This window comes from Bacteroides galacturonicus (assembly GCF_003096855.1).
GTDB classification, from domain to species: domain Bacteria; phylum Bacillota; class Clostridia; order Lachnospirales; family Lachnospiraceae; genus Lachnospira; species Lachnospira rogosae.
In genome coordinates this window covers 346029-461371 of the sequence record NZ_QEOA01000002.1, presented here as the reverse complement: position 1 = coordinate 461371, position 115343 = coordinate 346029, and the positions used below count along the sequence as shown (strand labels likewise).

At 36.8% G+C, this 115343-nt stretch carries 102 protein-coding genes, 1 tRNA gene, 1 pseudogene and 1 riboswitch (2 of these 105 cut by a window edge); of the genes and pseudogenes, 94 read left to right on the top strand and 10 right to left on the bottom strand.

Annotated features, from left to right (window positions below; translation table 11 throughout):
- From flhA to C7390_RS02045, 28 genes are all read left to right on the top strand, one after another.
- On the top strand, positions 1 to 1330 hold the 3' portion of the coding sequence (gene flhA, locus C7390_RS02180) for a flagellar biosynthesis protein FlhA (protein WP_022502691.1). 710 nt of this gene lie to the left of the window's left edge; the window shows 1330 of its 2040 coding nt (coding positions 711–2040); its start codon lies off the left edge, out of view; it ends in the stop codon at positions 1328 to 1330.
- Positions 1330 to 2661, top strand: coding sequence for a flagellar biosynthesis protein FlhF (gene flhF, locus C7390_RS02175; RefSeq protein ID WP_116443520.1), 1332 nt, complete (start codon positions 1330 to 1332; stop codon positions 2659 to 2661). The genes flhA and flhF overlap by 1 nt, the downstream gene beginning before the upstream one ends.
- Positions 2658 to 3542, top strand: coding sequence for a MinD/ParA family protein (locus tag C7390_RS02170; RefSeq protein ID WP_318255763.1), 885 nt, complete (start codon positions 2658 to 2660; stop codon positions 3540 to 3542). The genes flhF and C7390_RS02170 overlap by 4 nt, the downstream gene beginning before the upstream one ends.
- Positions 3543 to 3585: 43 nt before the next feature.
- Positions 3586 to 4326: a flagellar brake protein gene (locus C7390_RS02165; RefSeq protein WP_022502688.1), complete on the top strand. Its 741-nt coding sequence runs from the start codon at positions 3586 to 3588 to the stop codon at positions 4324 to 4326.
- The gene (gene cheB / locus C7390_RS02160) at positions 4319 to 5509 is read left to right on the top strand and encodes a chemotaxis-specific protein-glutamate methyltransferase CheB (RefSeq protein ID WP_022502687.1); all 1191 of its coding nucleotides are present in this window, start codon (positions 4319 to 4321) and stop codon (positions 5507 to 5509) included. The genes C7390_RS02165 and cheB overlap by 8 nt, the downstream gene beginning before the upstream one ends.
- Before the next feature lies 1 nt (position 5510).
- Positions 5511 to 7598 (top strand): chemotaxis protein CheA, encoded by a 2088-nt coding sequence (locus tag C7390_RS02155; protein ID WP_055174414.1) that lies wholly within the window; start codon positions 5511 to 5513, stop codon positions 7596 to 7598.
- A gap of 15 nt (positions 7599 to 7613) precedes the next feature.
- Positions 7614 to 8087: a chemotaxis protein CheW gene (locus C7390_RS02150; RefSeq protein ID WP_022502685.1), complete on the top strand. Its 474-nt coding sequence runs from the start codon at positions 7614 to 7616 to the stop codon at positions 8085 to 8087.
- A 29-nt stretch (positions 8088 to 8116) separates the two neighbouring features.
- Entirely contained in the window at positions 8117 to 8746 is a 630-nt protein-coding gene (locus C7390_RS02145; RefSeq protein WP_022502684.1) for a chemotaxis protein CheC, read from the top strand.
- A 27-nt stretch (positions 8747 to 8773) separates the two neighbouring features.
- Entirely contained in the window at positions 8774 to 9265 is a 492-nt protein-coding gene (locus tag C7390_RS02140) for a chemotaxis protein CheD (RefSeq protein WP_022502683.1), read from the top strand.
- A 4-nt stretch (positions 9266 to 9269) separates the two neighbouring features.
- The gene (locus tag C7390_RS02135; RefSeq protein ID WP_022502682.1) at positions 9270 to 9584 is read left to right on the top strand and encodes a hypothetical protein; all 315 of its coding nucleotides are present in this window, start codon (positions 9270 to 9272) and stop codon (positions 9582 to 9584) included.
- A 35-nt stretch (positions 9585 to 9619) separates the two neighbouring features.
- Positions 9620 to 10378, top strand: a complete 759-nt coding sequence (locus tag C7390_RS02130; protein WP_022502681.1) for a FliA/WhiG family RNA polymerase sigma factor — start codon at positions 9620 to 9622, stop codon at positions 10376 to 10378.
- Positions 10379 to 10431: 53 nt separating this feature from the next.
- Entirely contained in the window at positions 10432 to 12039 is a 1608-nt protein-coding gene (locus C7390_RS02125) for a DUF342 domain-containing protein (protein WP_116443519.1), read from the top strand.
- A 36-nt stretch (positions 12040 to 12075) separates the two neighbouring features.
- Positions 12076 to 12390: a hypothetical protein gene (locus C7390_RS02120; RefSeq protein ID WP_022502679.1), complete on the top strand. Its 315-nt coding sequence runs from the start codon at positions 12076 to 12078 to the stop codon at positions 12388 to 12390.
- 14 nt (positions 12391 to 12404) lie between these two features.
- Positions 12405 to 13025, top strand: coding sequence for a DUF6115 domain-containing protein (locus C7390_RS02115; RefSeq protein WP_055174421.1), 621 nt, complete (start codon positions 12405 to 12407; stop codon positions 13023 to 13025).
- A gap of 98 nt (positions 13026 to 13123) precedes the next feature.
- The gene (locus C7390_RS02110; RefSeq protein WP_055307028.1) at positions 13124 to 13684 is read left to right on the top strand and encodes a hypothetical protein; all 561 of its coding nucleotides are present in this window, start codon (positions 13124 to 13126) and stop codon (positions 13682 to 13684) included.
- Between the two features lie 215 nt (positions 13685 to 13899).
- The gene (rpsB, locus tag C7390_RS02105; protein WP_055174425.1) at positions 13900 to 14628 is read left to right on the top strand and encodes a 30S ribosomal protein S2; all 729 of its coding nucleotides are present in this window, start codon (positions 13900 to 13902) and stop codon (positions 14626 to 14628) included.
- A 103-nt stretch (positions 14629 to 14731) separates the two neighbouring features.
- Complete coding sequence (gene tsf, locus C7390_RS02100) at positions 14732 to 15817, top strand: translation elongation factor Ts (protein WP_022502675.1); 1086 nt, start codon at positions 14732 to 14734, stop codon at positions 15815 to 15817.
- 431 nt (positions 15818 to 16248) lie between these two features.
- Complete coding sequence (locus C7390_RS02095) at positions 16249 to 18078, top strand: methyl-accepting chemotaxis protein (RefSeq protein WP_116443518.1); 1830 nt, start codon at positions 16249 to 16251, stop codon at positions 18076 to 18078.
- A 41-nt stretch (positions 18079 to 18119) separates the two neighbouring features.
- Entirely contained in the window at positions 18120 to 19058 is a 939-nt protein-coding gene (locus tag C7390_RS02090; RefSeq protein WP_022502673.1) for a polymer-forming cytoskeletal protein, read from the top strand.
- Between the two features lie 100 nt (positions 19059 to 19158).
- Positions 19159 to 19866: a UMP kinase gene (gene pyrH / locus C7390_RS02085; protein ID WP_022502672.1), complete on the top strand. Its 708-nt coding sequence runs from the start codon at positions 19159 to 19161 to the stop codon at positions 19864 to 19866.
- A gap of 62 nt (positions 19867 to 19928) precedes the next feature.
- Complete coding sequence (frr, locus tag C7390_RS02080) at positions 19929 to 20480, top strand: ribosome recycling factor (RefSeq protein WP_022502671.1); 552 nt, start codon at positions 19929 to 19931, stop codon at positions 20478 to 20480.
- Between the two features lie 201 nt (positions 20481 to 20681).
- On the top strand, positions 20682 to 21416 hold the full coding sequence (locus C7390_RS02075) for an isoprenyl transferase (protein ID WP_022502670.1): 735 nt from the start codon (positions 20682 to 20684) through the stop codon (positions 21414 to 21416).
- A gap of 3 nt (positions 21417 to 21419) precedes the next feature.
- Positions 21420 to 22232, top strand: a complete 813-nt coding sequence (locus tag C7390_RS02070; RefSeq protein WP_022502669.1) for a phosphatidate cytidylyltransferase — start codon at positions 21420 to 21422, stop codon at positions 22230 to 22232.
- Between the two features lie 36 nt (positions 22233 to 22268).
- Entirely contained in the window at positions 22269 to 23435 is a 1167-nt protein-coding gene (locus C7390_RS02065; RefSeq protein WP_055174431.1) for a 1-deoxy-D-xylulose-5-phosphate reductoisomerase, read from the top strand.
- On the top strand, positions 23426 to 24910 hold the full coding sequence (rseP, locus tag C7390_RS02060; protein WP_116443517.1) for an RIP metalloprotease RseP: 1485 nt from the start codon (positions 23426 to 23428) through the stop codon (positions 24908 to 24910). The genes C7390_RS02065 and rseP overlap by 10 nt, the downstream gene beginning before the upstream one ends.
- Before the next feature lie 19 nt (positions 24911 to 24929).
- Entirely contained in the window at positions 24930 to 25985 is a 1056-nt protein-coding gene (ispG, locus tag C7390_RS02055; protein ID WP_022502666.1) for a flavodoxin-dependent (E)-4-hydroxy-3-methylbut-2-enyl-diphosphate synthase, read from the top strand.
- Between the two features lie 36 nt (positions 25986 to 26021).
- Entirely contained in the window at positions 26022 to 30476 is a 4455-nt protein-coding gene (locus C7390_RS02050; RefSeq protein WP_116443516.1) for a PolC-type DNA polymerase III, read from the top strand.
- A 106-nt stretch (positions 30477 to 30582) separates the two neighbouring features.
- Positions 30583 to 31059, top strand: a complete 477-nt coding sequence (locus C7390_RS02045) for a COG2426 family protein (RefSeq protein WP_055174436.1) — start codon at positions 30583 to 30585, stop codon at positions 31057 to 31059.
- Between the two features lie 135 nt (positions 31060 to 31194).
- On the opposite strand, the gene C7390_RS02040 is transcribed toward C7390_RS02045, so the two are convergent.
- Entirely contained in the window at positions 31195 to 32106 is a 912-nt protein-coding gene (locus C7390_RS02040) for a LysR family transcriptional regulator (RefSeq protein ID WP_022502664.1), read from the bottom strand.
- Positions 32107 to 32379: 273 nt separating this feature from the next.
- Between C7390_RS02040 and C7390_RS02035 the strand changes: the two genes are divergently transcribed.
- The 28 genes from C7390_RS02035 (at position 32380) to C7390_RS01895 (ending at position 62337) form a co-directional block, all read left to right on the top strand.
- Positions 32380 to 34122: an ABC transporter ATP-binding protein gene (locus tag C7390_RS02035; protein WP_022502663.1), complete on the top strand. Its 1743-nt coding sequence runs from the start codon at positions 32380 to 32382 to the stop codon at positions 34120 to 34122.
- The gene (locus tag C7390_RS02030) at positions 34122 to 36092 is read left to right on the top strand and encodes an ABC transporter ATP-binding protein (protein WP_116443515.1); all 1971 of its coding nucleotides are present in this window, start codon (positions 34122 to 34124) and stop codon (positions 36090 to 36092) included. Before C7390_RS02035 ends, C7390_RS02030 begins: the two co-directional genes overlap by 1 nt.
- Positions 36093 to 36376: 284 nt before the next feature.
- A complete protein-coding gene (locus C7390_RS02025) occupies positions 36377 to 36586 on the top strand; it encodes a DUF6219 family protein (RefSeq protein WP_116443514.1) in 210 nt (69 codons plus the stop codon).
- Positions 36587 to 36589: 3 nt separating this feature from the next.
- Positions 36590 to 37045, top strand: a complete 456-nt coding sequence (gene bcp, locus C7390_RS02020) for a thioredoxin-dependent thiol peroxidase (RefSeq protein ID WP_005604299.1) — start codon at positions 36590 to 36592, stop codon at positions 37043 to 37045.
- The gene (gene yaaA / locus C7390_RS02015) at positions 37045 to 37794 is read left to right on the top strand and encodes a peroxide stress protein YaaA (RefSeq protein ID WP_116443513.1); all 750 of its coding nucleotides are present in this window, start codon (positions 37045 to 37047) and stop codon (positions 37792 to 37794) included. Before bcp ends, yaaA begins: the two co-directional genes overlap by 1 nt.
- A 126-nt stretch (positions 37795 to 37920) precedes the next feature.
- Complete coding sequence (locus tag C7390_RS02010) at positions 37921 to 38328, top strand: Fur family transcriptional regulator (RefSeq protein ID WP_055174441.1); 408 nt, start codon at positions 37921 to 37923, stop codon at positions 38326 to 38328.
- 82 nt (positions 38329 to 38410) lie between these two features.
- Positions 38411 to 39643: an HD-GYP domain-containing protein gene (locus C7390_RS02000; protein ID WP_090141215.1), complete on the top strand. Its 1233-nt coding sequence runs from the start codon at positions 38411 to 38413 to the stop codon at positions 39641 to 39643.
- 532 nt (positions 39644 to 40175) lie between these two features.
- Entirely contained in the window at positions 40176 to 40712 is a 537-nt protein-coding gene (locus C7390_RS01995) for an LOG family protein (protein WP_090141213.1), read from the top strand.
- A 149-nt stretch (positions 40713 to 40861) separates the two neighbouring features.
- Entirely contained in the window at positions 40862 to 41116 is a 255-nt protein-coding gene (locus tag C7390_RS01990) for a cysteine-rich small domain-containing protein (RefSeq protein WP_022502067.1), read from the top strand.
- A gap of 15 nt (positions 41117 to 41131) precedes the next feature.
- Positions 41132 to 42661 (top strand): precorrin-2 C(20)-methyltransferase, encoded by a 1530-nt coding sequence (cobI, locus tag C7390_RS01985; protein ID WP_116443512.1) that lies wholly within the window; start codon positions 41132 to 41134, stop codon positions 42659 to 42661.
- A 64-nt stretch (positions 42662 to 42725) separates the two neighbouring features.
- Positions 42726 to 42923, top strand: a riboswitch (cobalamin riboswitch).
- 285 nt (positions 42924 to 43208) lie between these two features.
- Positions 43209 to 44384, top strand: a complete 1176-nt coding sequence (locus C7390_RS01980; RefSeq protein ID WP_090141209.1) for an ABC transporter substrate-binding protein — start codon at positions 43209 to 43211, stop codon at positions 44382 to 44384.
- 414 nt (positions 44385 to 44798) lie between these two features.
- A complete protein-coding gene (locus C7390_RS01975) occupies positions 44799 to 45812 on the top strand; it encodes a FecCD family ABC transporter permease (RefSeq protein WP_022502064.1) in 1014 nt (337 codons plus the stop codon).
- Positions 45813 to 45844: 32 nt separating this feature from the next.
- Entirely contained in the window at positions 45845 to 46978 is a 1134-nt protein-coding gene (locus tag C7390_RS01970) for an ABC transporter ATP-binding protein (RefSeq protein WP_116443569.1), read from the top strand.
- A gap of 14 nt (positions 46979 to 46992) precedes the next feature.
- Positions 46993 to 47625, top strand: coding sequence for a precorrin-8X methylmutase (locus tag C7390_RS01965; protein ID WP_022502062.1), 633 nt, complete (start codon positions 46993 to 46995; stop codon positions 47623 to 47625).
- Positions 47619 to 48776, top strand: coding sequence for a cobalt-precorrin-5B (C(1))-methyltransferase CbiD (gene cbiD / locus C7390_RS01960; RefSeq protein ID WP_055306532.1), 1158 nt, complete (start codon positions 47619 to 47621; stop codon positions 48774 to 48776). The genes C7390_RS01965 and cbiD overlap by 7 nt, the downstream gene beginning before the upstream one ends.
- Before the next feature lie 85 nt (positions 48777 to 48861).
- Positions 48862 to 49608, top strand: a complete 747-nt coding sequence (gene cobM, locus C7390_RS01955; protein ID WP_090141206.1) for a precorrin-4 C(11)-methyltransferase — start codon at positions 48862 to 48864, stop codon at positions 49606 to 49608.
- Positions 49605 to 50672, top strand: a complete 1068-nt coding sequence (locus C7390_RS01950; RefSeq protein WP_055174454.1) for a cobalt-precorrin 5A hydrolase — start codon at positions 49605 to 49607, stop codon at positions 50670 to 50672. The genes cobM and C7390_RS01950 overlap by 4 nt, the downstream gene beginning before the upstream one ends.
- A 3-nt stretch (positions 50673 to 50675) precedes the next feature.
- Positions 50676 to 51395, top strand: a complete 720-nt coding sequence (gene cobJ, locus C7390_RS01945) for a precorrin-3B C(17)-methyltransferase (protein ID WP_116443511.1) — start codon at positions 50676 to 50678, stop codon at positions 51393 to 51395.
- Complete coding sequence (gene cobK, locus C7390_RS01940; protein WP_022502057.1) at positions 51392 to 52174, top strand: precorrin-6A reductase; 783 nt, start codon at positions 51392 to 51394, stop codon at positions 52172 to 52174. The genes cobJ and cobK overlap by 4 nt, the downstream gene beginning before the upstream one ends.
- 85 nt (positions 52175 to 52259) lie before the next feature.
- Positions 52260 to 53450, top strand: a complete 1191-nt coding sequence (locus tag C7390_RS01935) for a bifunctional cobalt-precorrin-7 (C(5))-methyltransferase/cobalt-precorrin-6B (C(15))-methyltransferase (RefSeq protein WP_022502056.1) — start codon at positions 52260 to 52262, stop codon at positions 53448 to 53450.
- A complete protein-coding gene (locus C7390_RS01930) occupies positions 53447 to 55948 on the top strand; it encodes a cobyrinate a,c-diamide synthase (protein WP_116443510.1) in 2502 nt (833 codons plus the stop codon). The genes C7390_RS01935 and C7390_RS01930 overlap by 4 nt, the downstream gene beginning before the upstream one ends.
- Positions 55942 to 56481, top strand: a complete 540-nt coding sequence (locus tag C7390_RS01925; RefSeq protein WP_022502054.1) for a bifunctional adenosylcobinamide kinase/adenosylcobinamide-phosphate guanylyltransferase — start codon at positions 55942 to 55944, stop codon at positions 56479 to 56481. Before C7390_RS01930 ends, C7390_RS01925 begins: the two co-directional genes overlap by 7 nt.
- Positions 56468 to 57238 (top strand): adenosylcobinamide-GDP ribazoletransferase, encoded by a 771-nt coding sequence (locus C7390_RS01920; RefSeq protein ID WP_055174461.1) that lies wholly within the window; start codon positions 56468 to 56470, stop codon positions 57236 to 57238. The genes C7390_RS01925 and C7390_RS01920 overlap by 14 nt, the downstream gene beginning before the upstream one ends.
- A 33-nt stretch (positions 57239 to 57271) precedes the next feature.
- Positions 57272 to 57739, top strand: coding sequence for a bifunctional adenosylcobinamide kinase/adenosylcobinamide-phosphate guanylyltransferase (locus C7390_RS01915; RefSeq protein ID WP_055174463.1), 468 nt, complete (start codon positions 57272 to 57274; stop codon positions 57737 to 57739).
- A 1-nt stretch (position 57740) separates the two neighbouring features.
- Positions 57741 to 58328, top strand: a complete 588-nt coding sequence (locus C7390_RS01910) for a histidine phosphatase family protein (protein ID WP_090141200.1) — start codon at positions 57741 to 57743, stop codon at positions 58326 to 58328.
- A 139-nt stretch (positions 58329 to 58467) separates the two neighbouring features.
- A complete protein-coding gene (cbiB, locus tag C7390_RS01905; RefSeq protein ID WP_116443509.1) occupies positions 58468 to 59487 on the top strand; it encodes an adenosylcobinamide-phosphate synthase CbiB in 1020 nt (339 codons plus the stop codon).
- Positions 59488 to 59569: 82 nt separating this feature from the next.
- A complete protein-coding gene (locus C7390_RS01900; RefSeq protein WP_116443508.1) occupies positions 59570 to 60682 on the top strand; it encodes a pyridoxal phosphate-dependent aminotransferase in 1113 nt (370 codons plus the stop codon).
- Positions 60683 to 60819: 137 nt separating this feature from the next.
- Positions 60820 to 62337 carry a cobyric acid synthase gene (locus C7390_RS01895; RefSeq protein WP_116443507.1) on the top strand — a complete coding sequence of 506 codons (1518 nt, stop codon included), beginning with the start codon at positions 60820 to 60822 and terminating at the stop codon, positions 62335 to 62337.
- Positions 62338 to 62378: 41 nt separating this feature from the next.
- On the opposite strand, the gene C7390_RS01890 is transcribed toward C7390_RS01895, so the two are convergent.
- Together C7390_RS01890 and C7390_RS13540 are read right to left on the bottom strand one after the other, a co-directional pair.
- On the bottom strand, positions 62379 to 62777 hold the full coding sequence (locus tag C7390_RS01890) for a FadR/GntR family transcriptional regulator (protein WP_318295536.1): 399 nt from the start codon (positions 62775 to 62777) through the stop codon (positions 62379 to 62381).
- 78 nt (positions 62778 to 62855) lie between these two features.
- Positions 62856 to 62939 (bottom strand): annotated as a pseudogene (locus tag C7390_RS13540) (hypothetical protein); the annotation flags it as partial.
- A gap of 167 nt (positions 62940 to 63106) precedes the next feature.
- On the opposite strand from C7390_RS13540, the gene C7390_RS01885 reads away from it, so the two are divergent.
- From C7390_RS01885 to C7390_RS01785, 21 genes are all read left to right on the top strand, one after another.
- Positions 63107 to 63325, top strand: a complete 219-nt coding sequence (locus tag C7390_RS01885) for a helix-turn-helix transcriptional regulator (RefSeq protein WP_055174479.1) — start codon at positions 63107 to 63109, stop codon at positions 63323 to 63325.
- Complete coding sequence (locus tag C7390_RS01880; protein ID WP_055175041.1) at positions 63315 to 64106, top strand: DUF3169 family protein; 792 nt, start codon at positions 63315 to 63317, stop codon at positions 64104 to 64106. The genes C7390_RS01885 and C7390_RS01880 overlap by 11 nt, the downstream gene beginning before the upstream one ends.
- A 107-nt stretch (positions 64107 to 64213) precedes the next feature.
- Positions 64214 to 65077 carry an aldo/keto reductase gene (locus tag C7390_RS01875; RefSeq protein WP_116443505.1) on the top strand — a complete coding sequence of 288 codons (864 nt, stop codon included), beginning with the start codon at positions 64214 to 64216 and terminating at the stop codon, positions 65075 to 65077.
- Between the two features lie 28 nt (positions 65078 to 65105).
- Positions 65106 to 65528 carry a carboxymuconolactone decarboxylase family protein gene (locus C7390_RS01870; protein ID WP_318295498.1) on the top strand — a complete coding sequence of 141 codons (423 nt, stop codon included), beginning with the start codon at positions 65106 to 65108 and terminating at the stop codon, positions 65526 to 65528.
- Between the two features lie 187 nt (positions 65529 to 65715).
- Positions 65716 to 65787 (top strand) — tRNA-Glu (locus tag C7390_RS01865).
- A 121-nt stretch (positions 65788 to 65908) separates the two neighbouring features.
- Positions 65909 to 66373, top strand: a complete 465-nt coding sequence (locus tag C7390_RS01860) for a ribosome maturation factor RimP (protein ID WP_116443504.1) — start codon at positions 65909 to 65911, stop codon at positions 66371 to 66373.
- A gap of 38 nt (positions 66374 to 66411) precedes the next feature.
- The gene (nusA, locus tag C7390_RS01855; protein ID WP_116443503.1) at positions 66412 to 67635 is read left to right on the top strand and encodes a transcription termination factor NusA; all 1224 of its coding nucleotides are present in this window, start codon (positions 66412 to 66414) and stop codon (positions 67633 to 67635) included.
- 20 nt (positions 67636 to 67655) lie between these two features.
- Entirely contained in the window at positions 67656 to 67931 is a 276-nt protein-coding gene (gene rnpM, locus C7390_RS01850; RefSeq protein WP_022502042.1) for an RNase P modulator RnpM, read from the top strand.
- Positions 67921 to 68229 (top strand): L7Ae/L30e/S12e/Gadd45 family ribosomal protein, encoded by a 309-nt coding sequence (locus C7390_RS01845; RefSeq protein ID WP_022502041.1) that lies wholly within the window; start codon positions 67921 to 67923, stop codon positions 68227 to 68229. Before rnpM ends, C7390_RS01845 begins: the two co-directional genes overlap by 11 nt.
- A gap of 56 nt (positions 68230 to 68285) precedes the next feature.
- The gene (infB, locus tag C7390_RS01840) at positions 68286 to 71210 is read left to right on the top strand and encodes a translation initiation factor IF-2 (RefSeq protein WP_116443502.1); all 2925 of its coding nucleotides are present in this window, start codon (positions 68286 to 68288) and stop codon (positions 71208 to 71210) included.
- 85 nt (positions 71211 to 71295) lie between these two features.
- A complete protein-coding gene (gene rbfA / locus C7390_RS01835; protein WP_022502039.1) occupies positions 71296 to 71670 on the top strand; it encodes a 30S ribosome-binding factor RbfA in 375 nt (124 codons plus the stop codon).
- Between the two features lie 13 nt (positions 71671 to 71683).
- Entirely contained in the window at positions 71684 to 72637 is a 954-nt protein-coding gene (locus C7390_RS01830) for a DHH family phosphoesterase (RefSeq protein WP_022502038.1), read from the top strand.
- A gap of 23 nt (positions 72638 to 72660) precedes the next feature.
- A complete protein-coding gene (gene truB / locus C7390_RS01825; RefSeq protein ID WP_116443501.1) occupies positions 72661 to 73569 on the top strand; it encodes a tRNA pseudouridine(55) synthase TruB in 909 nt (302 codons plus the stop codon).
- 31 nt (positions 73570 to 73600) lie between these two features.
- Positions 73601 to 74527, top strand: coding sequence for a bifunctional riboflavin kinase/FAD synthetase (locus C7390_RS01820; protein WP_022502036.1), 927 nt, complete (start codon positions 73601 to 73603; stop codon positions 74525 to 74527).
- 238 nt (positions 74528 to 74765) lie between these two features.
- The gene (rpsO, locus tag C7390_RS01815) at positions 74766 to 75032 is read left to right on the top strand and encodes a 30S ribosomal protein S15 (RefSeq protein WP_022502035.1); all 267 of its coding nucleotides are present in this window, start codon (positions 74766 to 74768) and stop codon (positions 75030 to 75032) included.
- 212 nt (positions 75033 to 75244) lie between these two features.
- The gene (locus tag C7390_RS01810; RefSeq protein ID WP_022502034.1) at positions 75245 to 77329 is read left to right on the top strand and encodes a polyribonucleotide nucleotidyltransferase; all 2085 of its coding nucleotides are present in this window, start codon (positions 75245 to 75247) and stop codon (positions 77327 to 77329) included.
- 121 nt (positions 77330 to 77450) lie between these two features.
- Positions 77451 to 77870: an HIT family protein gene (locus C7390_RS01805; RefSeq protein ID WP_022502033.1), complete on the top strand. Its 420-nt coding sequence runs from the start codon at positions 77451 to 77453 to the stop codon at positions 77868 to 77870.
- Positions 77871 to 78064: 194 nt separating this feature from the next.
- Complete coding sequence (locus tag C7390_RS01800) at positions 78065 to 79429, top strand: putative bifunctional diguanylate cyclase/phosphodiesterase (protein ID WP_116443500.1); 1365 nt, start codon at positions 78065 to 78067, stop codon at positions 79427 to 79429.
- Between the two features lie 69 nt (positions 79430 to 79498).
- On the top strand, positions 79499 to 80242 hold the full coding sequence (locus C7390_RS01795) for a YebC/PmpR family DNA-binding transcriptional regulator (RefSeq protein ID WP_022502031.1): 744 nt from the start codon (positions 79499 to 79501) through the stop codon (positions 80240 to 80242).
- A gap of 273 nt (positions 80243 to 80515) precedes the next feature.
- Positions 80516 to 81271 carry a PilZ domain-containing protein gene (locus C7390_RS01790; protein WP_116443499.1) on the top strand — a complete coding sequence of 252 codons (756 nt, stop codon included), beginning with the start codon at positions 80516 to 80518 and terminating at the stop codon, positions 81269 to 81271.
- A 2-nt stretch (positions 81272 to 81273) separates the two neighbouring features.
- Complete coding sequence (locus C7390_RS01785; RefSeq protein ID WP_090140673.1) at positions 81274 to 81828, top strand: hypothetical protein; 555 nt, start codon at positions 81274 to 81276, stop codon at positions 81826 to 81828.
- 174 nt (positions 81829 to 82002) lie between these two features.
- Here the strand turns inward: C7390_RS01785 and uxaC are convergent, their stop codons facing one another.
- Both uxaC and C7390_RS01775 read right to left on the bottom strand, forming a co-directional pair.
- Positions 82003 to 83409, bottom strand: coding sequence for a glucuronate isomerase (gene uxaC / locus C7390_RS01780; RefSeq protein WP_116443498.1), 1407 nt, complete (start codon positions 83407 to 83409; stop codon positions 82003 to 82005).
- Positions 83410 to 83430: 21 nt separating this feature from the next.
- Positions 83431 to 84435 (bottom strand): LacI family DNA-binding transcriptional regulator, encoded by a 1005-nt coding sequence (locus tag C7390_RS01775; protein ID WP_022502027.1) that lies wholly within the window; start codon positions 84433 to 84435, stop codon positions 83431 to 83433.
- Between the two features lie 582 nt (positions 84436 to 85017).
- On the opposite strand from C7390_RS01775, the gene C7390_RS01770 reads away from it, so the two are divergent.
- The 5 genes from C7390_RS01770 to C7390_RS01750 all read left to right on the top strand — a co-directional run bounded on the left by C7390_RS01770 (position 85018) and on the right by C7390_RS01750 (position 91962).
- Positions 85018 to 86532, top strand: coding sequence for a tagaturonate reductase (locus C7390_RS01770; RefSeq protein ID WP_022502026.1), 1515 nt, complete (start codon positions 85018 to 85020; stop codon positions 86530 to 86532).
- A 265-nt stretch (positions 86533 to 86797) separates the two neighbouring features.
- Positions 86798 to 88285, top strand: coding sequence for a UxaA family hydrolase (locus C7390_RS01765; RefSeq protein ID WP_022502025.1), 1488 nt, complete (start codon positions 86798 to 86800; stop codon positions 88283 to 88285).
- A 265-nt stretch (positions 88286 to 88550) separates the two neighbouring features.
- On the top strand, positions 88551 to 89129 hold the full coding sequence (locus tag C7390_RS01760; protein ID WP_116443497.1) for a QueT transporter family protein: 579 nt from the start codon (positions 88551 to 88553) through the stop codon (positions 89127 to 89129).
- 309 nt (positions 89130 to 89438) lie between these two features.
- The gene (locus C7390_RS01755) at positions 89439 to 90842 is read left to right on the top strand and encodes a hypothetical protein (RefSeq protein ID WP_116443496.1); all 1404 of its coding nucleotides are present in this window, start codon (positions 89439 to 89441) and stop codon (positions 90840 to 90842) included.
- A 10-nt stretch (positions 90843 to 90852) separates the two neighbouring features.
- Positions 90853 to 91962 carry a hypothetical protein gene (locus C7390_RS01750; RefSeq protein WP_090140664.1) on the top strand — a complete coding sequence of 370 codons (1110 nt, stop codon included), beginning with the start codon at positions 90853 to 90855 and terminating at the stop codon, positions 91960 to 91962.
- Between the two features lie 115 nt (positions 91963 to 92077).
- Here C7390_RS01750 and C7390_RS01745 read toward each other — a convergent pair whose 3' ends face one another.
- The 4 genes from C7390_RS01745 to C7390_RS01730 form a co-directional block, all read right to left on the bottom strand.
- Positions 92078 to 93001 carry a Fic family protein gene (locus C7390_RS01745; protein WP_022502023.1) on the bottom strand — a complete coding sequence of 308 codons (924 nt, stop codon included), beginning with the start codon at positions 92999 to 93001 and terminating at the stop codon, positions 92078 to 92080.
- 276 nt (positions 93002 to 93277) lie between these two features.
- Complete coding sequence (locus tag C7390_RS01740; protein WP_116443495.1) at positions 93278 to 94642, bottom strand: sensor histidine kinase; 1365 nt, start codon at positions 94640 to 94642, stop codon at positions 93278 to 93280.
- 11 nt (positions 94643 to 94653) lie between these two features.
- Positions 94654 to 95367 carry a LytR/AlgR family response regulator transcription factor gene (locus C7390_RS01735; protein ID WP_022502021.1) on the bottom strand — a complete coding sequence of 238 codons (714 nt, stop codon included), beginning with the start codon at positions 95365 to 95367 and terminating at the stop codon, positions 94654 to 94656.
- A gap of 243 nt (positions 95368 to 95610) precedes the next feature.
- Positions 95611 to 96723 (bottom strand): sugar kinase, encoded by a 1113-nt coding sequence (locus C7390_RS01730; RefSeq protein ID WP_012739150.1) that lies wholly within the window; start codon positions 96721 to 96723, stop codon positions 95611 to 95613.
- Positions 96724 to 97045: 322 nt separating this feature from the next.
- On the opposite strand from C7390_RS01730, the gene C7390_RS01725 reads away from it, so the two are divergent.
- From C7390_RS01725 to gltA, 4 genes are all read left to right on the top strand, one after another.
- Positions 97046 to 100930, top strand: a complete 3885-nt coding sequence (locus tag C7390_RS01725; protein WP_116443494.1) for an Ig-like domain-containing protein — start codon at positions 97046 to 97048, stop codon at positions 100928 to 100930.
- Positions 100931 to 101405: 475 nt separating this feature from the next.
- Positions 101406 to 103073: a chitobiase/beta-hexosaminidase C-terminal domain-containing protein gene (locus tag C7390_RS01720; RefSeq protein WP_116443493.1), complete on the top strand. Its 1668-nt coding sequence runs from the start codon at positions 101406 to 101408 to the stop codon at positions 103071 to 103073.
- 54 nt (positions 103074 to 103127) lie between these two features.
- A complete protein-coding gene (locus tag C7390_RS01715; RefSeq protein ID WP_022502018.1) occupies positions 103128 to 104006 on the top strand; it encodes a sulfide/dihydroorotate dehydrogenase-like FAD/NAD-binding protein in 879 nt (292 codons plus the stop codon).
- A 20-nt stretch (positions 104007 to 104026) separates the two neighbouring features.
- Positions 104027 to 105412, top strand: a complete 1386-nt coding sequence (gene gltA, locus C7390_RS01710; protein WP_055174508.1) for an NADPH-dependent glutamate synthase — start codon at positions 104027 to 104029, stop codon at positions 105410 to 105412.
- Positions 105413 to 105653: 241 nt separating this feature from the next.
- On the opposite strand, the gene C7390_RS01705 is transcribed toward gltA, so the two are convergent.
- A complete protein-coding gene (locus tag C7390_RS01705; protein WP_116443492.1) occupies positions 105654 to 106262 on the bottom strand; it encodes a hypothetical protein in 609 nt (202 codons plus the stop codon).
- A 251-nt stretch (positions 106263 to 106513) separates the two neighbouring features.
- Here C7390_RS01705 and C7390_RS01700 point away from each other — a divergent pair, with 251 nt between their 5' ends.
- From C7390_RS01700 to C7390_RS01665, 8 genes are all read left to right on the top strand, one after another.
- Positions 106514 to 107164, top strand: a complete 651-nt coding sequence (locus tag C7390_RS01700) for a thiamine diphosphokinase (RefSeq protein ID WP_090140652.1) — start codon at positions 106514 to 106516, stop codon at positions 107162 to 107164.
- A 163-nt stretch (positions 107165 to 107327) separates the two neighbouring features.
- The gene (locus C7390_RS01695) at positions 107328 to 108773 is read left to right on the top strand and encodes an acyl-CoA carboxylase subunit beta (RefSeq protein WP_055174514.1); all 1446 of its coding nucleotides are present in this window, start codon (positions 107328 to 107330) and stop codon (positions 108771 to 108773) included.
- A 16-nt stretch (positions 108774 to 108789) separates the two neighbouring features.
- On the top strand, positions 108790 to 109638 hold the full coding sequence (locus C7390_RS01690) for an OadG family protein (protein ID WP_318295488.1): 849 nt from the start codon (positions 108790 to 108792) through the stop codon (positions 109636 to 109638).
- A 3-nt stretch (positions 109639 to 109641) separates the two neighbouring features.
- Positions 109642 to 110010, top strand: a complete 369-nt coding sequence (locus C7390_RS01685) for a biotin/lipoyl-containing protein (RefSeq protein ID WP_055174518.1) — start codon at positions 109642 to 109644, stop codon at positions 110008 to 110010.
- 46 nt (positions 110011 to 110056) lie between these two features.
- The gene (locus C7390_RS01680; RefSeq protein ID WP_090140650.1) at positions 110057 to 111208 is read left to right on the top strand and encodes a sodium ion-translocating decarboxylase subunit beta; all 1152 of its coding nucleotides are present in this window, start codon (positions 110057 to 110059) and stop codon (positions 111206 to 111208) included.
- 204 nt (positions 111209 to 111412) lie between these two features.
- Positions 111413 to 112846 carry an oxaloacetate decarboxylase subunit alpha gene (locus C7390_RS01675; RefSeq protein WP_022502010.1) on the top strand — a complete coding sequence of 478 codons (1434 nt, stop codon included), beginning with the start codon at positions 111413 to 111415 and terminating at the stop codon, positions 112844 to 112846.
- Between the two features lie 201 nt (positions 112847 to 113047).
- Positions 113048 to 115003, top strand: coding sequence for a hypothetical protein (locus C7390_RS01670; RefSeq protein WP_116443491.1), 1956 nt, complete (start codon positions 113048 to 113050; stop codon positions 115001 to 115003).
- 132 nt (positions 115004 to 115135) lie between these two features.
- A protein-coding gene (locus C7390_RS01665) for a diaminopimelate dehydrogenase (RefSeq protein ID WP_022502008.1) crosses the window boundary here: on the top strand, positions 115136 to 115343 show its 5' portion. Its footprint extends 773 nt past the window's final position; only the first 208 of its 981 coding nucleotides appear in the window; it begins with the start codon at positions 115136 to 115138; its stop codon lies off the right edge, out of view.

The window sequence follows — 115343 nt, the reverse complement described above, 5'->3', positions numbered from 1 at the left end:
TTCACTTCTTATATCTTTGTCAACAGGTATATTAGTTACTAAGGCATCAAGCGAGGGTGAACTTGGCGACGAGATGGTTGGACAGTTGTTCTCAATGGACAGGGTCCTTATTATGGTAGGTGCAGCACTTATATTATTAGGTGTAGGAACACCACTTCCATTTTACATATTTGTGCCACTTGGTGTAGCACTTATTATCTATGGAAGAAAGTTAAAGGATAAGACAGGCGAGGCAACTATCGAGGAGATGGCAGAGGCAGAAGAAAATGAGGCTCAGGAAATCAGAAAGCCGGAAAATGTTGTTTCTTTGCTTAATGTAGACCCAATCGAATTAGAGTTTGGTTATGGTATTATACCTTTAGCCGATGTTAATCAGGGGGGTGATCTTCTTGACCGAGTTGTAATGATCAGACGACAGATAGCTCTTGAACTTGGTGCGGTAGTACCAATTATCAGATTAAGAGATAATATACAGCTTAATCCTAACCAGTATGTAATTAAGATTAAAGGCATACAGGTAAGTGAGGGCGAGATACTTTTTGACCATTATATGGCGATGAACCCAGGTTATGTAGAAGAAGAGATAACAGGTATTCCAACATTTGAACCATCTTTCCATCTTCCAGCTATATGGATTACTGAAAGCCAGAGAGAAAGAGCAGAATCTATGGGATATACTGTTGTTGACCCACCATCAATAATGGCTACACATCTTACTGAAGTAATAAGACAGCATATTGCAGAACTTCTTACAAGACAGGATGTTCAGAATCTTATTAACAATATTAAAGATAATAACCAGGCACTTATTGATGAGCTTGTACCTAAGCTTATCGGTATTGGTGAGATACAGAAAGTGTTACAGAACCTTTTATCAGAAGGCATATCAATCAGGGATCTTGTAACTATATTTGAAACACTTGCTGATCACGCGGCAGTCACAAGAGATACAGATATATTAACTGAATATGTAAGACAGAGCCTTAAGCGTGCCATTTCTGGCAAGTATTTTCCACCTAACGAGGTTACTAATGTTATTACTCTTGACCCTAAGGTTGAACAGGAGATTATGGCGGCTGTTAAGAATACAGAACAGGGAGCTTATCTGTCGCTTGACCCTGCCCGTACTAAAGCTATTATGGATTCTTTAGGTGAAGAATTAAAGAAGCTTGAAGATATGGGAAAGAATCCGATTGTTATAACTTCGCCTATAGTCAGATTGTATTTTAAGAAGTTAGCATCTGATTACTATAAAGATATAATTGTGATTTCATATAATGAAGTGGAATCAAATGTTGAATTACAGTCAGTTGGGATGGTGACAGCATAATGATAGTTAAGAAATTTCAAGCGCCTACAGAAAGAGAGGCAATAATAAAAGCTCAGGAAGAATTAGGAAGCACAGCAGTTGTGCTTAATGTTAAGACAATTAAGCAGAGAGGCTTTGCAAAGCTTTTTAAGAAAGATGCTGTAGAAGTTACGGCAGCTCTTGAGGAAAAAGATTTTGTTGATGGAATTAACAAGTCAAGACCATCATTTGATAATACAATGAATAAAGAACAGATGATTAACAGAAGTATGGTTTCAACAGGAAGCCTTCCATCGATTAATCTTGTGGCTGATGATTCAGTTAATCTGTCGTCATCTTCGACGGCTTCTGCGATAGAGCAGAAGCTTGACTCGCTGCACGATCTTTTACAGAACCAGAGTTTTAATAAGCCGGCTGATGTGCAGGGAACAGTGTCTAATCCTTATTCAGGGGTGGCAGGCAGCGTAAGAAGCTTGTATAATGATGATACAGATATTAAGACTGCATCATCTGATAATACTGAAAGACAGCAGGTTAAGCAGAGAGAAAATGCTAACTACAAATCATTACAGTTAATCTATAAGAAGCTTATTGATAATGAAGTTGACAGCAGATATGCAGATGAAATTATTGGTGAGATTGAGAACTCATTAAAGAAAGAGTCTAACATAGACAGTATTCTTTCTGCTGTATACCAGAAGATTATATTAAAGCTTGGAAAGCCTAGGGCTATTACATTATCAGATAAGGCGAAGGTCGTATTCTTCATAGGACCTACAGGAGTAGGAAAGACTACTACAATTGCCAAGATAGCTTCAAGCTTTAAGTTAGAGCATGAGGCAAAAGTTGCATTTATTACAGCAGATACATATAGAATAGCGGCTGTAGAGCAGCTTAATACATATGCTTCTATTATAGATTGCCCTGTAAGTGTTGTGTATTCTGTTGAGGATATGGATAAGAGCCTTACAGATTATAAGGATTATGACTTAATACTTATTGATACAGCAGGACGTTCGCATAAAGCAGACGACCAGATGGATGAATTAAAGTCATTTATAGAGCAGGTTGTCCAAAGAAAAGATGAGTTTGATTTTGAAAGCTATCTTACATTAAGTGTAACAACTAAATATAAAGATCTTAAGAGTATAGCGGACAAATATGATGATGTAGACTGGTCAATTATTTTTACTAAATTAGATGAAACTTGTTCACTTGGCAACATCCTTAATCTGAGAATGTTGACAGACAGACCACTTGCTTATACGACATCAGGACAGAATGTTCCTAATGACATTGAAGTAATCAATGAGCAGTGGATTGCCAAACAGCTTTTAGGAGGCGGCGAATGATGATGGATCAGGCAGAAAATCTGCGTAATATAATTAGACAACAAAATCAGAACAGCATTACCAATGCCAGAGTTATCGCTGTAACAAGCGGAAAGGGAGGTGTTGGCAAGTCTAATCTTTCGGTCAATCTTGCACTTGAATTTACAAGAATGGGCAAGAAAGTAATAATACTTGATGCAGATTTTGGTCTGGCTAATGTTGAAGTTATGTTCGGTGTTATACCAGAATATAACTTAAGCGACCTTATGTTTAAGGGCAAGGAGATTAAAGATATTATAACAGAAGGACCAGAGGGAGTTGGATTTATTTCTGGAGGTTCTGGGATAGCTAATCTTGTTAATCTTGACCAGGAACAGATTAAAAGACTGGTTAATAAGCTGTCGGACCTTGAGGCACTGGCAGATATAATAATAATAGATACAGGAGCTGGAATATCACCTAGTGTTATGGAATTCCTGTTATCAAGTCCTGAGACAATCATAGTTACTACACCTGAACCGACATCTGTAACCGATTCATATGCACTTCTTAAAGCACTCAGTATGAATGAGAATTACAAGAGCGAAGAGTGTACAATAAGAATGGTAGCTAACAGAGTTGATTCAGAGAGTGAAGGAAAGAATCTTTATGACAAGCTTAATGCAGTTGTAACACAGTTCCTAGGGATTAATATGGAATATCTTGGAAGTGTTCCGCAGGATTCAACTGTAAGGAAGGCAGTTATGAAGCAGAAGCCTGTTACAATAGTATACCCTAATTCTTTTGCAGCCAGGCATTTTAGGTATATAGCTGAGGAATTGTTAGGAAATGAAGGGGATGCTCCAATGCATAAAAAGGGAATTAGAAGTTATTTTAAAAATGTATTTTCACGCAAGATGTAATTACCTTGTAAAGTGATAATCTATGTGTATGGAGGTGTCAGTAATGTTCAAACCACTTGTAATAGGAAGCAGAATGGAATTAGTGTCAAAGAAGTCACTAAGAAATAACGAAGAAAGAATAGTATATGCAAGCCAGATATTAGATTTTAATGATGACAGCATTGTGTGTGCTATGCCAATATATGAAGGACGTATTGTGCCACTTGAGGCAGGGAAAAGATTTGATGCATATTTCTATGTAGGAACTAAGATATTCAGAGCTGACTGCACTGCAATTGACAGAGGCAGGGATAACAATATCCATACAGTTACGATACAGCTAGATTCAGAACTTCTTAAGTTCCAGAGAAGAGAATATTTCAGACTCAGTTGTGTTCTTCCGGTGAGTGTGAAAAAGGTTATAACGCTCAATGTAAAAGCAGATGAAGAAGCTGTCACAAATACAAAGTCAGAAGAAAAGACTGCATGCAAAGAACAGGAAGATATAGATAACTGCAAGATTGTTGATATAAGCGGTGGTGGAATAAGACTTCAGTCAAAGAAGAAATATCAGAAGGATGATTATATGATGTTAGATTTTGACTTAGATATTGATGGTTCAATATCACATAAAAGCATTATTGGCAAGGTTGTAGAATCAAGAGCTAATGATAATGATGGAACATTATTTGCTAATAGACTTCAATTTGTCGATATTGACAGACTCGACAGAGAGGAGATTATTAAATATATATTTGGACAGCAAAGAAATATCTTAAAAAAGGAGTTGAGTAGTAATGGCTAAAAAAATATTGGTTATAGATGACTCTGCACTTATGAGAAGGGTAATATCTGATATAATCAACGAAAGCAATGAATACGAAGTTGCGGCTATTGCCAAGGATGGACTTGAGGGATTAGATATGATTGTTTCTAATCCTTACGAATACAGTGCAGTCATTCTTGATATCAATATGCCAAAGCTAAATGGATTGGAACTCCTGCAAAGATTACAGAAGGATCATATTGAACAGACTGTAATTGTAGTAAGTACTGTTGCCAGGGAAGGTGCTAAAGAGACTATTCAGGCTCTTGAATATGGAGCATTTGATTTTGTCACTAAGCCTGAGAATTATCTTGAAACTAAGAGCGTTGAATTCAAGAATAGAATATTCGAGATGCTCAATGTTGCAACTAATTCCAAGGCATCTATAAGACGTACATCAATGTCAAAGACAATAGCTCCGGTAAAGAAAGACTTAAAGAGCGGCAGAACTTTAACATCGGTCATAGCCCGTACAGAAAGAACAAGAAGTACAGGTATTACTCCAGCACCAGTAAGAACAGTTGTACATACACCAGCCAAGAAGGTTGATGGAAGTATGTTTACAAGTGTTAAGACTGGAAAGAAGAAGATTGTCGCACTTGCTTGTTCAACAGGAGGCCCTAAATCATTGCAGCAGGTTATACCTATGCTTCCGGCAAAGCTTGATGCAGGGGTAGTTCTTGTTCAGCATATGCCGGCAGGTTTTACAGCGTCACTTGCAGCAAGACTTAACGAGATGAGTGATATTAATGTTAAGGAAGCTGCAGATGGTGATGTAATAAAGAAAGGCTGGGTATATATAGCACCAGGTGGTAAGCACATACGAATTGAGAAGAAAGGAACTGACTCAGTTATAAAGTTAAGCACAGAACCACCAATAGAAGGCTTAAGACCGTGTGCTAATGTGATGTATGAATCACTTACATCAAGTAATTATGATGAGATTACATGTGTAGTCCTTACGGGTATGGGAGCAGATGGTACCAATGGTATTAAGGCTCTTAACAAGAATCATAAGAACATATATGTTATAGCTCAGGATGAAGAGACCAGTGTAGTATATGGAATGCCAAAGGCAATAGCTGGCACGGGACTGGTCAATGAAGTAGTTCCATTAAACCGTGTAGCTGAAGCAATTACAAAAAACGTGGGGGTGTCTTAAAATGGATGTTAGCCAGTATTTAGAGATTTTTATTGATGAATCAAATGAACATTTACAGTCTCTTAGTGATCAGTTATTAATTCTTGAGAAAGAACCAGAGAATAGTGATACTATTAATGAAATATTCAGAGCAGCACATTCTTTAAAGGGTATGGCTGGTACTATGGGATATAAGAGAATGCAGAATCTTACACACGATATGGAAAATGTATTCTCAGAAGTACGTAATGGTAATATTAAAGTTACATCAGATATGTGTGATGTATTGTTCAAGTGCCTTGATGCACTTGAGAGTTATGTTTCCAATATCCAGAATACACAGGATGAAGGAACCGATGATAATGAACCTATAATAAAAGCACTTAATTCATTCATTGGCGGTAATGAAGTAGAGGAGAAGAAAGAAGCTTCAGCCAGCCAGCCAGCAGAAGAAGCAGCACAGGGAACAACATCTGAGCTTGTTTTTGCAGACTTTGAGATGAATGCAGTTAATGAAGCATTAAAGAAGGGTCTTGGAGTATATGAGATAGTAGTAACAGTTGATGAGAATTGTATACTTAAGGCAGCAAGGGCATTTCTTGTATTTAAGAATCTTGAAGGACATTGCGATGTTATCAAATCAGAGCCATCAACACAGGATATAGAAGATGAGAAGTTTGAGAAAGATTTCACAATAGTTGTTGTATCTCACGAAAGCCTTGATGAAGTAATATCTATTATTAAGAGTGTATCAGAGATTAAGACAGCAGAAGGAAAGGCAATAACAGTTCCATTTCAAGAAGTTAATGATGCACCAGCAGAAGAAGAGAAGAAGGAAGAAGTTAAGAAACAGCCAGCTGTTACAGAGCCAGCCAAGAAGGAAGAAGCTAAGAAGACAGCGGCTGCATCGCCAGCTAAGAAGGCGGCAACAGCTAATAACAAGGCTGTAAGTCATACAGTACGAGTTGATATAGATAAGCTTGATGTCCTTATGAACCTTGTCAGCGAGCTTATTATTGCTAAGAATGGTCTTGTATCAGCAAGTATTTCTTCAGACGAAGCAGCAACAACTAATAATCAGAAGTTTACAGAACAGATTGAATACCTTGAAAGAGTAACAACTAACCTTCACGAATCAGTTATGAAGGTACGAATGATGCCTATTGAAGGTGTAATCAGTAAGTTCCCTCGTATGATCAGAGATCTTAATAAGAAGCTCAATAAGAAAATGGAGCTTTATATCACTGGTGAAGAGACAGAGCTTGATAGAACTGTCCTTGATGAAATTGGTGATCCTATTATGCACCTTTTAAGAAATTCTGCTGACCATGGACTTGAAAGTGCTGAGGTAAGAGCAGAAAGAGGTAAGCCGGAAGTTGGTTCTATTTACCTTAATGCATTCCAGGAAGGTAATAATGTTGTTATCGAAGTATCTGATGATGGTAATGGTATAGATATAGAGAGAGTTAAGGCAAAGGCTGTCGAGAAGGGTACAGTTACTCAGGAACAGGCTGATGCTATGACAGAGAAAGAAGCAATTGACCTCTTATTCAGACCAAGCTTTTCAACATCAGAGAAGATTACAGATGTATCAGGTCGAGGTGTTGGTCTTGATGTTGTTAAGTCTAAGATTGAAGCACTTGGTGGAGATGTAGAAGTTAAGACAAAGTATGGCGAAGGAAGTACATTCAGTATCAGACTTCCACTTACACTTGCTATTATTCAAGCTCTTATGGTTAAGCTTGGAGATGAGAAATATGCTATATCACTTGGTGCTATTGAAACAATTGAAGATGTTCCAGTAACTGATATCAAGTATATACATGCTAAAGAGGTAATCAACTTAAGAGGAAGCGTAATACCTCTTATAAGATTAAGAGATATTCTTGATGTTCCGGGTGAACAGGAAGAGTCAGATACAATTACAGTTGTAATTGTAAGAAAGGGTGACAAGCTCGCAGGTCTTGTTGTTGATAGTCTTATTGGTCAGATGGAAATCGTAATTAAGTCACTTGGCAAGTATATTAATATTAATAGAATGATAAGTGGAGCAACTATTCTTGGTGATGGTTCAGTAGCTTTAATTATCGATGCGAACACATTAGTATAGGAGGTGGCATTAGTTATGGAGAATGTTAATGCAATAGAAGAAAAGAAAGAAGAAGTTTCAACAACTGTACAGTATATAGTAGTTAAGATTGGTAATGAGCAGTATGGTATCAATATCAAATATATTGATAACATTGTAAGAAAGCAGGATATTACAAGAGTACCTAAGACTCAGCATTATTATAAGGGAGTAATCAATTTAAGAGGTGAGATTATCCCGGTAATGAGTGTAAGATTAAAGCTTGGCTTAGAGGATGATGTATACACAGATAAGACAAGATATATAATTGTCAAGGTTGAAGGTGCTACAATTGGTATTATTGTTGACGAGGTTAGAGAAGTTGTTACACTTAATAGTGATGACACAGAAAGTGTTAACCGTTCAGCAGGTGATGAAGTTACTAATAATTATATAAGTGCAATCGGAAAGCATGGCGGAGAGCTTATTTCATTGTTAGACATAGTCAGCCTTATTGTAGAGAATAAATAAAATATAAATGTTAGGAATTGAGGTTTAATATGTCAGACGTAGATTTAGAACAGCTCAATGATATGCAGTTAGATGTATTAAAGGAAATCGGTAACATAGGTGCAGGCAATGCTACAACAGCATTGTCTACAATGCTTAACGTAAAGATGGATATGTCTGTACCTAATGTTGCTTTAATACAGTTCAAGGATATATCAACAATTATAGGAAGTGAAGATCAGACTGTTGTTGGAATTCTTTTGGGATTAGAGGGCGATATCGATGGTATGATGTTATTCATATTTGATACTAAGTCGGCACATCACCTTGTTAACAGCCTTATGTTACAGAATGATGATGTTGTTGATGAGAGTGCAGATTTTACTGATATGGAAATGTCGGCATTGAATGAAATTGGTAATATAGCATCAGGTTCATATCTTACTGCTATATCATCACTTACAAAGCTTAATATTATAGCGACTGTTCCGCAGATGACTATAGATATGATTGGAGCACTTTTAAGTGTTCCGGCATCAGAATTTGGTAAGTATGGTGATAAGTTATTATTAATTCAGACACAGTTTGGCGAATTAGATTTTGTTAAAGGATATTTTCTTCTTATTCCAGAGCTTGAATCATACGATAAGATTCTTCGTTCATTAGGAGTTATTAGCTGATAATATTCTTGGGATGAGAGTAACATTATGAATTTAGATGAGATGATAAAAGTGGGTATGGCAGATTTAAAAGTAGGTAAGTCACCAGATGTTTTAACAACTCTGGGACTTGGCTCTTGTGTAGGAGTTGCTATATATGATCCAGTTACTAAGATTAGTGGACTTCTGCACTGTATGCTGCCAGACAGTACACAGTTTAGAAATAATTCTAATAAAGCAAAATATGCAGACAGTGGAATAGATGAGCTTGTAGCCCAGATGCTAAAGTTAGGAGCAAGCAAAGTAAGGCTTGTTGCCAAGATAGCTGGAGGTGCTCAGATGTTTGCGATGAATACTAACAACGACACATTAAGAGTGGGTGAACGTAATGTGGCGGCTGTTAAGATGAAGTTATCTGAATTAAATATACGTTTATTATCAGAAGATTGCGGATTGAATTATGGACGTACAGTTGAATTTTATTCAGAGACGGGAGAATATGTAATAAAATCAGTTGGTAAGCCAAGAAAGGTTATATAAGCTTATGAAAAGATTTAGAAATGTTTCTGCTATAGTAACATTGCTTGCTGGATTTATTACTGCTGTTGTTATGATAATCAACAGGTATAGTCTTGTTTCATTCCTGTGGATTCTTATAGGGGTAATGGTGTGTTTTTATGCTGTGAGCAGAATTATATGTTTTATAGTAGACAGAAAGATTACCAAAGCAGAAGAACAGGAAGAAGCTGAAAGACTAGAGAAGGAAAAAGAGAGGCTTGAGGCCGAAGAAAAAGAGGCCACGGAAGGCAAAAATGATGAATCTGACGCTATGAATGGTAATCAGAGAGCTAACAGATAATATACATTATTATTAAGTACGGGGGCATTCTTTGTATGGATGAAGCGGGAAGAAACAGGCTATGGGAAAAGTATATTGCAAGTCACGACAGCGAAATCCGTGAACAGCTCATAGTTGAATATGCACAGCTGGTTAAGCTTGTTGCAGGAAGAATGAATATGTATCTTGGCTATAATGTTGAATATGACGACCTTGTAGGATATGGTGTATTTGGTCTGATTGATGCGATAGACAAGTTCGATAGTGGTAAGAATGTCAAGTTTGAGACATATGCCAGTTTAAGGATAAGAGGTGCGATTCTCGATCAGATTCGTAAAATGGATTGGATTCCAAGGTCCTTAAGGCAGAAACAGAAGAAAATAGATGCTGCTATGGCTAAAATTGAGGCAGATAGCGGCAAAGTAGCAACAGATGATGAACTTGCGTTGGAATTAGGGATTTCAATGGATGAATTAAGCGATTGGCAAGGTCAGATGAAGTCTTCTAATCTTATATCATTGGATGAATATACAGAAGCTGGAAGTGAAGTCAAGATGGAGAGCGTGGGTAACTCACATTTTGAAGAACCAGAAGATGTAGTGGAGAAAGAAGAACTTAAGAAGAAGCTTGTACAGGCAATAGACCTTCTTACAGAGAAGGAGAGAAGTGTTATTGTGTTATACTATTATGAGGATATGACTCTTAAAGAGATAAGTATGACGCTTGATGTTTCAGAATCAAGGGTATCGCAGCTTCATACCAAGGCTCTCAGTAAAATGAAGAAAATAATGGGTGATTATATGTTTCCAGCGTAGACAAAAGCTGTAGTGCAGAAATATAGTGGCAAAAAGCAGAAAGTGAGTCATATATGATTAAAGAATGTATGTCAGGGTATTTTCAATTTTCATCAAAGGAAGATGGATTATATATTACAGTATATCCACCTAAGTCTGGTTATGGAGCAGCCAGCATTGATGATGTAATGTTTTATGTTGATAATAAGAATATAAGCTGTGATAGTGTAAAGCTTATGGAAGCTGTTAAGGCAGGTTCGGCGGCAGAGACAACTGTTAAGGTGTCAGAAGAAAGTCAGCTGGAATGTAGTGAATTTGCTGATTACAGAATAAGCAGTGATTGTATGAGGGTGGAAGCTTGTTTCTATCCTCCTTTTGAGAATGGTGGAATGTTAGATAAAGATGAGATTATAAGGGATTTACAGCATATCGGTGTTACTTATGGTGTGGATGAAGAAGTTATAGACTCGTTTTTAAAAGACAGGCATTACGGCAAAGCCTATACAGTGGCTAAAGGAACTGAGCCGGTAAGCGGCAGGGAAGGTTATGTTGAATATAAGTTCAATACAGAATTAAAGCCAAGACCAAAGATGAACGAGGATGGCACAGTAGATTTCCATACATTAGAGAATGTTAATCATGTAACCAAGGGAGATACAGTTGCAGTTCTTCATCCAGAGTATGTTGGTGAAGCTGGAACAGATGTACTTAACAGAAGTGTTAATCCAGATAAGGTAAAGCACGTTGTGTTCAGATTTGGGCGTAATCTTGTAATATCGGAAGATGGCAAAGAATTAATTACACTGGTAAGCGGACATGTAGTACTTGAGTCTGATAAAGTGTTTGTATCTAATGTGCTTGAGCTTGTTGATGTAGATAACTCAACTGGTGATATAGATTACAATGGTGATGTCAGTATTAAAGGAAATGTACTTGCAGGCTTTACTGTTAAGGCATCGGGCAATGTAGTAGTTACAGGTGTGGTTGAAGGTGCAACAGTAATAGCTGGTGGAGATATCACTTTAAACAGAGGAGTTCAGGGAATGAACAAGGCTGTTATAAAGGCAGGCGGTAAAATTGTATCCAAGTTCATAGAAAGCGTACAGCTTGTTGAGGCAGGCGGTAATATTGAAGCAGACTCTATTCTTCATAGCAAGGTAGTAGCTAAAGGTGTTATCAATGCCAATGGAAAGAATGGTCTTATAATAGGTGGCGATGTTAAATCAACAGTTATGATACAGGCAAAGACCATAGGTAATGAAATGGGTACAGCTACAGTTGTAGGAGTTGGTGTTGACCCTACAATGAAGAAGCGGATGGATGAGCTTAAGAAGGGCCTGAGTAGGATGGGGGATGAGAAAATCCAGCTTGCACAGCTTATGACAGCACTTAGAAAGAAACAGGATGCAGAAGGAACACTTAGTCCTGAGAAGCAGGAGATGCTCTCAAAGACTATGCGTAACCTTTTGGTTATGGATCAGCAGCTGGCTAAAGAAAAGAAAGAATACGAAGACATAAGATCCTGCATAGGTGAAGAAAAGAATGCTTGTATAAAGGTAAGCAACAGGGCTTATGTTGGTACTAAGCTTATGTTTGGTGATATATGTATGTTCCTGAAAGAAAAATATGATTATTGCCAGTTCAGAAAAGAAGGAGCTGAAATAAAGAGTCTGCCACTTTAATTATTAAGTGGTTAATTGTGATAAAGAGGTGTTGATATGATAGTAAGACCGATGGAATTTGGTATGATTCAACAGCAGAATACGGTATCACAAGTCAGACATAATGAAGATGTCAGACCTATGGTAGAACAGCAGACGACGGCGGTTCAGTTACAGAAAGATATCCACACAAGAGCTGAACAGGTGAATCATAAAGAAGACCCTAATAACAGACAGAAAAAGTTTGATGCTAAGGATAAAAGTGATAACGAGTATCAGTCTGGACATAAAGAAAGGAAAAATCAGACATCAGAAGACGGTAAAGTGTTTATTAAAGACTTGGAAGATATAGACTTTGACGTCAAAGTATGATTAATGGAGAGATAATGGGAACTGTAGCGATAGTTTTAATAGTTATAGGTATAATATGCGTTATAATAAGCATTATACTTGGAATAACTGATAATAAAGAACAGGCTGATACTGCTTCATATGTATCAGATTATGATTCGGCAAAGCAAGTGTCACAGGTATCAAAGGCTATAGATGACATAATTGAGAAGAAAATGCAGGATATAGAAGAAAAGACTGAGGCAAGTCTTGATAAAATATCCAATACTAAGATTCTTGAAATGAATGAGTATGCAGACAATGTTCTAAAAGAAATCAATCGTAATCATAATGAAGTAATGTTTATGTATGATATGCTTAACGAGAAGGATAAAGAGATTAAGACTACAGTTAAGAGTGTCAATGCAACTAACACACAGGCAAGAGGAATGGGAACAGTAAGGGAAAGACTTATAAAGCTTGATGAAACACAGAAAGCACCACAGAGAATAAGTGTTGATGAATTTCCACTTGATGATAAGTTAGATAAGAATCAGAAGATTATGACCTTATATAATAATGGCTATAACGATATTGATATAGCTAAACGTTTAAAGTTTGGAGTTGGAGAGGTTCGTCTTGTTATCAAGTTATATGTTAATGCAGCAGGCGAATAAAAGTAATTACTGGTTAATGAGGTTAGTGTATAAAGTGATTAATACTGATTGTTATCAGGTGAAATTATGTTAGAATTAAGGAACAGGTGCATTATACAATGAAGTTAAGATATTATTTAAGCGGTCTTGGAAGCGGAATTATTATCGCAGTTCTTATTATGCTTATTGCTGACAAAGTTACAGCGGTTAATAATAATGTTAATGGTTCAAATGTCCCACAGGAGACGACTGGTTCTGTTATAGCCTATACAACACAATCGGATAAAGATAATGAAACAATACAGGCTGAAAGCACAGAACATTCAGAGAATAAGGGTAACGAAGATACAACATCAGCTGACACAGCAAAGAATTCGGTAGTAAAAGCGACGGATAGTTCTACTACAGCTACAACAAGGTATGTATCGGAGGAAGATAAGGTTATAGTTAATATCAATCCTAAGAATATAAAGGTTGCGGCTGATATATCAAAGATACTTAAGAATAAGGGTGTTATAGAAGATGCAGATGCTTTTACACAGTATATGGCAACTTATGGATATTCAAGAATAGTCCAGCAGGGCAACTTTGAATTGATTAAGGGTGATTCATATGAGAATATCGCAAGAATAATAACAAGAAGCGATGTAGATAATAATAATAACACACAGGCTGACTAAGATTATTTGGTCAGCCTGTATTTATCTTTGCTGTTTGTTTTTGTATAAAAAATGCTTGCAATTATTTAATGGTATTGATATAATACATTTCGTGTGAAAAAGCATGCAGGTGGATGGCATAGCGGGTGCCGTTGTACGCAGACGGTGGCTATACGGGATGTGTTGCATAATCCAGGAAGCCTGCAAAAGATAATTTAACCAATGGAGGTATTAAAATGAGCGTAATTTCAATGAAGCAGTTACTTGAAGCAGGTGTTCATTTCGGACATCAGACAAGAAGATGGAATCCTAAGATGGCTGAGTACATCTACACAGAAAGAAATGGTATCCATATCATCGATTTACAGAAGTCAGTAGGAAAGGTTGATGAAGCTTATAAGGCAGTTTCTGATATCGTTGCTGATGGTGGTACAATCCTTTTCGTAGGTACAAAGAAGCAGGCACAGGATGCAATCGCTAATGAAGCTACAAGATGTGGTATGTATTTCGTTAACGAAAGATGGTTAGGTGGTATGCTCACTAACTTCAAGACAATCCAGTCAAGAATTGCAAGACTTAAAGAAATCGAAACAATGCAGGAAGATGGAACATTTGATGTTCTTCCTAAGAAGGAAGTTATTAACTTAAAGAAGGAATTAGAAAAGCTTCAGAAGAACCTTGGTGGTATCAAGGAAATGAAGAGAATTCCAGATGCTATCTTTATCGTAGATCCTAAGAAGGAAAGAATCTGCGTTCAGGAAGCACACGCACTTGGTATCACATTAATCGGTATCGCTGATACTAACTGTGATCCAGATGAATTAGATTATGTTATTCCTGGTAACGATGACGCTATCAGAGCTGTTAACTTAATCGTTTCAAAGATGGCTGACGCTGTTATCGAAGCTAATCAGGGTGAAGAAGCTGTAGCCGCTGATGCAGAAGAAGTAGCTGAGGAAGCTTAATATTTAAGGTTTGACTTAAGTTTATGTATGCTTCAGCCTGTAGTTTCAGGTTGAAGCATTTTTTAAGATTATTTTAAAATATTATAATTTGGAGGAAAGTAAAATGGCAGCAATTACAGCAGCAATGGTTAAAGAACTTAGAGAGTCTACTGGTGCAGGTATGATGGAATGTAAGAAGGCTCTTACAGAGACAGATGGAGATATGGAAGCAGCTGTTGATGTTCTTAGAAAGAGCGGAGCAGCTAAGGTAGAAAAGAAAGCCGGCAGAATCGCAGCAGAAGGTATCACAAGAGTTGCATCAGAAGGCAACACAGCAGTAGTAGTAGAAGTTAACTCAGAGACAGATTTCGTTGCAAAGAACGCTGTATTCCAGGAATTTGTTCAGAACGTAGCTGATAAGGCTCTTAAGGCTTCAGTTGATAAGGCTGGAGATGGCGAAGATGTATGTGCAATTCTTGATATGAAGTCTGAGCTTGAAGAAAAGACTATCGTAATCGGTGAAAAGCTTTCTTTAAGAAGATTTGAAAAGCTTACAGGTGACTGTGTTGCTTCATATGTTCACGGTGGTGGAAGAATTGGCGTTCTTGTTGCAGCAGAAGGTGCTACAGGAGATGCAGTTAAAGAAGCACTTACTAACATTGCTATGCAGATAGCAGCTATGAACCCACAGTATATCAGTAGAAATGATATGTCAGCGGAAGAACTTACTAAGTTAAGAGAAATCATCGAAGAGAGTGCGTTAAATGACCCAGCTACTCTTCCAAAGCCAATCTTAAATAAGTTAATTGATAAGGCTGTTAATGATAAAGTATGGAGCGATGAAGATATTGCAACATATGAAGAACATAAGAGCAATATGCAGTATTTATTCAACTTCCTTTCAAAGGAAGCTGCTTCTCAGTTAGCTGAGCTTGCATTAGCTGACAGAGCTAATATTGCTGCTGATAAGATTTTTAATGGATTAGTAGAAGGCCGTGTGTCTAAGCAGCTTAAGGAAATCTGCCTTATGGATCAGGTATATGTTAAGGCTGAGGATGGAAAGCAGTCAGTATCTAAGTATATTGCAGAAGTAGGCAAGGCAGCTGGTTCACCATTTACTATTAAGAAGTTTGTTCGTTTTGAAGTTGGTGAAGGTCTTGAGAAGAAGAATGAAGATTTCGCAGCGGAAGTTGCAGCTCAGCTTAAGTAATTAATAATTATACTTACTAAACCATATCTTGTTAATACAGGATATGGTTTTTTTAATGAATAGTATTTAATAAAAATTAATAATTTCTATTGAAATATAAAAGAGTGATTGATATAATAAATCTAAGTTATATATGAGACGTGTTAATTTTGGATAATAATTGTTGGAAAATTGGATTTATTATATCATATGCACTGCGTTGCTTTTCCACGCATCCGAAGTTTCGAAGAAACTTCTAAGTGACTACGAAGTAGTCATATTATGTCATATTAAAAAGTAAATATGTAATGCTGCGAAGTATATATTAGTGTGTTATATATTTAGAATATAATATAACAGCATATGACAATTAATATATGTGGGGTATAATATTATGTGTATTTTATGCACGCCTTGTATGAAACAAAAAGTTACATAAAAAGGAGAAAAATATGAATGTAAAAGATTCGATTAGAAAAAGGTTGAACAAGAGCTTTGCTATGATTTCTCTTGTATGCAGTATTGGTCTTGTTATATGTGGTATTTCATTATTTGTAATAAGCAGCCAGTATCATAATGCACTTACTAATTATGGATTTGCCCAGGGAGATATTGGTAAGGCTATGGTAACATTCTCTGAGGCAAGAAGTTCGTTAAGAGCTGTAATTGGTTATACAGATATGAATGAGATTGCTAATGAACAGAAGAATTATGAGACTAAGAAGTCAGCATTTGAAGGTTATATGGCAGATGTTGAGAAGACAATAGTAACTAAGGCCGGTAAAGATGCTTATGCACAGGTTGAATCAGCACTTAATGGTTACTGGACCAAGGCTGACAGCATTTTAAAGCAGGGTGCTACAACAGATAATGGAGCTTCTGGTGCAGCTCAGAAGAAAGAGATTGAAGAGCTTTCACCTATGTACGATAATGTATATGCTGCATTAAAGAATATAATGGATATCAATGTTACTAAGGGTGATGAAGTACAGAATACATTGAATGTTCTTATGTATATATTAATTGTTTTAGTTGTTGCAATTATTGCATTTAGTGTATATATGTCAACACACCTTGGAAGAAGAATTGCTGATAATATTGAGAAGCCAGTAGAAGCATTGGCTGAAAGACTTAAGAAGTTCGCAGCAGGTGATCTTGACAGCGAATTCCCAGAAAGTGAGATTGATGATGAGATAGCTTATATGAATAATGTAGCTAAGGAGATGGCTGCTGACCTTAATCTTATCATCAGCGACTTAAGCAGACTTATGGATGAGATGGCAGCCGGTAACTTTAAGATTAAGACAGATATCGAAGATAAATATGTTGGTAAATTTGTTAATCTTAAAGATGCAATTCGTAATATGAATAGAAAGATGGATGCTACACTTAAGAGTGTTGATGAATCATCACAGCAGGTAACAGTAGGTTCAGAGAACCTTGCACAGTCTGCACAGGAATTAGCAGAAGGCGCTACAGAACAGGCTGGAGCTGTTGAAGAGCTTCAGGCTACAATAGCAACTCTTACTGAGCAGATTGCAGATACAGCAGATAATTTACAAAAGACAAGTGACAAGGCTGTAGACCATGCGAAGAATGCTGATGCCAGCAAGGTAGAGATGCAATCACTTATGGAAGCTATGCAGCGTATTAGTGATACATCTAAGAAGATTGAGAATATCATTTCTGATATTGAAAGTATTGCAAGCCAGACTAATCTTCTTTCTCTTAATGCAGCTATTGAGGCAGCAAGAGCAGGTGAGGCTGGTAAGGGCTTTGCAGTTGTTGCTGAGCAGATTAGAATGCTTGCTGACCAGAGTGCCCAGTCAGCCGTTGATACAAGAACTCTTATTGAAGGCGCTTTAAATGAAATAGAAGAAGGTAATACAGTAGCTATGAAGGTTGCTGAATCAATGGATTCAGTTGTTCAGGGAATCAATGATATTGCTGATGTATCTAAGCAGCTTAGCGAGAACTCTAATGTTCAGATTGCAGCTATGAGAGAGGCTGAAAAGGGAATCGACCAGATTTCAGAAGTTGTACAGTCTAACTCAGCAGCATCAGAAGAGTGTTCTGCTACAAGTGAAGAGCTTTCTGCACAGGCAGAAGCTATGAATGAATTAATTTCACAGTTCACACTTAGAGATCAATTAATATTGAAGAATATAATGTATTGTGTTATAATTAATCGGATAATGATTGTTATAATGCAATACATTTTTTTGGCTGGTTTGCATTATAAGACAGGCTTGAATTATGGTTATAATCAGTGCTGGTTATAATGGACAATATTTTATATATATCAGACTAATGGAGGATTAAGATGGGCTTATTTGGCAGTAAATCTGATGATAATTCTAAAGATGTATTCAGCAGACTTGGAAAAGAAGTTAAAGAAGATATGATGGTCAATACATTAGAAGATAATGATCTGGCTAAGTTAGCAGCTGGAATGAAAAGTGAGCTTACAGGCTCAGAGAGCAGAGAGTCTATTACAGATAAGCTTGAGGCAGAGCTTAATAATGAGAGCGAAGCTATAGAGACGTTCAGTGACAGTGTTGCACAAGATGAACCAAGATCGGAGTTAGAGCAGATGGCAGAGGAGACAGCGGTTATAACAGCAGGTCTTGTTGTCAGCGGTGATTTGGACTCAGTAGGTTCTATAGATGTATTTGGAACTGTTGAAGGTAATGTTGCCTGCTGTGGAAAGCTTACAGTAAGCGGTACAATAGAAGGAGCGATTATGGCTAATGAAGTGTTTGCTAATAATGCAAAGATTTCAGGAGATATACAGTCTAAGGGTTCAGCTAAGATAGGGCAGGGTACAGTTGTTATAGGTAATATAACAGCAACATCTGCCGTTATAGCTGGTGCTGTTAAAGGTAATGTGGACATTAATGGCCCGGTTGTCATAGACTCATCCGCTGTAATAGTTGGTGATATTAAGTCTAAGTCAGTTCAGATTAATAATGGAGCTACAATAGATGGAAGATGTTCGCAGTGCTATGCCGATGTTGATACATCTTCAATATTTGATATAAAGGCAGTTGGAAAGCATAACAAAGACGAGATTAAGAGTAGTGTCAATAAAGAGACAGCAGGGTTAGACAGCAAGTCAGCAGATAGCAAGTCAGTTAACGACAGAGCAGTCGATGGCAAAGAAGCAGATAGTAAGTCAGCTAACGACAGAGCGGTCGATGGCAAAGCAGCAGATAATATGTCAGCTGATAACAGTACAGCCGGCAGCAGGCCAGCGAATTAACAGATATTATAGATAATAAAGAAATAACAGTTAATAATCGGTAAAGATAATAGTTAGTACTCTGATAAAATACAATATATATAAAGAATGGAGAAATAATATGAACGACATTAAAAGAGTAATTCTTAAGTTAAGTGGAGAAGCTTTATCAGGTGATAAGAAGTCAGGCTATGATGATGAATTAATTATGGATATAGCAGGACAGGTAAAGCAGATTATAGACAAAGGCATTAATGTAGGTGTTGTAATTGGTGGTGGTAACTACTGGAGAGGACGTTCTAATGATAATATCGACAGAACAAAGGCTGACCAGATTGGTATGCTTGCAACCATTATGAACTGCATATATGTATCAGAAATATTCAGATCACAGGGACTTAAGACTAATATACTTACACCATTTGAGTGTGGAAGTATGACAAAGCTTTTCTCTAAGGATAGAGCTAATAAGTATTTTGAAAAGGGGATGGTTGTATTCTTTGCAGGTGGAACAGGACATCCATATTTCTCAACAGATACAGGTATAGTGCTTAGAGCCATTGAATTAGATGCAGATGCTATACTTTTAGCTAAGGCAATTGATGGCGTATATGACAGCGACCCTAAGATCAATCCAAAAGCTAAGAAGTATGATAAAATATCCATTACAGATGTTGTTGATAAGCATCTTGGCGTAATTGATATGACGGCTTCTGTTATGTGTATGGAGAATAAGATGCCGCTTATGGTATTTGGACTTAATGAGAAAGACAGCATTGTTAATGCACTTTCAGGTAAATTTAATGGAACAATTGTAACTGTTGATTAATTTGCCGATTTATTGTAATATTCAGTTATATAATAAAAGATATTAAGAAAGAGAGAAATATAATGAGTGACATTAAAGAATACGAAGATAAAATGAAGAAATCAGTAGACTCATTAAAAGAGGACTACACAACAATAAGAGCAGGAAGAGCTAACCCACATATATTAGATAAAATTAAGGTTGATTATTATGGAACACCTACTTCACTTCAGCAGGTGGCTAATATCTCTGTTCCAGAAGCAAGAATGATTCAGATTCAGCCTTGGGAAGCAAGCCTTATTAAAGATATTGAAAAGGCTATTCTTGTATCAGACCTTGGACTTACACCTAATAATGATGGTAAGGTAATAAGACTTATATTCCCTGAACTTACAGAGGAAAGACGTAAAGAACTTGCTAAGGACGTAAAGAAGAAGGGTGACAATGCTAAGGTTGCCATAAGAAATGTAAGAAGAGATGCTAATGATACTGTTAAGAAAGAGAACAAGGCAGGAGAGCTTTCAGATGATGAAGCTAAGAATCTTGAAGATGATGTTCAGAAGCTTACAGATAAATATATAGCTTTAATAGATAAGGCAATAGAAGAAAAGACTTCTGAGATACTTACAGTATAATGAATAATATATGGGGAGGCTGTTGGTTTATAGCAACAGCCTCCTAATAAGTTATATGGATAATATTATATATACATTAATATAATGATGCTATCTGGCATATAAAAATATAATAATATATGAAATGATAAATGTATCTAAATATGAAGTTATAAGGATACCGATATATGAAACTATAAAATATTGACTGTGGGGTAATGTATGGATAAATATAATGAGGAATTAGGGCTTAAGATACCTGCTCATGTTGCTGTCATACTTGATGGTAATGGACGCTGGGCTAAAAAGAAGCATATGCCAAGAACATATGGACATATGCAGGGAAGTAAAGTTGTAGAAGATATGTTGTATGTTGCAGATGACCTTGGCATACAATATTTTACAGTATATGCTTTTTCAACAGAGAACTGGAAGCGTTCAGAAGAAGAAGTAGGCACTCTTATGAGCATTTTAAGAAAGTATCTTAAAGATTGTGTCAAGAAGTCTATGAAGAACAATGTAAGGTGCCGTGTTATAGGACGCAGGGAAGAATTAAGTGATGATATAGTTGAGAGTATTAATAATCTTGAAGAAAAGACTAAGAATAATACAGGACTCAATTTCACAATAGCAATCAATTATGGTGGCAGAGATGAGATTGTAAGAGCCGTCCAGAAGATTGCACAGGATGTTAAAGAGGGAAAGATTGCACCAGAGGCTATAGATGAGGCTATGATAAATGCTAATCTTGACACAAAGGATATTCCTGACCCGGATCTTTTGATAAGAACTAGTGGCGAGCAAAGACTTTCTAATTATCTTCCATGGCAGCTTGCATATACAGAATTCTACTTTACAGATGTATTCTGGCCGGATTTTAACAGGGAAGAACTTATTAAGGCTTGTGAGAAATATAATAAAAGAGACAGAAGATATGGCGGAGTTAAGGAGGAATAGAATTTGTTAAAGAGGATAATAAGCGGAATATGCCTTGTGGCAATTGCCGTTCCATCATTGTATTTTGGTGGCTGGCTGTTATATGCGGTATGTCTTATGGTAGCACTTATAGGTAATTTTGAATTGTTAAGGGTCACCAATCTTCAAAAGACACCATTGGGAATATGTGCATATGCGGCAACAATAGCATATTTTATAAGCCTTAACATAGCAGAGCATAGATATACTACGCTAATTCTTGTAGTAACATTTCTTGTTATGATGAGCGTGTATGTATTCACGTTTCCAAAGTATAAGGCGGAAAATGTTATGTGGGCATTCTTTGGAATCATATATGTAACCGTGATGATAGCTTATATATATGAAACAAGAATGTCAGATAATGGAATATTTATTGTGTGGCTTATATTTATTGCTTCGTGGGGAAATGATACATTTGCTTATTTCACAGGAGTGTGCATAGGAAAGCACAAAATGGCACCTGTGTTATCACCTAAGAAGTCGGTTGAAGGTGCAATAGGCGGAGTGATTGGTGCAACAATACTCGGTGCGGTATACGGAGCTTTAGTAAGTTCTAAAATGGCAGGTGTTATTGATAATTCGTCTGTGGCATTTGCAGTAGCAAGCCTTGCAGGGGCGTTATTGTCAATAGTTGGTGACTTGGCGGCATCTGCAATTAAGAGAAATTATAATGTTAAAGATTATGGTACATTAATTCCGGGACATGGTGGAATTATGGATAGATTTGACAGCGTAATATTCACAGCACCGGTTGTATACTGGGCGATAATACTGCTTAACAGTATAGGACTTTAAAGTTACTATAGTATAGATTAGGAAAGGGTGTAGATAATGAGAGGAATATCAGTTCTAGGTTCGACTGGTTCAATAGGAACTCAGACTTTAGATGTTATTAGAAGAAATAAAGATATAAAGGTTGTTGCACTTGCAGCAGGAACAAGAGTGAAAGAATTAGCAGAACAGGTAAGGGAATTCAGACCATCTTTGGTATGTATTGGAACTGAAAAGCTTGCGGGCGAGTTAAAGCTTCTGCTTTCAGATATTGATGTAAAGATAGTGTATGGTGATGAGGGACTTATAGAAGCGGCAACACATAAAGAAGCTGATATTGTTCTTACGGCCGTTGTTGGAATGATGGGCATTGTTCCAACGATTAAAGCAATTGAAGCACATAAGGATATTGCACTTGCCAATAAGGAGACACTTGTAACAGCAGGACATATTATAATGAAGCTTGCTAAGGACAATAATGTTAATATATATCCTGTAGACAGCGAACATTCAGCGATATTTCAGTCACTTAACGGCGAATATCCTAAGGAGGTTGAAAGAATACTTCTTACAGCATCAGGTGGTCCATTCAGAGGAAAGAAAAGAGCTGACCTTGTAAATGTGACAGTTGAGGATGCACTTAACCACCCTAACTGGGCTATGGGAAGAAAGATAACGATAGACTCATCAACTATGGTTAATAAAGGCCTTGAGGTAATGGAAGCACAGTGGTTATTCAATGTTCCATCATCTAAGGTCACAGTGGTTGTACAGCCACAGAGCATAATACATTCTATGGTTGAATTCATTGACGGAGGAATAATGGCACAGCTTGGAAGTCCTGATATGCGCCTTCCTATACAGTATGCCCTCTATTATCCTCATAGAAGAGAGCTTAACACTAAGAGAGTGGATTTCTTTGAACTTGGCAATATTACATTTGAAAAGCCTGATATGGATACATTTAAAGGACTTAAGCTTGCTTATACAGCTTCTGATAAGGGCGGTAACATTCCAACAGCATTTAATGCGGCAAATGAGCTTGCAGTTGCAAAGTTCCTTGACAGAAAGATAAAGTATCTTGATATACCTGATATTATAGAGTATGCAATGAATGAAGTACGTTATATTGATAATCCGTCTGTAGACGAAATATTAGAAACAGAACAGACAGTCTATGAAATGATAGAAAACCGTTTGAAGAATGGAGGAGCAGAGTGGTTATAAATATAATATTAGCGATACTTGTATTAAGCATAATCATAATTATACACGAGTTTGGACATTTTATTGTAGCTAAGGCAAATGGAATTACAGTTGTGGAATTCTCACTTGGATTTGGACCTAAGCTTATACATTTTAAGAAAGGTGAAACAGAATATAGTCTTAAGCTGCTTCCTTTTGGTGGAGCCTGTATAATGCTTGGTGAGGATTTCTTAGAGGCAGATGATGATGAGCAGGAAGATGCAACAGAAGGCAATAATACTGGCAAATCTGGAAGCGAGTTGGATAATGACTTTTGCAATGGTAAAACAGCAGAAGATAATGGCTTTGGAAATGCTTCAAGGTATTCATCTGATAATACATCGGCTGGAAGCTATATGTCTGAGAAGAAAAAGCAGGAAGCACTGGAAGCTGGCTATGATATGTCCAAATCATTTGCTAATAAATCAGTGTGGGCAAGGATTGCAGTTATAGCAGCTGGACCAATATTTAACTTTATACTGGCATTTGTCTGCTCGGTTGTAATTATTGGAAGTATAGGCTATGACCCTTGTATGGTTGATGTTGTATATGATAATTCACCAGCGGTAAGTGCAGGGCTTCAGGAAGGTGACAAGATTATAAAGGTTAATAACCAGAAGATAACATTTTACAGGGATTATTCTTTCTATAGGGTGTACCACGCTGATGATACTATGAATATAACATATGAAAGAGATGGACAGAAATATACAACAACTCTTACTCCTGAATATGTTAAACAGCAGAAGTACCAGATGGGTGTTACTTTAGAGCAGAATGGGACAATAGCAGGCGTATCTGACGGAACACCAGCACAGAAGGCTGGGATTAAGAAGGGTGATATAATAACAGCGGTTAATGGCGTTGCAGTTGACGGAAGTACCAAGATTATTGAGCTTGTAGGACAGTGTAATGGCGAGAGTGTTGATATTACAATAAACAGAGATGGTAGTACAATGCAGTTAAATGTGACACCGGATTCTGTAGAGAATGAATATTACTATACAGGCTTTGCAAGTTATGGGGCAAGACAGAAGGTTTCGCCTATATCAGTAATCGGCTATGCATTTAAGGAAGTTGGATATAGTGTTAATACTGTAGTTAAGAGCCTTGGAATGATGTTTACAGGACAGGTGGGGATTAATGATCTTTCTGGTCCTGTTGGAACAGTAAGTGCTATGAGTAATATTGTAGAAGAAAGCAAGGCTGATGGAACATTTTATGTAATCCTTAATCTTTTAAATCTTGCAGGACTTATAAGTGCCAACCTTGGCGTTATGAACCTTCTTCCAATACCGGCACTTGATGGCGGGAGACTTGTATTTCTTATACTTGAAGTATTAAGAGGCAAGCCGGTCAAGAAAGAACACGAGGGTATGATACATTTTGTTGGTATGATATTCTTATTTGTTCTTATGATATATGTTATGTTTAAAGATATAAGAGGACTTTTTTAATTAAGAAATGAGGCTTAATATGTATAGAGATAATACAAAGGTTGTAAAAATAGGCAATAAGTTAATCGGTGGCGGCAATCCTATAATGATTCAGTCTATGACTAACACAAGAACTGATGATGTTGAGGCAACTGTCAGCCAGATACTGGCTTTAGAGAAAGCAGGCTGTGATATTATAAGATGTACAGTTCCAGATATTAATGCCGCTAAAGCAATCAAGGAGATTAAGAAGCATATTCATATTCCATTGGTTGCAGATATACATTTTGATTACAGAATGGCAATAGAGGCAATTAATAATGGTGCTGACAAGATAAGAATTAATCCAGGCAATATCGGTGGAACAGATAAGATTAAGGCTGTTGTAGATGCTGCCAGGGCTAAGAATATCCCTATAAGAGTAGGGGTCAACAGTGGTTCACTTGAGAAAGACCTTATAGAGAAATATGGCGGTGTTACAGCCGAAGGACTTGTTGAGAGTGCACTTGATAAAGTAAAGATTATAGAAGATCTTGGTTATGATAATCTTGTTATAAGCATTAAATCGTCAGATGTAATGATGTGTGTTAAGGCACACGAACTTATAGCAAGGAAGACTAATTATCCGCTTCACGTTGGAATTACCGAGTCGGGTACGTTATTCAGCGGAAGCATTAAGTCATCAATAGGTCTTGGGCTTATATTAGGACAGGGCATAGGTGATACAATAAGAGTTTCACTTACAGATGACCCTGTAAAGGAGATAGAGGCAGCTAAGCTTATTCTTAGGACACTTGGTTTAAGAAAAGGTGGTATTGAGGTTGTATCTTGTCCTACCTGTGGAAGAACTAAAATTGACCTTATCGGTCTTGCCTCAAAGGTTGAGGAGCTTGTTAGAAACTATGACCTTGATATTAAGATAGCTGTTATGGGCTGTGTTGTAAATGGCCCTGGAGAAGCTAAGGAGGCTGATATAGGAATAGCAGGTGGTGACGGCTGTGGTGTTCTTATAAAGCATGGCGAAATAATTAAGAAGTTTGAAGAAGATAAACTGTTAGCAGTGCTGAAGGACGAATTAGATAATTGGAAAGACTGATTATTATTATCCTTTGGCAGAAGGTGTTGGTTAAAGATGCGTAGATTTTTTGAAGTATTTAAGACATTAAAACTGCCAGAGGATATTGGTATGTATATGGAAAATGTTGAGGTTACGAGAGTATCCAAGACATCAACGAACTCATTGGCGAGAGTATACATAAAGAATGACAGGGTTATAAGCAAGAAGATAATATACAGGGTAGAAGATGCCCTTAAAAAGCAGATATTCCGTATACAGAATATGGATGTAAGAATTATAGACAGATATAATCTGTCAAAGCAGTATACGCCACAGACAATAATGGATGTGTATTATGACAGCATATTATTTGAATTGGAGAAATACTGGACACTTGAGTATAATCTTTTAAAGAATTCAACGTGGGAGTTTGAAAAGGATGACCTGCTTGTGCTTACATTAGAGGACGGATTTCTTGCAAGAACCTATGCAGATGACCTTAAGGAATATTTTCAGCTTATATTTCTTAACCGTTTTGGCTTTGAGATAGATGTTGAATATAAGTATGTTGCCAAGCTTGAGAAGCGTTATGAGAAAGAAAATGAACATAAGCTTAATCTTAGAATTAAGCAGATTGAAGATAACTTTATGGCAGCAGGCGAAGAAGCCAAGAGCGATAATGGGGCAGAGAAGAACAAAAAGTATGCCGAACAGAAAGCTAAAGCCGCTGCATTTTTTAATGAAAGAGGAGCTTCTGGAAAAGATCTTACACGTTATAGAAAGCCAGCTAATACAGATATATTATATGGAAGGGACTTTGACGATGAAGTTACTGCCATAGAACAGATAGAATCGCCAATAGGTGAAGTTGTCATAAATGGTATGATAAGAAGCATAGAAACAAGAGAGATAAGAAACGAAAGAACTATATTATCTATCGTTGTTACAGATTTTACAGACAGCATTGTAGTGAAAATGTTTGCAAGAAATGAACAGCTTCCAGATCTTTATGAATTCATTAAAAAGGGTAATTTTCTTAAGATAAAAGGCATAGCTTCAATGGATAAGTATGATCAGGAGATTACTATAGCCAATGTGTCAGGAATACGAAAAGGAAGTGATAACAGGTCAGTAAGAAATGACTTATCACTTCATAAGAGGGTAGAGCTTCACTGCCATACCAAGATGAGTGATATGGATGGTGTATCTTATGCCAAGGATATAATAAAGCAGGCGATAAGCTGGGGACACAAGGCAATTGCGATTACTGACCACGGAGTTGTGCAGGCATTCACGGAAGCTTATCACACTATGCAGGATCTGGAGTTTAAGTATAATAAAAAGGGTGAGAAGTTAGATTTTAAGGTTATATATGGTGTTGAGGCATATCTTGTCGATGATACCAGGAAGATAGTAATTAATCCGGCTGGACAGGACTTTAAAGGGGAATTCGTTGTATTTGATCTGGAAACAACGGGATTTTCGGCTTTGGTAGACAGGGTAATAGAGATAGGTGCGGTAAAGATTAAGAATAATGAGATTGTAGACAGATTTTCAACATTTGTTAATCCACAGATACCTATATCTTTTAGAATTGAGAATTTAACAGGTATTAATGACCAGATGGTTATGAATTCAGGAACTATCGAGCAGATACTGCCTGATTTTATAGAATTCTGTAAGGGTTGTGTTATGGTAGCCCACAATGCGGAATTTGATATGAGTTTTATAATTAATAATGCTGAGAAAATGGGGATAGAATTTGCACCTACTTATATAGATACAGTGCTTTTGTCACAGTTCCTTATACCGGCATTACATAATTATAAGCTTGATACATTAACCAAGCATCTTAATGTTGTGCTTGATAACCACCACAGGGCGGTTGATGATGCAGAGGCAACAGCACATATATTCTTAAAGCTTGTGCAGATGCTTTATGAGAGGGATATATATACACTTGATAAGCTTAATGAAGAGGGAACGCTTGATGATGAGTCAATTAAGAAGCTTCACCAGTACCACTGTATAATACTTGCCTCTAATGAGATGGGAAGAATTAATCTGTACAGGCTTGTGTCGGCTTCACATCTGCAGTATTTTAACAGATTTCCCAAGATACCAAAGAGCCTTGTTAATAAGTACAGGGAAGGTCTTATAATAGGAAGTGCGTGTGAGGCAGGAGAGTTGTTCCGTGCTATGGTAAATGGACGATCAGATGCGGAGATTGCAAGAATAGTTAATTTCTATGATTATCTTGAGGTGCAGCCAATCGGTAATAACAGTTTTATGATTGAGAAGGAAGATTATTACGTTAAAGACGAGGAGGACTTAAGAGATCTTAACAGAAGAGTCATATCTTTAGGTGAAAAGTTCGACAAGCCTGTAGTTGCAACGTGTGATGTGCATTTTCTTAATCCAGAAGATGAAATATACCGTAGAATAATTATGGCAGGAAAAGGCTTTGACGATGCGGATAACCAGCCACCACTGTATCTGCATACTACAGAGGAAATGCTTCAGGAGTTCGATTATCTTGGAAATGATAAGGCATATGAGATAGTTGTAACTAACACGAATAAGATAATGGATATGTGCGAGAAGATTAGTCCGGTACGTCCTGATAAACGTCCTCCTGTAATTGAGAATTCAGATCAGATGTTAAGGAATATATGCCATAACAGGGCACACGAAATATATGGACCAGAACTTCCACAGATTGTTACAGAAAGACTTGAGCGTGAGCTTAATTCAATTATATCTAATGGTTACTCCGTTATGTATATTATTGCACAGAAGCTTGTATGGAAGTCAAATGATGATGGATACCTTGTAGGTTCAAGAGGTTCTGTTGGTTCATCTTTAGCGGCAACTATGGCTGGTATTACAGAGGTTAATCCGCTTAGTCCGCATTATCTTTGTCCAGAGTGCTTTTATGTTGACTTTGATTCAGAGGAAGTTAAGAAGTTCGCTGGTGGTGCAGGCTGTGATATGCCAGATAAGGTGTGTCCTAATTGTGGTCATAAGTTAAATAAATTAGGTTTTGATATACCATTTGAAACATTCTTAGGATTTAAGGGTAACAAAGAGCCTGATATCGATCTTAACTTTTCTAATGAATACCAGAGTAAGGCACATGCTTATACAGAGGTTATATTTGGAAAGGGACAGACATTCAAGGCTGGTACAATCGGTACTGTCGCAGAAAAGACAGCGTATGGATATGTTCTTAAATATCTAGAGGAGAGAGGCAGGGTTAAACGCCGCTGTGAAATAGAACGTATTGCTGAGGGCTGTATAGATATAAGAAGAACAACAGGACAGCATCCGGGAGGAATTGTAGTTCTTCCTATTGGTGATGAGATACATTCATTTACACCGGTACAGCACCCTGCCAACGATGTAAAGAGTGGAATTGTAACAACGCATTTCGATTACCATAGTATTGACCATAACTTGTTAAAGCTTGATATTCTTGGGCATCTTGACCCTACTATGATTAGAATGCTGCAGGATTTAACAGGTATTGACCCTTTGGAAATACCACTGGATTCAAGAGAAGTAATGTCTTTATTCAAGGATACTTCGGCACTTGGAATTACGCCTGAGGATATTGGCGGTTGTAAGCTTGGTGCACTTGGAATACCAGAGTTTGGTACAGATTTTGCTATGCAGATGCTTATTGATACTAAGCCACAGTATTTTTCTGACCTTGTAAGAATTGCAGGGCTTTCACACGGAACTGATGTATGGCTTGGTAACGCACAGACACTTCTTAAAGAGGGCAAGGCAACCATATCTACGGCGATATGTACACGAGATGACATTATGATATACCTTATCCAGAAAGGACTTGAAAGTGAGCTTGCATTTACAATAATGGAGAAGGTAAGAAAAGGTAAGGGACTTACACCTGAATGGGAGCAGATTATGAGGGAACACGGTGTTCCAGACTGGTATATATGGTCTTGTAATAAAATCCAGTATATGTTCCCAAAGGCACATGCCGCAGCTTACGTTATGATGGCATGGCGAGTAGCTTACTGCAAGGTGTTTTATCCGCTGGCTTACTACTGTGCATATTACAGTATAAGAGCCAATGCCTTTGATTATGAAAAAATGGCAATGGGAAGGGAACGATTAGAGTATTATATTAATGACTACAAAGCTAAGAAAGCAGACGGCACGATATCCAATGTTGAAGATGATGAGCTTAAGGATATGCGTATTGTTCAGGAAATGTATGCAAGAGGCTTTGAGTTCGTACCTATTGACATATACAAGGCAAAGGCAAGGTCATTTCAGATAATAGATGGAAAGATTATGCCATCATTTAAGGTAATATCCAAGGTTGGTGAGTCTGCTGGAGAATCAATAGAGATAGCCGCAAGGGATGGTGAGTTCTTATCAAAGGACGACCTGCGCCAGAGAGCCAGGATTGGACAGACGGTTATAGAGAAGCTTGGCGAGCTTGGACTTCTTGATGGAATGGCAGAGAGCAACCAGTTATCATTATTTGATGTTATATAGTATTGCATATACATATATAAGTGTGTTATCATCATATAATATATGCGGTTAGAATACGATTATAAAGATGCAGTATATATGTTTAATTAATTAGATGAGGTGAAAAATGTTAAAAAAATATCTTATATGTTTTCTTGTATCAATGGTACCTATTGTTGAACTTAGAGGAGCAATTCCTATATCACAGGGAATGCAGCTTCCATTATTACAGTCATATATAATATGTGTAATAGGTAATATGCTTCCGGTTCCGGTTATATATCTTTTTGCAAGACGTGTTCTTGAATGGGGTGCAGACAAGAAATATATCGGAAAGTTCTTTACATTTTGTATTGAAAAGGGTCACAAAGGTGGAGAAAAGTTAAAGCAGAAGGCTGGGAATGGTCTTTTTATAGCACTTTTATTATTCGTTGGTATTCCAATACCTGGTACAGGTGCGTGGACAGGAACACTTGCAGCAAGCTTCCTTGATATGGGCTTTAAGAAGAGTGTAATTGCTGTTCTTGGAGGAGTATTGCTTGCAGGTATAATAATGGGTATTGCTTCAGCAGGAGTATTTACAGCAATATTTAGTTTTGCATAAGCATAATGTATAATAATTAAAGAATATAATTAATAAATACCGCATATATTCTACAGATTAATGCGTATCCGGTTATGGGACATAAAAGTTGTAGAATATATGCGGTATTATATTTTGTGTAATAGTAAATTCTTTTTATTGCGGTTTGAGATTACTTGTTAATATGTTGCAGATTTTCTTGGTGTCTTTGGTAGAGCGGGTCTTGTTATAGGCTATTCCGTATTGTATTTCACGCTGGTCTGTAATGGGCAGGATGCGGCAGTTATCAAGCGGGGTATCAATGCAGAATTCAGGCAGTATTGCAATGCCATAGCCACATTGTGCAAGAAGCTCACTTGTCTGGCTGTTCTCACATATAAAGTGATAATTATCCTGTGAATGAAGCACGAGCTTTTCCTGTAAAAGATTTCCCTGTGTGAAAGGAATTAAACGCTGGTTAAGCAGTAAAAGGCAGTGTCCTTTTAAGTCATCAAAGGAAATAGCTGACATTGAATGTAAGTCTTTATTATCCTCAGTAGTCTTATTATAGTCGTCAGATATCAAGGCATAGCTTTTCATATTCTTTATAGGCTTGAAAGTGCAATCGGTATTTTCAATCATATCTTTAGTAACGAGCATTATATCTATATGTCCGCTTTCAAACATAGTCTTAAGGCGTGAGTAGTCACGCAGAAACAGCATAGGATATATATCGGGCATACATTTTCTTAGTTCTTTTAATGCTGGTTTAAGTGCCTTTAATTCTGCATTGCTTGTACAGCCAATTCTTATATAGGACAATGACTGGGATACCACATTGGCAATCTTCTTGCTTGAAAGATTAATTCTATTAAGGATATCCTTTGCATCTCCATAGAATTCAGCACCGGCATCGGTAAGCTGTACCATTTTCGGTGTTCTTATAAAAAGTGTTGCACCCAGTTCTTCCTCAAGGCTTTTAATATGGTGTGTGACAGTTGGGGTTGTAAGAAACATTTCCTGTGCAGCTTTTGTAAAATTAAGCTTGTCGGCAACTCTTATAAAACATTCTAACTGCTGGGTAGTCATAAAAACCTCCTTAATTATATTAAATAATCTGCATAATTGATTATAGTTTATAATATATTAATATTTCAAGAGTGCATTAGAAAAAATCTAATGGTGTTGTATTTTTACAAATTCCATTTTTTTAATAATAGTGTTAAAATCGTTCACGCTGATAGGATTAATTTGTCTGTGTACACCAGATGATAATAATTAAGAATAGCAATGTTAATTGGGGAAGATATTCAGCCAGTAACATATGTATAGTAGCAATTGTGTACAGAAAAGAGGAATGATATGGACATTATTAAAAAGCTTTCCCGTTCAATAAGGGAATATAAAATGGTATCAATTATGACACCAGTGTGTATCGTATTTGAGGTAATATTTGAAATACTTATCCCATTTATGATGGCAAAGATGATTGATTCAGGAATAAGTTCAGGTAATGAAAGTGCACTTGTTAAATATGGGACTTTGCTTATACTCTGCGTAATGGCAGGTCTTGTATTTGGTATCCTTTCAGGAGGTCTATGTGCCACAGCTTCGGCAGGCTTTGCAAAGAATTTAAGAAAGGATATGTATTACAAAATTCAGGAGTATTCATTTGCAAATATTGACAAGTTCTCATCATCAAGTATTGTGACACGTCTTACAACAGATGTAACTAATGTGCAGAATGCTTATATGATGATTATCAGAATTGCGGTAAGAGCACCATTTATGCTTATATTCGCACTTATTGCGGCATTTATGACAAGTACTAAGCTTTCATTAATATTTCTTATTGCAATTCCAGTGCTTGGTATTGGACTTTATATAATAGTAAGCAGATCGCATATATATTTTGAGAGAGTATTTAAGATATACGATAATCTTAATGAAGTAGTAGAAGAAAATCTTACAGGTATGAGAGTAGTTAAGTCCTTTGTCCGTGAAGATTTTGAAGAAAAGAAGTTCACTAGGGTATCAGAAGCAATATATAAAATGTTCTTAAAGGCTGAAGGTATTGTTGCATACAATATGCCGCTTATGCAGTTCTGCATATATTCGTGTATGCTTTTCTTATGCTGGTTCGGTGCAAGAATGATAATTACATCAGGAGCTACAGCACTTACAACTGGTGAGCTTACAAGTCTTATAGCTTATGCTATGACAATTCTTAACTGCCTTATGATGTTATCAATGGTTATGGTTATGATTAATATGGCGAGAGCTTCGGCTGAGCGTATTGTTGAAATTCTTGACGAGGAAAGTACACTTCACAACTGTGACAATCCAGAGGATAAGGTAAATGACGGCTCAATCCAGTTTGATAATGTAAGCTTTAGTTATATAGATGATAAAGAAAAAGAATGTCTTAAAAATATTAACCTCATTATTCCAAGCGGTTCAACACTAGGAATTATAGGTGGAACAGGAAGCGGTAAGAGCTCATTAGTGCAGCTTATACCAAGACTTTACGATGTAACAGAGGGAAGCGTTAAGATTGGCGGTGTTGATGTAAGGGATATAGATATCTATACATTAAGAAATGAAGTTGCAATGGTGCTTCAGAAAAATGTATTATTCTCCGGAACTATTAAAGAAAATTTACGCTGGGGTAATAAAGAGGCAACAGATGAAGAGATAATACACGCCTGTGAACTTGCACAGGCAGATCCATTTGTCCAGACATTCCCTAAGAAATATAATACATATATCGAACAGGGTGGTACTAACGTATCAGGCGGACAGAAGCAGAGATTATGTATAGCAAGAGCACTTCTTAAAAAGCCTAAAATCCTTATTCTTGACGATTCTACAAGTGCCGTTGATACTAAGACAGATGCTTTAATAAGAAAAGCATTTAAAGATGAAATACCAGATACAACTAAGATAATAATAGCACAGAGAATATCATCAGTTCAGGATGCAGACTGCATTATTGTAATGGAGGGCGGAAAGATTGATGGCTGTGGAACACACGAGCAGTTATTAAAAGAAAATGCTATATATAAAGAAATATATGAATCACAGACGAAAGGAGATGAGCAGTAATGGCAGGTAATGAGAAAAAGGCTGATATCAGTATGACTGGTAATAAATCAGGGAAGCCATCAATAGATGGAAAGACATTAAAAAGACTTATGTCATATATTGTAGGCAGACATAAACTGACATTTTTTATGGTTGTTGTATGTATACTTATTAGTTCCTGTACAGTAGTAGTAAGTTCATTATTCTTACAGATACTTATAGATAACTATATAACACCTATGTTATCAGAAGTTAATCCATCATTTGCACCATTATTAAAGACAATAATTATGCTTGGATGTCTGTATCTTGTTGGTGTATTATCAACATTTGCATACAACAAAATGATGATTAAAATATCACAGGGAACTTTAAAAGCAATCCGTGATGATATGTTTACACATATGCAGACACTTCCAATAAGATATTTCGATACTCATACACATGGTGATGTAATGAGTCATTATACTAATGATACTGATACATTAAGACAGTTCATATCGCAGGCTCTTCCACAGTTCATCTCAGCAGTTGTGACAATAGTAGTTGTTATTGTGTCTATGATTGTCAACAGTATACCGCTTACAATACTTGTATTAGCAGTAACCTGTATTATGCAGATTGTATCCAAAAAGATAGGTGGGGCAAGTGCAAGGTATTTTATAAGACAGCAGATAACAATAGGTAAGGTTACAGGTTTCATAGAAGAGATGATTAATGGACAGAAGGTTATTAAAGTATTCTGTCACGAGGATGAGGCAAAGTACGATTTTGATAAGAATAACGAAATGCTTTGCAGTGATGCAACTAATGCCAATAAATACGGTAACATACTTATGCCGGCAATCTCACAGTTAGGTAACTTACAGTATGTTCTCATTGCTCTTATCGGAGGATTTCTTGCATTAAGAGGAATTGGTGGGATTACTGTCGGAATGATAGTAGCATTTCTTAACCTTTCTAAGACATTCTGTATGCCAGTATCGCAGATAGCACAGCAGATTAGTATGATAGCTATGGCGTTGGCAGGAGCAGAAAGAATATTCGGACTTATTGATGAAAAGCCGGAAGAAGATGAAGGCGATGTTACTTTAGTACGCGTAAAGTGTGATGATAAAGAACTTAATAACAAAGAAGCCGACAATAAAGATGCCAGAATGGTATTTATAGCAGGTGAAGTTACAGAAACAACTGACAAAGACGGCAGATGGGCCTGGAAGTGTAGGAAAGCTGATAATACAACAGGTTATATACTTCTTAGGGGAAAGGTCGTATTTGATGATGTAATATTTGGATATAATGAGAATAAGATTATACTTAATAATATTAATCTATGGGCTAAATCAGGACAGAAGATAGCATTTGTTGGTGCAACAGGTGCAGGAAAGACGACTATAACTAACCTGATTAACAGATTTTATGATATTAATTCAGGAAATATATTCTATGACGGAATAAGCATTGATAGAATTAAGAAAGACGATTTAAGGCATTCACTTGGCATTGTATTACAGGACGTTAACCTGTTCACAGGAACTATTATGGATAATATAAGATATGGTAACCTTTTGGCGACCGATGAGGAATGTATTAAAGCCGCTAAGCTTGCCAATGCAGATGACTTTATAACAAGACTTCCAGACGGCTATCAGACAGTACTTACACAGAACGGTGCAAGTCTTTCACAGGGACAAAGACAGCTTATATCAATTGCAAGGGCAGCAGTTGCCAACCCACCAGTAATGATTCTTGATGAGGCGACATCTTCAATTGATACAAGAACAGAAGCACTTGTCCAGAGAGGTATGGATAACTTAATGAAGGGCAGAACAGTATTTGTAATAGCACACAGACTTTCAACTGTCCGCAATTCAGATGCCATAATGGTACTTGACCACGGCAATATAATTGAGCGAGGCTCACACGATGAACTTATTGCCGGAAAGGGAACATATTACAGCTTGTATACAGGAGCATTTGAGTTGTCATAGTATTAAACTTGCTGTGAAAAATGTATTACCAAGGCTGGCGGTTATAATTAAGTGAATATTTTATATTTAAGAGGCGTTAAGCCTCTTTTTTAGTGTATTGCGACTACAGGGATACTGTAGCTGTTAAGTTATACAACAAATAAAATGACAAAAGGGAGTTTTTATGTACGCTGAAAAAACAGATTATGTGATTTGTTAAATAAAAGAAAACTATGAAAAATGCTGGTGTTGAAAATAATAAATTGTTGTATTATGATGTTGATAATAAAATATGGAGGTGTATTATGAAAGCACATAAATATTGGTCAATTGGAGCAATAGTTACAATGGTTGGAACTTTTTATACAGGATATAAAGGGTTAAAAGCAGCACACAAATACTTTGCGTTTGGCTCTCTGATATGCTTGATTATGGCAGTCTATTCTGGTCATAAAATGATTTCTGGCAATAAGAGGACAAGAAAACAGATGGAATTGAAAGAAGTGGAGGAATAAAATATGTTAGAAGTAGGAAAAAAAGCACCGGACTTTGAATTGCCGGATCAGAATGGAGAAATGCATAAATTAAGCGATTATGCAGGAAAAAAAGTGATCTTATATTTTTATCCAAAGGATAATACACCAGGATGTACGAAGCAGGCATGTGGCTTTTCTGAGCGTTATCCACAGTTTACTGAGAAGGGAGCTGTTATTCTCGGAGTAAGCAAGGACTCTGTAGCGTCTCACAAGAGATTTGAAGAAAAATATGGACTGGCATTTACGTTATTAGCAGATCCGGAGCGCAAAGTTATTGAAGCATATGATGTCTGGAAAGAAAAGAAAAATTATGGAAAAGTATCTATGGGTGTAGTAAGAACTACATATCTTATTGATGAGCAGGGAATCATTATAAAGGCAAATGATAAAGTCAAGGCGGCAGATGATCCTGAAAATATGCTTAAGGAATTGGCGTAATGAAGATTATTTTATCACCTGCAAAAAAGATGATTGTAGATACCGATAACTTAGTACCGGTTGAACTGCCTGTCTATATTGATAAGACAGCAGAAGTATTAAACTGGATGAAAAGCAAATCAAAAGAAGAACTGAAAGCTATCTGGAAATGTAATGACAAGATTGCAGAGAAGAACTTTAACAGATTGGAAAATATGGATCTTTATAACAGGCTTACTCCGGCTGTTTTAGCATATGAAGGGATTGCATTTCAATATATGGCACCATCTGTGTTTGAAATCCAGCAGTTTGAGTATTTGCAAAATCATTTAAGAATCCTGTCTGCGTTTTATGGCATTTTAAAACCAATGGATGGTGTGACTCCTTATCGTCTTGAAATGCAGGCAAAGGTTGGAATTGGAGATGCAAAAAATCTGTATGAGTACTGGAGAGACTTGTTATACCGCTCGGTAATCGATGACAGTAGGATTATCATTAATCTTGCATCAAAAGAATACTCAAAATGTATAGAAAAGTATCTGACACCACAGGACAGATATATTACGATTATATTTTGTGAGTTATCCGGAGATAAATTGGTGACAAAAGGTACCTATGCCAAGATGGCTCGTGGTGAAATGGTCAGATTCATAGCGGAAAATAATATTGAAAATCCGGTGGAGATTCAGAAATTTGACAGACTCGGATATTCGTTTAGGTCTGATTTATCTTCAGATTCAGAATATGTATTTGAACACAAAATAAAATAGTTATTCAGGTAAAAGATGCTCAGTTTGGCAACTTTTATAATAATGAGAATTATTCCTATTTTATTGACAACAGGATAATAGTGGTATATAATCCTTATTAAGAATTAATCCTAACAAGGAGGACAGATGACAAGTAGGAGAAATACCATTCAAAAAGATTTAGTACGAAACGCTGTGTATGAGATGAAAAGACACGTTACGGCAAATGAAGTGTATGAATTTATAAAAGAAGAATATCCAACAATTGGAAAAGGAACTGTATATAGAAATCTTGATATATTGGTAGAGGAAGGTGCATTAAGAAAGGTTGAAGTTCCGGATGGACCAAACCGATTTGATTTTACATTGAAAAATCATTACCATGTAAGATGTATAAAGTGCGGTGAAATTTTTGATGTGGATATGGATCAAATACCGGATTTGCTGGAAAGAATTCATAACACTCATGGAATTGAATTTGTGGATTATGATATTTCATTTAAAGGTATTTGCCCGAAATGCAGGGAGAAGGTAAAGGAGGAACAGTATGGATAGGAAAGCAATGTATAAGTTGAGTTATGGACTGTTTATATTGACCGCTAAAGAAGCATAAATGTATTAAGATAGGATTATACCAATGAAAGAAGAACTAAGTATAGATATCATCGGACTTGTAGGAGCCTGTTCTTATGCTTTGGACTGTATAGAAGCAGAGTTTGTAAATATCAAAAACAAACATGGAAAAAGAGTGGCTTATATAAGTATACGTATGGCAGAATATTGGAAAATTCAAGGTGATGAGTTACAAGATTTAGCCATGTGTGCTTTACTGCATGATAATGCTTTGACACAATATATTTCGGAAGAACTGAAAAAGGATTCCGTCATTAATTGTAAAAAAGATTTATCCGAGAAAAAAACAAATCTTCATTGTATTTATGGAGAAAAAAATATTACTAAAATTCCATTTAAAACAGATGTGTCAAATGTGATTTTGTATCATCATGAACATGCCGATGGAACAGGTCCTTTTCAAAAAAAGTGGAATGAAATTCCGTTGTTTGCAAGGATTATTCATCTTGCAGATACCATTGATATTATAGGAAATAACACAGGATCTGGAAATAACAGTTGGAATTTTATATGTCAGTTTCTTTTGAAAAATAAGGATGGATTATTCGATTCAGAATGTGTGAATGCCTTTTTTCATGCATTCACACATTTCGAATCTTTTACGTGTTTAAGTGATAATTCTTTTGAAATGAAGCTATGGGAGATTATCCCAAGACAAAAACAGGTTTTCGATTGGAAAACGTGTAAAAATGTCGCAGATTTTTTTGCGAAGATTGTAGATTATAAATCTTCTTTTACAAGCAGACATTCTATAGGAGTGGCTGAAAAAGCAGCTCTTTTTGCTCAATATATAGGATTTGATTCTATTAATGTGCAAAAAATGTATCTGGCTGGTGCACTGCATGATATTGGGAAAATGGCAGTAGACAATGAAATTTTAGAAAAACCGGATAAGCTTACGGATGATGAATTTTCAAAAATGAAGAATCATGCTGGTTATACATATATTATATTATCAGAAGTTGAAGATTTTGAAGAAATACGAGATTGGGCGTCTTTCCATCATGAAAAATTAAATGGAAAAGGGTATCCTTTTGGAAAAACCGCAGCTGAATTAAATGAACCGGAACGTATTATGGCATGTATTGATATTTATCAGGCATTAACCGAGGACAGACCATATAAGAAAGGTTTATCGCACGAAAAAACGTGTGAGATGCTCGATGACATGGCACAGAAAGGTTTTGTTGATTTTGATATTTCCAAGAAAATTAGGGAATGTTTTGGTGGAATTTAACATTAAAAACGAGAAAATATAGGAAATTTATGAGAAATGCTTTTGCCTATTATGATCAGATAGTATAGAACATGTTCATAAAACAAATAAAACTGAAAGTAGAATTAATTTATGTATGAAATGAAACCAGAACAATATTTATGAATTAGGCTGAACGCATGGATGCTATCCTGTATTGCACAGGTGGCATCCATTTTGTCTTTGTATAGCTGTATTTGGAATTATTTATTATTTCGTGCCATTTGTTACAAAAAGCCGTGACAAGATAAATGTATCTTGATATAATTAAAGAAATAATTGTTGTAAAAAGCAGAGTATAGAGATTTGCGTTAAGTAATTTATTAAGTATCATTTTATAAAAGCGTGATTTTTACAGAATGGAGATAAAAGTATGATGTTAGAAAAAGGGCTGGAGAAAGATAAAATAGAAGCTGAAGCATTCTCTGAAAAAATGAAGCGATATTAATGAAGATAATTACATATCAGTGCCAAACAAATAACCTGAATTAATAAAGAATAGGTGGATAACAAAGTGAACATAACAGTGTATTTAGGAGCTAACAAAGGCATAGATGATACATTTTCAATAGCTGTAAGGGAACTTGGAAAATGGATAGGAGCAAATGGACACACTTTAATATATGGTGGTTCTAAGACAGGGCTTATGGGCGAACTTGCAGAAAGTGTGCTTATGGAAGGTGGCAGAGTAACCGGCGTTGAGCCACAGTTCTTTGTAGAGGCAGAAGTTCAGTATGACGAGATAACAGAACTGATTGTAACTAAAGATATGACAGAGAGAAAGACAAAGATGATAGAACTTGGTGATGCTTTTATAGCATTTCCGGGTGGAACAGGTACGCTTGAAGAGATAACTGAAGTTATGTCAAAGTTATCTCTTAACCAGCTTTCAGCACCGTGCATATTCTACAATCTTAATGGATATTATGACAGTATTAAAGAATTTCTGTCTCATATGATTGCAATGGGATTGTCAACTAATGAACGTCAGAAAGATATATATTTTGCATCTGACTTAACAGAAGTCGTGGCTGTTTTATCCCATTTTTAGAAAGGTTTGCTGATATATAAGAACTGGTATTATTAAAACATAAGAAATGCACAGTTTGAGTAACCAGCAATAAAATATTATTATGGTATTGCATTAAAATAGCGTGGCAGAGTATAGTATTAAGCATAATACATAAGGAGACAGATGTAATGGAGAACAGTTACAGGTATTTTAAGAATGACCAGTGTAAGTATTACCCTTGCCATAAGATAGAAGAAGGGCAGGATTTTAACTGCCTTTTTTGTTATTGTCCTATGAATTGTTATGACGACTGTCCTGGTACGCCTAATTATATAACAAGAGATAGTGGCAGACGGATAAAGGATTGTACGAATTGTACATTTCCACATATTCCTGAAAATTATGATTATATAATACAATTTTTATCAAAAAAGATGAGATAAAGGGTAAGAAAGACGATGAAGAAAGCTATTTTAATTGTAAGTTTTGGAACAACTTATACAGATACAAGAACTAAGAATATTACAGCTATTAAGCAACAGGTAAGTATGCTTTATCCGGATACAATTGTAGAAGAGGCAGTATCAAGCACAATTGTAAGAAAGCATATGCAGGAGAAGGAATATATTAATGCGAAAAGTCCGCTTGAGGCACTTATAAGCTTAAAAGAGCAGGACGTAACACAGGTTGTTGTATTTCCAACACACGTAATAGACGGAATTGAGAATAACCAGATGAAAAATGCAGTAGAGGAGTGCAGGCATTTATTTGATAAGATAGTTGTAGCTGATGCACTTTTGGCAAATGCTGATGATTATACAGATGTTGCCAAGGCTTTGTGGGAGTCGTTAAAAGAGCTTACTGGTAATTCAGTATTGATATTTATGGGACACGGAACAGAGCATATGGCTGACAGCAGTTACAGGGTAATGGAACAGGCATTAAGGGCATATGCCAGAAAGCCTGTCTATATTGCGACAGTCGAGGGAAAGAGAACAATTCAAGATGTAATTAACGATATGAGAGAAGAAGGAATTGTCAATACTGGCGTTTTTCTTGCACCGCTTATGTTAGTTGCAGGTGACCACGCTAATAATGATATGGCAGGAGATGATGAGTCCTTTGCCACTATATTAAAAGCTAATGGATACACACCACAATGTGTTATAAAGGGTATAGGTGAATATCCAGCAGTACGTCAGGTGTATTTATCACATTTGCAAAAGGCAGTGAAAGCATTAGAAAATGTATCAGATACAGATAATTTGCCTGATAAAAAGAGTGGAATATTATATGGCATTGGAGTGGGTACAGGCAATCCTAAGCAGATGACATTACAGGAACTGGAAGTGATTAAGTCGTGCGATTTAATAGTTATTCCAGCAGTATCCAAGGAAGAATGTTATGCGTACCGCATAGCAGAGCAGGCTTGTAGTGAAATTTCCACGAAGCCAGTTTTGTGTATGCCGTTTCCTATGATTAAGGATGAAGGAAAGCTTGAAATTTCACATAATAAGATATATGAAGCAATTGAAGAATATCTTTATCAGGGTAAGAAGATTGGAATGATTACAATCGGAGACCCAAGCATATATTCTACATATATGTATATGCATAAGCGTGCGAGGGCTAATGGATGGAGGGCTGAGATAGTAAGCGGAGTTCCGTCATTTTGTGCTGTTGCGGCAAGGCTTGGCATATCTTTAGGCGAGAAGGGCGAAGAGATACATATTATTCCATCATCAGATAATATAGAGAATACATTTTCATATAACGGAACACTTATATATATGAAGTCAGGAAGAGGTCTTAAGCAGTTAGTTAAGGCACTGCGCGCACGACAGGAAGCAGGAGAAATGTATGAGATAAATGCAGTATCTAACTGTGGAATGGATAGTGAAAAAGTATATCACAGCCTTGAAGAACTTGAAAATGCTGATGTATATCTCACAACCGTTATAGTAAAAAGAAAAAAGAAAAACAATTGAAATTAATAATTGCATTTCTAGTAATAATATGAAATAATGAACGCTGGATATAAATCCAGATGATAACGAAATAATCACTGTAAGCGAAGTACGATAAGTATTTCAGGGAATCAGGTGTGAATCCTGAACAGTTCCGCTGCTGTATACAGGGAGGCGATATCCATATATGCCACTGGAATAAGCTTTATATAAGCTGTTCTGGGAAGGCGGATATTGCTTATGATCTGTGAGTCAGAAGACCGGCTTACAGGCAGAGTTATAATAGTCGTTGCGAGAACAACAGACTATTGTTTTTTATGCAATAGGAAATCCTTTGGAATTTCCTATTGCATAAAAAGCCCTCCGGGCAGGTTCGCACTGCGGCGGTAATGTAGATGCCGCTAAAGCGTCCCGCCGCAGGCGAAGAATCCTGCGAAGCAGGATTCTTTCTTAGGCAATTAGGAAGTTTTATTCCGGATAGTGCAAGACACATATGTGTCTGTTCCTTTTCTGCTGATAATAACGTAATCATCAAAGTACTTCATAAGAAAAGAAAAGGAGAACGAAAATGAAGAAAAAAAGATTTCTGTCACTTCTGCTCACAATCGTAATGCTTGTGTCTACACTTGCAATGAGTGGATGTGGTACACAGAACCAGTCAGCTAATGGTAACTATGATGGAGAACTTGTGTATGACCATTCCATGGAATTACAGTATGCAAAGCTTTTCTCTGTAGATTATTACAAGGGCGGTTATAAGCTTATTACAATAACTAACAGAGATGAAGATACGGCAATTGTATCTAAGCAGTCAAAGCTTTTACTTGTTCCAGAGGGAATGTCTACACCATCAGGAATCGATTCTGACACTGTAGTATTAAATGCACCTGTAACTAATATGCTTGTATCATCTACACCAGTAACATCACTTATGAGCGCAAGTGATTGTCTTGACAGCATAAGCCAGGTTACTTACGAAAAGAAATCGTGGTATATAGATGCAGTTAAGCAGGCATTTGATGATGGAAAGCTTACTTATGTTGGCGATTACAAAGCACCTGATTATGAAACAATAATAGCAGGAGCACCAACACTTGCAATATTCTCAACAATGCTTACAAGTGTTCCAGATGTAGCAGAGAAGTTAAAGGAATTAGGAATTAACTATATATTGGACCAGTCTACATATGAAGATCATCCATTAGGAAGAGTAGAATGGGCTAAGCTTTATGCGGCACTTTGTGATAAAGAAGAGTCTGCAACACAGATGTATAATGCACAGGCAGCATATGTAGATACTCTTTCAAAGGCTGAAAATACAGGTAAGTCAGTTGCAGTATTCTACATTACATCTAAGGGCAAGCTTTATGTAAGAAATGCAGGAGATTATCTTGCACAGATGGTAAATATAGCAGGTGGTAATTATGTGTTCTCTGACCTTAATACAGATAAGACAGGAACACAGGAGATGGGTATCGAAAGCTTTTATGAGAAAGCCAAAGATGCAGATTATGTAATCTATGTATGGAATCTTGGCGGTAAGCCATCAACACTTAGTGATTTCACAGGTTATAACAGTGTTCTTTCTGATTTAAAGGCTGTTAAGGATGGAAATGTATGGTGTACAACACCAGATTTCTTCCAGATTGCAGATACAATCGGAAGTATGATTAACGATATCAACCTTATGTTAAATGCTGATTCCAATACAACAGAGCTTACATATTTAAAGAAGTTAAAATAAAATGATGAGTGAGGTATACTCACTTAAAAATCTATTTATAAAAGAGACTGTCACATTAAGATATAATATGACTACTTCGTAGTCACTTAGAAGTTTCTTCGAAACTTCATATGCGTGGAAAATCAACGCATGGCATAAGCTATAATATGACTACTTCGTAGTCACTTAGAAGTTTCTTCGAAACTTCGGATGCGTGGAAAATCAACGCAGGGCATATGATATAATATGACTACTTTGTAGCCACAATGCACTGAAAACCGTGCAGAGCATATGGTATTATACTTAATGGGGCAGTCATTTTGCAATAATATTAAAAATGCAATGATATTAGAATTACAATAATATTAGAAATGCAATAATATTAAAAATTACAATAATAACGCAAATTGCAGTAATTATCAGAATGGAGAAAATATGCAGATAAAACAGATACTCCGCTACCAGCTTGTATATATACTGCTTGCAGTATTACTTGTTGTGGCGGTTATATTAAATATTAATACAGGTAATATCCATATATCTCCTGCGAGAATTTTCAGAATTATATTCTTAAAGGGTGATATGGGAACACCTGAATACAATATTATCTGGAAAATACGACTTCCACGATTATGTATGGCGGCTATTTTGGGCGGTGCTTTGTCATTGTCAGGATTTCTGTTACAGACATTTTTCAGAAATCCAATAGCAGGACCATTCGTGCTTGGGATTTCATCTGGTGCGAAAATGTTTGTTGCAATCACAATGATATTTCTTTTAAAGTATGTATCAGGTATGCCGCTCTGGGCACAGGTTGCGGCGGCATTTGTCGGTTCACTGCTTGCAATGCTTTATGTACTTATATTTGCTAATAAAGTTAAGAGCATGTCTATGCTCCTGGTTGTGGGAATTATGATTAGCTATATATGTTCTGCAATAACAGACCTTTGTATTACATTTGCGAATGATTCAGACATTGCCAATCTCACACACTGGGCTATGGGAAGCTTTTCAGGAAGTTCGTGGCCAACAGTAAAGCTTGCGGCTGTAGTTGTATTTCCAACAGCAGTTATTACATTTCTTTTTTCTAAGCCAATCAGCGCTTATCTTTTAGGTGAGGGATATGCGCAGAGTATGGGAATTAATATAAAGTTCTTCAGGGTATGTATTGTACTGCTTTCGAGCCTCCTTTCAGCTTGTGTTACAGCACTGGCGGGTCCTATATCGTTCGTTGGAATTGCAGTTCCACATATTACAAGATTATCACTTAAGACAACAAAGCCGATTGTTACAATTCCTGCAATATTCTTATGCGGTTCGGTGTTTTGTATGTTCTGTGACCTTATTGCAAGAACAATATTCTCACCATCAGAGCTTGCGATAGGAACAGTTACAGCAGTATTTGGTGCACCAGTTGTTATATGGCTTATGGTAAAGCAGAAGAGATAATTGTTGTAAGGAAATGGAAAGTGGAGAAATATATGGAACAGATATATGTACAGACAGAGGATTTATGTGTAGGTTATCATAAAAAAGTGCTTCTGTCAGATATAGCACTTAAGGTTAATAAAGGTGAAATCCTCGTATTAATCGGACCTAATGGTGCAGGAAAGTCTACAATAATAAAGAATCTTATAAAGGAAATGAGTCCTATAGGTGGCAATATATATATAAAAGGCAGGAAAATAAGCGATTACACAAGTAAAGAATACGCTAAGACTATGTCTGTTGTGCTTACAGAAAAGATTAAGACCGAGATGATGACGTGCCGTGATGTTGTCGCAATGGGAAGATATCCGTACACTAATTATTTTGGAAGACTTACCAAAGAAGATGAACAAATAGTAAATGAGTCATTAAAGAAGGTATCAGCAATTGATATAGCAGATAATGATTTTTCACAGATTAGTGATGGACAGCGCCAGAGAATTATGCTTGCAAGGGCAATATGCCAGAAGCCTGAGGTCATAGTGCTTGATGAGCCGACTTCATTTCTTGACATAAGACATAAAATTGAGCTTCTGGATATACTGCAGGAGATGGCTGTTAATGATAATGTCGCCGTTATTGTATCTTTACACGAAATAGAACTTGCGGCTAAGATAGCAGACTATGTTATGTGTGTTGGTGCAGATAGAAAGATAGAATTTGGAAGACCAGAAAAGATATTTACAGATGAACGCATAAGCAGGCTTTACGGATTAACACACGGAACGTATAATTGTATGTATGGAAGTACAGAATTAAAGAAGCCGGAGGGTACACCGAAGGTATTCGTAGCTGGCGGTGCTGGAACTGGAATATTAATATACAGGGAATTACAGCGTATTGGTATTGCATTTACAGCAGGGATTCTTTATGAAAATGACTGTGATTATCCGATAGCCAAAGCACTGGCGGCAGATATTGTCACAGAGAAAATGTTTGAGCCTATAGGAAAAGAGACATTAGATAAAGCCTGTAAAAGAATTGATGAGGCAGATTATGTTATAGATACAGGCTGTCCAATCGGCAGTATTAACAGTGCAATGAAAGAATTATTAGATTACGCAGAAAAGAAGAATAAGAGAATTCTTACAAAGCCAGACATAGATACAATGAAATCATTATTCTAAGGAGAATAGATATTATGAAACCAATGGATATTGAAAAAGAGTCATTTGCAATAATCGAGAAAGAACTGACAACTGATATTCCAGCTGAATATAAGCCGGTTGTCAAACGTGTTATTCATACAACGGCGGACTTCTCGTACGAAACAAGTATGACATTTTCCAAAGGAGTTATTGAGGAAGCACTTAAAGCTATTAAAGAAGGTGTGGATATTGTTACAGATACCAATATGGCGAAGTCAGGAATAAGCCACAAAATGGCAGAGAAGTTTTCTTGTTCGCTTAATTGTTATATGGCAGACAGTGATGTTGCCAGTGAAGCGGCAAAGCGTGAGGTTACAAGAGCAACAGTCAGCGTGGAGAAGGCGGCAAAGGATAATCCAGACTGTATTATGGTTGTAGGCAATGCGCCAACAGCTCTTATGAGAATAAGAGAGCTTTATGATGAGGGCATATTTGTGCCAAGACTTGTTATTGGAGTTCCAGTTGGTTTCGTAAATGTAGCCAGTGCAAAGGAAGAAATTATAGAAAGCGGAATGTCATATATAGTAGCAAGGGGCAGAAAGGGCGGAAGCAATGTTGCCGCCGCAATTATGAATGCACTGTTCTATATGGCGGCAGATGATGATAAAGAGTGGCGCAGATGTTAGAAAGATATGTATACAAAAATCAAAAGAAAATGCGCTGCGGATATACAACAGGAACCTGTGCCTGTGCCGCCGCCAAAGCTGCGGCATATATGCTTCTGTCAGGCAGGGAAGTAAAAGAGATTAAAGTGATAACTCCTATGGGAGTATCACTTACACTTCCAGTTATTGACATAGATATTAAAGAGGATAAGGTAATATGTGCAATTAAGAAAGACAGTGGGGATGACCCTGATGTGACCAATGGAATAAAGATATATGCACAGGTTACTTATGTTAAAGAAGATATAATGAGAACTATAAATACTGACGGGGTAATTGTAGATGGTGGAATAGGAGTAGGACGTGTTACTAAGAAGGGCTTGAAATGTGCTGTTGGAGAAGCGGCAATCAATCCAGTACCTCTTAAGATGATTAAAGAGGCGGTAGCAGAGGCAGCAGAAAGTTATTCTTATGAGGGAAGCCTTAAAGTTATAATATCAGCACCCAAAGGAGTTGATATTGCCAAGAAGACGTTTAATCCGAACCTTGGAATTACAGGGGGCATATCAATTCTTGGAACAACAGGAATTGTAGAGCCTATGAGTGAACAGGCACTTATTGATACAATTAAGACAGAGATTAATATGCACATAGCACAGGGAGAGAAAGTGCTTCTTGTTGCACCGGGTAATTATGGACAGGATTTTCTGCTTAATACACTTAATATTGAGCTGAAAAGAAGCATAAAATGCAGTAATTATATTGGCGATACAATAGATATGGTGTGTGATGCAGGTGCTAAGGCAATGCTTCTTGTGGGGCATATAGGAAAGCTTGTAAAATTAGGTGCAGGAATAATGAATACACATTCCAAAGTGGCAGACGGACGAATGGAAGTTCTGTCAGCCTGTGCAATAAGGGCAGGTGCAGATAATGATACAGCATTAAAGATACTTGATTGTATTACGACAGAGGCGGCACTTGAAATTTTGAAGAAATCAGACATACTAGAGAAGACTATGTATCAGCTTACGCTTCGTATAGAAGATGTATTGCAAAGAAGAAGCAGTGGCAAGATAGTAATTGGAGCAATTGTATTTTCAAATGAATATGGAATATTAGGGAAAACACCGGCGGCAGATAAGCTGTTGGAACTTATAAAAAGCAGTTAAAAATCATAAAAAGCAGTTAAATTGTGAATTATGTATGATAGACATAAATTATGAATTAATATAGAGCAGACACAGGAGAATAAATATGGTAAAAATAGTCGGAGCAGGACCGGGAGCGAAGGATTTAATTACAGTCAGAGGTATGCGTATGCTTAATGAAGCGGATGTAATTATATACGCAGGTTCACTTGTAAATGAGGAATTATTAGAGTATGCAAAGAAGGATTGTGAGATATATAACAGTGCATATATGAACCTCAGGGAAGTTATTGATGTGATTGTAAAAGCAGAGGGCGAGGGAAAGAATATAGTGCGCCTTCATACAGGAGATCCGTCATTATATGGTGCAATAAGAGAGCAGATTGAAGAACTTGCCAAATACGGAATTACCTGTGAGATATGTCCTGGAGTGAGCAGTTTCCTTGCAGCTGCATCGGCAGTTAAATGTGAGTATACAGTTCCAGATGTAGCACAGACAGTAATTATTACAAGAATGCCGGGCAGAACCCCGGTTCCAGATAATGAGAGCATAGCAAAGCTTGCACAGCACGGTACATCAATGGCTGTATTCTTAAGCTCATCACATTTAGAGGAACTTAAAGAAGAATTATATAAAGGAGCATTTACACCAGACACGCCTTGTGCGTTATGTTATAAGGTAAGCTGGGAAGATGAGAAATGCATACGCACAACATTGAAAGATCTTGACAGTGAAGCAAGGAAAGCAGGCATTACAAGAACTGCACTTGTATTGGTCGGGGAATTTCTTGGGGACAAATATAGTTTTTCTAAATTGTATGACCCAGAGTTCACTACGGAGTATAGAAAATGAGAACAATTATAATAACCTTCACACACGAGGGGATGAAGGTAGCAAAGAAAGCCAGTGAGGCAATGGACGGTGAAGTAATAATATACTGTCACCAAAGATGTGCAGATACTTATAAGAATGAGGCAGTACCATTTGTGGCGGTTGGAAGTGTTATAAAGAGCGAGTTTGCAGTAAGTGACAGAATATTATTTGTGTGTGCTGTTGCAATAGCTGTAAGAACTATAGCACCATACCTTAAAAGCAAGGTTACAGACCCGGCGGTGCTTGTTGCAGATGAGGGCGGAAAGTATCTTATATCACTTCTATCAGGTCATATTGGCAGAGCTAATGAGTGGTGCAGTAAGCTTGCTGTCAGGATAGGTGCAATGCCGGTAATTACTACAGCGACCGATGCAAGAGGAATGTTTGCAGTTGATATATTTGCCACGGAACATAATATGAGAATAGTTAATCCGGTTATGATAAAAGACATATCAGGCAGGATATTAAATAATGAGCCTGTTGGAATAACAGGCAATGATAAATATAAGAACCTGTTAAAAGTAACAGAAGAACGCTGGAACGGACAGATTAAATATACTGATAATAGTAATAATGAGTATGAAAGCGGTGTACAGATAATTACAGGCAAAGACGATAAAATAGTATTTAAGCGCACATTAAAGCTTGTACCACAGGAGCTTGCTGTAGGAATTGGCTGTAAAAAAGGCAAGTCAGCACATGAAATAGAGCGGGCTGTTAAGAAAACATTTGATAAAGCAGGGCTTTTGCTGGAAGCAATTGCTGTTGTGGCTTCGGTTGACAGAAAAGCAGATGAAGCAGGAATAATTGAATTTGCAAGAAAATGTAAAGTGCCATATAAGACATATACGCCTGAATATTTAAGAGATGTTGAAGGTGACTTTGTATCTTCAGCTTTTGTTGAAGAACAGATAGGTGTAGGAAATGTATGTGAACGCAGTGCGGGTGCCGCGTCTTCTGGTGGAGAAAAGCTTGTAGGAAAGACAGCAGATAACGGAGTTACAGTAGCTATTTACAGAGTGGCACAGAAAAATAAGGAGTAGATTATGCTTAGGATAGTAGGTTTTGGAAGCGGAGCAAAAGATAATATGACACTGGAGGCATCAGTCGCAATAGCTGGTGCTGACCTGATAGTTGGATATACTACATATGTTGATATATTAAAGCAGTATTTTCCAGATAAAGAGTACTATTCAACTAATATGATGCAGGAAAAGGAACGCTGTCAGTATGCAATAGATACAGCTAAAGAAGGAAAAGAGGTAGTGCTTGTATGCAGTGGAGATAGCGGTATATATGGTATGGCAAGCCTTGTATATGAGCTTGCAGAGGATAATCTGGATATTAAGGTTATATCAGGTGTAACAGCCGCAAGCAGTGGTTCAGCCTGCCTTGGTGCACCATTGTCACACGATTTTGCGGTTATCAGCTTAAGTGACTGTATGACACCTTGGGAGCTTATTAAGAAAAGAATAAAGGCGATGGCTGACAGCGATATGGTAATGTGCATATATAACCCATCAAGCCGCAGAAGAAGCGGATATTTAAAGGAAGCCTGCGATATTGTATTAAAGGTACAGTCACCGGATACAGTGTGCGGTTATGTAAGAAACATAGGAAGAGAGAACGAAACTACAGGAATTCTTACATTAAAGGAGCTTGCGGATTTTAAAGCGGATATGTTTACAACAATATACATAGGCAACAGCCATACTAAGGTAATTAATGGGAAAATGGTTACACCAAGAGGATATAAGGTTGTATGAGAAAGACGATAATGCTTTTTGCGGGGACAACAGAGGGCAGAAAGTTATGTGAATATCTTACAGGAAAGAACTGTGACACTTATGTATATGTAACGACTGAATATGGCAGGGAATTACTGCCGCAGGCTGATAATGTGCATATACATACTGGTAGAATGGATGAGGCTGATATGCTAAAGGAGTTAGAAGCTAAAAAGCCATATATAGTTATTGATGCCACGCACCCATATGCTACACAGGTTACACATAATATTAAAAATGTGTGTGACAGCAAGAACATTTCTTATGTGAGGGTATTAAGGGAAGATAATGACAAAAAGCCAGAGTTTAAGTCAGATAACATTACATATGTTAAGTCAATAAAAGATGTAGTAGAACTACTTAACAGTGAACAGCATAATAGTAAAAATATTCTTATGACGACAGGCAGTAAGAATATACCAGAGTATGTCTATATTACAGATTATAAAGAGAGAGTATATTTAAGGCTTCTTCCTAATCCTGAAATGTTACAGAGTGCAATAGAAGCAGGGATTATGCCGTCACATTTAATAGGTATGCAGGGACCATTTTCACAGGAATTAAATGAGGCAGTAATAAGACAGTTTAATATAGGTGTTCTTGTGACAAAGGAGTCTGGCAGTAATGGCGGATATGAAGAAAAGGTGTCTGCCACAGAGAATACAGGCATTGACTGTATAGTAATAAAACGTCCAGTAGAAGAAAATGGAGTAAGCCTGCCAGAGCTTATTAAATATCTTAAGACAAAAGGGTTATAAAGCCTAAAAGCTATGTGGTTTTAGAGTTATAAAGTTTTAGGAAAATGGCTGTCTATAATGTTAATGAATTAAGGTGGAGTGAATAATGAAAAGGGTAATTATAGCTGGTGTGGGGCCGGGCAGTAAAAGCTGTCTTACAGAGGAAGTAAAGGAAGCAATTGATAATTCAGAGGTGCTGATTGGTTCTAAAAGGCTGATAGAAGAATACACAGATAAGAAGACATTTTATGCAGTAACAGCAAAAGACATAATAGATATTATTGATAATGAAAATGCCAATAACTACGTTGTGCTTATGTCAGGTGATACAGGCTTTTACAGCGGTGCAAAGAAGCTTGCAGAGGCACTTGCTGGAAAGTATGAATACAGCATTATGGCAGGTGTATCTTCTGTAATATATCTTGCGGCAAAGATAGGAAAGTCTTGGGAGAACGCAGCTTTTGTAAGCCTGCACGGTAAGAAACAAAGCTATATACCTGTAGTTTTACAAAATGAATTGACATATTTTCTGACACAGGGAAATGTATCACAGATATGCCAGGAGCTTTATAGGGCAGGACTTGGACAGGCACATATATGGATTGGTGAAAATCTTTCATATGATAATGAGAAGATAACTAATGGAAATGTGTCTGAATTTACTGAATATATTTCAGAAGGACTTACGGTATTGGCAGTTTATAATGAACATTCGCGTGCATTTTCAATAACAGGAATTGCTGACAGCAGTTTTATCCGTTCTGATGTGCCGATGACGAAAAGGGAAATCCGTGCAAGCGTTGTAAGCCGAATGGCGGTATCTAAGAATTCCTGCGTATATGATATAGGTGCAGGAACAGGCTCTGTCACAGTGGAGCTTGCACTTCACGCACTTTACGGAACAGTGTATGCAGTTGAGAGGACAGAAGAGGGCTGTAGTCTTATAGCTAAAAATGCAGAAAAATTCGGACTTAATAATATAGAGATTATACACGGCAATGCGGCGGCTGTTATTGACAGTCTGCCAGTACCCGATAAAGTATTTATTGGTGGAAGCGGTGGAGAGTTAGAATACATTTTCAGCAGTATTCTTAAGAAAAATCCATATGTCCATATTGTGGTTACGGCAGTGACATTAGAAACACTTAACAATACTATTTCATTAATGGAAAAGAATGGTATGAATGTCCTTGATATAGTCCAGATTGCAGTGACAGAGGTAAAGAAAAGGGGCAGATATCATATGATGTCTGCGAATAATCCAGTATTTATTATAGAAGGAAGAGGTGCAAAGTGAGCCGTATAATGATAGCAGGGACAGGCAGTGGAAGTGGCAAGACAACAATTGTCTGCGGTCTATGCCAGTGTTTTAAAGATATGGGACTTAATATATCAGCGTTAAAATGCGGGCCTGATTATATAGATTCTATGTTTCATTCGCGTGTGTTAAATATGAGCACAGGTAATCTTGACAGCTGGTTTTGTGATAATGCAACAATAAAATATCTGCTTGCAGGTAAAGAGGATAAGAGTGATATAACTATTGTAGAGGGAGTTATGGGCTACTATGACGGACAGGGCTTTAGCACAAAGGGAAGTTCTTATGAGATAGCAGACATTACAGATACGCCGGTTATTCTTATAGTGAACTGCCGTGGAATGAGTAATTCAATCGGCGCAGTTGTAAAGGGTTATCTTGGATATGAAAAGAACAATAATATCAAAGGTGTAATCTTTAATAATCTTTCAGACAGGTTATATGGTAATGCCGCACGCATAGTTAAAGATATGGGGATAGAACCACTAGGCTATATGCCATATAAGAAAAATGCTGTGCTTGAAAGCCGTCATCTTGGTCTTGTGACCTCGGCAGAGGTGGAACATTTTCAGAAAAAAATCAGCTCTATTGCAGAGCAGATGAGGGAAAGCGTTGATATAGAAGGAATACTTAGAATTGCAGAAAATGCTTCAAAGCTGGAAGCCATACATAAGAGCATAGATAAAAAAGATGTAAGGATTGCAGTTGCAAAAGATGAAGCTTTCTGTTTTCTTTATGATGATAATATAGATTATCTAAGGCAGTGCGGTTGTGAGATAGTGTATTTTAGTCCACTTGCAGATAATAAGCTTCCGGATAATATAGACGGGTTGTTACTATATGGCGGTTATCCAGAGCTTCACGCCAAAGCGTTGTCAGAAAATGTATCAATGAGGAATGATATTGCAAAGAAGATAAAAGAAGGACTTCCCTGCATAGCAGAATGTGGAGGATTTCTTTATCTGCACGAATACTTAGAAACACCAGAAAAAGATAAATATCCTATGGCAGGAATTATAAAAGGAATGGGATATAATGCAGGAAGACTACAGCGTTTTGGCTATATGACGCTTACGGCAAAGAAAGATACACTGATTGCCTCTACGAATGAAAGCTTTCGTGCACACGAATTCCATTACTGGAATAGTGACTGCCCTGGTGAAGATTATGAGATAAAGAAAGCTTCAGATAACAGTATAGCATCAGCCGGTTATGGAAGTGATACGTTGTATGCTGGATTTCCACATATATATTTCTATGGCAATGAACAGGTGGCAGATAATTTCATAAATGCCTGTGTCAGCTATAGAAAGAATTATAAAAAATATAATGACAGGCTTGAAGGTCATGATATTAAAAGTTTTATTCCAGAATTAGGTTCTGATATTAAAAGTCTTATTCCAGAACTGTCAAAGATAAAGGCAAGCAGTAAAGATAGTGTACAAAAAGCACGTAGTCATTGGAATGGGATAGCAAAGCCACTGCACGGGCTCGGACTTATGGAGGAAATAATAAGCCAGATAGCAGGAATCGAGCATACAGCAGATGTCAATATTGACAGACGTGCTGTTATTGTAATGTGTGCAGACAATGGCATAGTTGAAGAAAGTGTTACCCAGACAGGACAGGAGGTAACCGCGATAGTGAGCTGTAATATGGCAGACGGAATATCAAGTGTATGCAGAATGGCGGCATATGCCAATGCAGATGTTATTCCTGTGAATGTTGGAATTGCCATGGATACGCTTGAGGACGGAACAGATGTAGGAACTTATAAGGGGCTTGTCAATAAGAGGGTTATGTCTGGAACTAATAATTTCCTTAAAGAGCCGGCAATGTCAGAGGAACAGCTTATACAGGCTATATATGCAGGAATTACACAGGTTAAGGAGTGTAAGGAACAGAGGTATAATATTCTTGCAACAGGAGAGATGGGAATAGGCAATACAACCACAAGCACGGCACTTGCCTGCATACTTTTAAATCTTGAGCCACATATGGCAACAGGCAGAGGTGCAGGGCTTGATGATAAAGGTCTTAAGAAAAAGATAGAAGTTATTACCAGAGCTAAAGAAATGTATGGAAGCTGCCAGGACAATCCATTAGGTCTTTTACAGAATATAGGCGGACTCGATATTGCAGGGCTTGTCGGAGTATATATTGGTTGTGCACTTTATGGAATACCTGTTGTTATAGATGGTGTTATCTCGGCAGTTGCGGCACTTATTGCAGTAAGGTTGAATAGTCAGATTGGTGATTACATAATAGCTTCACATCAGGGAAAAGAGCCTGCGATGAAAGCTCTGCTTAACGAACTTGGAAGGAAGGCTGTTATACACGGAGAGCTTGCACTTGGAGAGGGAACAGGTGCGGTTATGATGTTTTCTCTTCTTGATATGGCTTTGCAGGTGTACAGGGAAAATACTACATTTGATGATATACGCATAACTGCCTATGAGGATTACGAAAAATGTTGATTATGGTTACAGGAGTAAGCGGCAGTGGCAAGTCAGAATATGCCGAGCAGATAAGCTGTCAGCTTGCAAAGGACAATAAAAAATATTATGTGGCTACTATGTATCCATATGGAGAAGACGGCAGAAGCAGGGTTAAGAAGCACAAGCTGCAGCGTGATGGCAAAGGCTTTGAAACGATAGAGCAGTATCAGAATATAGGTGGTGCACTTAAAGGATGTAAAAGAGATACAAAACCGGTAGTATTGGTTGAGTGTATGTCTAATCTTCTTGCTAATGAATGCTTTGAAGAAAACGGACATCCAGATAATATATTTGCTGAATGTATGCAGTTGTATTCAGAGTGCAGTCACCTTGTAATTGTGACTAATGAAGTGTTTTCAGACGGGTGTGAATATGATGATAGCACAACTGATTATATAAGACGGCTTGGAGAGCTTAATGTAAAGCTTGCAAAGGCAGCAGACACAGTTGTTGAGGTTGTATACACTATTCCTGTAGTATTAAAGGGGGATATCAGTTATGTCGGTAATTAAATCATTGGTAATTGCATTTTCAATGTATTCTAAAATACCAATGCCGCATTTGGAATTAGAAGAAAAAGATATGAGATATGTAATGGGCTTCTTTCCGTTAGCAGGTCTTGTTATAGGTGCAGTCATATATGGCTGGGTGTATATCAGCGGTCTGCTAAATGTGCCGGATATCAGCAGGACACTTGTTCTTGTAGTAATTCCTGTACTGATAACAGGGGGAATACACATTGACGGCTATATGGATACAAGTGATGCACTTAATTCATATGGTGACAGGGAGAAGAAGCTGGATATATTAAAGGATTCGCATATTGGAGCATTTGCAGTTATAAGATTACTTATGTATTCTGCGGTATATTATGCGGCGGCATATATTATTGTGCAGAAGCCAGATAATATGAGACTTTTGCTTCTGGCACTTACGTTTTATCTGTCAAGAATTATAAGTGGTCTGGCAGCAGTTAATTTCCGAGGAGCAAGGAACAATGGAATGTTGCATACATTTACAAGTGCAACAGCAGTAAAATGTGTAAATGTAATGCTTGCGGTACAGTTAATTATATGTGTTATACTTATGTGCCTTTGCAGTGTTACAGGTGCTGTTGTAGTTATCGTTGTGGCATTCGTGGTTTTATTGTATTACAGATATATGGCATATAAGCAGTTCGGTGGAGTGACGGGCGACCTTGCAGGGTATCTGCTATGTGTAAGTGAACTGTGTATGACAATAGCTGTTGCTGTTATAGCATTGCTTTAGTGAATAAAAATGTGCACAGAAACGAGGAATAATATGGAATTATATTTTGGCGGAGCTTATCAGGGAAAGCTTGATTATGTATGTGGCAGGAAAAATATAGTTAAAGAATTGTGTGGTAATGCAGAAGATACAATGAGTAATATATATTCAGAAGATGATAAGTGCATTAAAAATAAAATATGCAATAATAATATAGCTGATGGAGCATATTGCAGTATTGAAGATATAAAAAATGCCTGTATATTAAATCATTTTCATCTGCTTATAAAAAGACTGCTTAAAGATGGGAAATGTACAGATACGCTTATAGATACCATTTATGCTGGCAATCCATCAATTATAATAATATGCGATGAGATTGGCAGTGGCATAGTTCCTTTGGAAAAAGAGGACAGAATATACCGTGAAACAGTTGGGCGTATGCTTTGCAGGGCTGTAAAAAAGGCTGACAGGGTAGAGCGTATAGCGTGTGGCATAGGACAATGCCTGAAAGGTGAATAATATGAAGATTGTATTAATCAGACATGGTGCAACAGCAGGTAATATCAAAAAAAGGTATATAGGCATAACTGATGAGGACTTATGTGCTTCTGGGATTGAGAGCATACATAATAATATTAAGGCAGGTTATTACCAAGAGGTACAGGCAGTATATGTAAGTCCTATGAAAAGGTGCAGGCAGACGGCAGAGCTTATATATCCTGAATATAAACAGCATATAGTGCCAGATTTCAGGGAATGTGATTTTGGCATATTTGAAGGAAAGAATTATAAAGAACTTTCTGGCAATGAGCAGTACCAGAGATGGATTGACAGTAATGCAACGATACCATTTCCACAAGGAGAAGATGTTGCGGATTTTAAGAAAAGAAGTGTTAAGGGCTGGTATGATATGATTAAACAATGCCGTTTATTGAATTATTCGGACATTGCATGTGTAATTCACGGCGGCACAATAATGTCAGTAATGTCAGAGATATATGGTGGTGGCTATTATGATTATCATTGTGGCAATGGTGATGGGTATATATGTGATGTGGCTTTAGATGGAAGCATTAATAATTATACAGAACTTTTACGTTGTGAGTAAAAATATGCGTATTCTATGAGTAAAGATATGTATTTATCTTGAGTAAAATATGTGTTTGTTATAAATAAATATGTGTGTCTATTATATGTTAAAGTATGAGTTTATTCTGAGTAATAGTGTGTGAAGGAATGAGGAGTTTATGAATTTATTTATATGCCAGACAATAGCAATTGGCTGTGGTTATATACTGGATCTGCTTATTGGCGACCCTCACTGGCTGTATCATCCGGTACGCCTTATAGGTAATCTTATTTCGTTGTTAGAAAGTATTTTATTAAAAGAAAAAGATACATCTGCTAAGAAGTACAGAAAGGGTATGGTGCTTGCAATATTAACGCCGTTAATAACGGGTATTGTTATTGTATCTATTCTGGTTGTTGGTTATCATATTAATATGATACTTGGCTTTGTAATTGAAACAATAATGTGTTATCAGATACTGGCAGTAAAATCGCTCAAAGTAGAAAGTATGAAGGTATATTATGCTTTGGATAAAGAAGGGTTACAGCAGGCACGTAATGCCGTTGCAATGATAGTCGGCAGGGATACGAAACAGCTTGATGAACACGGCGTTGTAAGGGCAGCTGTTGAAACTGTCGCAGAGAATACATCAGACGGAGTTATTGCACCATTATTTTATATGATGTTATTCGGGGCGGCTGGCGGTTTTGTATATAAGGCTGTTAATACAATGGATTCAATGATAGGTTATAAGAATGATAAATATTTGTACTTTGGAAGATTTGCGGCGAAGTTAGATGATGTTGTGAACTTTATTCCGGCAAGAATAGGCGGCTGTCTTATGGTTGTGTCAGCAGGAATTGCACAGCTTGCAGAAAAATGTAATACAAAAGATAAAACAAATTCACACTATAGTATAGGGAATGCGTGGAAGATATTTAAAAGTGACAGAAAAAAGCACAGCAGTCCTAATGCCGCCCAGACAGAGTCAGCCTGTGCAGGAGCTTTAAAAGTAGCATTATCAGGCGATAATTATTATTTTGGAAAGCTTGTGCATAAGCCACAGATAGGAGAGGCAATACGTCCGCTGGAAGCTGGTGATATAGGAAGAAGTAATATTTTATTATATATTACTGCATTTCTTATGGTAATTATTGTGTTATTAATAAGATTGATAATAATGTTGGTAGTCAGATAATTATATTTTAATCAGATTGGCATATTGATACGGGGATTGCATACTGATAAAGAGATTGTCAGGCAGATGAGAGGTTACAGCTATGGAACAGCAGATACACGGTGGAAATATATATGATAAAAATATATACAACAAAGAAATAACACTTGATTATTCGGTTAATATTAACCCTTTAGGAATGCCGCAGGAAGTGTGCAATGCGATTACGCAGGATATTGGTGGTTATCAGACATATCCAGACATTAAGTATACGGCATTAAGAAATGCAATTGCCTGTAAAGAGAGTATTAATACAGATAACATTTATAAGGTTAATATTAATGCTAAGAATATACTCTGTGGTAATGGTGCTTCAGAACTTATAATGGCAGTTGTAAGGGCTGTCCATCCAGAAAAATGTGCCATTGCTGCACCTTCATTTTCAGGCTATGAGCGTGCAGTTAAGGCGTATGGAGCAGGGATTGTATATTATGAGCTTGACAGTAATAATGGCTTTAGCTATGAATATGTAAGTGGACGATTAGAACAGCTTGATGTCCAGCTATGTTTTATATGCAATCCGAACAATCCGACAGGGAATATTATATCTGAAAATATTCTTATCAATATATTAGACATATGCAGAAGAAGAAATATTATAGTTGTTGTGGATGAGTGCTTTTTAAGATTTAACCGTAATTATGAGAAGATAAGCTGTAAGCGTTTTCTAAAGGATTATAATAATCTTGTAATAATAAATGCGTATACCAAGTTCTATGCAATGGCAGGAATAAGGCTTGGATATCTGATGAGTTATAATGATGAATTAATCGACAACATATCTTTACAGCTTCCAGAGTGGAATATATCAACAGTGGCACAGCGTGCAGGAATTGCGGCATTTAAGGATAAAGATTACGAGGAGCACACATATAGGCTTATCGAGAAGGAACGGGAATTTCTTACAGATAAATTATCGGCTATGGAATGTATCGTATATCCGTCTGAGGCAGACTATATAACTTTCAGGCTTCCGTCAGATAAGGCTGGCTGTCAGCTGCAGGACGAATTATTAAAAAATGGAGTTCTTATCCGTTCGTGTCAAAGCTACCGCAATATGCCGCCAGACTGCTATCGCATAGCAGTAAAGAAGCATACAGATAATGAAATTCTTATTGATTTTATAAGCAATATATTAACAAAATGTATAATATAGATTAAGAATAGGTAATTGTAAAATGGCAATATATCCATAGATATCAATAACGGACAAATTATTATTATATATAAATATTATAACAAAGTTAATTAGGATAGGAATTTAACATAGATAACAGGGAAGGTGCAGTGATTATGGCAAGAAATCTGATGATTCAGGGAACGATGTCCAATGCAGGAAAGAGCATTATAACAGCAGGAATATTAAGAGTGTTAAAACAGGATGGCTACAGTGTAGCACCATTTAAGTCACAGAATATGGCACTTAATTCATATATAACAGCCGATGGCCTGGAGATGGGAAGGGCACAGGTTATGCAGGCAGAGGCGGCTGGGATATCCCCTTGTGTAGAGATGAATCCGATACTTTTAAAACCGACAAGTGATGTTGGTTCTCAGGTAATTGTAAATGGAATACCATTAAAGAATATGCCGGCTAAAGAATATTTCCAGTACAAAAAGCAGCTCATTCCAGATATATTAGAAGCGTATAATAAGCTTGCCAGTGCGTATGACATTATTGTTCTTGAGGGTGCTGGCAGTCCGGCAGAGATTAACCTTAAAAAAGATGATATTGTTAATATGGGAATGGCAAAGCTTGTAGATGCACCTGTTCTGCTTGTAGGTGATATTGACAGAGGTGGTGTATTTGCACAGCTTGTTGGAACAATTATGCTGTTAGAGGAAGAAGAACGCAGGCGTGTAAAAGGTCTTGTTATGAATAAGTTCCGTGGAGATAAGAGAATATTAGAGCCGGGCATAAAACAGTTATATGATATATGTCCAATTCCGGTTGCAGGTGTAATTCCTTATGTTAAGTTTGACATTGATGATGAAGACAGCCTTGCTTCACGGATTGAGCCATCAGCCTACAATGCACATATGTCAGATGAGCAGTTCGACATAGTAGTAATACGTGTGCCTCACATTTCTAATTTTACGGATTTTAATGCACTTGAGCGTATTGAAGAGGTCAATCTGCGTTATGCAGACAAGGCAGAACAGATTGGAAATCCCGACCTCATAATTCTTCCGGGAAGCAAGAATACAATTAATGATTTAAAATGGCTTCGTAAAAATGGGATGGAAGCACAGATTATAAAATGTTCGAGACAGGATATTCCGGTATTTGGAATATGCGGTGGCTTTCAAATGTTAGGAAATGTCATTGATGATTCGTGTGGTGCAGAAACTGGAGAAGTTGTAGCAGGAATGGGACTGCTTCCGGTAACAACCAAATTTTCAAAGAATAAACATCGTACAAGAGTGCAGGGGATAACTTGTATACAATCTGGAATGTGGGAAATGCTTGGACAGAAGAAATGTAAAGGCTATGAAATACATATGGGTGAAAGTACAATAAGTGAAGATGGTGCGAATCCATTTGCAAGAATATTCAATACTGTTGATAAGACCGAATATATGGATGGCTGTGTACGGGGCAATACAGCAGGAACTTATATGCATGGGATATTCGATGGACAGGAATTCTGCGACAGCTTAATCAATATGCTCTGTGCAAGGTATGGTATTACATCAAAGAGTGGTGTCAGAATAAGCTTTGATGAATACAAGCAGAGAGAATATGATAAGCTGGCAGATGTGATCCGTGAGAATATGGATATGAAGTATATATATGAGATTATAGGTTAAAGCTAAATTGAATAAAATGTATAATGTTTAATAAAGGTGTATTATTTTGAAGAATTAATACACCTTTTATTGTACATAAGATGCATATACATAGCATCCTGGGCACGGACAGCATTATGTTCTGCGATAGCCTCCGCTATTTCACGATGAGTTTCGATGGTTTCAGTTTTAAGGATGTTGCCGGTTGTTTCAACAAAAAGAGGGATAGAGCTGTTTATTATTGGGATTAATCTTGGAATGACAAGATTCTTGCTTCCCATAGCAATAGCGGTGTGGAATTCTATATCTTTTTGTGTATGGTCTTTTTTTTGTTCCATAAGCTCCTCAACCTCATCACATAATCTGATGATTTTGCTGATGTCATTCTTATCAGCATAGGTTGCTGACATAGCAGCAATAGAAGGCTCAAGTAAAAAACGTATTTCCAGCAGATCCTGCACAAGCTTCTTCTTATCTGATATGAATGTAAAGCCAAAAGGATCGTCTACTATACCAGGTGATGAGGCTACATATGTTCCAGAACCCTGTTTGATAGTTACAATATTGCGGGAGGCAAGAAGCTTCATAGCCTCTCTAAGAGAGCTTCTTCCAATATCAAGCTGGTGTGATAAGTGGCTTCAGGAATTATTTAAAATTGAGTATCGTTTTGGCTATTTGGTATTGACAGTGTATAATGACAAGAGTATAATGCAAAATGACAAAAAAAGTTGTCATTATAGCAATGAAAGTTGTCAGATAAATAATAAAAGTTGTCATATGGAGGTGTAGTATGATACTGCGAAATCGGCTGAAAGAACGCAGAGCTGCGCTGGATGTCAATCAGCAGGAGATGGGAAGACTGTGCGGAGTGTCAAGACAGACAATCAGTCTTATAGAAAGGGGCGATTATTCGCCGTCTGTCACTCTTGCATTAACGATTGCAAAAGTATGCGGCGTTACTGTGGAAGAAGTATTTTATTTACAGGAGGAAGATAATGATGGGAAATGAAGAAATTAAGAAAGCAAACAGAAAGGCATTGCCTAAGTTCATATTGCTTTGTATTGTAGGAGCTTTAATCGGAGGTGTAGCTGGGTATCTTGTTGGAGCAAATGGAATTGATACAATGTCAGGGGATTTTAAAGTGGTAGTTAGTAATTATGTTGAATTAACTGCACCTTGGATTATGCTTGCTATTGCAGTTATAATTCCTATAGTATTAGTGCCATACTACAGGAAGGCTAAGAAGCAGTTATCACAGTGGGATGGTGAAGACGAAGAAGTATCAGATGGTGTCGAAGAGAAGCTTTCTATAATTCAATGGGTTTCAAGTGGAGCACTTATAATTTCATATTTTCTTATTGCGGCATCATATTCAGGTGGTACAGCAATGTTTGAAAGTGTTAACAATATGATAGGATTAACTGTTAGCATTGCAGCATTTTTAGGGATTATGGCAGAGGTTGTTATTATACAACAGAAAAGTGTTGACTGTGTAAAGATAATGAATCCTGAAAAGACGGCATCGGTATATGATATGAAGTTCCAGAAGAAATGGCTTGAAACCTGTGATGAAGCAGAGAAGATTATAGTTGGGAAATGTGCATTTAAAGCATTTAATATAACGAATAGTATGTGCAGTGTACTTGCAGTTATTCTTGCAATCAGTGCACTTATGTTTGGAATTGGTTTTCTCCCTTCATTTGTTGTGTGTCTTATCTGGATAGTTAATATGTCAATATATTGCAAAGAATGTCTGAAATATTCAAAAGTTGGTAACAAGATTATGTAGATAAATATTGTAATGAAATTTCTCACCACCCCCTTGACTTGGAGTTGAGTCAAAGTATTAAGATAAACACATAAACGATAATACATTTTAGAAAAGGAGCAATGGGAATGTATAATAATACTTTAACACTTAACAACGGAGTGAGAATTCCACAGCTTGGACTTGGTACTTGGTTTATTGACGATGCAAAGGTTGCAGATGCTGTAAAAGAAGCGGTAAAGCTTGGATACAGACATATTGATACAGCACAGGCATATGGCAATGAAAGAGGTGTCGGTGAAGGAGTGCGTAATTGCGGAGTTTCAAGAGAGAAACTTTTTGTAGTATCAAAGGTTGCCGCTGAACATAAGACATACAAGGAAGCTAAAGCTGGTATTGATGAGACACTTGAAAAAATGGGACTTGATTACCTTGATATGATGATTATTCATTCACCACAGCCTTGGTTAGAGGTTAATCAGAGTGATGACAGATATGTAGAAGGTAACAGAGCTGCATGGAGGGCATTGGAAGATGCTTATAAGGAAGGAAAGCTTAAGGCAATTGGTATATCTAATTTCCAGATTGGTGATATTGAAAGTCTTTTAGAAACAGCAGAGGTTAAGCCGATGGTTAACCAGATTCTTCTTCATATAAGCAACACGCCATTAGAACTTGTAGAATACTGCCAGAAGCGGGGAATAGTAGTAGAAGCATATTCACCTATAGCACACGGTGAAATTCTTAACCAGCCAGAGATTAAAGTGATAGCTGATAAATATGGTGTTACCATTCCACAGCTTTGCATCAGATATACATTACAGCTTGGAGCAATAGCACTTCCAAAGACAGCTGATCCTGAGCATATGAAGAGTAATGCAGAAGTAAATTTTGAAATCAGTGCAGAGGATATGGAAACTCTTAAGAATTTCAAGAAAATTGAAAATTATGGTGAGAGCAGTGGCTTCCCAGTATATGGCGGTAAACTTTAATTAGAGAAATATAGAAAAGAGGATTGTTATGGGTAAAATAGTACAGACAGCAGGAAGAACAGCTTTAGGAGAATATGCTCCACAGTTTGCACATTTTAATGACGATGTGCTTTTTGGTGAGAATTGGAACAATCAGGATATTGATGTAAAGACAAGAAGCATTATAACGGTAGTTTCGCTTATGTCTATGGGAATAACAGATTCTTCGCTTAAGTTCCATTTACAGAATGCCAAGGCACACGGCGTAACCCAGAAGGAAATTGCGGCTGTTATAACACACGTTGCATTTTACGCAGGCTGGCCAAAAGCGTGGGCAGTATTTAATCTTGCCAAGGAAGTGTGGAATGTAAATGAAGGTGATTTGCCTTATGAAGATGAAGCTATGAGAGCACACGCAAAAGAAATGGTATTTCCTATCGGAGCATCAAATGAAGCAATACAGCAAGCTTAAATAAAAATATTTGTAAGACATGAACCCAGCGTTTTAGCGGCTTATAGCACCTATAAGGATTTGTTTTTGGATTTTTTAAAATTTTTTCAAAAATTTTTCAAAAAAGTGCTTGACGAATTACACTGGGTCGTGTATTATAATGAAGTGCTTTGCGATAGCAGCTAACACAAAGCAAGACTTAAGATATGGCTTATTGGTCAAGTGGTTAAGACGTCGCCCTCTCACGGCGAAGACAGGGGTTCGACTCCCCTATAAGCTATTCTGCGTTATAATTGATTCGAAAGAGTGGGCTTTATGTCCACTCTTTCGTTTTTGCAATATAATTATTGTTTGATTAATGCAGAATGAAAACTGAATATTATTAAAAGAAAGAGGTAGTAATGGGTAAGAGAGAAGATTATGAAGCTAAGACAGAAAAGCTTATAATGCCAATTGTTGAAGCTAATAATGTAGAACTTTTTGATGTGGATTACATTAAAGAGGGTCAGGACTGGTATCTGCGTGTCTACATAGATAAAGAAGGTGGAGTTACAATTGATGACTGTCAGGCTGTAAGCAGAGCTTTTAATGAGATACTTGATAAGGAGAACTATATTACTGACCAGTACATTTTTGAAGTGAGTTCACCGGGACTTACAAGACCTTTAAAGAAAGAGAAGGATTATGCAAAGAGTATTGGGAAACTTATAGATATTAAGCTTTACAAAGCTGTTGAAGGCTTAAAGGAATATACAGGCGTTCTTAAGGAATACGATAAAGACAACATTACAATAGAGATTGATGATAATCTTATAAAGATTGAGAGAAGCAATCTTGCAATGATTAGATGGGCATATGTTGAATAGATATATAACTAAAGTCGTTAATAATGGAGGATAAGAAGATGAATAAAGAATTGATACTTGCGATTGAAGCCTTAGAGAAAGAAAATGGAATCGACAAAGAGATTATGTTTGATGCTATAGAAAAGTCATTAATGGACGAATATAAGGCTGAATTTGACAAGGCAGATAATGGCAGGGTAGTACTTGACAGAAGAACAGGTGATTTCCACATTTATTCAGACAGAACTGTAGTTGAAGAAGTAGAAGTTCCAGAGTTCCTTGATACTAAGAAAGGAAAGTATGTATCTGGTACAGAAATCGCACTTGCAGATGCAAGAAAGATTAAGCCGGCCTGTCAGCTTGGTGATGTTATTACTATAGAAGTAAAGTCAGAAGAATTCTCAAGAAAAGCAGCTAAGAATGCCAAGAATACAATTGTTCAGACTATAAGAGAACAGGAAAAGAATGCACTCTACAACGAGCTTCACGCTAAGGAGAAGGAAATCGTTACAGGTGTTGTACAGAGAATTAACGACAATGGTGATATGACTATTGATATTGGAAGAACACAGGCGGTTCTTAAGGCAGATGATAACTTTAAGGATAAGCAGTTCAAATGCGGAGACAGAATTAAGGTATATGTTGCAAGCGTAAGCAACAGAGAAAGAAGCGGTTTATCAGTTAAGATTTCAAGAAAGTCACAGGAACTTGTAAAAAAGCTTTTTGAAGAAGAAGTTACAGAGATTAAAGACGGCACAGTTGAGATTATGGCTATCGCAAGAGAAGCAGGTTCAAGAACTAAGATGGCTGTAAGAGCTAATGTTCCTCATGTAGATCCAGTTGGTGCGTGCGTAGGTATTAACGGTGCGAGGGTTAAGAATATCGTTAATGAACTTGGCAATGAACAGATTGATATTGTTGAGTGGGATGACAATCCAGCACAGTTAATCGTTAATGCTTTAAGCCCGGCAAAGGTTGTATCAGCAGTAGCAGATGAAGAAGAGAAGAAGGCTAAGATAATTGTTTCAGAACAGCAGTTATCACTTGCAATCGGTAAGTCAGGACAGAATGTAAGACTTGCAGCTAAGCTTACAGGTTACGGAATTGATATTAAGAGCGAAGCTGATCCAGAAGCATTTGCTGATATGGATAAAGACAACGCAGAAATCGTATATGGTGAAGACAGTGAAGGATATGATGACAATCAGGCAGATAATGTAATGTCATTGAATGAAGACTATAACGAAGATGCAGCCTCTGACACAGAAGTTGTAGAAGAATAATATTATTGGAGAGTGATAGTTTGGCAGCAGTAAAGAAGATTCCACAAAGACAGTGTATAGGCTGTAATGAGATGAAAGACAAAAAGCAGCTTATACGGATATTAAAGACTCAGGATGAACAGATAATAATAGATATAACAGGCAAGAAGAACGGAAGAGGGGCGTATATATGTCCTGATGCAGAGTGTCTTAAGAAAGCAAGAAAGTCAAGAGGACTTGAAAGAGCTTTTAAGATGGCTGTTGATGCATCTGTTTATGATGAGTTAGAAAAGGAGATGAATAATCTTGGACAATAAAAGAGCATTATCAATGATAGGTCTTGCACAGAAGGCTGGAAAAGTAGCAAGCGGTGAGTTCTCTACTGAAAAGGCTGTAAAAGAGCATAAGGCATATATGGTAATAGTAGCAGATGATTCATCTGATAATACCAAAAAGAATTTTAAGAATATGTGTGAATATTATAAAGTGCCAGTGTATTTCTTTAGCAATAAGGATGACTTAGGGCATGCTATAGGTAAAGAATTCAGAGCATCACTCGCAATCCTTGATGAAGGGTTTAAGAATAGTATTGAGAAACATTTTAAACAAGATTAGAGATAATCGGTGTAAATAATACAGAAATATTATTCCTGTATTGGAAAAGAGGTTAAATGGCAAATATGAGAGTTCATGAGTTGGCGAAAGAATTAAATATTTCATCAAAAGCGATAACTGATATGTTAAGCAATGCTGACAAGAAATATACAGCTATGAGCGGACTTGGTGAAAGTGAAATAAACAGTGTAAAGAGCAAGTTTACAAAAGCAGCTGGAAATACAGCTAATAAATCAGGACCTAAAAAGGCAGAAGAAAAACAAGTGAAATCAGAGGAGAATAAGAATATTAAGGCACAGGATAAGACTGGTAATAAGTCAGAACAGAATACACAGGATACTAAAGCAGCAAACACATCTAAGGATGTAGATAAGAAGCACATTTCTCAGGTGTACTTCCCACAGAACAGCCAGAAGACTGATTCAAGAGATAGAAATAATAATAGAGATAATAACCAGAATAGAAATAACAGAGATGGTTATAGAAATGACCGTAATAATGGCGGTTATAGAAATGATCGAAACAATGACCGTTCTGGCAGTTACCAGAACAGGGACAATAACGGCCAGAACAGAGATGGTTATAGAAATGACCGAAACAACGGCGGTTATAGAAACGATAGAAACAATGACCGTTCTGGCAGTTACCAGAACAGGGACAATAGCAGCCAGAACAGAGATGGTTATAGAAATGACCGAAACAACGGCGGTTATAGAAACGATAGAAACAATGACCGTAATAGCGGTTACCAGAACAGGGATAATAATGGCCAGAACAGAGATGGTTATAGAAATGATCGAAACAACGGCGGTTATAGAAATGATCGAAACAATGACCGTAATGGCGGCTACCAGAACAGGGACAATAACGGCCAGAACAGAGATGGTTATAGAAATGACCGTAATAACGGCGGTTATAGAAACGATCGAAACAATGACCGTAATGGCGGTTACCAGAACAGGGATAATAACGGCCAGAACGGCGGACGCTCAGGAAGAGATGGTCAGGGATTCTCTGGTCAGAGAAGAAATGACAGAGGTTCTTCAGCACCTAAGGACGATTTCATTTTTGAGACAAAGCCAGATTCAAGAAGACCAGACTCAAGAAAGAATGATTCAAGAAAGAATGACAGAAAGAAAGATAATGAGGCAAAGGAAAATCTTAAATTTGCTAACAGCAAGTTAGAGAAGAAACCGGCTCCAAAGCAGGAGAAGAAGGAAGAAGAGACAATTAAGCAGCTCATTTTACCAGACAGCCTTACTATCAAGGAACTTGCTGATAAGATGAAGGTTCAGCCATCTGCAATTGTTAAGAAGCTTTTCTTACAGGGCAAGGTTGTAACAATTAACCAGGAAGTTGATTATGATACAGCAGAAGAAATAGCACTTGAGTTCAACTGCATATGTGACCACGAAGTTAAGGTTGATGTTATTGCAGAACTTCTTAAGGAAGATGAAGAGTCAGAGGACGATATGGTTGCAAGACCACCAGTTGTCTGTGTTATGGGACACGTTGACCACGGTAAGACATCTTTACTTGATGCAATCAGGGAAACACATGTAACAGCTAAGGAATCAGGCGGTATTACACAGAAGATCGGTGCTTATATGGTGGATGTCGATGGACAGAAGATTACATTCCTTGATACTCCTGGACACGAAGCGTTTACAGCTATGCGTATGCGTGGTGCACAGGCTACAGATATTGCTATTCTTGTAGTAGCAGCTGATGATGGCGTTATGCCACAGACAATCGAAGCTATTAACCACGCTAAGGCAGCGGGCGTTGAAATTATCGTTGCTGTTAATAAGATTGATAAGCCTAATGCTAATATCGAGAAGGTTAAGCAGGAACTTACAGAATATGAACTTATCGCAGAAGACTGGGGTGGTTCAACTACATTTGTTCCAGTATCAGCTCACACTAAGGAAGGTATTGACGAACTTCTTGAGATGATTCTTCTTACAGCAGAGGTTAATGAGTTAAAGGCTAACCCTAACCGTAAGGCAAGAGGTATCGTAATTGAAGCGGAGCTTGATAAAGGACGTGGTCCAGTTGCGACTATCCTTGTACAGAAGGGTACATTAAGAGTTGGTGATGCAGTTGCTGCAGGTTCTTGTTATGGTAAGATAAGAGCTATGATTGATGATACTGGAAGAAGAGTTAAGGAAGCTACTCCATCTATGCCTGTAGAGATTCTCGGTCTTAATGATGTTCCTAATGCTGGTGAAATTATTATGGCTACAGAGAGTGAGAAGGAAGCAAGAAATATTGCTGATACATTTATTGCAGAAGGCAAGAAGAAGCTTCTTGATGATACTAAGCATAAAGTATCACTTGATGCATTGTTCGAGCAGATTCAGGCTGGTAATATGAAGGAACTCGACCTTATTATCAAGGCTGATGTACAGGGTTCAGTCGAGGCTGTTAAGCAGAGTCTTGTTAAGCTTTCTAATGAAGAAGTTATCGTTAAGGTTATCCATGGCGGCGTTGGTAATATTAATGAGTCAGACGTTGTGTTAGCTTCTGCTTCTAATGCTATTATCATCGGCTTTAATGTTAAGCCTGATAATCAGGCGAGAATAGTTGCTGAGAGAGAAAAGGTTGATTTAAGACTTTACAGTGTAATCTACAATGCAATTGAAGATGTTGAGGCAGCTCTTAAGGGTATGCTTGAGCCTATATATGAGGAAAAGATTATCGGTCATGCTGAGATAAGACAGATATTCAAGGCTTCTGGTGTTGGTAATATTGCCGGTGCTATCGTTACAGAGGGTAGAATTACTAAGGATTCAATTGTAAGAATTACAAGAGATAAAGAGCAGATATACGAAGGTCCTATCGCTACACTTAAGCATTTCAAGGATGATGTTAAGGAAGTTAAGGGCGGTTCTGAATGTGGTATGGTATTTGAGAACTTTGGCCAGATTCAGGAAGGCGATCTTGTAGAAGCTCATATAATGGTAGAAGTACCTAGATAGAGTTATCCGATAGTCCAGAAAATTGAATTTTCTGGACTATATGGTTTTGACAGTGATATAATTATATATTAGAAAGTAGGAGTATATGCGTAAAAATAGTGTTAAGAATACCCGCATTAATGGGGAAGTATTAAAAGAGCTAAGCAATATAATCCGTAGTGAAATCAAAGACCCAAGAATCAATCCGATGACATCGGTTGTATCTGTTGAGGTCGCACCAGATTTAAAGACTTGTAAGGCATATATAAGTGTACTTGGCGATGAGCAGTCACAAAAGGACACTATTACAGGACTTAAGAGTGCGGAAGGCTATATAAGAAGAGAACTTGCTAGAACAGTGAATTTAAGAAATACACCAGAAATCAAGTTCATTCTTGACCAGTCAATTGAGTACGGAATTAATATGTCTAAGCTTATAGACGAAGTTACACAGAAAGATAGTGATAGTCATAATAAGTAAGAAGGTGTAATATATGAATATTATTGAAGAGTTAGGTGCTGCAAAAGTAGTTGGTATAACAGGGCATATAAGACCAGATGGTGACTGCACAGGTTCAGTGCTTGGTCTGTATAATTATTTAAAGGATAATGCACCAGATATAGATGTAAATGTTTATCTTGAACAGCCATCAGACAAATTATCATATCTTAATGGTTTTGATGCTATAAAAAATGTTATTGAGCCGGATAAGAAGTTTGATGCATTTATTGTTCTTGATTGCAGTTCAATAGACAGAATAGAGCCATTCGCAGACGGCTTTAAGAATGCGGATAAGACTATATGTATAGATCATCATATAAGTAATGACAGTTTTGCAGATGTTAATAATGTTATTCCAACAGCGAGTTCAGCGTGTGAAGTGCTTTATGACACATTTGATGCCGGTAAAGTAAGCAGGAATACTGCTGAATGTATATACACAGGTATTATACACGATACAGGTGTATTCAAATATAGCTGCACATCACTCCACACTATGGAGATAGCAGGAAAGATGATGCAGATGGGAATAGATTATTCTGATATAATAGATAATAGCTTTTATAAGAAGTCTTATGTACAGAACCAGATTCTTGGAAGGGCGCTTCTTGAAAGCGTGCTTTTTTATGACGGAAAATGTATATTCTCAAGCGTGACAAGAGATGAAATGGATTTCTATGGAGTTACTGGCAGGGAGCTCGGAGGAATTATTGAACAGTTAAGGCTTACTGATGGAGTTGAAGTTGCAATATTCTTATATGAAACAGGCGATAATGAATATAAGGTAAGTCTTCGTTCTAAGAAAGAGATTGATGTAAGCAGGATAGCTGCCTGCTTTGGCGGCGGCGGACATATAAGGGCTGCCGGCTTTAATGCTAAAGGCACTGTATATGAAATCGTCAACAGAATAGGCGAAATGATTGAACAGCAGTATGCACAGGAGTAATCACTAAGAAAGGTTAAGTTGGTATGAACGGAATTATTAATGTATACAAAGAAAAAGGTTTCACATCACACGATGTGGTTGCAAAACTTCGTGGAATTCTTCATATGAAAAAAATAGGTCATACCGGTACACTTGACCCTGATGCAGTTGGCGTGCTTCCGGTGTGTCTTGGTAAAGGAACGGGTCTGTGTTCCATGATTACAGACTGGACTAAGACCTATGAGGCTGTAATGCTTCTTGGTACAGTTACTGATACTCAGGATACATCGGGAACTGTTCTTAAGACAAGAGAGGTTAATGTCACTAAAAGACAGATATTGGAAGTTTGCAGCAGCTTTGAGGGAGAATATGATCAGATTCCCCCAATGTATTCGGCACTTAAGGTTAATGGAAAGAAGCTTTATGAGCTTGCAAGAGCAGGGGTAGAGGTTGAGAGAAAAACGCGCCGTATAAAGATTAATTCTTTGAGGGTTAATGATATTAACCTTGAAGATGATATTAAGACGGTTACAATTACTGTAGACTGCTCCAAAGGAACCTATATAAGGACGTTGTGTCAGGATATAGGAGAGAAACTTGGCTGTGGAGCTTGTATGATGGAGCTTATAAGAACAAGAGTGGGGGATTTTCTTATTGATGATACTCTTACACTTAATCAGATAGCAGCTTATATGATTAAGGGAGAGATGGAAGAACATATTATCAGCATTGATTCTATGTTTCCGTCATATACCAGACTTACAGTAGATGAAGCTTACAACAAGCTTTTGTATAATGGCAATAAGCTTCCTTTAGAAGCGGTTGTTAATGAAGATTGTGAGTTTCTTGATATGGAGAAATTCAGGATATATGATTCTGGCAATACATTTGTTGGCATATATCAGTATATTGCGGGACAGTTTGTCCTTGAGAAGATGTTTTATGAAGGATAAATGATGTACCTGAAAGGCGGTGTAGACCAGTATGGAATACATACACGGAACGGAGGATTTCAAGCTGGAAAGGTCCAGCGCTGTAACGCTTGGCAAGTTTGATGGTGTTCATCTTGGACATCAGAAGCTTATATCCATAGTTAAAGAGAAAGCAGAGGAACAGGGACTTTTGTCGGTTATGTTTACATTTGACAGAATTCCGCTTAGTATCTGTCCTCAGAAGAACCAGCATTTTTTATCTACTAATTCGGAGAGAAGAATGTTATGCGAGAATTATGGAATAGATGTCGAGGTTGAGTATCCATTTACTACAACACTTATGAATATGGAACCAGAAGAATTCGTAAGTGATATATTGATTAATAAATTGAAAGCAAAGGTAATTGTCGTTGGAACTGATTATTGCTTTGGCAGGGATAGAAGCGGCAATGTGGAATTTCTTATAAGTAATGCAGCTAAATATGGCTATGAAACCATTGTTGTAGAGAAAGAGAAGTTTCAGGATAAAGATATAAGCAGTACATATGTAAGGGAAGAATTAAAGTTAGGTCATATGGAGACAGTCAATGTGCTCCTTAACAGACCTTATTCGATAACAGGAATTGTTGCCAAGGGTAACCAGCTTGGCAGGAAGTTAGAGATACCTACCATTAATGTATATCCTACAGAGATTAAGCTTCTTCCACCGAACGGAGTGTATGCATCCAGAATATTAATAGATGGTGTCTGGTATTATGGTGTTACTAATCTTGGTACTAAGCCGACAATAAGTGATGGATATGAAGTGAGCGTTGAGACTAATGTATTTGACTTTGATAAAGATGTATACGGAAACAGGGTTGAGGTGGCACTTTATCATTTCTTAAGGCAGGAAATGAAGTTTGAAAATGTTGAGGCATTAAAGAAGCAGATGGAAAGTGATGCAAGCTTTGCTAAAGAGATGTTTCTTATACAATAAAAGATAAATGGAAATATTTTGAGATTGTTTTTGAAAAGATATTTTTGAAGTGATTTTGATAAAATTAAATTAAAATTAAATTTTGAAAATGTCTTGAAATCTTGAAATTATTTTGTAAATCCACTTGATTTCATATTGGTGTTATGATATATTATCAACGTATGAGCCGTCACTCAGATACGGGACACTCCGACCCCAGGCTTGGTGGCAGGTGATTAATATTTAGGAGGAATCAACAATGATATCTAAGGAAAAGAAAGCAGAAATTATTGCTAATTACGGAAGAAAAGCAGGAGATACAGGTTCTCCAGAAGTTCAGATTGCAATCTTAACAGAAAGAATTGCTGAATTAACAGAACATTTAAAGATTAACCAGAAGGATCATCACTCAAGAAGAGGTCTTTTAAAGATGGTTGGTAAGAGAAGAGCTTTACTTTCTTACTTAAAGAAGAACGACATCGAAAGTTACAGAAACTTAATCGAACGTTTAGGAATCAGAAAGTAATTAATTATTTATGGCGGAGTTGTATAACTTCGCCTTTTTCTTTTGGTAATATGCTTGCAAATCAGGCAGTAATTACTTATTATTAAGCTAATAACAGAAAGATTTCACCGAGACCACTCAAAAGCGTACTTAATTAAGTGGGTTTTTGAGTTGTTTCGGACTTTCTGTTAATACAATTAAGCAAGCCATAACAGGCGGAAACGAGGAAATTTATGTTTAAACAGTACACAATGGAATTAGCTGGCAGAACATTAAGAGTTGATGTCGGCAGAGTATGTGCACAGGCTAACGGAGCAGCTCTTATGCACTATGGTGATACAGTGGTACTTTCAACAGCTACTGCATCTAAGGAGCCAAGAGAAGGAATTGATTTCTTCCCATTAAGTGTTGAATTTGAAGAAAAGATGTATGCCGTAGGCAAGATACCTGGCGGATTTAATAAGAGAGAGGGAAAGGCTTCTGAGAATGCTATTCTTACATCAAGAGTAATAGACAGACCTATGAGACCTTTATTCCCTAAGGATTACCGTAATGATGTTACACTTAATAATATGGTTATGGCAGTAGATCCAGAGTGCCGTCCAGAGCTTGTTGCTATGATTGGAGCCTCTATTGCAACTTGTATATCAGATATTCCATTTGACGGTCCTTGTGCTATGACACAGGTTGGTATGATTGACGGAGAATTCATTATTAACCCATCACAGGCTCAGTGGCAGGAAGGTGATCTTCAGCTTACAGTAGCTTCTACTAAGCAGAAGGTTATTATGATTGAAGCCGGTGCTAATATCATTCCAGAGGACAAGATGATTGAAGCTATATATATGGCTCACGATATCAACCAGACAATCATTGCATTTATTGAGAAGATTGTATCAGAAGTTGGAAAAGAAAAGCACTCATATGAGAGCTGTGCTATTCCAGCAGAGATGTTTGAAGCTATGAAACAGGTAGTATCTCCAGAAGAAATGGAAGTTGCTGTATTCACAGATGACAAGCAGACAAGAGATAAGAACATTGATGAGATAATGGAAAAGATGAAAGAAGCATTTGCTGATAATGAAGAATATCTCGCATTACTTGGTGAAGCTCTTTACCAGTATCAGAAGAAGACTGTCCGCAAGATGATCTTAAAAGACCATAAGAGACCTGATGGACGTGCAATCAACCAGATAAGACCGCTTTCAGCAGAGGTTGATATCATTCCTAGAGTTCATGGTTCTGCTATGTTTACAAGAGGACAGACACAGATATGTGACGTTGTAACACTTGCTCCTTTATCAGAAGCACAGAAGGTGGATGGACTTGATGATAATGTTACAACTAAGAGATATATACATCACTACAATTTCCCTTCATACTCCGTAGGTGAGACAAAGCCTTCAAGAGGACCAGGACGTAGAGAGATTGGACACGGAGCTTTAGCCGAGAGAGCACTTATTCCAGTACTTCCTTCAGAAAAGGAATTCCCATATGCAATACGTGCTGTATCAGAGACATTCGAGTCTAATGGTTCTACATCAATGGCTTCAACTTGTGCATCTTGTATGTCACTTATGGCTGCTGGTGTTCCAATTAAGAGTATGGTTGCAGGTATCTCTTGTGGCCTTGTAACAGGTGATACAGATGATGATTATGTTGTTCTTACAGATATTCAGGGTCTTGAAGATTTCTTCGGAGATATGGACTTTAAGGTAACTGGTACAACAGAAGGTATAACAGCTATCCAGATGGATATTAAGATTCATGGTCTTACACGTCCTATCGTAGAAGAAGCTATAAGAAGAACAAGAGAAGCAAGACTTTTCATTATGGATACTTGTATGAAGCCAGCTATCGCTGAACCAAGAAAGACTGTAGGTGAATTCGCACCTAAGATTATCCAGACTACAATTGATCCGGCTAAGATTGGTGAAGTTGTTGGACAGCGTGGTAAGGTTATCAATGCCATCATCGAAGAATGTGGTGTTAAGATTGATATCACAGATGACGGCTTTGTATCAGTATGTGGTGTTGACCAGGCTGGTATGGATAAGGCTATGAAGTATATCAGAACTATTGTTGATGAATTTGAAGAAGGAAAGATATACGAAGGTAAAGTTGTAAGTATTAAGGAATTCGGTGCATTTGTTGAGTTCGCACCTGGAAAGGAAGGAATGGTTCACATTTCTAAGATTTCTAAGGAAAGAATTAATATGGTAGAAGATGTTCTTACTCTTGGTGACGTTGTCAAGTGTAAGTGCATGGGTAAGGATAAGATGGGAAGAATAAGCTTCTCCATCAAAGATGCTGAATAATTGATAGTTCAGACATTTAATAATTGATATATAAAGATATTAACTGATAAGCAGTTTGACCTGCTGGCTTGACTGCTTATTAGTTATTTATAGTGATTTTAATTATAAGGAGGATACAGATATGGTAGATCAGAATTGTGCATACTGTATGGAAGGTGAACTTGTTGCAAAGTTCGGTATTAAGATATGCGAATTAGAGACATCTAAGGTATATCTTTTCAAGGAGCAGAGTCATCCGGGAAGATGTATCGTTGCGCATAAGAAGCATGTAGGTGATATGAACGAGCTTACAGCAGAAGAAAGAGCAGCTTACTTTGAGGATGTTGCAAGAGTTGCAAGAGCAATTATGAAAGCGTTTAACCCAGATAAGGTTAACTATGGTGCATATGGAGATACAGGACATCATCTTCACTTCCACCTTTGTCCTAAGTATAAGGACGAATATGAATGGGGTGGAGTATTCCTTATGAATCCAGATAAGAAATACCTTACAGATGAAGAATATGCTGCTATGATTGAGAAGATTAAAGCTAATCTTTAAGATTAAGTGGTGTTTTAACATATAATTCTGCTGCTTTTGCAGAAAATATAAGAATGCATACAAAATATTGTGATATTGGTATAAAATTTATGCAATATCACAATATTTTTTGCTTTTTTTAATGTAATATGATATAATTTGCAATAAGTAATCTTGATATACATTTATAGAAAGATGTAGGAACGGAGATTAATATGGGAAATGCGGGAGATAATACTAAAGATAATACTACAAATTCTAAAATTATGAGTGATGAATTATATCTTTATTCGTTGAAGAAGATGGCTGCTCTTAACGCTAAGAAGAATGAGTCGCCACTTACAGGTCTATATGGAATTAAGGCATTCTTTTATGAAGCTAATGAACTTATGAAGAATAACAGTGATAAGAAGTTCGCTGTTATAAGAATGGATATATACCATTTTAAGACAGTTAATGAGTTCTGTGGACGTGAAGAAGCGGATAAGCTGCTTAAGTACATATCAGGATTGTTTTGTGATTATGAGGGGGAATTCTGTGTTGCAGGTCATTTCAGGGCTGACATATTTGTGTTATGCACATCATTTGATGACAAGCAGGAGCTTATTGATATTGTTAACTCGATTAGGAGTAGAATAGACCAGTATAATATACAGTGCAAAGTTCTTCCCGCATTTGGAATATGTATTAATCATAATAATATGGATGTAAGCCTTATGTGTGATTACGCAGATCTTGCGATTAAGAAGATTAAGGGCAAGGTATTTAAGACATATGAGTTTTATGATAATGCTATGCGTGAGTCTATGCTTTTGGAGAAGAAGATAGAAAATGATGTGCTTCCGGCACTTAAGAATGACTACATAAAAGCATATGTACAGCCCAAGGTTGATATGCACAATGGGCATATTATTGGCGGAGAGGCACTTGTAAGATGGCAGAACGATAAGGAGATGATATATCCTGACCAGTTCATACCTGTTCTTGAGAAGAATGGATATGTAATTGATGTGGATAATTTTATATGGAACAAAGTATGTGCCTGTATTAAGATGATGGAAGATAAAGGTATTGAACCGGTTCCTATATCAGTTAATGTATCAAGAATGCATGTATATCAGGAAAAGTTCACAGAGAATTTAAAGAATATGGCCGGTGAATATGGTATAGATCCTAAGTATATTCCGCTAGAGATAACAGAAAGTGCGTTTACTAAGGAAGAGGGCAGTCTTTTTAAGAAGGTTCAGTCATTGCAGGGATATGGCTTTAAGTTCTCAATGGACGATTTCGGTTCGGGATATTCTTCTCTTGGAATGTTAAAGAGCGAGCGTGTAGATGAAGTTAAGATAGACAAGACCTTTGTTGATGATATAGCAACAGATAAAGGAAAAGTACTTCTTGGCAATGTCATAAGAATGATTAATGAACTTGGAATAGATATGATTGCAGAAGGTGTTGAGACAAAAGAGCAGGCTGATTTCTTAAAGGAGAATGGCTGTATGTATGCACAGGGCTACTATTATTATAAACCTATGCCTATTGAAGAATTTGCTAAATTGCTTGAAAATTCAGCCAGATAGTGATAGAATATTTGTCGGTGTATTTTTAGATTAGAAATAAGAAGATAAGTAGATTAAAGGAGAAATAAAATGTCAGGACATTCAAAATTTGCTAACATAGCCCATAAGAAAGCTGCAAATGATGCTGCTAAGGGTAAGATTTTTACAAGACTTGGTAAGGAGATTATGGTTGCCGTTAAAGAAGGTGGACCTGATGTTAATAATAATAGTAAGTTAAGACAGGTTGTTACTAAGTGTAAGGCTGCTAATATGCCTAATGATACAATTGAAAGAGCTATTAAGAAGGCTGCAAGTACAGATATGTCTAACTTTGAATCAGTTACATATGAAGGATATGGTCCTAACGGAACAGCTATTATAGTTGAGGCATTAACAGACAATAGAAACAGAGCTGCTTCTAACATCAGAAATGCATTCACTAAGGGTGGCGGTAATGTAGGAACACCTGGCTGTGTATCATTTATGTTCGATAATAAGGGACAGATTATCGTTGCTAAGGAAGATTGTGATAAGGATGCAGATGATCTTATGATGATTGCCCTTGATGCAGGTGCAGATGACTTCAATGAAGAAGAAGACAGCTATGAGATTACTACAGCTCCAGATGATTTTGGCACAGTAAGTGATGCACTTTCTAACGAAGGAATTACATTTGCTTCAGCAGAAGTTACAATGATTCCACAGACAATGGTAGAGCTCACATCAGAAGATGATATTAAGAAGATGAGAAGAATATTAGCACTTCTTGATGAAGAAGATGATGTTCAGAATGTATACCACAATTGGGACGAGCCAATTGAGGACGAGGAATAATAACAATATAGCGTAGCCATTAGATGATTATATATCATTTTATGGTTATATGTGTTTATGATAAAAAGGCTGCTGGTATGTTAGTATATATTAGCAGTCTTTATTTTATGTAATAGGAAATTCCAATAGAATGTGTGGAAAATGTCTAAAATGTTGTCTAAAATGTCAAAAAACAACTTTTCAATAAGAGTGAAAAATGTTATTATTAAATTAAATATTTTTGATTACGTTTAATTGAATATATGGATATTTATATATTTCTGGAGATGATTAATGATAATTAAGGAAGTTCCGGCTGAAGGTAATTTAACTATTGAGGTCAGTCTTAAGGAAAGAAAGTTGGAATTTCACTCACAGTGTGTAGAATCAGGAGTGAATTATATATATGCCCAGCCGATAAGGATAGATGGTAAGATACTATCATTTAATAGTGAAGGGCATTTGATGGTTAATTTAATATATTTAAGAGAAGAAAAGAATCCTATAGTATGGAAAGGTGTCGGAATAACGACTGTCCAGAATAATGGAAAGAATGTATACAAGATAGTTGCATCAGGGGAAGGATTTGAGATGAACCGAAGAGAGTCGTTTAGGTTGTTTCTTGGTCTGGGAGCGGTTGTCCAGATAGGTTCTAATAAGAAAGCTGTTAATGTTATTCTTAAGGATATAAGTGAGAATGGTTTCTCATTTGTTGAAATTGAAGATATAGATGCAGAGAATCTTCCTGTAAGACTGGTGTTTAATGATATGAAGACAGGTATAAGCCTTATTGGAAATATTGTAAGAAAGGTTACAGTAGGTGAGAAGAAGATTATCTATGGCTGTACACTTACATCCTGCAATATTGATGTGGCACGTTATATCAATGAGAAGCAAAGACAGTTCCTTGCTGCAAGCCGTAGTTCAGGGAAATCTAATAAGGAAGCACTAAAGAGGTCTTTAAGAGAACCTACACAATATGAATCAGCACTAAAGGCAGCACAGGCAAATCAGGACAGTAAGAAACAGGGTAAAAGAAAGAAGGGGTAAAGTTGGAGAATAATAAAAGAGTTGTTGACAACAGACAGCATATCAATGACGATGAAAAGATGAAGATTAATATGAGGGCAGAACTTGATGAACATTATACAATGCTTAAGGAATGTCCTAAGTGTGGCACGAGAATGATATATGCATATGGAGAGGTATATGAATGTCCTAAATGTGGTAATAAAGAATTTACTGAATTTGGCAAGATAAGAGATTATCTTGAAAAGCACGGACCACAGAATGCAGTCACAATAGCTGATGCAACAGGTGTAAGCGTTAAGACTATACAGAAGTTCTTATATCAGGGCCGTATTGAGATACCAGATGGTTCTGGTTCGTATATTAAGTGCCAGATGTGCGGTGCAGAGATAAGATACGGAAGATTTTGTCCGGAGTGTTCAGCTAAGCTTAGCAGGGATAATTCATCTATGGTATATGTTGGAGAGAAGCCAAAGCATAAGATGGATTACAATGGCAAGATGCATACACTTGATGAGAGTGAGATGAAGAATGTATCAAGAAAGCCAGTTGCAATGAGAAGAAAAGATAAGAAATAATGAAACAAAGAGAATAATTACTAAGTGGTCTTTGTCAGCTTTTGCCAAAGAGCCTTAAGGATTAAAGATATAAAAATCCGCTGTATATTGATTTTACATTTCAATATACAGCGGATTTTAGTTTAATATTATTAACAAATGAATGTCTATAATACTATTTGTCCGTGCTTGATTTTATAAGTCGAAACCAAAGTAACGAACTGCATTGTTGTAAGAGATGCCTTCAACAATCTTCTTAAGAGCCTTCTCATCGTTAGGGTATTCACCGTTCTCAACCCATCCACCGATAAGTTCACACATAATTCTTCTGAAGTATTCATGTCTTGTATAAGATAAGAAGCTTCTTGAATCTGTAAGCATACCGATGAAGTTGCCAAGTAAGCTTAAGTTAGCGAGACTTGTCATCTGGTTAGTCATACCAACCTTATGATCATTGAACCACCATGCTGAACCCTGCTGGATCTTACCAACAGCCTTAGAATCCTGGAAACATCCAATAACAGTACCGATAGCAGCATTAACTGATGGATTAAGTGAGTAGATGATAGTCTTAGGAAGTTCATCTGTGCTGTTAAGAGCGTTAAGGAACTGAGCCATCTCTGCTGAACAGTCATAAGTGTTGATGCAGTCAAAGCCTGTATCAGGACCTAACTGATTGTATCTGAATACGTTGTTATCACGGATAGTACCATAATGTAACTGCATTACCCAGTTAAGCTTGTTGTATTCCTTACCAACAGATACCATAAATGCTGTCTTGAACTTGTTCATCTCTTCTGTTGTGATAGCTTTACCAGATAATCTCTTAGCAAATAAAGCTTCGATTTCTTCATCTGTGTATGGCTTATACATAACATATTCAAGAGCATGGTCAGATACTGAGCATCCCATTGAATCAAAGAACTGCATTCTGTTTCTTAAAGCATCCATAAGAGAAGCAAAAGAGTTAACTTTAATTCCACTTACATCTGATAATGTGTTAAGGTAGTCAAGATATTCAGGCTTTTCGATGTTCATAGCCTTGTCAGGTCTCCAGGCTGGGAGTACCTGTACATCAAATGTATCATCTTCTGCAAGCTTCTTGTGCCATTCAAGTGAATCAACTGGATCATCTGTTGTACAGATTAACTTAACATTTGACTGCTTTATAAGATTTCTAACTGACATAGAATCTTCCTGTAACTTAGCGTTGCAAAGATTCCATACTTCTTCGGCTGTATCACCATTTAAGATGCCGTTGTAACCGAAATATCTCTGAAGTTCAAGGTGGCTCCAATGGTAAAGTGGATTACCGATAGCCATCTCCAGTGTTTCAGCCCATTTCTGGAACTTTTCACGATCTGTAGCATCACCTGTGATGTACTTCTCATCAACACCATTAGTTCTCATCTGACGCCACTTATAGTGGTCACCGCCGAGCCATACCTGTGTAATGTTCTCGAACTTTCTGTCTTCTGCGATTTCCTTAGGGTTGATATGGCAGTGATAATCAACGATAGGCATCTTGTCAGCATAGTCGTGGAAGAGGTGCTGTGCTGTAGGTGTTGAAAGTAAAAAGTCTTTGTCCATGAATTGTTTCATAGTACATAATCCTCCTGTGAATTAAAAATGTGTTGTATTGCGTTTTATAATATCAGCAGTGATAATGCTGTGTTTATCAGCAGATTCACCGCACAATACCTTCATAAGAACATCTACTGCTTTAGTTGAAAGCTGTTCAACGTGGCTGTCAATAGATGTAAGCTCTGGTTCAGTGCATATGGAAAGAACCGAGTTGTTAAACCCTATAATCTCCAGCTCATCAGGAACACTGATGGAGTGGGAGTGTGCATATTTGACTGCACCTGCTGCAAGCGAATCATCAGAAGTTACAACAGCATCAAATTCGATACCTTTATTATAAAGATAATTAAGGTATTCCTTGGCGTGCGAAATGTTCTTGCCACATAGATGTCTGTAATCTTCAGGAAGCGAAATGTCTGCTTCTTTCAAAGCTTTCATATATCCTGCATATTTGTTCATACCGCTGTATGACTTGCTTGTGTATAAGTAGACTATATTACGATGTCCATTATTAATCAAGAGGTTAGTTGCATTATATATGGCAATTTCATCATTGCACATAACAGAATATATATTAGGTGCATCAAGGTATCCATTCACTAAGACAATAGGTATATCCTTAGCTGCATTAATTATGTAATCATTATTGTGGATATTGGTATTCTCAACAAACTGTGAACCGGCAAGTATTATGCCGTCAACTCTTTTGCTTAACAGGAGTTCAAGATATTTCTTCTTATTAGTATAATCCTTACCTGTACAGCAGAGTATGGAGTCATAACCATGCTTTCTTAATTCCTGTTCAAGATAATATACAGCATTAGCAAGGTAAATATCAGAGGAGTCAATACACATTATACCTATGGTCTTCATTGTATTAAGTCCTAAGCCTCTTGCAAATACATTTGGTGTATAATCAAGCTCTTTCATAGCATCTAATACTTTGTTTCTTGTAGCTGATGATACTTTGGCATTACCATTAAGAACACGGGAAACAGTGGCAATAGATACTCCTGCTTTATTGGAAACATCATATATATTCATAAATTAACCTCATTCTTGTAAGCTCTGGACAACGCTTGCATTAATGTAATATATAGGTGCAGTTGATCATTAGGCCATTAATTATGATGAATAATTATAATTAACAGAATTGTGTAATTATAAAAGTAGTAAAATATCATAAAAAACACTTAATGTAAGCACTTACATATTGATAAACTGATTATACAATGGTATTATTATAAAAGCAAGTATGTAAAGTGTATTTTTATTGTACTTAATTATTACCATTAAAGAGTTGTGCAATTGTTTAGTAATGAGTGAAGAACAATAACTGATAATTAAATTTAACAGACAATAATGTATACAAAAATAAGTATTGACTAAAAATGTTTTTGAGTATATCATAATCTGTGAAAGATAATGAAAGCGCTTACATACGCTTTGGATACCATTTACTGGTTAAGAATGCGTAGTCCGGCAAAGCTGAGTGATACTGCGCTACAATAATGTTAAATATGGAATATCTTAATATTTTAATTAACACTGGGATATTTCATAGTCAGTGTCTACGCCCTGCGTGGAGCTGAGATGCCCTTAAAGTGGGCGGAATGGAGGAATAATATGCAGAGATTAAACAAGAGTATTACACATGCAGTTGACAGACCTGTAAAGGTTATGCAGTTTGGTGAAGGTAACTTCCTTAGAGCATTCGTAGATTATATCTTCGATGTTACTAACGAAAAGACAGATTTTAATGGTGGTGTTGTTATCGTTAAGCCAATCGAGTTTGGTACACTTGAAAGATTCCACGATCAGGAATGCCAGTACACACTTCAGTTAAGAGGTTTCGTAGATGGACAGCCTAAGGAAATCACACGTCAGATTACATCTGTTGTTGATGCTGTAGCAGCTATCGAAGACTATGACAAGTACATTGAATATGGTACAAGTGAAACACTTAGATTTATCGTTTCTAATACAACAGAAGCAGGTATCGTATTTGACGAGACAGATAACGATCCTAATGCTCGTCCTCCTAAGACATATCCTGGTAAGCTTACACAGCTTCTTTACAAGAGATACCAGAAGTTCAACGGAGCAGCAGATAAGGGACTTATCTTACTTCCTTGCGAACTTATCGCTGATAATGGTATCGAATTAAAGAAGTGCATTATGAAGTTTATAGAACTCTGGGGTCTTGAAGATGGATTCAAGGACTGGGTTAACAATTACTGCTCATTCTGCCCAACACTTGTTGATAGAATTGTTCCAGGTTATCCAAGAGAAGATGCTGCTAAGCTTTGCGAAGAGTGGGGCTATGAAGATCAGCTTATCGACAGAGCTGAGGTATTCGGTCTCTGGGTTGTAGAAAGTGATTCTAACCTTCCACTTGAACAGCTTGAGAAGGAACTTCCATTCAAGGAAGCTGGACTTAATGTAGTATTTACAAAGGATCATCATCCATATAAGGAAAGAAAGGTAAGAATCCTTAATGGTTCACATACATCATTCGTATTAGCATCATTCCTTGCTGGTAACGATAACGTAGAGAACTCTATGAAGGATCCAGTTATCAGAAAGTATATGGAAGAAACACTTTACAATGAAGTTATTCCTACACTTTCACTTTCTAAGGAAGATTGTGAAGAATTCGCTAAGGCTGTTATCGACAGATTCCTTAACCCATTCGTAGATCACAGATTATTAAGCATTTCACTTAACTCTGTATCTAAGTGGGAAGCTAGATGTCTTCCTTCATTCTTAGGATACGTTAAGAAGTTTAACAAGCTTCCTAAGTACCTTACATTCTCTATCGCAGCACTTATGAGCTTCTATACATCACAGACAGAAGCTGAGTTCAACGGTGGTATTGTATTAAAGGGTGACAGAAACGGTGAAGAGTACAACATCACAGATGATAAGGCTGTACTTGATTTCTTCAGAGATAACTCTGGTAAGACACCAGCTGAATTCGCACATGCTTACTTAAGCAATACTAAGTTCTTCGGTGGCGAAGACCTTACTAAGGTTCTTGACCTTGAAGAAGTTATCACAGGATATATTACAGATATCAGAGAAAGAGGCATGAGAGCTGTAGTTAACGATTTAGCTCTTGATGATGAAAAGTTAGCATAATTGCGTTGGCAGTTTGCAGCAAAGTATTTATAAGCCTTAGCTGAATATAAGTTTCGGCATTGATTTATATCGTATTTTAAAGCATTAATAAGGGCGGGTGTTCTTTTTCATCCGCCCTTAAGTTATGTAAGAGGTATTGTGTATTTATACCCTTTTATTGTTATAATAAAAATGTTATGATATGAATGTAATCATTGAATTTCATAATTCTATGATGTACGTGGTTAATGATACATAGAGATTATATTAATTACAGGAGGTAGTTATGCAGGATTTTATTAAGATTAATAAAGATGATAATGTTGCAGTAGCTCTTAAGCCAATCGCTAAGGGCACAACACTTAATGTTGCTGGTACAGAAGTTACTACAATAGAAGATATCCCTCAGGGACATAAGTTTGTTATCAAGCCTATCAAGAAGGGTGATGCAGTTATAAAGTATGGTTTCAGAATCGGTTTCGCACAGTCTGATATTGAAGTTGGTGGCTGGGTTCATACACACAACTTAAAGACAGCTCTCGGTGAACTTCTTGAATACACATACAATCCAGAAGGACATAAGGACGTTGAGCCAACAGAGGAAGCGTTCTTTGAAGGATATATGCGTGAAAATGGTACAGTTGGTGTAAGAAATGAAGTATGGATTATCCCAACAGTTGGCTGTGTTAATTCAATAGCAAGAGCAATCGAAGCTACAGCAAGAGCTAACAAGCCAGAAGGTGTTGATGAAGTTGTTGCTTTCCCACATCCATACGGATGTTCACAGGTAACAGAGGATCAGGAGAATACAAGACACGTACTTGCTGACCTTATCAACCATCCTAATGCTGGTGCAGTACTTGTACTTGGTCTTGGTTGCGAGAACAGCCGTATTGAAGTTCTTAAGGATTATATCGGTGAAGTTAACCCAGACAGAGTTAAGTTCTTACAGGTTCAGGATGTAGAAAATGAGCAGGAAGCTGCTGAAGGTATTATGAAGGAACTTATGTCTTACGCTGCTACATTTAAGAGAGAAAAGGTTAGTGCTAAGCATCTTATCGTTGGTATGAAGTGCGGTGGTTCTGATGGTTTATCAGGTATCACAGCTAACCCAACAGTAGGTCTTTTCTCAGATATGCTCGTATCTAAGGGTGGTACAACTATCCTTACAGAAGTTCCAGAAATGTTCGGTGCAGAGACTATCCTTATGAATAGATGTGCTAACAAGGAACTTTTCGAGAAGACAGTTCACCTTATCAATGACTTTAAGGAATACTTCATCAAGAATGGTCAGGAAATCTATGAGAATCCATCACCAGGAAACAAGGATGGTGGTATCACAACACTTGAAGATAAGTCACTTGGATGTACACAGAAGTCTGGTTCATCACTTGTAAAGGGTGTATTAGCTTATGGTGAAAGAGTATCTGATAAGGGACTTAACCTTCTTAGTGCACCGGGTAATGACCTTGTTGCTTCAACAGCTTGTGCAGCAGCAGGAGCACAGATGGTTCTTTTCACAACAGGACGTGGAACACCATTTGCATCACCAGTACCTACAGTAAAGATTGCTACTAACTCAAGACTTGCTGGCAATAAGAGCAACTGGATAGACTTCAACGCAGGAAGAATTGTAACAGATGACCTTCCACTTGAAGATGCAGCTAAGGAACTCTTCCAGCTTGTATTAGATGTTGCTTCTGGTAAGAAGGTAAAGGCTGAAATCGCTGGCTTCCACGATTTAGCTATCTTTAAGCAGGGTGTAACTCTCTAATTAACAAATTTTAAGGATTGTGTTAATTGTTTTTCAGAGGCAGTTGTGTATCTTTCAGATTTTGCGTGGCTCTGAATAACAGCATATAAATATAGTGACATATAAGATTAAGGCGGGCAGATATTTACATTTCTGTCCGTCTTATAATGTGTCTGTGAATGCTGTTTATACGGAATGTGTCAGTGATATGTTTCATATATGCAGAGATTATAGTAATGTGTGTTCGAAACCTTCCACACATAAAACAAAACTAAAGGAGAATAAAATGGATACATTAAATCAAGGTAAAGAGGATAAGAATAAAGATATTATTGAAAATAATAATAAAAATAACAGCGGTAATAGAAATACTAAAAGTGCACAGTTTAAGGTTGCGTTTATTACACAGGCGGCCGTGATTGCGGCACTTTATGTTGTGCTTGTTATTATGTTTAACTATTGCAGCTTCGGACCTATACGGTTCAGAATAGCAGAGGCACTTACAATTCTGCCATATTTTACACCAGCGGCGATACCGGGATTGTTCGTAGGTTGTCTGTTATCTAACATCTTAGGCGGTGCGGCTATATGGGATATAATATTTGGAAGTATTGCGACACTTATTGGTGCAATAGGAACTTATGCGTTAAGGAAGAATAAGTGGCTTGCACCATTACCACCGATTATTGCGAATACACTTATAGTACCATTTGTATTAAGATATGCTTATGGTTCAGAGGGCGTATTTGCTATGTTCTTTGTGACAATCGGAGCAAGTGAATTCATAGTGTGTGGTGTTATTGGAATGTTGCTTTTATTCGCACTTAATCCGGTGAGAAACGTGATATTTAAGGGCGTGGAGTAATTGGTACAAGAATTAAACAAAATGTTTGATATACCTGATTACAATCAGGAAAAGAAAAGTTGATATAAGAAAATAACAGAACAGGCGGCATTATGGGAATGCTGCCTGTTCTGTTATTAATAGAAATGATTTGTTGCGTAATAAGTAAGTTCCCGAGCTTCATAAAACGGGAAGTTTGAATAAGAATTTACACAATTAAAGCCCTTGACAAAAAAATACCGGGGGGGGGGGTAAAATGTAACAGGAATTTATTAAATGTGAAAATTTTATAATAAGTAAATTCTTAAATTACATTTAAAGGAGAAAAATATGAGGTTGCTTAAGAAATTGACAGGCTGCATAGAAGTAATTGCAGCGACAGCAGTAGTTGCAACAACATTATTTGGTGGTGTGACTGGAAAAGTAAGCGTTAATGCGGCAGAGGTGACAGATAAGCCAGTTTATTATTGGGAAGATGATGATACTGTAAATAAAAATGGTGTCAAATATGTAATGGACAAAGAAGATTCGGCGGCATTTAAGGAATATTTTGGATATTTTGATGATGATGACAGCCGACAGATGAATATTTTCTATGAGGACAGTACATTAAGAATTGATGCAGATAAGTCGGCATATGGTATAGATGCTGCTAAAGAAGTAGATGTTTATGCATATGAATTAAGCAGAGACGAGTCTGGAAAGCTTGTATTTGACAGAAAAGCAGTGTGTCTGCAAGGGGAAGGTGTTATTGGCGGTGGCTTTGTTGGCGCTTTTGAAGTTATGCCAATCAGCTTTAAAGGCTTCTCAGGTGAAAAGAAATATCAGAAGGCACAATTTACCAAGTTATATAATAGCAAAAGTGATGATGGAAAATTTCAGGCAGTAGTGAGGAATAGCTATAATATTGATTTTATTTATATAAATCTTAAATATGAAGCTTCAGATGGCGAGGAGCGGAATAATAATGTAATTATGATGCCTGACTATATGATAGATAAGACAGTCCTTCATTTAACCAAAGTTACAGATGATAAGACTGATGATGTAACAGATAACACATATACATATGATGCAACAGACAAGGACACACAGGTTGTTGACAATGAAACCTTTACAAAGCTTTTAAAGGAAAATGAGAATAAGGATATTGTAATTAAATCTAATAACAATGTTACATTTACATTTGCAAAGGGAACAATGAAGAGTGTTGATGGAAAGAACGAATATGACTTTTCGACAACGATTAATCCAGCTTATGCAGACACAATGCCATCATATGTAACAAAGGATAATTTCGTGTCACAGGTGAAGTTTAATTATTCAGGACAGCTTCCAGCAACAGCAAGTATCCGTATACCAGTTGGAACACAGTATGCAGGAAAGACATTATATTACTCATATATGAATAACGATAATACATTTGCAGACACACAGACAGTAGTAGTTGATGAAGAAGGATACATAACAGTAAAGCAGGAACATTGTTCAAGTTATGTTGTGACAAATAAAGCACCTGAGTATATTAGTTCAGGTTCTAAAGATACAGAACAGGATACACAGATAACAGAGAGTAATACAGAAAATGCTTCTACAGATACTTCTGCACCAACAGATGAAAATGTAGATACACCACAAACATCTGACAGTAATAATGTATACATATATGTGGCTTGTATCATATTCGCTTTAACAGGCGTTATTAAATATGGTAAGATGAAGAAAGTATATTAGAATAAATGGAATGAATACACTTAAGGATTTTTTGAATAATAATAAGAAATATGTATATTTAATGATAAGTATATTAGTCATAGCTGTTATTATAATTGTTGCTGTGCTTGTCAATATTATAAATAAAGGAAACAGAGATACTTCAGATACTGCAGGAGCGACCATTGAAAGCAGAGCAGACAGTCAGGTATTGACAGAAAGCACTATAGATAAAAGCAACATTAATAAAAATGGAGATAATGACAAAGCCGTGTCAACAGATAATGAGAGTGCAGAGAATAGTGATAATGATATAGCACAAAAAGATGACACAGAAGCATCGAAAGAGACTTCGGAGTCAGATGAACAATCACAATTAGCAGGAAATGATAATGATGTATCTAATAATAAATCACAAGAGCAATACATTTCTAGTGATAATAGTGGTTCAGATGATGAGGAAGGAGTAGCTGCGGATGATAATAATGTTAATCAGGATGTGTCTTCTGACCATATTGTATACAATGCTGACGGTTCTTTGAATTTGCAGGAGAGCTACTGGGAGTCATACAAAGGCTGGAAAGAGTTTCAGAATGCGATAGGTTCAAACAGCCAGTTTCAGCAGCTTATAAGTAAAGCCCAATCGAAGGGGATACCTGTAAGTGGAAGATGGTCATTGGTTGGAGAAAAAGGTAAGAATGTTTCAAAAAATGGTTCTCCAAAAGATGTACAGTATTATATTTATCCTGATGGATTAGATTATTATTATATGTTTAAATATGATGGCGATAATTTTTATTTTAATAAACAATATTTTATGAGTATAGGATATGTTGGAGATTCTGCTAGTCAGAATAATTTTGATAATAATATTGTATATAAAGCAGACGGAACATTAAATCTTCAGGAAAGCTATTGGCATTATGAAGATAGTGATTCATTATATGAAAGCATTAAAAGCACGCCAGAGTTCAAACAGGCTATAAATGGATTTAGAAGCATACAGATAAGATATCCTAAAACAAGTGGAAAAATTACTGCAAAGACACAGCAATGGATTGTTGTATATCCTGATGGAAGCGAATATCATTTCTTATTTGACGGTTATAACTATCGTAAAATGCCTTTGTGGAATGATTAGTGTACACAAATAAAAATGTATTAATAACAAGTGCATTTTATAATATACCCCTAGATTTTAAAGTGTTTCAAAATCTAGGGGTATATGTTATATGCTATTTAATGACATCGCTCTTTTAAATATATTCAAAATATTCCAACAATTTCTTATATTCATCCTGTGATGCACGGCAGGTTTCTAGTAAATAACCTTTTTCATCATTGTATTCATTTAAGCCTCGTCTATAATAATCTTTCATAGTATCATCAATAATAAAAGGGCAGATGTTATTTTTCAGACATTCTTTAAACATTATAAGTCTGCCAACACGTCCATTTCCGTCCTGAAATGGGTGTATTTTTTCAAATTTATAATGAAAATCAATTATATCCTCAAAGGTTATATTGCTGTTTTCCCTATAGTCTTTTAATAGACTTTTGATAGCGGCGGGGACTTTGGAAGGGTGTGTTGTTTCAATCATATCACCAATGACATTAGGGCGTTTCTTATAATTGCCAACTGCAAACCATTCTTTTTGACTATCCGTTGTTCCACTTTTTAATAAGAGATGAATATGTTTTATAATATCTTCGGAAAGTTCTTTATCCGCAATTTTTAAAATATAATCAAAACATCTGAAATGATTAACAGTTTCTATGATGTCATCTACTTTTTCAACGCCATCAGTAATACCTATAGTCTTGGTTTCATAGATACTTCGTGTCTGTTCTTCTGTCAACCGGCTTCCTTCCATATGATTTGAATTATAAGCTATGCGTATCTGGGTCTGATGATATAGACCCCCTTTTAGTTTCATTTCCATTTCTTCACGAAGTCTGAAAAGAGTAGTATTTTTATCAATTTCTTTTTCATATGACAGAATAGCACCGGGCTGGCAGTCAAAAAAATCGCAAAGACTTTGAATTGTTGACATTGAAACATCTTCATTTTTGGAGAGTTTTGCCATAGTTGCTGAGGAAATTCCGATTTTATTTTTTAGCTTTTCTTTTGTGATTTCCTGTTCTTCCATTAGTAGAAATAATTTTTTGTATGAAATCATAGAATACCACCTTTCTGTACATACATAGTATATTATATATATTTAGATTTGTAAATATTTAATGTTTAGATATTGAAAGTAATATAATTTCACTAATTTGGTAGTTGCTGTAAAGGCATTTTGTGGGTATAATATATATAGATATAATTATTAGTATATGAAGGGATACGATATTAAAACTTTTGATAAGAAATTAAATAAATTATTGAAAACCAATTAATATAATGAAAAAGGACTGTCACCATAAATGACAGTCCTTTTTATGGTGGTGTATATTTATATACACGCCTGAAAATAAAACACTCCATCCTCAGTAAAGAAATCATATACACCGTTATATTTCTCAATCACAGATATTATGCTTCTGATACCAATACCGTGGCCGGCTTTATCCGATACAGGAGTATTATTAACGAATACAGGTTCAACAGCATAAGTATTAGTGATGTTAATACATAATTTATTGTTTTTATCAAACACCTTTACTGTGATAATACGGTTTGAATTAACCTCGCCGTAGTCAGAAGTGCAGCCGGAATTGTAGTCAGAAGCAGTGTCGGATATGCTGCTATATGAATTATTAATAGATGTCCTGGCTGTCTGTACAAGCTTGCAGGCATTTATGGCATTTTCAAGTGCATTTGCAAATAGACTGCAAAGGTCAGTTGGCTTGTAGTCAGCAAGGTTGGCGGCAGTAACTGACACTTGTGTGGTGATATTATATTTGTCAGCTTTGGCAATATAGGAAGATAATATAAGGTTGACAGCTTCATTAGCACAGTATCTTGTTATTTGGCTGTTGTTAAGACTGGTACATATCTCCCTGATATAATCCTGTGCCTGTGCGTAGCTGTTATCATTAAGACAGCTTTGTATAAAGTTCATATGGTGTCGAAGGTCGTGGCGGTATATAGCTGCCTGTTTCTGATAGTCCGATAACTGGGCAATCTCTTTTTCTGCCTGTGCAGCTGCGGACAAGAGAATGATATTTTCACGCTCGGCGGTATTTTTCTTATTTAACAGAGCCAGTATAACTGTTGATAATATAAAATAGAGTATGACAATAAAGCTGTCCATAAATTCTATAACAACAGCTTCTCCGCGGTATAACAGGTCTGTGTATACAGTGAATGCGTACTCTAAAATATAATAAGTAAGAGGCAGGAGAAAGAACATTGATATAATGGTCTTTGATTCGTTCTTAAGCCTTATTATGTAAGGAGAAATGTATTTAATTACAATAAATATAAGTGGGATTGTAATAATAATAGTTACAATATCTGATATCATAGGAATATCTTTGAAAATGTAAGCGGCAGCAGTGCCGAACCATTTTCTTGGGGTACACATAAGATAAGCCGACAGAACTGCAATTGATGAAATGTATATATTCTTATGGCAGACAAATTTTATGACAAGAATTAAAGGTATATGTATAAGGAAAGGATAGCTTTTATAAAGCACATTCTGACCAAGTAGCAGATAGCATACAGCCTGAAATAACGCAAATGTGAGAGTTGTATATATAAACAGCTTATGGTTATCTTCCAAGCGTATATCAGCAAAATAAAATGATACAATAATGCCAAAGATAAGAACAAAGATATAATTAATAAGATTTAATAAAGTAGAAATATACATATAGCCCCCTGTTATTCTTCCATCTGGAAAGTTAAATACTGCTTCTTGATTTCAACGACACGGCGTTGTGCCAATGGAACTGTTTTGTTATTGCTCAGATGAATTTCATTACTAATAATAGTACTTATGTAGTTCATATTTACAATATATGAACGGTGTGGAAGCGTAAATTCTTTGTGAATACTAAGTGTATCACATATTGAGGAGAATACGTCGGTTGATGTTATGTGTTCTCCATTTTTAAGATGAATAGTTACCTTGCGGTTTAATGCTTCCGCATAGACAATATCAGCTGTACGGATTTTGTGTATACCTGAATTGTTCTTAATAATTATGTTGTTTGTCTGTTCGATGTTAAAGAAGTCTATTAAATCATCAAGCGTAGTATACAGGCGTTCTTTGTTCACGGGCTTTAACAGGTAATTAAATGCCTTGACTTCATAGCTGTCTACTGCAAATTCGGAAGATGAAGTTAAGAATATTATAGGTGCGGCTTTATCAAAGGTACGGATTTCCTTAGCGAGTGCAAGTCCGTTCATTACTGGCATAATAATGTCAAGAAAATATATGTCAAACTTCTCAAATCCAGCAGTAGAAGCAAGCTCGACACTGCTATTATAATATTTCACTGTGAAGCTGATATTAGATGAGGCTTCATAATTATCTAAAAGTTCTCTTATTATACCTAATTCGTATTGGTCATCATCACATACGGCAATCTTCATAGTAATCTCCACTTCTAACAATTAATACTTACGTTATTATATATTTCTTTTTGATAAAATTCCATAGAAATTTACATTGTTCGCGTTGAAAAATGTAGGTTGATATGATAAATAGTGTTAATTAGCTGATTTATTTCAATTATTGTGTTATATAACTGAAAAAGGAGGTATACGGAATTCTGTATACCTCCTTTTTATGCTTAAAAGCATAAGTTTAAATGGATTAACTAAAACAATGTTTAATTATCTCTGAACTCTGGCACCAGCTCCACCAACGATACCTTCAACTTCCTTAAGAGAAGCCATTGTTGTATCACCAGGAGTTGTCATAGCTAATGCACCATGAGCAGCACCATAGTTAACAGCCTTTTCAGCGTCTTCAAATGTCATAAGACCATATACAAGACCTGAAGCGAATGAATCTCCGCCACCAACTCTATCCATGATTTCAAGTCCATCATACTGAGCAGCTTTGTAGATTTCACCATCAGCCCAGCAGATTGCTGACCAGTCATTAACTGTAGCTGTCTTAACCTGACGAAGAGTTGTAGCAACAGCCTTGAAGTTAGGGTATGTAGCAGCAGCTTCGTTAATCATCTTCTTGTAACCATCAAGGTTAAGAGTCTTAAGGTTCTCATCGTTACCTTCGATTTCGAAACCAAGGCAAGCTGTGAAGTCTTCTTCGTTACCAATCATAACGTCAACATACTTAGCAACTTCTTTATTAACTTCCTGAGCCTTAGCTAAACCGCCAATAGCTTCCCACATAGATGGTCTGTAGTTAAGATCGTAAGATACAATTGTACCATACTTCTTAGCTGCCTTACAAGCTGCAATAACAGTTTCACAAGCCTGTTCAGAAAGAGCAGCATAGATACCACCTGTATGTAACCAACGAACACCTAAGCCACCATCGCTCTTGTTCTTGAAGATGTAATCAAAGTCGAAATCTTCTGGAGTAGCCTGAGAAATAGCTGTGTTAGCTCTATCTGAGCAACCCTTGGCACCACGGATACCGAATCCTCTTTCTGTGAAGTTGAGACCATTTCTGCAAAGACGACCGATACCATCTGTCTTCTTCCAGCAGATAAGGGATGTATCAACACCACCCTGTTCGATGAAGTCCTTCATAAGAAGACCTACTTCGTTATCAGCGAAAGATGTGATAACAGCAGTTCTCATACCGAAGCACTTGTGAAGACCACGGATAACGTTATATTCTCCGCCACCTTCCCATGCTCTAAAGCTTCTTGCTGTACGAATTCTTCCTTCACCTGGATCAAGACGAAGCATTACTTCACCTAAAGATACAGCATCAAATGTGCATTCTTCAGCTGGTCTTAAATTTAATTTCATTTTTTAGATACCTCCAAATAAATTTTTACATAATCATATTAACATATAATTTAGATTTAATCTATATATTTAAGTAAAGTTTTGTATAAAGCTGTCAATTTTCCACTGATTAAAAAGAATATTGGTAAGTTACATTATATATAAATTGAAATATAATGTATTATGTAAGACGTAATGCAATTTATAAAAAGTGAAATGTTAAAAAAATATACATAATTATTGAAAATAGAACTTTTTGCTTATTGAAAATATTGTGGAGATATTGTAAAATATTTCTAAAATAGTATACCAATGAATAATATTTATGAAATGAGGCATATATATGAGCAATATCAAGAAGTTAAGAAAACTCAAAATCCAATGGAAAATATTGCTTTCAGCAATGCTTGTTATATTCGTATTTGGCGGATATATGGTATTTGCTAAAGCTGATTCCAGTGTCACTGTATCAGTGACAACGACAGCAACAATTGTTAATCAGGGCACAGAGTCGAACAGCATCGTGGCAACTATGTCGGGAAGAGATGAGAATAATGTCAGTCAGGATTCACCGGATAATTATAAGCCGGCAGTAAGAAATCTTAAATGGACAGTATCCAACTCTGATATTATTAAATTTGTCGTAAGTGATAGTGCGGGAACTAAATATGCAGACACAGCAGAAGGCACTGCCAATCCTACAATATATGGTAATAGAGCAGGTAAGGCAACAATTACGGCTACATATTATACTAAGGCTTACGGACCAGACGGTAGCATTACTTATGAAGAAGAGCTTGGAAATGACTCTGTAGATATCATCGTTCCTTTAAAGATTAACAGCTTTAAGGCATACAGAAATGGTGTAGAGCTTACAAAAGAAGAAATGCTTTGTTATCAGGTAGGAGATATTATTGAGATAACATCTAATGCCAATGATACTAATAAAATATTTGTTGAAACAGACAATGATAAGACAGGAAGTCTTTCTAAAGATGGTATTGTAGAGAAAGTATCATCTTCAGGTGCTAAAGTAACACTTAAGATTGTCGGTGGTGGTAGAACTAATCTTAAAGTAAGAACAGCAGATGGTGATGGTATCAATTCTCTTACAGCAACATACCAGATAACATCAAAGGTCGAATACACTGATGGAGTTGCTAACTCAGAAGGACATTCTATTCAGAAGCTTTCTGATGGTACAAGATTTATTACATTATCAGATAAAGATTTTGAAGACTTTAAAGAAGAAGCAATTCCTTCTAATATTAAGTATCCAGCAACAGCAGGTGTTACATATGTATCATCAGATACAGACGTAATTACATATAAGGCTGGCAGCGTAAAAGGTGTTAACGCAGGTGTAGCCCAGGCAACAGCAGGTGTTGCAAGTATTGATGTACAGGGTAACATAGGCTGGGCGACCAAAGATGTAGTTAATGTTGTTGTACCATTTAAGAAGCTTGGCAATGATGTAAGCAATATGAATGTGGGTGACTCAATACAGCTTAAGACTTCTGCTAAATCAACAGAGGTTACCTGGTCAACATCTGATAACAGCGTACTTCAGGTTGATGCAACAACAGGTCTTGTTACAGCAATGGGAGCTGGTAAAGCTACTATATATGCAACAAGAGTTGACGATGAACTTTCAACAAAGTACAAGCTTAATAATCAGCTTTCTTATGAGATTACAGTTATCGATGGATTTGGCTTAAGCCTTACATCAATGAGTGTTAATATAGGTGATACACAGAACCTTGTGGCACTTGTAACTAATAATCCTAGCAAGGATGATATTACATTTACAGTAGAGAATCAGCCAGATGCAGCAGGAGTTGTTCCAACTGAGACTTTAATTAATGTAGTTCAGTCAGAAGACGGAAGAACATTCAAGGTAACAGGTATTGCATCAGGTATAGCACATATTAAGGTGACACAGAATGTTAATGGCGTTATTAAGAAAGCAACCTGTGTTGTATATGTTACAACACCAGTGGGTGAGATTACTATTAATCCTTCATCACTTACAGTAGACAGAGGTTCATCTGATACTGTACAGCTTATATTTAACCCATCAGCACCAACTAATAATAAAGTATTATGGTCATCATCTAATACAGATGTTGCAACAGTAGAAGGTGACAGCTATACAGCTACAATTACTGGTGTATCTGGTGGTACAACAACAATTACGGTCATAACAGAAGACGGACTTAAAGTAGCAACTTGTGATGTATATGTAAGAGAACCTGTAACAGGTCTTGTACTTAATGCAACAACAGTTGAATCATCGATGGCAGTTGGTCAGTATCAGCTCGTTGCAACTGTTCTTCCAGCAGGCGAAGGTGTTGACCGTGCTGTAACATGGACATCATCAGATCCATCAGTTGCAACAGTAGATGAGAATGGTCTTGTTAAGTATGTTAAGCCAGGATATTGTACAATCGTATGTAAGACAACAGATGGAGCATATATAGCTACTTGTAACTTTATCATAAGCATACCAGTAGAGCAGATTAAACTTGATTATACTGATGAGATAATGTCAATAGGCAGTACATTAAGAATTACAGCAGAGGTTCTTCCGGTAACAGCTACTAATAGAACAGTAGTATGGGAATCTTCTAATACTAATGTGTGTATCGTAGATTCTAATGGTCTTGTAGAGGCAGTTGGAACAGGAAGTTGTACAATCCTTTGTAAGTCATTGGACGGTAACTACACAGCAATGTGTAATATATATGTTAAACAGCCTGTAACACAGGTTATACTTAATACAACAGATATAACTGTAAGACAGGGTCAGGTATTCTGGCTTAATGCTACTTGTCTTCCAGAGAATGCAGATAATAAGATTATCAGCTGGGAAAGCCGTGATGAGAGCGTGTGTACAGTTGAGAGCGATGGTAAGGTTACAGCAGTAGGTGCTGGTACAACATCTATTATTGCAACCAATGTTGATACAGGACTTACAGCATATTGTGTTGTAACGGTTACACAGCCGGTAACAGGAATTTCGCTTAACTCAGATTATCAGGAATTATGGGTTGGAGCTAAATATGCAATCATACCGGTAGTTGAACCTTATGATGCTGAGAATAAGAATGTTACATATTTATCAAGTGATCCATCAGTAGCAACAGTAGATGAAAATGGTGTTGTTACAGCATTAAAGGGTGGAAGTTGTATAATTGAAGTGACAACCGAAGTTAATAAGTTAACGGCGGCGTGTACGATTGTAGTAAAAGAGTATGTATCATCAATAACTCTTAGTGAAACTGATAAATTTATGAATGTTGGTTCAACAGGAACGCTTGTTGCTTCTGTTGGAACGGATACAGCTACTAATAAGAATATAGTATGGTCATCTTCTAATTATGATATATGTTATGTAGATGGCAATGGTAACTTAAGTGCCAACTCAGTTGGTAATGCAGTTATTACAGCAACAGCGGCAGACGGAAGTGGTGTTAGTGCTTCTTGTATTGTAAAGGTTGTTGATCCTGTAATAGGAATTACAGTTGAACCAGATACAGTAAGGCTTCTTGTTGGTGATTCAGCTAAGGTTACAGCAGTCATAACACCAGACAGTGCAACTGTCAAAGATGTATCATGGACATCATCTAATGAAGCTATTGCAACAGTAGATGAGTCGGGAGAAATATTTGCCCTTAGTACTGGTAAATGTAAGATAACAGCTACATCACAAGACGGTAACGAAGTTAAGGGTGTATGCTGGGTATATGTAACACCAGTTGTTAACATATCATCATTAAGAATTAACTCTAAAGAAATATATATGCTTTCTGGACGAGCTAGACAGTTATCAGTAATTGTAAGACCTGTTAATAATACAGATTCTTATGAGTGGTATTCAACAGATACAGGAATTGTACAGGTAGACCAGAATGGTGTAATCACAACCGTTGGTCCTGGTACTGCAGATGTGTTTGTTATAAGCAATAACAGCAGTGTAGAAGCTTCATGTACGGTACATTCGCTTGCTGTGAGTACATCACGAGTGAGATTGGAGCAGTACGATAGATTTAATCTAGATGTAATAGGTACAGAAGATGCTGTTACCTGGAGAAGTTCTAATCCAAGAGTATGTACGGTTTCATCATCAGGTGAAGTTATAGGTAGACGGGCAGGAACAGCTACAGTAACAGCTACAGTTCATAATAAGACACTTAGCTGTACAGTAACAGTTACTAACATCAGGTAATGCTGCTGGAAAATTTCAATTCTTGATATAAGCTTTAAAGATATTATAGAACTTAAAGATGGTTATGCCAGACATTCAAGTCTGGCATAACCATTCTTTATATAATATTTTGACTGTTATCAGAACATAATGGAACTGACTGTAATAATAAACGGCTTATAGAACAAAATAGACAATATAAAAAGAAACAGGCACTATAAGATTATTCTTATGGTGCCTGTTCTTTATTATTTAATATGAGGGGGAGATAGAAAGAATTAACTTTGCTATCTGATTATTAATATAACCTGTAATTGTGTGCAAAGTATGTCTTATTTATGAAAGAACGATAAAAAGAATTAACAAAATAAAAAATAATATATATCAAATGGATAGCAGCTATAAAGTTCAAAAAGTTTAATTTGTTAATTTATTGATTATTGAGTATCAATATGTTAGAATTTATTCGTTAAAATATAAAGGCAGGGGAATAAGTATGAATAGCAATGACAAAGATGAGTTAGATGATGAGTTAATTAAATCAATGAAAAAGCTTGTTGAAGAAGAAACTAACGTTGCTAAAGCATTCATAGATACTCAGAATGAGTTATCAGATGAAGATGATGAGTTGGCTGATGAAACAATGGGTAAGACAAGAGTTATACCTAAGGTCACAGATGATATGCTTACTAAAGTAAGTGATGCTACAATTAATATCAGTGATTTGAATGCAGACAAAAAACTTCAATCCAATAAAGAACAGAATAATATAGATGATACCAGCAGAGTAAAAGAATATAATAAAGTCAGGGAGTCAGAACTGGTAACAGAATATAATATGGCAGAACAGCAGGATAAGTGTTCTGATGCACATATGGATAATGGTAATAATGAGAAAGATGACAGCGTGCAGGAAAAGGCTAAGAAGCCTATGGATGCTAAGAGGAAAAAGATGATTATAGCTGTTTCCTGTGTAGTAGCTGCTTTAGTAGTTATTATAGGTATAGTTGTCGGAGTTGTTCTTAATAATAAGAATAAGAATTCGTACCAATATAATTATGATAAAGGAATGAGTTCTTATCAGAACAAGGATTATGATAATGCTATTAAGTATCTTGCTAAAGCTTCCAAGTTATCTGAAGGCAAGAAAAATGTAGATTTAAAATATACATTGTATCAGTGTTATGCTGCAACAGATAATACAGATATGTCAATTGAAGTGTTAAAGGATATTTTATCATTTGATGAGAATAATGAGAAAGCTATAAAAGCATTAGCTTCAATATATAATACTAAGAAAGATGGAACAAGTCTTAATAAGCTTATTAAAGATTATAAGGATAAACAGGGTTACAAATATCTTACTGATTATGTTGTTGAAACTCCTAAGCCATCAGTTGAAGCTGGAAGCTATGATGATGTAATTAAGTTACAATTTACAGAGAACAGCAGTTCAACAATATATTACACAACAGATAAGACTGAGCCAGATAAGAAAAGTACGCATTACACAGGTACAGCAATAGAAATACAGAGTGGTACTACTATAATAAAGGCTATTGCTATTAATGATATAGGAGTGTGCAGTGAAGTAGTGGCTCTGGAGTATACAGTTGATTTTAAGAAGCCATCTGCACCAACAGTAAGTCCTGTATCTGGAACATATGAGGAAGGACAGACTGTGACAATAGATAATATTCCGGTTGGCAGTACAGCGTATTATACATTAGATGGTTCTACACCAACTAAGAATTCGGAGGAATATTCTGAACCATTTACAATTCCAACAGGTAATAATGTAATATCCGTTGTTATAATTGATTCGCATAACCAGTCAAGCAGTGTTGTTAAGCGTAACTATGTTGTCAACAAGGCTAAGACATATGTATATAATGAGGCACTTGAGATATTAAAAGGAAAGCTTATATCAAAGGGAGTGCTTAAGTCAGATGGAACTACAGCTGCTGATGGTTCTACAGTTACATTTGTATATCAGTCAAGGACAACTGTAGATGGAGTTGAGATGTTCGTTGTAAGATATGATGTGACATCTAAGACGGGTAAGACTTCTACAGCTGGTTATTATGGTGTCGCGACTAAGACAGGTGACTGCTATACAGTGACACAGAATGGCGGAGCATATAGTGCAGCCGCATATAATTAAGTTTTGATGTGTGATTAACACTTCAGATAATATATAACTGAAAGGGGTAATAAAATGTACAAGATTCTTAAGGCTGAAAAATTAGCAGAAAAGATTTTTCTTATGGATGTTGAAGCACCAAGAGTTGCTAAGCACTGTGAACCTGGCCAGTTCATAATTGTTAAAATGGATGAAAAAGGAGAGAGAATTCCTCTTACAATCTGTGATTATGACAGAGAAGCTGGAACAATAACAATTGTATTCCAGATAGTAGGAGCATCAACAGAAAAAATGTCTCACCTTAAAGCAGGCGATGCTTTTAGTGATTTCGTTGGTCCATTAGGATGCCCTTCAGAATTAATTCACGAGAATATTGAGGATTTAAAGAAGCAGAATATCGTATTTATAGCAGGTGGTGTAGGTACAGCACCAGTATATCCTCAGGTAAAATGGCTTCATGAGCATGGTGTAGATGTTGATGTTATCGTTGGAGCTAAGAACAAAGACCTTATCTTATTAGAAGAAGAGATGAAGGCAGTGGCAGGTAATCTTTATATAACAACTGATGATGGCAGCTATGTAAGAAAAGGTATGGGTACAGATGTACTTAAAGATCTTTATGCACAGGGTAAGAAGTATGACAAATGTATAGCGATTGGACCATTGATTATGATGAAATTCGTCTGTCTTTTAACTAAGGAATTAGGTATACCTACAGTTGTAAGTATGAACCCTATTATGGTTGATGGTACAGGTATGTGTGGTGCATGCAGACTTCAGGTTGGTGATGAGATTAAGTTCGCTTGTGTAGACGGACCGGAGTTCGATGGACATTTAGTAGACTTTGACCAGGCTATGAAACGTCAGCAGACATATAAGACAGAAGAGGGCAGAGCTATGCTTGCAGCCCTTGAAGGAGATACACATCACGGTGGATGTGGACAATGTAATTAATCAACGGAAAAGAGGTATATATAATGGATGTTATGAAGAAAGTTCCAGTAAGGGAACAGGCTCCAGATGTAAGGAATAAGAACTTTGATGAGGTATGCCTTGGATATAATGCAGAAGAGGCACAGGAAGAAGCAACACGTTGCCTTAATTGTAAGAATGCTAAATGTGTACAGGGATGTCCAGTATCAATCAATATTCCGGAATTCATACATAATGTAAAAGAAGGTAATTTTGAAGAAGCTTACAAGGTTATTGGAAAGTCATCTGCATTACCTGCTGTATGTGGCCGTGTATGTCCACAGGAAACACAGTGTGAAGGTCAGTGTATAAGAGGAATTAAGGGCGAAGCTATATCAATTGGTAAGCTTGAAAGATTCGTAGCTGACTGGGCTAGAGAGAACAATGTATCACCAGAGATGCCAACAGAGAAGAAGGGTAAGAAAGTGGCTGTTATCGGTTCAGGTCCTTCAGGACTTACTTGTGCCGGTGACCTTGCTAAGATGGGATATGATGTTACAATATTTGAAGCACTTCACGAAGCTGGTGGAGTATTAGTATATGGCATTCCAGAATTCCGTCTTCCAAAGAAGACAGTTGTTGCATCAGAGATTGAAAATGTTAAGAAGCTTGGCGTTAAGATTGAAACTAACGTAGTAATCGGTAAGTCAATGACAATTGACCAGCTTATTAATGAAGAAGGTTTTGATGCTGTATTTATCGGTTCAGGTGCTGGTCTTCCAAGATTTATGGGTATCCCAGGAGAAAATGCTAATGAAGTATTCTCAGCTAATGAATACCTTACAAGAAGCAATCTTATGAAAGCTTTCAGAGAGGATTATGATACACCAATAGCAAGATTTAAGAAGGTTGCTGTCGTTGGTGGTGGTAACGTTGCTATGGATGCCGCAAGAACAGCATTAAGACTTGGTGCTGAGGTACATATTGTATACAGAAGAAGTGAGGAAGAACTTCCTGCAAGAGCAGAAGAAGTACATCACGCTAAAGAAGAGGGTATTATATTTGACCTTCTTACTAACCCAACAGAAGTCCTTACTGATGATAAGGGTAATGTTACAGGTATTAAGTGTGTTAAGATGGAACTTGGCGAACCAGATGCTTCTGGAAGAAGAAAGCCTGTTGAAGTCCCTGATTCAGAATTCGTAATGGATCTTGATGCAGTTATAATGTCACTTGGTACATCACCTAACCCACTTATCTCATCTACAACTAAGGGTCTTGAGATTAATAAGAGGAAATGTATTGTAGCAGAAGAAGCTAATGGACAGACATCTAAGGAAGGCGTATACGCTGGTGGTGATGCTGTTACAGGTGCTGCAACAGTTATTCTTGCTATGGGAGCTGGTAAAGCTGCTGCTAAGGGTATTGATGAGTACCTTTCAAAGTAAGTAATTATATTTACAATAATAGTAAAAAGCTGTTGATTTATTATCAGTGTTTAGATAATAAACCAACAGCTTTTGCTTATCTTATGTTATAGCCTGATTATAGCTGGGTAATATTTAGCATTGACAGGCTGCGTGATTTTATAGCAGACTGTATGGTTCTATGGAAGCCAGTGTTTTTATAAAGCTGATTGTATGCTTTTTATAGAAGCCTGTATATTCTTTTTGTTTTTGTAAAGTTGATTTACATATTGAAAATGCTGTCAATGTATTTATCAGAGATAGTGTCACATAACCCTTCAGACGTGTCAGGGAACTGTTTCATAATAGCATTTTTGATGTAATCACTTCTGTTGAAATATTTCATTTCTTCTGCAATATCATTGTTGTAAGAACCTTCAATGTCTTCTTTGGTTACATTGTCATTAAGCCAGTTGATAATAGTGTCCGTTGCTTCATTTTCGATAGAGGCGTTTGACTTGATTTTCTTGGAATACTTTAAAGACCAGAAACCTATTGCGATAAATCCAACAAATAAAAGACCAAGAACAACATTTACAAGTATGAAATTAGAACTACCTTTTGTTACAAACTTTAATATTCCGATGTCATTAAGAATAAGAATTATAATTCCAGCAGCACCGCATACAAAAAAAGTTATTGCAGACGACAAGTTATCTTTATATTTGTCATCTGTTGACTCATACAGATTGCCAGAGTGCTGTAAAAGCTCAATGCCTTCTTCTTCCTCGATAATATTTTTGACTTCTTTTTCAGAAATGCCAGATTGCTTAGCTTCGTCAATGATGTGTTCATCAACTGTATTGTCTGACTGTGAATTTAAGCTGCTCACAATAATCTCCTTTCTGTGTATATAAATAATATGTAATATGTAGCATTAAAATGCTTCGCGTAAATTAAACTATATATAAGCAGTAAAATGTGGTACTATTACCAGATGTAAGCAGAATGAAAATGCTGTCTGCTTATTAAAATATATACGCTTAATTACTATTGGGTTAATTATAAAGTATAAATGTGAAAAATTAAAGAACATGGACAGAAAATTTAAAAGATTGATAATTAAAAAGGAGGTTATAGAAGATGAGCAAGGCTCTTATTGTTACAGGTGGAAGTATTAATGTTGCGTGGGCTAAGGAATGGCTTGATAATCAGACATTTGATTATTGCATAGCGGCTGACAGCGGGCTTGAGTATGCTGATAAGCTTGGATTGAAGGTGGATTATCTGCTTGGAGATTACGATTCAGTAGATAAAGATGTGCTTGACACATATAAGAGTAATACTGAATTTGAGACATATCCTAAAGAAAAAGATTATACCGACACACATCTTGCGATTATGACAGCACTTAAAAAGGGTGCAACAGACATATATATACTTGGTGCGACAGGAACAAGAATGGATCACACAATTACCAATATAGGAAATATGAAGGTGGTGGCTGATTGTGGAAAGGACTGCCATATAGTTGATGAACACAATTATATATATCTTTTAAGTGAGGCTGATGGAATACATATAATTCGTAAAGACAGCCAGTATGGAAGATATGTGTCAATTATTCCTATGTCAGAAAATGTCAGTTTAAGCCTTGAGGGATTTAAATATACGCTTGATAATTATGAATTAAAGCAGGGATTAAGTATATGCCAGAGCAACGAGGTAGAAGATGAACAGGGAATAATTAAGGTTCATAAAGGACTTATTATAGTTCTTGAAACAAAAGATTAATAACATATATGTCCTATGTGCAAAATTAATGAAAAATGCGTATGAAATTAACAAAATAACGTGGAAAGCAACAACAAATCTCTTGTAATTTAACTTACATTGTTATAAAATAAACAATAGTTGTTTGCATTAAGCAATATATAACAAAGAGGAGGTCTCGGTGATGAGTAATACTACACAGGCTTTATCAAGAATCGAAGCAATTCTTGATGATAGCAGTTTTGTTGAAATCGGAGCGGCTGTTACAGCAAGAGCAACAGATTTTAACATGCAGGAAAAAAAGGCTCCATCTGATGGTGTAATCACAGGATATGGAGTTATCAATGGAAATCTTGTGTATGTGTATAGCCAGGATGCTGCTGTGTTAGGCGGAACAATTGGTGAGATGCATGCCAAGAAGATTGCTAATCTTTATGAGAAGGCAATGAAAATGGGAGCTCCTGTGATTGGTCTGATTGACTGCGCAGGTTTAAGACTTCAGGAAGCAACAGACGCCCTTGACGGCTTTGGACAGATTTATAAGAATATGTCATTAGCTTCTGGAATTGTTCCACAGATTACAGCCGTATACGGTGAATGTGGTGGAGGTCTTGCTGTTCTTGCAGAACTTTCAGATTTCGTATTTGTGGAAGAAAAGAAGGCTAAGTTATTTGTTAACAGTCCTAACGCATTAGATGGCAACTATGAATCTAAGCTTGATACATCAAGTGCAGAATTTATGGCTAAAGCAGGTGTTGCAGATTTCATTGGTGATGAAGAAACAATCGCTAATGGAGTAAGACAGCTTGTATCAATGCTTCCATCTAATAATGAGGAAGGTGCTGTATACACAGATAATCAGGACGACCTTAACAGAGTATGCGCTGATATGTCAGCAGAGATAGCTGATGCTGCACTTGCTCTTACAGATATTTCAGATGATGGATTATTTGTAGAAGTTAAGGCTGAATATGCTAAGGAAATGGTAACTGGCTTCATTCAGCTTGATGGAGTTACAGTTGGTGCTGTTGCTAACAGAACAGCAATATATGATGAGAATGGCGAAAAGGCAGAAGAGTTTGCAGCTGTATTAACTACAGATGGAGCTTATAAGGCAGCCGAATTCGTAACATTCTGTAACGCATTTGAAATACCAGTGCTTTCGCTTACTAATGTTAAGGGCTTTGAAGCTAATGTAAGAGCTGAGAAGACAATTGCCAAGGCAGCTGCTAAGTTAGTATATGCATTTTCTAACGCAGATGTGCCAAAGGTTAATGTAATTACAGGTGAAGCTTATGGAAGCGCATATGTAGCTATGAATTCTAAGTCAGTAGGTGCAGATATGGTATATGCCTGGTCACAGGCAAGCATCGGTATGATGGATGCTTCTTTAGCTGCTAAGATTATGTATGCTGATGAAATCGCAGCAGCAGATGATGTTACAGCTAAGATTAATGAAAAGGCTTCTGAATATGCAGCATTACAGTCAAGCGTTGAGCAGGCAGCTGCAAGAGGTTATGTTGATACAATTATTAACCCAGAAGATACAAGAAAGTACATTATTGCAGCATTTGAAATGTTGTTTGATAAAAGAGAGGTTCGTGCAGATAAGAAGCATGGCACAGTATAATTGAAGAGGTGATAATATGAAGAAAATTAAGTTTAAAAAGTTCTTAGTGTTATTCTCATTACTTATCTGTGTATTCTGTATGACAGCCTGCAGTTCATCTAATGGCACTATATCAACAGCAAGTGCCAAGACAGAATTAAAACAGCAGCAGCTTGATGCCAGTGAGGCTTATCTTGTAGACTGGGTTAAAGATATGATTACATATCTTGATAAGAATGATTCTGCTAAGATAACAGCGGATGCAGAGGCAGCTCAATCACTTACAATGGTAAATAATAAGTTATACATTGTTGACCAGAGTGGAATTAGTGTTAAGACAATAGCTTTTTATAATAGCTGGAATAGCACAAGAGATGAGTTAGGTGCTTTAAAGAGTATCAATGAAATTAATGTAGAACTCAATAGCAAGACAGGTGAGTTATGTACTATTACAGTTGATACTTCATATGAGAAAAATGATAAATGTACATTTGAATTCGTAATTAATGATGACTATACACTTGAAAATGGTGCTATCAATCCATCATATACTACAGGACAGAAGATGTATAAAGCGGTAATGAATACTCTTATCGGTATGGGAACAGTATTCGTTGTACTTATATTTATTTCATTCATTATTTCATTATTTAAGTACATCAATAAGTTTGAGAATAGAAATAAGGCTAAGAATGAAGCATCTAATGGTGCCCAGGGCGTTGATAATGCTATTGCTCAGATAGTTTCAAGCGAAGAGCAGGATGAAGAAGTTGATGATCTTGAACTTATAGCAGTTATAACAGCAGCTATTGCTGCATCAGAGAATACATCTACAGACGGACTTGTAGTTCGTTCAATTAGAAAGGTTAATAGCAGGAGGAAATAAATTATGAAGAATTATACAATAACAGTTAATGGTAATGTATATGATGTTACTGTAGAAGAAGGAACAGGAAGCACAGCAGGTGCAGCTAAGGCAGCAGCACCAAAAGCAGCAGCTCCTAAGGCAGCGCCAAAGGCTGCAGCACCAGCAGGCGCACAGGGTGCAGTAAAGGTTAATGCACCAATGCCTGGTAAGATTCTTAAGGTTAACGTTAATGCGGGCGCAGCAGTTAAGAAGGGTGATGTATTACTCGTTCTTGAAGCTATGAAGATGGAAAATGAAATCTGTGCACCACAGGATGGTACAGTTGCTACAGTTGAGTGTGCAGCTGGTGATTCAGTAGAGTCAGGTAAAGTATTAGTTTCTATGAACTAATTGATATATCAATTAGTTGTGTAGAGATAATATACGGAGGTAAAAAATGGAATATATTTTATCAACATTGGGAAACCTCGTTCACCAGACAGCATTCTTTAACCTCACTTGGGGTAATTATCTGATGATTCTGGTTGCGCTGTTTTTCATGTATTTGGCAATCAAAAAAGAATATGAACCTCTGCTTTTAGTACCTATTTCATTTGGTATGTTACTTGTTAATCTTTTCCCGGATATTATGTTATCTATTGAAGATTCAAGCAATGGCGTAGGTGGTTTGTTACATTATTTTTATTTATTAGATGAATGGAGTATTCTGCCATCACTTATCTTCCTTGGTGTTGGTGCGATGACAGACTTTGGTCCACTTATCGCTAATCCTAAGAGTTTCCTTTTAGGTGCAGCAGCACAGTTTGGTATATTTGCTGCTTACATTATGGCTATATTTATGGGATTCCCAGATAAGGCAGCAGCAGCTATATCTATTATTGGTGGTGCTGATGGTCCTACATCAATATTCCTTGCTGGTAAATTAGGACAGACTAATTACCTTGGACCAATAGCGGTTGCAGCATATTCATATATGTCACTTGTACCAATTATTCAGCCACCTATTATGAAGTTATTAACAACTGAAAAAGAAAGAAAGATTAAGATGGAACAGTTAAGACCTGTATCTAAGCTTGAGAAAATTCTTTTCCCTATTATCGTTACAATCGTTGTAGTATTAATTCTTCCTACAACAGCACCACTTGTTGGTATGCTTATGCTTGGTAACCTTTTTAGAGAGTCAGGAGTTGTTAAGCAACTTACAGAAACAGCATCCAATGCACTTATGTATATAGTTGTTATTATTCTTGGTACATCAGTTGGTGCTACAACAAGTGCAGAAGCCTTCCTCAATCTTGATACATTAAAGATTGTTGCATTAGGTCTTATTGCATTCGGCTTTGGTACAGCGGCAGGTGTAATATTTGGTAAGATTATGTGTAAGGCTACACACGGTAAGGTTAATCCACTTATTGGTTCAGCAGGTGTATCTGCGGTTCCTATGGCAGCCAGAGTTTCACAGAAGGTTGGTTCAGAAGCAGATCCTTCTAACTTCCTTTTGATGCATGCTATGGGACCTAACGTAGCCGGTGTTATTGGTACAGCGGTTGCGGCTGGTACATTTATGGCGATGTTTGGTGTTATGTAAAACAGACTAAGAGGCTCTAAGCTCGCACAATACGCGAGCTAAGACCCTCTAAGTCTGTATAGAAGTTGCTTACGCAACTTCGTTGTGGACAGAGGAATGGTCTATATATATCATAAGACCTTCTAAGTCTGAATAGAAGTTACTTACGCAGCTTAATTAGAGTTTATTTACTTTATATATAGGAATATATAGGAGGAGTTTAAGATGGCAGATCAGGTTAAGAAACCATTAAAGATAACTGAGACTGTATTAAGAGATGCTCATCAGTCACTTATTGCTACAAGAATGACTACAGAGCAGATGCTTCCAATCATAGACAAGATGGATAAGGTTGGATATCATTCAGTTGAGTGCTGGGGCGGTGCTACATTTGATGCATCACTTCGTTTCCTTAAGGAAGACCCTTGGGAAAGACTTCGTAAGTTAAGAGATGGTTTTAAGAATACAAAGTTACAGATGTTATTCAGAGGACAGAATATCCTCGGATACAATCATTATGCAGATGACGTTGTAGAATATTTCGTACAGAAGTCTATCGCTAATGGTATTGATATAATCAGAATATTTGACTGTTTCAATGATTTAAGAAATCTTAAGTCATCAGTTGAGGCAGTTAAGCTTGTTAAGAAAGAAAATCCTAATGCTCACGCACAGATAGCACTTTGCTATACACTTGGTGATGCATATACTCTTGATTACTGGAAAGAAACAGCTAAGAGAATTGAGGATATGGGTGCAGATTCTATCTGTATCAAGGATATGGCAGGTTTACTTGTTCCTGCTAAGGCTACAGAGCTTGTACAGGCATTAAAGGATGGTTCTTCACTTCCTATCCAGATGCATACACATTATACATCAGGTGTTGCTTCAATGACATATATGAAGGCTGTTGAAGCAGGTGCTGATATTATCGATACAGCTATGTCACCATTCTCAATGGGAACATCACAGCCGGCTACAGAAGTTATGGTAGAGGCATTTAAGGGTACAGAGTACGATACAGGTCTTGACCAGAACCTTCTTGCAGAGATAGCTGCTTACTTCCAGCCAATGAGAGAAGAAGCATTAAAGTCAGGTCTTATGAATACTAAGGTTCTTGGTGTTAATATTAAGACATTATTATATCAGGTACCTGGTGGTATGCTTTCTAACCTTGTATCACAGCTTAAGGAAGCTGGTGCAGAAGATAAGTATCAGGCAGTTCTTGAGGAAATTCCTAAGGTTCGTAAGGACTTTGGTGAACCACCTCTTGTTACACCATCATCACAGATTGTTGGTACACAGGCTGTTCTTAATGTATTACAGGGCGAGCGTTATAAGATGATTACTAAGGAATCTAAGAAGGTTCTTATGGGTGAATTCGGACAGACAATTAAGCCATTCAACCCAGAAGTACAGAAGAAGGCTATAGGTGATGCTACACCTATTACCTGCCGTCCGGCAGATCTTATTGAGCCACAGCTTGAGAAGTTCAAGAATGACCCAGTCGTACAGCAGTACAAGCAGCAGGATGAAGATGTGCTTTCATACGCATTATTCCCAGCAGTTGCTACTGAGTTCTTCAAGTATAGAGAAGCACAGCAGAAGAAGGTTGACCCTGCTAAGGCTGATACAGAGAATAAGGCATATCCAGTTTAATAGCTAGCGGTATGATTTGTTCTTTTTCCGTAGAACTCGCAACAACTGGTGGTTTTAAGTGAAAAAATGGGCGTGGGACGTTAGTCCCACGCCCATTTTTGTCATTTTCTGGCAGATTGGGATATATGACAACTGTAATTATAAGGATAAATAAAGTAATATAGCAGCATAAAAATATAAGAAACAGGAGGAACAAAGTTTATGGTGAAAAACAAAAAATGTCATAGTAAGAAAATGGCAGCATTAGTTACAGCTGTTGTGCTTGCTGTATCGGCAACAGTTTCATTTGCAGTACCACAAGTAAAAGCTGCCAATGGACCATGTGATACTGGTGATTGGGCTTATGCTTATATTAATGTAAGAAATGGAGAGGAAAGTACGCTGCTGTTCTCATCAAAAGGCACTAATTCCATAGATGGAATGTCTTATGACAGAGAAACCAACACACTTACATTAAATAATTATAAAAACAAGACTGCTGGAATAGCTACTAATATGATGGGTGATGATTTCAAGATTAACCTTATTGGTGATAATGAAATCGGAGGTATTGGTTCATATGGTGATGCCTGGGGCGATTCCATCAATATATGTGGCAATGGTTCCCTGGTTATTAATGCAGACAGAACAGGTGATTATGGTGTAGCTTTCTTCGCTGAGGGAACTAATTCAGTACTTTCAGTTGCAGACACATGTAATGTCACTATATATTCAGGTTCAAAGGCAGTAGTGTATACAAGCGATAATCAAACGGACAAACCAATCAAAGATAATGGAACATTAAAGGAAAATGTAACATATAATGTTTCACATCCACTGCAAATATCACAATTATATGCCAGGTATTATGAGTACGACCCTTATACAACTAATATAGTATATAAGAACGAGACAGATAATACTTCATTATATTATATTAAAGAGCTGACATATATTGAACCTGCTAAAGTGACTTATACATTATATAAGCTTACTACAAAGAAAGCTATGGGCGATGTGTATTATGCTGACAAAGTAGGTGAATATGATAATATCCCTGCTGGATATACCAAGACCACATTAGACAATCCAATTTCATATTATGAGTCAGACAGTGGAAGCGGCGGAACAAGTCAGGTTATAATCAATACAGCAACAAATGAAAAGTATGTATCTGCATATGTTTATGAAAATAAAACATCATATTATAGAATATGTAAGCTTCTTGAAAAGCTTGGTGTAGATGAACGAAGCAATGATGAATTATGGCTTATTGATTATGACAATCCTGTAGCAACATACAATCCTGTAGTGGGAAGTGATAATCTTCCAGACGGATACAAGTATGACGGTACAGAGATAGAAGGTCTTTATAATGTTGAATGTGTAGCAGATAAGCTTACATTTACAGCTAAATCATCTAGTGATAATACGACAGATAATTCAAAAGGAGACACAACCAATAATCCATCTGACAACACAACAGATGAGAAGCCATCGACACCAGAGTCAAGCACCACTAATACAGTAGTAGATGTATCAGACGGCAGCACAACTATTAAGGCTGATGAAATCAGAAAGATTATTGAAGATAACAAGGTGAATGATGTTGTTATCAAATCTAACAATGATGTTACATTTACATTTGCAAAAGGAACAATGTCAGAAGTATCACAGGTTGCAATATATGACTTCTCAACAGCAATTACTTCTGATATAAAAGAAGCAGGAGATATGCCGGCAGATGTAACAGAGGATATATTCGTATCTAAGATTGTATACAATTATTCCGGCGTGCTTCCAGCAACGGCAAGTATTAAGTTAAATGTTGGAAAAGCATATGCAGGCCAGACACTTTATTACAGCCAGCTCTTAGATGATGGAACAATAATTAGTATGATGTCAGCTGTAGTTGATAATGATGGTTATATGACAGTAGAACAGGATCACTGCTCAACATATCTTATTACAAAACAGCAGATTACAAGCAGTTCATCAGATATAAGTTTACCAGACATACCAGTAGAAAATGTAACAGAAGCCGCAGGTAATACAGTTGAAACACCACAGACAGGAGATATGACACATATATACTGGGCAGGATATTTATTAGTATTATCATTAATGGGCATTGGATTTACAATTTTAATGGCTGGTAAGCTAAAGAAAGAACAGTAATAATATTTATTGATAAAAAACTGCCTGAATGAGAGTTGACATATGTATTTTCAAAAAGTAATATTAAAGCAGTGTTTGTTCACACTAATTATATGTGAAATACAGTAAATATGTATAAAATGGAGGCAGAATATGAGAATAGGTATTATTGGATACGGAAATCTTGGAAGAGGCGTTGAGTGTGCTATCAGGCAAAATCCAGATATGGAGCTTGTAGCAGTATTTACAAGACGTGCACCAGAAAGCGTATCTATATTGACAGAGGGTGCTTTAGTATGCTCAGTAGATGAGGTAGAGCAGTGGAAGGATAAGATAGACGTAATGATTCTTTGCGGTGGAA

Excerpts from the sequence above, each read along its gene's own strand:
- flhF (WP_116443520.1), top strand. The coding sequence starts at position 1,330 with ATGATAGTTAAGAAATTTCAAGCGCCTACAGAAAGAGAGGCAATAATA.
- C7390_RS02170 (WP_318255763.1), top strand. The coding sequence starts at position 2,658 with ATGATGATGGATCAGGCAGAAAATCTGCGTAATATAATTAGACAACAA.
- C7390_RS02165 (WP_022502688.1), top strand. The coding sequence starts at position 3,586 with ATGTTCAAACCACTTGTAATAGGAAGCAGAATGGAATTAGTGTCAAAG.
- cheB (WP_022502687.1), top strand. The coding sequence starts at position 4,319 with ATGGCTAAAAAAATATTGGTTATAGATGACTCTGCACTTATGAGAAGG.
- C7390_RS02155 (WP_055174414.1), top strand. The coding sequence starts at position 5,511 with ATGGATGTTAGCCAGTATTTAGAGATTTTTATTGATGAATCAAATGAA.
- C7390_RS02150 (WP_022502685.1), top strand. The coding sequence starts at position 7,614 with ATGGAGAATGTTAATGCAATAGAAGAAAAGAAAGAAGAAGTTTCAACA.
- C7390_RS02145 (WP_022502684.1), top strand. The coding sequence starts at position 8,117 with ATGTCAGACGTAGATTTAGAACAGCTCAATGATATGCAGTTAGATGTA.
- C7390_RS02140 (WP_022502683.1), top strand. The coding sequence starts at position 8,774 with ATGAATTTAGATGAGATGATAAAAGTGGGTATGGCAGATTTAAAAGTA.
- C7390_RS02135 (WP_022502682.1), top strand. The coding sequence starts at position 9,270 with ATGAAAAGATTTAGAAATGTTTCTGCTATAGTAACATTGCTTGCTGGA.
- C7390_RS02130 (WP_022502681.1), top strand. The coding sequence starts at position 9,620 with ATGGATGAAGCGGGAAGAAACAGGCTATGGGAAAAGTATATTGCAAGT.
- C7390_RS02125 (WP_116443519.1), top strand. The coding sequence starts at position 10,432 with ATGATTAAAGAATGTATGTCAGGGTATTTTCAATTTTCATCAAAGGAA.
- C7390_RS02120 (WP_022502679.1), top strand. The coding sequence starts at position 12,076 with ATGATAGTAAGACCGATGGAATTTGGTATGATTCAACAGCAGAATACG.
- C7390_RS02115 (WP_055174421.1), top strand. The coding sequence starts at position 12,405 with ATGGGAACTGTAGCGATAGTTTTAATAGTTATAGGTATAATATGCGTT.
- C7390_RS02110 (WP_055307028.1), top strand. The coding sequence starts at position 13,124 with ATGAAGTTAAGATATTATTTAAGCGGTCTTGGAAGCGGAATTATTATC.
- rpsB (WP_055174425.1), top strand. The coding sequence starts at position 13,900 with ATGAGCGTAATTTCAATGAAGCAGTTACTTGAAGCAGGTGTTCATTTC.
- tsf (WP_022502675.1), top strand. The coding sequence starts at position 14,732 with ATGGCAGCAATTACAGCAGCAATGGTTAAAGAACTTAGAGAGTCTACT.
- C7390_RS02095 (WP_116443518.1), top strand. The coding sequence starts at position 16,249 with ATGAATGTAAAAGATTCGATTAGAAAAAGGTTGAACAAGAGCTTTGCT.
- C7390_RS02090 (WP_022502673.1), top strand. The coding sequence starts at position 18,120 with ATGGGCTTATTTGGCAGTAAATCTGATGATAATTCTAAAGATGTATTC.
- pyrH (WP_022502672.1), top strand. The coding sequence starts at position 19,159 with ATGAACGACATTAAAAGAGTAATTCTTAAGTTAAGTGGAGAAGCTTTA.
- frr (WP_022502671.1), top strand. The coding sequence starts at position 19,929 with ATGAGTGACATTAAAGAATACGAAGATAAAATGAAGAAATCAGTAGAC.
- C7390_RS02075 (WP_022502670.1), top strand. The coding sequence starts at position 20,682 with ATGGATAAATATAATGAGGAATTAGGGCTTAAGATACCTGCTCATGTT.
- C7390_RS02065 (WP_055174431.1), top strand. The coding sequence starts at position 22,269 with ATGAGAGGAATATCAGTTCTAGGTTCGACTGGTTCAATAGGAACTCAG.
- ispG (WP_022502666.1), top strand. The coding sequence starts at position 24,930 with ATGTATAGAGATAATACAAAGGTTGTAAAAATAGGCAATAAGTTAATC.
- C7390_RS02050 (WP_116443516.1), top strand. The coding sequence starts at position 26,022 with ATGCGTAGATTTTTTGAAGTATTTAAGACATTAAAACTGCCAGAGGAT.
- C7390_RS02045 (WP_055174436.1), top strand. The coding sequence starts at position 30,583 with ATGTTAAAAAAATATCTTATATGTTTTCTTGTATCAATGGTACCTATT.
- C7390_RS02040 (WP_022502664.1), bottom strand. The coding sequence starts at position 32,106 with ATGACTACCCAGCAGTTAGAATGTTTTATAAGAGTTGCCGACAAGCTT.
- C7390_RS02035 (WP_022502663.1), top strand. The coding sequence starts at position 32,380 with ATGGACATTATTAAAAAGCTTTCCCGTTCAATAAGGGAATATAAAATG.
- C7390_RS02030 (WP_116443515.1), top strand. The coding sequence starts at position 34,122 with ATGGCAGGTAATGAGAAAAAGGCTGATATCAGTATGACTGGTAATAAA.
- C7390_RS02025 (WP_116443514.1), top strand. The coding sequence starts at position 36,377 with ATGAAAGCACATAAATATTGGTCAATTGGAGCAATAGTTACAATGGTT.
- bcp (WP_005604299.1), top strand. The coding sequence starts at position 36,590 with ATGTTAGAAGTAGGAAAAAAAGCACCGGACTTTGAATTGCCGGATCAG.
- yaaA (WP_116443513.1), top strand. The coding sequence starts at position 37,045 with ATGAAGATTATTTTATCACCTGCAAAAAAGATGATTGTAGATACCGAT.
- C7390_RS02010 (WP_055174441.1), top strand. The coding sequence starts at position 37,921 with ATGACAAGTAGGAGAAATACCATTCAAAAAGATTTAGTACGAAACGCT.
- C7390_RS02000 (WP_090141215.1), top strand. The coding sequence starts at position 38,411 with ATGAAAGAAGAACTAAGTATAGATATCATCGGACTTGTAGGAGCCTGT.
- C7390_RS01990 (WP_022502067.1), top strand. The coding sequence starts at position 40,862 with ATGGAGAACAGTTACAGGTATTTTAAGAATGACCAGTGTAAGTATTAC.
- cobI (WP_116443512.1), top strand. The coding sequence starts at position 41,132 with ATGAAGAAAGCTATTTTAATTGTAAGTTTTGGAACAACTTATACAGAT.
- C7390_RS01980 (WP_090141209.1), top strand. The coding sequence starts at position 43,209 with ATGAAGAAAAAAAGATTTCTGTCACTTCTGCTCACAATCGTAATGCTT.
- C7390_RS01975 (WP_022502064.1), top strand. The coding sequence starts at position 44,799 with ATGCAGATAAAACAGATACTCCGCTACCAGCTTGTATATATACTGCTT.
- C7390_RS01970 (WP_116443569.1), top strand. The coding sequence starts at position 45,845 with ATGGAACAGATATATGTACAGACAGAGGATTTATGTGTAGGTTATCAT.
- C7390_RS01965 (WP_022502062.1), top strand. The coding sequence starts at position 46,993 with ATGAAACCAATGGATATTGAAAAAGAGTCATTTGCAATAATCGAGAAA.
- cbiD (WP_055306532.1), top strand. The coding sequence starts at position 47,619 with ATGTTAGAAAGATATGTATACAAAAATCAAAAGAAAATGCGCTGCGGA.
- cobM (WP_090141206.1), top strand. The coding sequence starts at position 48,862 with ATGGTAAAAATAGTCGGAGCAGGACCGGGAGCGAAGGATTTAATTACA.
- C7390_RS01950 (WP_055174454.1), top strand. The coding sequence starts at position 49,605 with ATGAGAACAATTATAATAACCTTCACACACGAGGGGATGAAGGTAGCA.
- cobJ (WP_116443511.1), top strand. The coding sequence starts at position 50,676 with ATGCTTAGGATAGTAGGTTTTGGAAGCGGAGCAAAAGATAATATGACA.
- cobK (WP_022502057.1), top strand. The coding sequence starts at position 51,392 with ATGAGAAAGACGATAATGCTTTTTGCGGGGACAACAGAGGGCAGAAAG.
- C7390_RS01935 (WP_022502056.1), top strand. The coding sequence starts at position 52,260 with ATGAAAAGGGTAATTATAGCTGGTGTGGGGCCGGGCAGTAAAAGCTGT.
- C7390_RS01925 (WP_022502054.1), top strand. The coding sequence starts at position 55,942 with ATGTTGATTATGGTTACAGGAGTAAGCGGCAGTGGCAAGTCAGAATAT.
- C7390_RS01920 (WP_055174461.1), top strand. The coding sequence starts at position 56,468 with ATGTCGGTAATTAAATCATTGGTAATTGCATTTTCAATGTATTCTAAA.
- C7390_RS01915 (WP_055174463.1), top strand. The coding sequence starts at position 57,272 with ATGGAATTATATTTTGGCGGAGCTTATCAGGGAAAGCTTGATTATGTA.
- C7390_RS01910 (WP_090141200.1), top strand. The coding sequence starts at position 57,741 with ATGAAGATTGTATTAATCAGACATGGTGCAACAGCAGGTAATATCAAA.
- cbiB (WP_116443509.1), top strand. The coding sequence starts at position 58,468 with ATGAATTTATTTATATGCCAGACAATAGCAATTGGCTGTGGTTATATA.
- C7390_RS01900 (WP_116443508.1), top strand. The coding sequence starts at position 59,570 with ATGGAACAGCAGATACACGGTGGAAATATATATGATAAAAATATATAC.
- C7390_RS01895 (WP_116443507.1), top strand. The coding sequence starts at position 60,820 with ATGGCAAGAAATCTGATGATTCAGGGAACGATGTCCAATGCAGGAAAG.
- C7390_RS01885 (WP_055174479.1), top strand. The coding sequence starts at position 63,107 with ATGATACTGCGAAATCGGCTGAAAGAACGCAGAGCTGCGCTGGATGTC.
- C7390_RS01880 (WP_055175041.1), top strand. The coding sequence starts at position 63,315 with ATGGGAAATGAAGAAATTAAGAAAGCAAACAGAAAGGCATTGCCTAAG.
- C7390_RS01875 (WP_116443505.1), top strand. The coding sequence starts at position 64,214 with ATGTATAATAATACTTTAACACTTAACAACGGAGTGAGAATTCCACAG.
- C7390_RS01870 (WP_318295498.1), top strand. The coding sequence starts at position 65,106 with ATGGGTAAAATAGTACAGACAGCAGGAAGAACAGCTTTAGGAGAATAT.
- C7390_RS01860 (WP_116443504.1), top strand. The coding sequence starts at position 65,909 with ATGGGTAAGAGAGAAGATTATGAAGCTAAGACAGAAAAGCTTATAATG.
- nusA (WP_116443503.1), top strand. The coding sequence starts at position 66,412 with ATGAATAAAGAATTGATACTTGCGATTGAAGCCTTAGAGAAAGAAAAT.
- infB (WP_116443502.1), top strand. The coding sequence starts at position 68,286 with ATGGCAAATATGAGAGTTCATGAGTTGGCGAAAGAATTAAATATTTCA.
- rbfA (WP_022502039.1), top strand. The coding sequence starts at position 71,296 with ATGCGTAAAAATAGTGTTAAGAATACCCGCATTAATGGGGAAGTATTA.
- C7390_RS01830 (WP_022502038.1), top strand. The coding sequence starts at position 71,684 with ATGAATATTATTGAAGAGTTAGGTGCTGCAAAAGTAGTTGGTATAACA.
- truB (WP_116443501.1), top strand. The coding sequence starts at position 72,661 with ATGAACGGAATTATTAATGTATACAAAGAAAAAGGTTTCACATCACAC.
- C7390_RS01820 (WP_022502036.1), top strand. The coding sequence starts at position 73,601 with ATGGAATACATACACGGAACGGAGGATTTCAAGCTGGAAAGGTCCAGC.
- rpsO (WP_022502035.1), top strand. The coding sequence starts at position 74,766 with ATGATATCTAAGGAAAAGAAAGCAGAAATTATTGCTAATTACGGAAGA.
- C7390_RS01810 (WP_022502034.1), top strand. The coding sequence starts at position 75,245 with ATGTTTAAACAGTACACAATGGAATTAGCTGGCAGAACATTAAGAGTT.
- C7390_RS01805 (WP_022502033.1), top strand. The coding sequence starts at position 77,451 with ATGGTAGATCAGAATTGTGCATACTGTATGGAAGGTGAACTTGTTGCA.
- C7390_RS01800 (WP_116443500.1), top strand. The coding sequence starts at position 78,065 with ATGGGAAATGCGGGAGATAATACTAAAGATAATACTACAAATTCTAAA.
- C7390_RS01795 (WP_022502031.1), top strand. The coding sequence starts at position 79,499 with ATGTCAGGACATTCAAAATTTGCTAACATAGCCCATAAGAAAGCTGCA.
- C7390_RS01790 (WP_116443499.1), top strand. The coding sequence starts at position 80,516 with ATGATAATTAAGGAAGTTCCGGCTGAAGGTAATTTAACTATTGAGGTC.
- uxaC (WP_116443498.1), bottom strand. The coding sequence starts at position 83,409 with ATGAAACAATTCATGGACAAAGACTTTTTACTTTCAACACCTACAGCA.
- C7390_RS01775 (WP_022502027.1), bottom strand. The coding sequence starts at position 84,435 with ATGAATATATATGATGTTTCCAATAAAGCAGGAGTATCTATTGCCACT.
- C7390_RS01770 (WP_022502026.1), top strand. The coding sequence starts at position 85,018 with ATGCAGAGATTAAACAAGAGTATTACACATGCAGTTGACAGACCTGTA.
- C7390_RS01765 (WP_022502025.1), top strand. The coding sequence starts at position 86,798 with ATGCAGGATTTTATTAAGATTAATAAAGATGATAATGTTGCAGTAGCT.
- C7390_RS01760 (WP_116443497.1), top strand. The coding sequence starts at position 88,551 with ATGGATACATTAAATCAAGGTAAAGAGGATAAGAATAAAGATATTATT.
- C7390_RS01755 (WP_116443496.1), top strand. The coding sequence starts at position 89,439 with ATGAGGTTGCTTAAGAAATTGACAGGCTGCATAGAAGTAATTGCAGCG.
- C7390_RS01750 (WP_090140664.1), top strand. The coding sequence starts at position 90,853 with ATGAATACACTTAAGGATTTTTTGAATAATAATAAGAAATATGTATAT.
- C7390_RS01745 (WP_022502023.1), bottom strand. The coding sequence starts at position 93,001 with ATGATTTCATACAAAAAATTATTTCTACTAATGGAAGAACAGGAAATC.
- C7390_RS01740 (WP_116443495.1), bottom strand. The coding sequence starts at position 94,642 with ATGTATATTTCTACTTTATTAAATCTTATTAATTATATCTTTGTTCTT.
- C7390_RS01735 (WP_022502021.1), bottom strand. The coding sequence starts at position 95,367 with ATGAAGATTGCCGTATGTGATGATGACCAATACGAATTAGGTATAATA.
- C7390_RS01730 (WP_012739150.1), bottom strand. The coding sequence starts at position 96,723 with ATGAAATTAAATTTAAGACCAGCTGAAGAATGCACATTTGATGCTGTA.
- C7390_RS01725 (WP_116443494.1), top strand. The coding sequence starts at position 97,046 with ATGAGCAATATCAAGAAGTTAAGAAAACTCAAAATCCAATGGAAAATA.
- C7390_RS01720 (WP_116443493.1), top strand. The coding sequence starts at position 101,406 with ATGAATAGCAATGACAAAGATGAGTTAGATGATGAGTTAATTAAATCA.
- C7390_RS01715 (WP_022502018.1), top strand. The coding sequence starts at position 103,128 with ATGTACAAGATTCTTAAGGCTGAAAAATTAGCAGAAAAGATTTTTCTT.
- C7390_RS01700 (WP_090140652.1), top strand. The coding sequence starts at position 106,514 with ATGAGCAAGGCTCTTATTGTTACAGGTGGAAGTATTAATGTTGCGTGG.
- C7390_RS01695 (WP_055174514.1), top strand. The coding sequence starts at position 107,328 with ATGAGTAATACTACACAGGCTTTATCAAGAATCGAAGCAATTCTTGAT.
- C7390_RS01690 (WP_318295488.1), top strand. The coding sequence starts at position 108,790 with ATGAAGAAAATTAAGTTTAAAAAGTTCTTAGTGTTATTCTCATTACTT.
- C7390_RS01685 (WP_055174518.1), top strand. The coding sequence starts at position 109,642 with ATGAAGAATTATACAATAACAGTTAATGGTAATGTATATGATGTTACT.
- C7390_RS01680 (WP_090140650.1), top strand. The coding sequence starts at position 110,057 with ATGGAATATATTTTATCAACATTGGGAAACCTCGTTCACCAGACAGCA.
- C7390_RS01675 (WP_022502010.1), top strand. The coding sequence starts at position 111,413 with ATGGCAGATCAGGTTAAGAAACCATTAAAGATAACTGAGACTGTATTA.
- C7390_RS01670 (WP_116443491.1), top strand. The coding sequence starts at position 113,048 with ATGGTGAAAAACAAAAAATGTCATAGTAAGAAAATGGCAGCATTAGTT.